Annotated in this window: 102 protein-coding genes and 3 pseudogenes (1 of these 105 running past the window's edge); 15 read left to right on the top strand and 90 right to left on the bottom strand. The window is 46.1% G+C overall.

The window, feature by feature from the left end:
* The 6 genes in view from NLX74_RS19885 to NLX74_RS19860 are tightly spaced (at most 46 nt apart) and all read right to left on the bottom strand, a layout consistent with a single transcriptional unit that may run on beyond the window.
* Positions 1-764, bottom strand: partial view of a TRAFAC clade GTPase domain-containing protein gene (locus tag NLX74_RS19885; protein WP_254329749.1) — the 5' portion only. 502 nt of this gene lie to the left of the window's left edge; 764 of the gene's 1,266 nt are visible here — the first part of the coding sequence; the start codon lies at positions 762-764; its stop codon lies beyond the left edge, outside the window.
* 16 nt (positions 765-780) lie between these two features.
* Positions 781-1,434 (bottom strand): beta-mannanase, encoded by a 654-nt coding sequence (locus tag NLX74_RS19880; protein WP_254329748.1) that lies wholly within the window; start codon positions 1,432-1,434, stop codon positions 781-783.
* Positions 1,435-1,452: 18 nt separating this feature from the next.
* Complete coding sequence (locus tag NLX74_RS19875) at positions 1,453-2,742, bottom strand: vWA domain-containing protein (protein WP_254329747.1); 1,290 nt, start codon at positions 2,740-2,742, stop codon at positions 1,453-1,455.
* 46 nt (positions 2,743-2,788) lie between these two features.
* A complete protein-coding gene (locus NLX74_RS19870) occupies positions 2,789-5,155 on the bottom strand; it encodes a transcription initiation factor TFIID (protein ID WP_254329746.1) in 2,367 nt (788 codons plus the stop codon).
* Between the two features lie 3 nt (positions 5,156-5,158).
* Positions 5,159-8,548, bottom strand: a complete 3,390-nt coding sequence (locus NLX74_RS19865; protein WP_254329745.1) for a tubulin-like doman-containing protein — start codon at positions 8,546-8,548, stop codon at positions 5,159-5,161.
* 24 nt (positions 8,549-8,572) lie between these two features.
* Entirely contained in the window at positions 8,573-10,375 is a 1,803-nt protein-coding gene (locus NLX74_RS19860; protein ID WP_254329744.1) for a vWA domain-containing protein, read from the bottom strand.
* Positions 10,376-10,820: 445 nt separating this feature from the next.
* Between NLX74_RS19860 and NLX74_RS19855 the strand changes: the two genes are divergently transcribed.
* Entirely contained in the window at positions 10,821-11,738 is a 918-nt protein-coding gene (locus tag NLX74_RS19855; RefSeq protein WP_254329743.1) for a hypothetical protein, read from the top strand.
* A 139-nt stretch (positions 11,739-11,877) separates the two neighbouring features.
* On the opposite strand, the gene NLX74_RS19850 is transcribed toward NLX74_RS19855, so the two are convergent.
* The 3 genes from NLX74_RS19850 to NLX74_RS19840 form a co-directional block, all read right to left on the bottom strand.
* Positions 11,878-14,634, bottom strand: a complete 2,757-nt coding sequence (locus tag NLX74_RS19850; protein ID WP_254329742.1) for a PHB depolymerase family esterase — start codon at positions 14,632-14,634, stop codon at positions 11,878-11,880.
* 196 nt (positions 14,635-14,830) lie between these two features.
* Positions 14,831-15,961 carry a bifunctional cystathionine gamma-lyase/homocysteine desulfhydrase gene (locus NLX74_RS19845; protein ID WP_069291805.1) on the bottom strand — a complete coding sequence of 377 codons (1,131 nt, stop codon included), beginning with the start codon at positions 15,959-15,961 and terminating at the stop codon, positions 14,831-14,833.
* 1 nt (position 15,962) lies between these two features.
* Entirely contained in the window at positions 15,963-16,886 is a 924-nt protein-coding gene (locus NLX74_RS19840) for a PLP-dependent cysteine synthase family protein (protein WP_071640731.1), read from the bottom strand.
* A gap of 255 nt (positions 16,887-17,141) precedes the next feature.
* Between NLX74_RS19840 and NLX74_RS19835 the strand changes: the two genes are divergently transcribed.
* Positions 17,142-17,504 (top strand): hypothetical protein, encoded by a 363-nt coding sequence (locus NLX74_RS19835; protein WP_254329741.1) that lies wholly within the window; start codon positions 17,142-17,144, stop codon positions 17,502-17,504.
* Positions 17,505-17,623: 119 nt separating this feature from the next.
* Here the strand turns inward: NLX74_RS19835 and NLX74_RS19830 are convergent, their stop codons facing one another.
* The 25 genes and pseudogenes from NLX74_RS19830 to NLX74_RS19710 all read right to left on the bottom strand — a co-directional run bounded on the left by NLX74_RS19830 (position 17,624) and on the right by NLX74_RS19710 (position 44,553).
* On the bottom strand, positions 17,624-17,923 hold the full coding sequence (locus NLX74_RS19830) for a DUF6509 family protein (RefSeq protein ID WP_061831931.1): 300 nt from the start codon (positions 17,921-17,923) through the stop codon (positions 17,624-17,626).
* Complete coding sequence (locus NLX74_RS19825) at positions 17,917-19,884, bottom strand: ATP-dependent DNA helicase (RefSeq protein WP_254329740.1); 1,968 nt, start codon at positions 19,882-19,884, stop codon at positions 17,917-17,919. The genes NLX74_RS19830 and NLX74_RS19825 overlap by 7 nt, the downstream gene beginning before the upstream one ends.
* Positions 19,885-20,357: 473 nt before the next feature.
* Entirely contained in the window at positions 20,358-20,852 is a 495-nt protein-coding gene (locus NLX74_RS19820) for an RDD family protein (protein ID WP_254329739.1), read from the bottom strand.
* Positions 20,853-21,250: 398 nt separating this feature from the next.
* The gene (locus NLX74_RS19815; RefSeq protein ID WP_254329738.1) at positions 21,251-22,387 is read right to left on the bottom strand and encodes a glycoside hydrolase family 88 protein; all 1,137 of its coding nucleotides are present in this window, start codon (positions 22,385-22,387) and stop codon (positions 21,251-21,253) included.
* Between the two features lie 56 nt (positions 22,388-22,443).
* Positions 22,444-24,354 carry a glycosyl hydrolase gene (locus NLX74_RS19810; RefSeq protein ID WP_254329737.1) on the bottom strand — a complete coding sequence of 637 codons (1,911 nt, stop codon included), beginning with the start codon at positions 24,352-24,354 and terminating at the stop codon, positions 22,444-22,446.
* Between the two features lie 28 nt (positions 24,355-24,382).
* Positions 24,383-26,287: a heparinase II/III domain-containing protein gene (locus tag NLX74_RS19805; RefSeq protein ID WP_254329736.1), complete on the bottom strand. Its 1,905-nt coding sequence runs from the start codon at positions 26,285-26,287 to the stop codon at positions 24,383-24,385.
* Between the two features lie 206 nt (positions 26,288-26,493).
* The gene (locus tag NLX74_RS19800) at positions 26,494-27,486 is read right to left on the bottom strand and encodes a cation diffusion facilitator family transporter (protein WP_069291798.1); all 993 of its coding nucleotides are present in this window, start codon (positions 27,484-27,486) and stop codon (positions 26,494-26,496) included.
* A gap of 248 nt (positions 27,487-27,734) precedes the next feature.
* Positions 27,735-28,004: a 30S ribosomal protein S14 gene (rpsN, locus tag NLX74_RS19795; RefSeq protein ID WP_254329735.1), complete on the bottom strand. Its 270-nt coding sequence runs from the start codon at positions 28,002-28,004 to the stop codon at positions 27,735-27,737.
* Positions 28,005-28,266: 262 nt separating this feature from the next.
* Positions 28,267-29,235, bottom strand: a complete 969-nt coding sequence (locus NLX74_RS19790) for an ABC transporter ATP-binding protein (protein WP_061831924.1) — start codon at positions 29,233-29,235, stop codon at positions 28,267-28,269.
* Positions 29,228-30,211 carry an ABC transporter ATP-binding protein gene (locus tag NLX74_RS19785; RefSeq protein ID WP_254329734.1) on the bottom strand — a complete coding sequence of 328 codons (984 nt, stop codon included), beginning with the start codon at positions 30,209-30,211 and terminating at the stop codon, positions 29,228-29,230. The genes NLX74_RS19790 and NLX74_RS19785 overlap by 8 nt, the downstream gene beginning before the upstream one ends.
* Positions 30,212-30,223: 12 nt before the next feature.
* Positions 30,224-31,150: an oligopeptide ABC transporter permease gene (gene opp4C, locus NLX74_RS19780; RefSeq protein ID WP_061831923.1), complete on the bottom strand. Its 927-nt coding sequence runs from the start codon at positions 31,148-31,150 to the stop codon at positions 30,224-30,226.
* Between the two features lie 15 nt (positions 31,151-31,165).
* On the bottom strand, positions 31,166-32,119 hold the full coding sequence (locus tag NLX74_RS19775) for an ABC transporter permease (RefSeq protein WP_254329733.1): 954 nt from the start codon (positions 32,117-32,119) through the stop codon (positions 31,166-31,168).
* A gap of 107 nt (positions 32,120-32,226) precedes the next feature.
* Entirely contained in the window at positions 32,227-33,948 is a 1,722-nt protein-coding gene (locus NLX74_RS19770) for an ABC transporter substrate-binding protein (protein ID WP_254329732.1), read from the bottom strand.
* A 201-nt stretch (positions 33,949-34,149) separates the two neighbouring features.
* Positions 34,150-35,085, bottom strand: a complete 936-nt coding sequence (locus tag NLX74_RS19765; RefSeq protein ID WP_254329731.1) for a winged helix-turn-helix domain-containing protein — start codon at positions 35,083-35,085, stop codon at positions 34,150-34,152.
* Positions 35,086-35,278: 193 nt separating this feature from the next.
* Positions 35,279-35,632, bottom strand: a pseudogene (locus NLX74_RS25885) (discoidin domain-containing protein); the annotation flags it as partial.
* A gap of 153 nt (positions 35,633-35,785) precedes the next feature.
* On the bottom strand, positions 35,786-36,943 hold the full coding sequence (locus tag NLX74_RS19755) for an amidohydrolase (protein ID WP_254329729.1): 1,158 nt from the start codon (positions 36,941-36,943) through the stop codon (positions 35,786-35,788).
* Between the two features lie 56 nt (positions 36,944-36,999).
* Entirely contained in the window at positions 37,000-38,016 is a 1,017-nt protein-coding gene (locus NLX74_RS19750; protein ID WP_235308209.1) for an LLM class flavin-dependent oxidoreductase, read from the bottom strand.
* A gap of 15 nt (positions 38,017-38,031) precedes the next feature.
* Positions 38,032-38,784: an amino acid ABC transporter ATP-binding protein gene (locus NLX74_RS19745; protein ID WP_025722945.1), complete on the bottom strand. Its 753-nt coding sequence runs from the start codon at positions 38,782-38,784 to the stop codon at positions 38,032-38,034.
* The gene (locus NLX74_RS19740) at positions 38,781-39,491 is read right to left on the bottom strand and encodes an amino acid ABC transporter permease (RefSeq protein ID WP_061830372.1); all 711 of its coding nucleotides are present in this window, start codon (positions 39,489-39,491) and stop codon (positions 38,781-38,783) included. Before NLX74_RS19740 ends, NLX74_RS19745 begins: the two co-directional genes overlap by 4 nt.
* On the bottom strand, positions 39,488-40,267 hold the full coding sequence (locus NLX74_RS19735) for an amino acid ABC transporter permease (RefSeq protein WP_165175477.1): 780 nt from the start codon (positions 40,265-40,267) through the stop codon (positions 39,488-39,490). Before NLX74_RS19735 ends, NLX74_RS19740 begins: the two co-directional genes overlap by 4 nt.
* 76 nt (positions 40,268-40,343) lie before the next feature.
* Positions 40,344-41,195, bottom strand: a complete 852-nt coding sequence (locus NLX74_RS19730) for a transporter substrate-binding domain-containing protein (RefSeq protein ID WP_028542376.1) — start codon at positions 41,193-41,195, stop codon at positions 40,344-40,346.
* A gap of 160 nt (positions 41,196-41,355) precedes the next feature.
* Positions 41,356-42,246, bottom strand: a complete 891-nt coding sequence (locus NLX74_RS19725) for a LysR family transcriptional regulator (protein WP_254329728.1) — start codon at positions 42,244-42,246, stop codon at positions 41,356-41,358.
* A gap of 107 nt (positions 42,247-42,353) precedes the next feature.
* Positions 42,354-42,884: an NADPH-dependent FMN reductase gene (ssuE, locus tag NLX74_RS19720; RefSeq protein ID WP_029519116.1), complete on the bottom strand. Its 531-nt coding sequence runs from the start codon at positions 42,882-42,884 to the stop codon at positions 42,354-42,356.
* 17 nt (positions 42,885-42,901) lie between these two features.
* The gene (locus NLX74_RS19715; RefSeq protein ID WP_235308207.1) at positions 42,902-44,242 is read right to left on the bottom strand and encodes an LLM class flavin-dependent oxidoreductase; all 1,341 of its coding nucleotides are present in this window, start codon (positions 44,240-44,242) and stop codon (positions 42,902-42,904) included.
* 41 nt (positions 44,243-44,283) lie between these two features.
* On the bottom strand, positions 44,284-44,553 hold the full coding sequence (locus NLX74_RS19710) for a glutaredoxin family protein (RefSeq protein ID WP_061830367.1): 270 nt from the start codon (positions 44,551-44,553) through the stop codon (positions 44,284-44,286).
* A gap of 272 nt (positions 44,554-44,825) precedes the next feature.
* Between NLX74_RS19710 and NLX74_RS19705 the strand changes: the two genes are divergently transcribed.
* Positions 44,826-45,695: a DUF421 domain-containing protein gene (locus NLX74_RS19705; protein WP_254329727.1), complete on the top strand. Its 870-nt coding sequence runs from the start codon at positions 44,826-44,828 to the stop codon at positions 45,693-45,695.
* A gap of 87 nt (positions 45,696-45,782) precedes the next feature.
* Here NLX74_RS19705 and NLX74_RS19700 read toward each other — a convergent pair whose 3' ends face one another.
* The 5 genes from NLX74_RS19700 to NLX74_RS19680 form a co-directional block, all read right to left on the bottom strand.
* Positions 45,783-46,907 carry a sensor histidine kinase gene (locus NLX74_RS19700; protein ID WP_235308205.1) on the bottom strand — a complete coding sequence of 375 codons (1,125 nt, stop codon included), beginning with the start codon at positions 46,905-46,907 and terminating at the stop codon, positions 45,783-45,785.
* Complete coding sequence (locus NLX74_RS19695) at positions 46,904-47,578, bottom strand: response regulator transcription factor (protein ID WP_235308204.1); 675 nt, start codon at positions 47,576-47,578, stop codon at positions 46,904-46,906. The genes NLX74_RS19700 and NLX74_RS19695 overlap by 4 nt, the downstream gene beginning before the upstream one ends.
* Before the next feature lie 61 nt (positions 47,579-47,639).
* Positions 47,640-48,455, bottom strand: coding sequence for an ABC transporter permease (locus NLX74_RS19690; protein WP_254329726.1), 816 nt, complete (start codon positions 48,453-48,455; stop codon positions 47,640-47,642).
* On the bottom strand, positions 48,452-49,465 hold the full coding sequence (locus NLX74_RS19685; RefSeq protein WP_254329725.1) for an ATP-binding cassette domain-containing protein: 1,014 nt from the start codon (positions 49,463-49,465) through the stop codon (positions 48,452-48,454). The genes NLX74_RS19690 and NLX74_RS19685 overlap by 4 nt, the downstream gene beginning before the upstream one ends.
* Before the next feature lie 225 nt (positions 49,466-49,690).
* Positions 49,691-50,020: an antibiotic biosynthesis monooxygenase family protein gene (locus tag NLX74_RS19680; protein ID WP_254329724.1), complete on the bottom strand. Its 330-nt coding sequence runs from the start codon at positions 50,018-50,020 to the stop codon at positions 49,691-49,693.
* A 94-nt stretch (positions 50,021-50,114) separates the two neighbouring features.
* Between NLX74_RS19680 and NLX74_RS19675 the strand changes: the two genes are divergently transcribed.
* Positions 50,115-51,014, top strand: coding sequence for a LysR family transcriptional regulator (locus NLX74_RS19675; protein ID WP_254329723.1), 900 nt, complete (start codon positions 50,115-50,117; stop codon positions 51,012-51,014).
* Positions 51,015-51,019: 5 nt separating this feature from the next.
* Here the strand turns inward: NLX74_RS19675 and NLX74_RS19670 are convergent, their stop codons facing one another.
* Positions 51,020-52,207: a GTP-binding protein gene (locus NLX74_RS19670; RefSeq protein WP_103047776.1), complete on the bottom strand. Its 1,188-nt coding sequence runs from the start codon at positions 52,205-52,207 to the stop codon at positions 51,020-51,022.
* Positions 52,208-52,341: 134 nt separating this feature from the next.
* On the opposite strand from NLX74_RS19670, the pseudogene NLX74_RS19665 reads away from it, so the two are divergent.
* Positions 52,342-52,762, top strand: a pseudogene (locus NLX74_RS19665) (multidrug resistance efflux transporter family protein); the annotation flags it as partial.
* A gap of 419 nt (positions 52,763-53,181) precedes the next feature.
* Here NLX74_RS19665 and mnhG read toward each other — a convergent pair.
* The 7 genes from mnhG to NLX74_RS19630 are packed head-to-tail and all read right to left on the bottom strand — an operon-like array spanning position 53,182 to position 59,666.
* Positions 53,182-53,550, bottom strand: coding sequence for a monovalent cation/H(+) antiporter subunit G (gene mnhG / locus NLX74_RS19660; RefSeq protein WP_061830357.1), 369 nt, complete (start codon positions 53,548-53,550; stop codon positions 53,182-53,184).
* Positions 53,534-53,827, bottom strand: coding sequence for a Na(+)/H(+) antiporter subunit F1 (locus NLX74_RS19655; RefSeq protein ID WP_254329783.1), 294 nt, complete (start codon positions 53,825-53,827; stop codon positions 53,534-53,536). The genes mnhG and NLX74_RS19655 overlap by 17 nt, the downstream gene beginning before the upstream one ends.
* Positions 53,827-54,303, bottom strand: coding sequence for a Na+/H+ antiporter subunit E (locus tag NLX74_RS19650; protein WP_061830356.1), 477 nt, complete (start codon positions 54,301-54,303; stop codon positions 53,827-53,829). Before NLX74_RS19650 ends, NLX74_RS19655 begins: the two co-directional genes overlap by 1 nt.
* Before the next feature lie 6 nt (positions 54,304-54,309).
* Complete coding sequence (locus tag NLX74_RS19645) at positions 54,310-55,785, bottom strand: Na+/H+ antiporter subunit D (RefSeq protein ID WP_254329722.1); 1,476 nt, start codon at positions 55,783-55,785, stop codon at positions 54,310-54,312.
* Positions 55,782-56,117: a Na(+)/H(+) antiporter subunit C gene (locus NLX74_RS19640; RefSeq protein ID WP_061830354.1), complete on the bottom strand. Its 336-nt coding sequence runs from the start codon at positions 56,115-56,117 to the stop codon at positions 55,782-55,784. Before NLX74_RS19640 ends, NLX74_RS19645 begins: the two co-directional genes overlap by 4 nt.
* Before the next feature lies 1 nt (position 56,118).
* Positions 56,119-58,977, bottom strand: a complete 2,859-nt coding sequence (locus NLX74_RS19635; RefSeq protein ID WP_254329721.1) for a Na+/H+ antiporter subunit A — start codon at positions 58,975-58,977, stop codon at positions 56,119-56,121.
* A gap of 47 nt (positions 58,978-59,024) precedes the next feature.
* A complete protein-coding gene (locus NLX74_RS19630) occupies positions 59,025-59,666 on the bottom strand; it encodes a universal stress protein (RefSeq protein ID WP_254329720.1) in 642 nt (213 codons plus the stop codon).
* A gap of 189 nt (positions 59,667-59,855) precedes the next feature.
* On the opposite strand from NLX74_RS19630, the gene NLX74_RS19625 reads away from it, so the two are divergent.
* Entirely contained in the window at positions 59,856-60,083 is a 228-nt protein-coding gene (locus NLX74_RS19625; RefSeq protein WP_254329719.1) for a hypothetical protein, read from the top strand.
* A gap of 95 nt (positions 60,084-60,178) precedes the next feature.
* On the opposite strand, the pseudogene NLX74_RS19620 reads toward NLX74_RS19625, so the two are convergent.
* The 8 genes and pseudogenes from NLX74_RS19620 to NLX74_RS19585 all read right to left on the bottom strand — a co-directional run bounded on the left by NLX74_RS19620 (position 60,179) and on the right by NLX74_RS19585 (position 71,209).
* Positions 60,179-60,944, bottom strand: a pseudogene (locus tag NLX74_RS19620) (IS5 family transposase).
* A 159-nt stretch (positions 60,945-61,103) separates the two neighbouring features.
* Entirely contained in the window at positions 61,104-62,078 is a 975-nt protein-coding gene (locus NLX74_RS19615) for an aldo/keto reductase (RefSeq protein WP_254329718.1), read from the bottom strand.
* 399 nt (positions 62,079-62,477) lie between these two features.
* Positions 62,478-65,153, bottom strand: a complete 2,676-nt coding sequence (locus NLX74_RS19610) for a YhgE/Pip domain-containing protein (RefSeq protein WP_254329717.1) — start codon at positions 65,151-65,153, stop codon at positions 62,478-62,480.
* A 157-nt stretch (positions 65,154-65,310) separates the two neighbouring features.
* Positions 65,311-65,592 (bottom strand): hypothetical protein, encoded by a 282-nt coding sequence (locus NLX74_RS19605; RefSeq protein ID WP_254329716.1) that lies wholly within the window; start codon positions 65,590-65,592, stop codon positions 65,311-65,313.
* A gap of 100 nt (positions 65,593-65,692) precedes the next feature.
* Complete coding sequence (locus tag NLX74_RS19600; protein WP_028542387.1) at positions 65,693-66,244, bottom strand: DUF2062 domain-containing protein; 552 nt, start codon at positions 66,242-66,244, stop codon at positions 65,693-65,695.
* 202 nt (positions 66,245-66,446) lie between these two features.
* On the bottom strand, positions 66,447-68,891 hold the full coding sequence (locus tag NLX74_RS19595) for a glycogen/starch/alpha-glucan phosphorylase (protein ID WP_254329715.1): 2,445 nt from the start codon (positions 68,889-68,891) through the stop codon (positions 66,447-66,449).
* 45 nt (positions 68,892-68,936) lie between these two features.
* Positions 68,937-70,040, bottom strand: coding sequence for a glucose-1-phosphate adenylyltransferase subunit GlgD (gene glgD, locus NLX74_RS19590; protein ID WP_254329714.1), 1,104 nt, complete (start codon positions 70,038-70,040; stop codon positions 68,937-68,939).
* Between the two features lie 23 nt (positions 70,041-70,063).
* Entirely contained in the window at positions 70,064-71,209 is a 1,146-nt protein-coding gene (locus tag NLX74_RS19585) for a glucose-1-phosphate adenylyltransferase (RefSeq protein WP_254329713.1), read from the bottom strand.
* Between the two features lie 257 nt (positions 71,210-71,466).
* Between NLX74_RS19585 and NLX74_RS19580 the strand changes: the two genes are divergently transcribed.
* A complete protein-coding gene (locus NLX74_RS19580; RefSeq protein WP_023988334.1) occupies positions 71,467-71,604 on the top strand; it encodes a hypothetical protein in 138 nt (45 codons plus the stop codon).
* Between the two features lie 114 nt (positions 71,605-71,718).
* Here the strand turns inward: NLX74_RS19580 and NLX74_RS19575 are convergent, their stop codons facing one another.
* From NLX74_RS19575 to NLX74_RS19550, 6 genes are all read right to left on the bottom strand, one after another.
* Positions 71,719-72,531 carry a DUF3891 family protein gene (locus NLX74_RS19575; RefSeq protein ID WP_254329712.1) on the bottom strand — a complete coding sequence of 271 codons (813 nt, stop codon included), beginning with the start codon at positions 72,529-72,531 and terminating at the stop codon, positions 71,719-71,721.
* Between the two features lie 131 nt (positions 72,532-72,662).
* Positions 72,663-73,451: a response regulator transcription factor gene (locus tag NLX74_RS19570; protein WP_254329711.1), complete on the bottom strand. Its 789-nt coding sequence runs from the start codon at positions 73,449-73,451 to the stop codon at positions 72,663-72,665.
* Complete coding sequence (locus tag NLX74_RS19565) at positions 73,423-75,384, bottom strand: sensor histidine kinase (protein ID WP_254329710.1); 1,962 nt, start codon at positions 75,382-75,384, stop codon at positions 73,423-73,425. Before NLX74_RS19565 ends, NLX74_RS19570 begins: the two co-directional genes overlap by 29 nt.
* 46 nt (positions 75,385-75,430) lie before the next feature.
* Entirely contained in the window at positions 75,431-77,077 is a 1,647-nt protein-coding gene (locus NLX74_RS19560) for a type 2 periplasmic-binding domain-containing protein (RefSeq protein ID WP_254329709.1), read from the bottom strand.
* Between the two features lie 26 nt (positions 77,078-77,103).
* On the bottom strand, positions 77,104-77,991 hold the full coding sequence (locus NLX74_RS19555) for a carbohydrate ABC transporter permease (RefSeq protein WP_254329708.1): 888 nt from the start codon (positions 77,989-77,991) through the stop codon (positions 77,104-77,106).
* Between the two features lie 14 nt (positions 77,992-78,005).
* A complete protein-coding gene (locus tag NLX74_RS19550; protein ID WP_235308188.1) occupies positions 78,006-78,977 on the bottom strand; it encodes an ABC transporter permease in 972 nt (323 codons plus the stop codon).
* Between the two features lie 254 nt (positions 78,978-79,231).
* Here NLX74_RS19550 and NLX74_RS19545 point away from each other — a divergent pair, with 254 nt between their 5' ends.
* A complete protein-coding gene (locus tag NLX74_RS19545) occupies positions 79,232-80,122 on the top strand; it encodes a hypothetical protein (protein ID WP_254329707.1) in 891 nt (296 codons plus the stop codon).
* 247 nt (positions 80,123-80,369) lie between these two features.
* Here the strand turns inward: NLX74_RS19545 and NLX74_RS19540 are convergent, their stop codons facing one another.
* From NLX74_RS19540 to NLX74_RS19525, 4 genes are all read right to left on the bottom strand, one after another.
* The gene (locus NLX74_RS19540; RefSeq protein ID WP_254329706.1) at positions 80,370-80,798 is read right to left on the bottom strand and encodes a hypothetical protein; all 429 of its coding nucleotides are present in this window, start codon (positions 80,796-80,798) and stop codon (positions 80,370-80,372) included.
* Positions 80,799-81,410: 612 nt separating this feature from the next.
* Entirely contained in the window at positions 81,411-81,857 is a 447-nt protein-coding gene (locus tag NLX74_RS19535; protein ID WP_254329705.1) for an acetyltransferase, read from the bottom strand.
* 127 nt (positions 81,858-81,984) lie between these two features.
* The gene (locus tag NLX74_RS19530; RefSeq protein ID WP_254329704.1) at positions 81,985-83,484 is read right to left on the bottom strand and encodes a UxaA family hydrolase; all 1,500 of its coding nucleotides are present in this window, start codon (positions 83,482-83,484) and stop codon (positions 81,985-81,987) included.
* A 17-nt stretch (positions 83,485-83,501) separates the two neighbouring features.
* On the bottom strand, positions 83,502-84,995 hold the full coding sequence (locus tag NLX74_RS19525) for a tagaturonate reductase (protein WP_254329703.1): 1,494 nt from the start codon (positions 84,993-84,995) through the stop codon (positions 83,502-83,504).
* A gap of 315 nt (positions 84,996-85,310) precedes the next feature.
* Between NLX74_RS19525 and poxB the strand changes: the two genes are divergently transcribed.
* On the top strand, positions 85,311-87,035 hold the full coding sequence (poxB, locus tag NLX74_RS19520) for a ubiquinone-dependent pyruvate dehydrogenase (protein WP_254329702.1): 1,725 nt from the start codon (positions 85,311-85,313) through the stop codon (positions 87,033-87,035).
* Positions 87,036-87,134: 99 nt separating this feature from the next.
* On the opposite strand, the gene NLX74_RS19515 is transcribed toward poxB, so the two are convergent.
* The 3 genes from NLX74_RS19515 to uxaC all read right to left on the bottom strand — a co-directional run bounded on the left by NLX74_RS19515 (position 87,135) and on the right by uxaC (position 91,323).
* A complete protein-coding gene (locus NLX74_RS19515; RefSeq protein WP_069079639.1) occupies positions 87,135-88,139 on the bottom strand; it encodes a LacI family DNA-binding transcriptional regulator in 1,005 nt (334 codons plus the stop codon).
* 87 nt (positions 88,140-88,226) lie between these two features.
* Positions 88,227-89,627 (bottom strand): MFS transporter, encoded by a 1,401-nt coding sequence (locus NLX74_RS19510; RefSeq protein WP_061830333.1) that lies wholly within the window; start codon positions 89,625-89,627, stop codon positions 88,227-88,229.
* Positions 89,628-89,898: 271 nt separating this feature from the next.
* Positions 89,899-91,323, bottom strand: a complete 1,425-nt coding sequence (gene uxaC / locus NLX74_RS19505) for a glucuronate isomerase (RefSeq protein WP_254329701.1) — start codon at positions 91,321-91,323, stop codon at positions 89,899-89,901.
* Between the two features lie 518 nt (positions 91,324-91,841).
* Here uxaC and alsS point away from each other — a divergent pair.
* Both alsS and budA read left to right on the top strand, forming a co-directional pair.
* Positions 91,842-93,545: an acetolactate synthase AlsS gene (gene alsS, locus NLX74_RS19500; RefSeq protein ID WP_172828313.1), complete on the top strand. Its 1,704-nt coding sequence runs from the start codon at positions 91,842-91,844 to the stop codon at positions 93,543-93,545.
* Between the two features lie 162 nt (positions 93,546-93,707).
* Complete coding sequence (gene budA / locus NLX74_RS19495) at positions 93,708-94,454, top strand: acetolactate decarboxylase (RefSeq protein WP_025722973.1); 747 nt, start codon at positions 93,708-93,710, stop codon at positions 94,452-94,454.
* A gap of 156 nt (positions 94,455-94,610) precedes the next feature.
* On the opposite strand, the gene NLX74_RS19490 is transcribed toward budA, so the two are convergent.
* The 6 genes from NLX74_RS19490 to murI form a co-directional block, all read right to left on the bottom strand.
* A complete protein-coding gene (locus tag NLX74_RS19490; protein WP_235308180.1) occupies positions 94,611-95,096 on the bottom strand; it encodes a tetratricopeptide repeat protein in 486 nt (161 codons plus the stop codon).
* A 155-nt stretch (positions 95,097-95,251) separates the two neighbouring features.
* Positions 95,252-96,232: a S8 family peptidase gene (locus NLX74_RS19485; protein ID WP_061830330.1), complete on the bottom strand. Its 981-nt coding sequence runs from the start codon at positions 96,230-96,232 to the stop codon at positions 95,252-95,254.
* 193 nt (positions 96,233-96,425) lie between these two features.
* Entirely contained in the window at positions 96,426-97,820 is a 1,395-nt protein-coding gene (locus NLX74_RS19480; protein ID WP_069291764.1) for an MATE family efflux transporter, read from the bottom strand.
* Between the two features lie 59 nt (positions 97,821-97,879).
* Complete coding sequence (fosB, locus tag NLX74_RS19475) at positions 97,880-98,302, bottom strand: metallothiol transferase FosB (protein ID WP_235308179.1); 423 nt, start codon at positions 98,300-98,302, stop codon at positions 97,880-97,882.
* 14 nt (positions 98,303-98,316) lie between these two features.
* Complete coding sequence (locus tag NLX74_RS19470) at positions 98,317-99,165, bottom strand: aminoglycoside phosphotransferase family protein (protein WP_254329700.1); 849 nt, start codon at positions 99,163-99,165, stop codon at positions 98,317-98,319.
* Between the two features lie 91 nt (positions 99,166-99,256).
* Positions 99,257-100,111, bottom strand: a complete 855-nt coding sequence (gene murI / locus NLX74_RS19465) for a glutamate racemase (protein WP_254329782.1) — start codon at positions 100,109-100,111, stop codon at positions 99,257-99,259.
* Between the two features lie 240 nt (positions 100,112-100,351).
* Here murI and NLX74_RS19460 point away from each other — a divergent pair, with 240 nt between their 5' ends.
* Positions 100,352-100,978, top strand: coding sequence for an FMN-dependent NADH-azoreductase (locus NLX74_RS19460; protein ID WP_043882169.1), 627 nt, complete (start codon positions 100,352-100,354; stop codon positions 100,976-100,978).
* A 143-nt stretch (positions 100,979-101,121) separates the two neighbouring features.
* Here the strand turns inward: NLX74_RS19460 and NLX74_RS19455 are convergent, their stop codons facing one another.
* From NLX74_RS19455 to zwf, 9 genes are all read right to left on the bottom strand, one after another.
* The gene (locus NLX74_RS19455; protein ID WP_061830325.1) at positions 101,122-101,631 is read right to left on the bottom strand and encodes a hypothetical protein; all 510 of its coding nucleotides are present in this window, start codon (positions 101,629-101,631) and stop codon (positions 101,122-101,124) included.
* Positions 101,632-101,804: 173 nt separating this feature from the next.
* On the bottom strand, positions 101,805-101,960 hold the full coding sequence (locus NLX74_RS19450; RefSeq protein ID WP_172828312.1) for a hypothetical protein: 156 nt from the start codon (positions 101,958-101,960) through the stop codon (positions 101,805-101,807).
* Between the two features lie 796 nt (positions 101,961-102,756).
* Positions 102,757-103,842, bottom strand: a complete 1,086-nt coding sequence (locus NLX74_RS19445; protein WP_254329699.1) for a lactonase family protein — start codon at positions 103,840-103,842, stop codon at positions 102,757-102,759.
* 69 nt (positions 103,843-103,911) lie between these two features.
* Positions 103,912-104,358 (bottom strand): OsmC family protein, encoded by a 447-nt coding sequence (locus NLX74_RS19440; protein ID WP_254329698.1) that lies wholly within the window; start codon positions 104,356-104,358, stop codon positions 103,912-103,914.
* Positions 104,359-104,413: 55 nt separating this feature from the next.
* Positions 104,414-105,622, bottom strand: a complete 1,209-nt coding sequence (locus tag NLX74_RS19435) for an MFS transporter (protein ID WP_254329697.1) — start codon at positions 105,620-105,622, stop codon at positions 104,414-104,416.
* A 233-nt stretch (positions 105,623-105,855) separates the two neighbouring features.
* Positions 105,856-105,981 (bottom strand): hypothetical protein, encoded by a 126-nt coding sequence (locus NLX74_RS25710; protein ID WP_268819851.1) that lies wholly within the window; start codon positions 105,979-105,981, stop codon positions 105,856-105,858.
* Positions 105,982-106,001: 20 nt separating this feature from the next.
* Positions 106,002-106,676 carry an SOS response-associated peptidase gene (locus NLX74_RS19430; protein WP_254329696.1) on the bottom strand — a complete coding sequence of 225 codons (675 nt, stop codon included), beginning with the start codon at positions 106,674-106,676 and terminating at the stop codon, positions 106,002-106,004.
* 156 nt (positions 106,677-106,832) lie between these two features.
* Complete coding sequence (gene gnd / locus NLX74_RS19425; protein ID WP_254329695.1) at positions 106,833-107,726, bottom strand: phosphogluconate dehydrogenase (NAD(+)-dependent, decarboxylating); 894 nt, start codon at positions 107,724-107,726, stop codon at positions 106,833-106,835.
* Between the two features lie 54 nt (positions 107,727-107,780).
* Positions 107,781-109,283, bottom strand: coding sequence for a glucose-6-phosphate dehydrogenase (gene zwf, locus NLX74_RS19420; RefSeq protein WP_165175553.1), 1,503 nt, complete (start codon positions 109,281-109,283; stop codon positions 107,781-107,783).
* Between the two features lie 291 nt (positions 109,284-109,574).
* On the opposite strand from zwf, the gene NLX74_RS19415 reads away from it, so the two are divergent.
* Both NLX74_RS19415 and NLX74_RS19410 read left to right on the top strand, forming a co-directional pair.
* Complete coding sequence (locus NLX74_RS19415; protein WP_007430161.1) at positions 109,575-109,895, top strand: winged helix-turn-helix transcriptional regulator; 321 nt, start codon at positions 109,575-109,577, stop codon at positions 109,893-109,895.
* Between the two features lie 142 nt (positions 109,896-110,037).
* Positions 110,038-110,367: a hypothetical protein gene (locus NLX74_RS19410; protein WP_165175555.1), complete on the top strand. Its 330-nt coding sequence runs from the start codon at positions 110,038-110,040 to the stop codon at positions 110,365-110,367.
* 10 nt (positions 110,368-110,377) lie between these two features.
* Here NLX74_RS19410 and NLX74_RS19405 read toward each other — a convergent pair whose 3' ends face one another.
* The 7 genes from NLX74_RS19405 to NLX74_RS19375 form a co-directional block, all read right to left on the bottom strand.
* A complete protein-coding gene (locus NLX74_RS19405) occupies positions 110,378-111,301 on the bottom strand; it encodes an NAD(P)/FAD-dependent oxidoreductase (RefSeq protein ID WP_254329694.1) in 924 nt (307 codons plus the stop codon).
* 236 nt (positions 111,302-111,537) lie between these two features.
* Positions 111,538-112,140: a nitroreductase family protein gene (locus tag NLX74_RS19400; RefSeq protein WP_025722870.1), complete on the bottom strand. Its 603-nt coding sequence runs from the start codon at positions 112,138-112,140 to the stop codon at positions 111,538-111,540.
* A gap of 109 nt (positions 112,141-112,249) precedes the next feature.
* Positions 112,250-112,528, bottom strand: a complete 279-nt coding sequence (locus tag NLX74_RS19395) for a hypothetical protein (protein WP_254329693.1) — start codon at positions 112,526-112,528, stop codon at positions 112,250-112,252.
* 130 nt (positions 112,529-112,658) lie between these two features.
* Positions 112,659-112,985, bottom strand: a complete 327-nt coding sequence (locus NLX74_RS19390; RefSeq protein ID WP_061830316.1) for a (2Fe-2S) ferredoxin domain-containing protein — start codon at positions 112,983-112,985, stop codon at positions 112,659-112,661.
* Positions 112,986-113,020: 35 nt separating this feature from the next.
* Positions 113,021-113,521 (bottom strand): metallophosphoesterase family protein, encoded by a 501-nt coding sequence (locus NLX74_RS19385; protein WP_254329692.1) that lies wholly within the window; start codon positions 113,519-113,521, stop codon positions 113,021-113,023.
* A 24-nt stretch (positions 113,522-113,545) separates the two neighbouring features.
* Positions 113,546-113,980 (bottom strand): Rrf2 family transcriptional regulator, encoded by a 435-nt coding sequence (locus tag NLX74_RS19380; protein ID WP_013310015.1) that lies wholly within the window; start codon positions 113,978-113,980, stop codon positions 113,546-113,548.
* 97 nt (positions 113,981-114,077) lie between these two features.
* A complete protein-coding gene (locus tag NLX74_RS19375; RefSeq protein ID WP_023988297.1) occupies positions 114,078-114,455 on the bottom strand; it encodes a DivIVA domain-containing protein in 378 nt (125 codons plus the stop codon).
* A 144-nt stretch (positions 114,456-114,599) separates the two neighbouring features.
* Between NLX74_RS19375 and NLX74_RS19370 the strand changes: the two genes are divergently transcribed.
* A complete protein-coding gene (locus tag NLX74_RS19370; protein WP_254329691.1) occupies positions 114,600-115,169 on the top strand; it encodes a TraR/DksA C4-type zinc finger protein in 570 nt (189 codons plus the stop codon).
* The last annotated feature ends 174 nt before the right edge of the window (positions 115,170-115,343 follow it).

Below are 115,343 nucleotides of genomic sequence, written 5' to 3'. Positions count from 1 at the left end.
ATTTGCAGTGGATCGACCATAAAGAGAATACCTGCTGAATTCTTAATATGCTGTCCATGCAATCCCAGATAGTCCTGATCTACCATTCCCTCACCGGCGACATCAAAAAATACCAGCGTCAGTGGCGGCTTTTCCTCATCCTTAAATACAAACTGGAAGATAAAAGGCTCCTGCATCTTTTCTTTTTGTGTCGATGTAAGCAGATCGCCTCGTTCAAATAGGGGTTCCTCATACATAGTGCGGAACTTTCGGCTGATCTCTGCATTGAGCGGCATGCAAGCCGCGTCAAAATGATCGGCTGTAACATGCTGCAACGTGTGAATCAGGGAGGTCATATAGACAGATTTCCCCGCCTGCGAAGCTCCAATAATGGAAATGATATTGCTAGGCACCTTACCCGCGGTCACGGGCAGCTCGTTATGGCAGTGCGGGCACAGTCGGTGACGCGTCAGCTCGCTATAACGGTCCGTCAGTCCTGTCAGTACATGATCAGAATACAATCGATGTTCCTCAGGGACATCATGGGGGTGCAAAATCGCCTCCATATCATGCACACTGTCCAAGCCAAAACGCTCCCGATATTTGTTCAACAGCTCATCTTCACCTAAAGCGTAGTCCTCGTCATCTTCACGGTGATGAGAAGCACGGAATACCACGTCCTCCGGGGAAAATTTACTAAAGCAATAAGGGCACACAATATCATAAAATAACGGCCTTGGCGCTGCCTGTGGCTTTCTTCTGAATAAATTACTAAGAAAACTCATCGGTTGCGGCCTCCTTTCATTCAGGAACTAATTCATATACCGTGCCATATTTCTGGCCGTCTGTAAAAAACAGCCGCACATATTCATCTCCCCCCACTTCAACAGCGGGTAAAACATTCCGTCCCGCGGCAAAGGGTGCCGTGAATGGATACAAGGTTCCATCGTCCCGGTCTGCGGGATAGCCCCCGCGCTTCTTCACGTAGCAAAGCGCCTCCTGCGGGACAGGAACTTCGGCTGTCACCTGAATCTGGACGGTTTTGCGGCTGCGAAACCAGCTTTTTTTATGGTGAACCGCATATCTGATTTTAGCCCTCCCTGTACTCAACTCCAGTTGGTTGGCTCCATCTTGCTGACAGATCACGTAAGTATCTCCATCCTCCCGAACAGCCGGATACACGGTATACCGTACGCGTCCAATGCCTTCAATTCGGTCACGATAGCTGCCAGCAGCCTTATACTCCTCGCGTGTAAAAAGTTTTAGGCTTGAAAAAGGCGGTAAAACTTCACCCTCATTTTGCCCATTCACACCTGCATCGGCTGATTGTTTCGCAATATATACCACGGCTGCGCCCTCAGGCCACTGCCAGCGTAACACAACCCGGTTGTCGTCAATTTTGTGGCTCAGCTCCGAAATAACAGGATCACCGGGCTGTGCTTCCCTATACTGCATAAGTTCCAGCCTCCCGTTCTAAAATCCACTGCTGCGTCGATTGCGCGTTGGGGCTTCCGGTGCCCCTCTCCGGCGTCCTGACGGCGCACCCTGACTTCCTCCACCGGAAGATCGGCGAGTATTTTCCGCAATCGGTAGAACAAGCGAAAAGACAGCGATAAGGGCTGCCAGTACGAGCGCTGCCACCAAACGAATCATCAAGTCGCCTATAGGCGAGCCAGATAATCCCTTTTCCAAAATAAAGCCAGCGAGCAAGCCTGCCGGGACTCCTCCAATCGCAAAATTCCGCGCGAGAAAACGGTTATCAAACATCAGCCCAAGAGCTAATCCTAATAGAACGCCGATAATGACCAGAGCCGTTACGCGATAAATGGCAAAATACAGACTGTCGGCATACTCACCTGTCCGCTCCGTTACCAGTGTGCGATCACCGATTTTGTTATATATTTTACCGAACGCCTGAGTAAGTCCTTGGGCATTAGCTACATTAGAATAAGTTCCGCCTGTCAGGTCAGCAATATTTTGCAATAAGGCTATACCATCCGACTCTGCCAGCTTCAGCCCGATCGTATTGATCGGAATCTGGCGGGCGATATAAGGAGCCAATGCCGTCTGGGTATCCAGCTCGCTAAAGCCGTCAGAGAGCATAATAACGAGAGAACCTTTTTCTGCATTGCCTTGGGTTTCAATCTCCTTGATCGTCTCATCCAAAGCAAGTCCGATCTCTGTACCGCCTGACATTATAGTCTGCATGCTATCGATTTTGGAATAAACCGCTTGCTTCTCTGCATCTGTGCGAATTGGAGTAAACGGCTGAACCAACTGGGCAGTAGAATCAAATGAAACAATGGCTACCCTCTTGTCTCCATCCATTTGGCCAATTAGACTCTTAGCAGCCGTTAGGCGTTCATTATCAGGATCTGTTTGCTGCATACTCCCGGAATTATCAATCACAAGCACGAGGTCCTGTACGCTCTTGCGCCCTTCAGGATTAACCTGATAGCCCAACTCCAATAGCAGACCTGCCACGAACAACATCACTAGCGTAGCAGGCACCAGTAACTTCCAGGATAACCCGGAGTAGCGCTGCCGCCATGAATGTCCATTTAACTGTGGCGAAATTAGTTCGCCGATCAGACAACCTAGGCCAATACACAGTGCCATGATGCCAAAATACAGCCCGATCACGACGATATGCGGCCAGTGCCCTATCAATTTGTGAAGAATAAGCTCTCCCAAGATGAAGCCTACTACAGCGCCCAGCAAGCCGAACAGCAATAGGAGAACGTTAAATTTACGCTGCTTCATAAGAATCGTTGCTTCCTTCCATCATTAAAGTAGGATTAATATGTGGCTACCGCAATTCCGGCAACCGGTCCACGTCGATTCCGTGAAACACGAAACCATTCGCAGTATATGTCTCATAATACGTTTTGCCGTTGCGGTAAACCATCAGATCCTCCAGATGGAAGCCGCCCATCAAATGCAGCTTTTCCACCCCGCTGCTGCGACGCTCATGTACAAAACCCAGCTTGTAAATACGCGAAGTAATGTCCACATCCATCGCATAAGGGAGAAATTCGCCTTCGTAGTCACCAAAGAAGTACTTTTCTTCATACCGATGCTCATGGGTATAGTCGAGCAAACGTACGTTAATTCCGCCATGTTCCTCTAACGTTTGATACAGTTTTTTAAACAGCTCATCCTTCGGAACGACCAGCCGATTTTCATATGCAGCAGCCACATTGGCACGCCGCAATAATTCTTCTTCGAAGGTCTGATTAAACGGCTGTGAACTGAGAATCAAGGTGCGACAGGTCTGCGTGAGTCGATCCACCAATGAGGACAGACCCCCGTCCAGCAATCCGGATACAGGCCCCATATGCCGGGTATCAAAAAATATAGATTTCCCCCGCTTGCTTTCCAGCTCACGCATGACATCCTCCGTCACACGCTCGTAATATTCGAACAGGTTTTGACCTGTGTAACTGTCGGCCTGCCGAATACTATCCGTTGCAGCTTGATGCAGTTCACGCTCCAGGCTGGAAAGCTGTACTGTAATATGCTGCGCCTGCGCATGCCATTTTTCTAGTGCCAGTTCATAGCGGCGGAGCAGCTCCAAATCGGCTTGAATTCGCAGCATGTGCAGTTTGTGCCCGTAAACCGTCTCGGTCAGGTAACGAATCAAGCTTCGAACATTATGCTTATCCATGAGTGGCAATCGTTGAAAAGGTTGGTCCTCCACTCGTCCGCTATACAGGGTGTCCAGTTCAGCGGCACTAATCTGCAAGTCATTGGACGTATCCCGAATCAGTCCACGAATGGCTGTAAGCACATTCCCTGTTTTATTTTCATCCGTCCAGTCTGTCAACTCGAATAAGCCGATTTCAGGATATTCCTTGGCAGCTGCATTCACAGCCGACTGTAGACCTGATTCCGCCTGAAAATCTCCCAACCGTTTGTGCACAATCCGTTCACAGTTATCGCGGAAAAAGGCTTCGCAGCCCTGACCAAACAAGGCTTCCTCCGCCTCACGTAATGTCATTCGCTTCAACGAGCCGTAGCTTGCTCCGCTGGTCATCAGTGCGCTCATATCCGTGATCGCTTCATTACCAGGAACGAGATCATTTCGCGTGCGACCGCGCTCAGCAGCATCTAACCCAAAATAATTCAGCTTATCGCGTATGTCCCACTCTTGCTCTGTTCTCATACGCTCTAACAGCTTCACATAAAAGTGATACAGCACAGTCAGTGCGATTGACTGGTTAGGGCGGTTGACTCGGGAAAATCCAGCCGACACATAACCCTGCCGCCCGGATTCCGTCATGATGTTGTTTTTAAACGATGTATTGTTGTATCCCCCATCCTGTGACCGATAGGAATCTCCTGCCTGATAGCGATTTTTAAGAAGCTGAATATGGCAAATGATGTCACAGCTTTCTCGCAGGCTATTCGGCACCGTTACGCCGCGTTCGTTCTTGTCGGACAGCACATAGACGAGGTCGAACAACGGTGATGGAGCATGGGTTACTGGAATGGTCAATTTGTCCTCGGTCATATGAAGCGGTGCCGTAAACGTATACTCTGGACTCTGGATATAGTCCAGCTCCCGCATGAAAGCAACGGACGTTGCACTACTGTAGCCGAATTGGACAGCCTGATCGCTTTCATTCACCAACACATACAGATCCATTTGTACCGATTTAAAAGACTGTGCAAAAATATACTCCGCCAACAGCGTAATTTCAGGGATTAATACGTTCATGGGGTCATCCGCTGTCGTCAAAATCGACAAATGGACACGCTCGAACGAAGAATACAACCGACCGTAATCTGCCAGATGTCCACTAGCCCGGCGCAACGCGGTGTTAAGCTCAATTAGCTGCGATTCATGTGTATAAAAAGCCTGGTGCAAGTCACGGCGTATCGTTTGGTGGCCACTTTCCTCCGGTACCGCTATGGTATGAACAATAGCATCCACCGAACGATCTACAGCCGCATGATCTTCCTGCGAGCGGATCTGAATATACGTTACTCCCGTGCTGTTATCCCACTTGGTGCGGTTGATATCTGCAATGGTGTTCATCACCGGGTTCATGCGATCACCGATAAAAAGAAACACGGACGGGAAATGGATGCTACTGCGTCCATCTCCGCTTCCGATTAATTGGTCCTCTGCGGCTGCATAGTCAGCCGCATAACGTAACAGCTGCTCTCTCATACTTTATTTCAACTTTCTGCGGATGTCGTTTAATTTTCCAGCCATTTGAGCATAAAATGCATATAGTTCCGCTCCGTTAGCCAGCTCCACCTTTTCATATTCCAATTGATTGCGGGCCTCTGTGTAAGTCGCAGCCAGTTCATCCAGCTTCGACAGCAGTGGTGTAATATCCTCCGATGAAGTCAATACAGCATCACGGCGATCCGCCTTGCGCATTAGAGCTGCGAATTTCTTTTCTTCCAAACCACGGAAGTTTGTAAACACTTCAAACTCCACATAATTACGGCTCTTCATGACATTGGCAAACGGCTCCCAAGCCTCTTCCTCTTCGTCACGATCATAGACGTACAAAGCGCCTTTTTTCGTAATCGTGTCTGTATAGAGAGCCTGAATGAACTGATCCAGCCATTTTTCTTCATCCTGATATTTGCCCAGCAAAGCTTCCAGTTCAGCTGCTTTCGCTTCAATTTGTGTATATTTCGCTAGTTCTTCACGAACCACCTGTGTTAACTCTGGTGAACGGATCAGGTTTTCCTTCGCCATCTCTTCATTGATGCTGCCAAAGATGTCCTTGCTTCCGGCCTGCTCCAGCCCTTCAGCCAGCAGACGTTTCAACTCAGACCATGCTCTTTTTACCTCACCCAAATTCGGCTTGGATTCCTGCAAGCGCATATCGTAGCCTGCCAGCATCGCATTCAGATCTAGCGCATGTGAACGGATTACAGTGAAGCGGCTGCTCGTATTTTGATCGACATCCTTTTCCCGAATCACGCCAAGTGACTTGGCACGGTCAAAATCATTACGAATGCGGGCATTGTAAGCTTGCACACGCGAATTGACGTAAGTTTCGCCCCATGACTTTTCAGGAATCGGCGACGGAAGATTAGTCCAGTTGTTCTGACCTGTTTGTACCAGATGGCGGCCAATACCTTCGCGGTCAAGAATCGTTTTTTCATAGCTTTCTTCATACACTTTGAGCGGCGTATATACAAACAGAGGAACACCATTACGCGTATTGAGCCAGAAAATCCGGTTACGAACTTCACTCTCTTTAATAGTAAAGTGTGATTTGCCAATTGCATTATTTTGATAATTGCGAACGCCTTTCAGGATATTAGGTGACTGTACAGGTACTGAAACGAATCCCCATGACGGGAAGTACAAGTTGCCAGAGCTATTACTCAGATGAAACACAGGTACAGCTTCCTCATCCAGTTTGCTCGCAATGTAGCGCTCCACAAATTTTTCAATGGCTTCATCTTGCCCGTATTTCATGACGAGGAAATCTTCCATGGAACGGGTAATGAGATCACCGAACTTATCAGTCAAGAAATTGGAGATTGAGCTGATGATGTCCATATCCTGATCCTTCACCCATTGATCTGAATTTTCGAGCAATTCTTGGGCAAAATCACGAATCAAATCATCACCGTTGCGGTTATCCAGCAGCTTGGTCACAACTTCAGAAATATCCGGTACACTTACCAGATTCCAATAGTACGTTTTGTTACCTTTGTGATCGGACTGTTCCTCGCCGTTAATCAGCAGATCGCCATTCTTCTCGAAAATTGCGCTCAGCGCGTTCAAAATTTCAGTAAATACATTATAAATGCGGCTATTTTCCTTGTTCAACAGGTCATACAGGTCTTCATAAAACTCAATGAGCTGCTCTGTACGTTCCACATCAGCCCGCAACCAATATTCATTAATCTTCGCTTCAATGTACGCATTTTTCTTTTTATCCTTAGACACAAACGCGCTCTTGGCATCGCTCAGCTTTTCGTTCGCCTGCTCACGCGCCCATTCAATGTCCGTTGGAATACGGTGCAATGATTCACGCAACGTCTCAACATATGAAAGCAGCATTTTCAGCAAGCTAAATCCTTTTTCAGTATAAATCATGCGGGATACATAAAACGGCCCTTGCTCAGGATGGAGAAACATCCGGCGAATTTGATCCGTAAACTGTCCTGTAATTTCCCCAGGAAGCTGCTTCTTCGCCTTGATATACTCTTCACGAGCACGCGTCAGGAACGTTTGCTCCAGCTCGGTGTCCATATTGACCACTTGCATTTTAACGACATTGCTATAACTTAACCGTTCACTGTTTTCAAAGCCCGGAAGTGGCTCAGGTACACGGGATTCAAAGTTTTTGATCATGCTATCCAGATCCACGCCCAGCTTGCGGGCAAACTTCTCTACATCCTCTTGATTTGGCGATTGCTCGAACATTTTGGACATTTTGCCAAACATTCGATAGGCCAGATATGTCGTCATTTCCTCCATTGGCAGTACCGCCGAGGAAGCCCCGATAATATTGTAATCGTAGTTTGCCGGATACGCCTTATTCATTTGTGCGATGTTGGTACGGATATTGCTGATATAGTCATGAATGGCAAACTCTTCGCCCGACTGTTTTTCCTCACTCGCCATAAAGTTAGTGATGTTCTCAGCGGTGACATTCATGCAGTAATCATAAGCATTTTCCAATAGCTTGCCTTCCGTATTCGTGGCCGAAATGAGGTGGCACAGATTAAACGGTGGAAGCGGCGAGTTCACGGTCAAAATGTTGCCGTACTGCTGCTTAAAACGTTCACCACGGCTATCTACATTCATCCAATAGTCCAGTTCTTTCAGTGCAGCATAGCCGTTCTTTTTAATATATTCACGGGTATGCTCGCTCAGGCTTTTGTTCGCCAAATTAATATCCGGTGTAAACAGATAACCTAATGTATTTACACGGTCTACGCCTGCAGAGCCATAGTCGCGCTCAATAATTCCTCGGACGATATATGAAATATCTAGGAAAGTACCGCTTCCTGTACCACCGGACAAACCGGACAGCAGGAACACCATAAGCTTCTTGTTGGTGCCTTCAGACAGGGTTTTGATTTTTTTGTCAATGCTTTGTACGACCTGATTGATTTTGGTGAACAGCAGCAATCGTCCTGCCTGCCGCACCCCTGCCGCACCATTCATACCATCGGTAATGCTTAGTTCGGGAGACAGCCAATCGGTAATGTACGGCTCTAGAATGCTGCGGTTTTGCAGCAATCCGCCGATTTCCGCATTGGACAGCAATACAAACTCATTGATGGGGTCCAAACCAATCCCCTTGTATTTTTTGTTGCGGTCTTGTTCATTCGTTTCAAAAGCGAGAAATTCCACATTGTCCGGTTTATCGCTCTTTTTCTTGGAAATCGGATCTGCTGGAAGCTTGAATCTACGGTTAATTTGATATTTCAAGCGGAGAAGGGCATCAATCCCCGTACCTCCGAGTCCGATAATTAAAATAGGATTATCAATTGTATCAACTCTGATCTTATCGCTTACGATCCCTCCGCCGAGTGATACGTCTAATTGTTGGATATGCTCTCTAACTACTGGTTTCATAGATATGACCTCCTAAGGGTTCGTTTAGCTGTTTACTGAAATAAACTCCAGTAAAATGGTTTTGTCCACACTGGCTAACGGAATCGTCAGACGATCACCGTTTTTGAGTTCAAGACCGTTGCCTGTGTCAACAGCCCGTCCGGATTTTTCAATCGTAATCTCGGGGGTACTGCGCACAATGATACGATCCTGATTGGCTGGTGTGAACACGACCTTGTCGGTTCCAGCAAATTCCGGTGCCAGTTGCAGCAACTGGTGCAGATTAAATTTGCCCCGGAAGGTGTTCAGCTTCTTGTATTGCGGATATGTTTTTTCGCCGGTGTTCTCATCCCGGATTTCCAGTACGATTTGACCGACAAAGCCACGGTTGGCCTTTTTGACAGCCTTCCAGATGAAATACGCGGCAACCAGCAGAACGAGCAGTCCCAGCCCTAAAAGAATGAGTGGCATTAGCTTGGACTTTTCAGCAGGTGTTGTTGGCTGCGTCGTGCCCGTATTCGTACCGCTCGTCGCCCCTGCTTTAGCACTGATGGTTACAGGCTGTGTTTCACGGTAAAAGCTCTTCTCCTCTGCTCTAACGGTTAGTTCGTAGTCATGCTCATCTGGAATCGTATAGGAACCGGTAAAAGAATCCCCTGCATTAGTTAACGGCACCTCATTCGTTGTACCGGAATCCAGATCCTTGACCTTCAGAACAGCATTCATATTCGCATACAATTCCTGATCCTGGAGCTGCTGGCTATTGCTCGTCAGGTAGGAACGAATTTGAACTGCATCGCCTTTTTTGTATGATTTGGCTGACGGTGCGTCCATTTTCAGCTCCAGATCATAGTTAAACACCAGATTAATATCAATCTGATCCTGCTGGACTCCCTTGACTTGGAGCTTCCAGTCACCAGCCACAGGCTTAAGCAGTTTAATCAGCGAGTAGCTTTTGGACTTGGACAGCAGCACATCGCTCGAAGGAATTGGCTTGGTGTTGCCCGACGGGTCTATCAGTCTCGCATCCACCGGTTTTGAGGACATGATCGAAATGTTAGCCTCCAGCACACTATCGTTCGGTACGGTTACCGTTACATCCTGATAGTCACCGTTTGCCGTAATGGACTGCAAAGGCACCACTTTCAACTTCAAATTGCTGGCGAAAATTTCACTCAAAATGTTCGGCAGGTCATCCGCTGAGCTTGTAATAAAAGATTTGCCGCCCGTTTGCTGCGCTATGTCGGCGAGCTTGTTTTTATTCAGCTTTCCATTTGCATTCAAACCGATGGTGTAGATTGGAACGCCGTTATTTTTAGCCTCGGCTACAGCCTGTGCCATATCCTGATCGGATTGGCTTTCGGTTCTGCCTGTCGTCTTATTAAAATCGTTGTTACCGTCGGCCAGCATGACGATCATAGGCGCATGTCCAGCTGTTTTACCATCTTGCAAAATGCGGATCGCTTCCTTGACACCCACGGAGGTGTCAGTATACGCCCCCCGGTTCAGTCCGTCAATAAACGTCTTCAGTTCCTGCTTATCCGCTTCGGATGTAATATTAAGCAAGGCTTTCTCGCGCTGTACGACATCCGTATATGCTACAATCCCGACTTTGTCATTTTGGGTCGACAGCATATCAATGAACATTTTCATGGCTTCATTGCCAATTTTCCCAGGATCACTGGTGTTCATCGAATTACTTACATCGACGACCAGCACCGCATCCACCTTAGAAGCAGAGGGTGAAGCGGCATTCGCCATCTGTGGCTGCCATGCCAAAATCGAGGTCATGATCATTGTACATATGATTCCGATGACCAAAAACCATTTTCTGTCTCTACTAAACATCGCTTGTACCCCTTTGCCAGTTAATTCTCATTCTAAATTACAGTTGTACTCCCCTACTATTAAATTATAATGAGTTTTACATGAGCGCCAGCTGAAAATACTGCCCGAATGGTCTGAATCCAACCAAAAAGCCTGTTATACCGCGTGATTTTACCAATATCCTGCAGTAATGATATAATTATACCCCAACAAGGGCAATCGGGCACCAGCCTTCTCCTTTATACGACAAAAATGACAGTAGCGAAACCCGCCCATGTAAAATATTGAAATAAAAATCCAAGTAGAAAGAGGAAGTACACTATGATCTCATACGGATGTCTGGCGATTATGTTTCTTTTTGTCGCCATCAAATCACTAATTTACTATATACATAAAAAACGGGCCCCGTCGATTACACAAATCGACACCGAGCTTCTAGCACTGCTGAACCGGAGAAGTGAACGCAATGAATAGTTCCAAACAAGCTGTACAATTTCGCCCATTTACCCGCACAGAGCACGCCTTCCAAAAGCTAAGAGTCTGCAAGCGTTGTGGGCAATTTACCGCCCTTTGGGAAGAAAAGTGCACATCATGTGGTCGGGATACACTAGTTCCTGTAGAGCAATATGCCAGACTCAGAGCCAAACGTTATTTTCGTAAAGACCTTGCTGTCAGTGTCATATTGCTGGCCGCTACTGTCTTTTTCGGCCACTCACCGCAACAAATGCTTTTGTGCGGTATCGTCGGTGCGCTTCTTCTGCTGCCCTTAGTGCTTCTACAGCAGGGTATTAATCCTTATGAACAGCGTAGGCAGCTTATACGTCTGTTCAGAGGTCGTATAGAGCATATCCAGGAAGGACTAAACATTAATCATAAAAACGCGGTTGCCCTGCGGCAACTCAGTGAGCGTGTCTCCTATGAAATGCTGCGTGAGATGGCTGTACTCATTCACAATGATCGGATAAGGCTCCAGCAGGTCGCCCTGCTGCAATCTTTCGTTCTCCGCAAAGACATGGAATTAACGCTCGATCCCCTCCTGATCAAGAGCTTCGAGCCGCTTATGGTCAGATATATCGGAGAGATTGCCAGACTCAATCGTGAGCTGATCAAGGACCGGACATTCCGATACGTAGTCTTTTATGAGCGCCGTATTCTGGAATTGGCAGGGGGCGAAGATATTCTCGTCCGCGTAGCCAGTGCAGCTGTCCGTAAAAAGCGCTACGTAGTCACCCATGCCGCTTTCATTTCCAGATATGTACGCAAACTGCCAAAGGAACGAGTCCAGCGTTTATATCATATCATTCAAGAGAATCCGTTAGAACCCTTTGGAGATTTGGCCGATGAAGTAAAGATCATGTACCTGATGGAGCAGTATAAAAACTGATCTGTCCTAACACCCTTCTATATATGACGTCATCTCGATCACAAATCACTGCAATGAACCAGCAAAAAACCGTCAGGATCGCCAACGTGCCTCCAGACGGTTTTTTTAATTATGGATTATTATAACATTGTTATCTTTTTTATTGGCCTTGCAGTTTCTGCTGCGCATGTCGAATGGAAGTAAAGTTAAAAGCACGCACTCCCTTGCTATCATACACAATAATCTCTTTATTCAAATATGGGTGTAGACCATTAAAATATCCAGGCATAATGAGTCTGCGCATAAATAGGTTTTTACCCAGCATACGGGGTGAATTGGTCGCTACGACAAGCATTTGCTGGTACGCAGACCATGGGCTAGGTTGAATATATGACAGACAATACTCGCCTGCCGTAAAATCGTCGCCCAATGTATACCCTTCCTCCGTACATGTAATTTGCAGATCGGCTTGGTGCTTCTGAAGCAGCTCATGTCTGGACAAGCCCGAAGTGATACAAATCACGTTGCTATCAGCCAGTGCTTCCTCCGTAATATCATTAGAAGACACCACGGGATAATGAACACCGATATACGGATTCCAAGTTGCTGTTCGTGGGCTAGCCAAGGCGTTCGCCGTCCGTCTCACCGCCTGCTCTTCCTCCGGTGTAGCATAGCTGGATGGAAGGACAATGTGAAGACGATCCATATAAACGTCAAGCACACCCATACCGTGGCTCAAAACGTTTCTTCCCACGCTTTTCGAATCCACCGTTTTCATTTTGGCATCCGATTCTTTTGTAAAGCATCCACTGCTTTCTTCCTCCCGTTCGGCAATCAAACGGTATTCAGGTGAGGGGCGTTTATGTGACTGTGTTTTAACAAAGCGAAAGCGGCTGTATTCCCGCAAGTCCAACACGAAAATACGGGCTCCGATACGAACCTGGGCCAGCTCCAAGGGCATGACCTCTTGAGAAAGATGAATGATAAATTCTTCGGCGTGAACTGCCTCGATATCCAACTCACCTGTGGCACTCATTTCACCGTACAACTCGGCATATTCCTCATTTTCATCCATTCGCGTCAGTTCCAGCCAGTAAGCCCGGTTATGTCTCCCCCGTTCCGTCCGATAGGCAATACGCTGAGGTACGACATCTCTTTTCCATTGCATAAGCCATCCCAGCACGCCGTCCAGAAGTCTCAGCTCATGCGTATCCCAGTGATTAGAATGACGTTCTACTACACCTTTAAAATGATCAGATAGAAGCTCTGTTACAGGGGCTGTGTATGCTTGTGCAAATAAGTAATCCTGATCTCCGCATACATTCAATATTGGCATATTCAACAGATTTATCAGATGCTTAGGATGTGGCGCTCCAGAGATAACCGCAATAGCCGCAAACCGAGAAGGATAAGCCTGTGCCATCGCCCAGGCCGCATAGGCTCCGTTCGAATAACCCGTCAGGTAGATCCGCTCTTCGTCCACTCGGTATGCTTGCAGTATGACATCCAGCGCCTCCAAAAAAGCAGCTTCTCCAATATAACTACCCAACGTTACACCACGACATGAAAAAGTAACAAATATAGCTTCCTCTTCCCAGCCTTGCCCAAAACCTCGATTCTGAAAATCCGGCAAACCCAGCTCATATCGCTTGCCTGGCATCAGGACGATCAGAGGATACTGTCGGTCAGTCGAGTAGCTTCTAGGAAGCTGAATGGTATAGCGTTGCAAACTATTGTCCAAACGGGAGACAAAAAATCCTTCCCCAATTCCGTCATTAGACAAAAAAATGTGTTCTTCTTGAAGTAAGGATGGGGGCTGTGACTGTCCGGTATGTCCATTTGTGAAGATCTGTTTTAATAGCTTGATATATTCACGCACAATCCGGTAATCCCAGATTTCAAAAGGATCTTCCGGCAAATCCGTTAACCTTTTTAATTCTTCAAGCAGGCCCTCTATTTGTATTTTCTGCGTAGAAGGAAGAATATCTATAGCGCGGGCTTGAATGTACCGGTCATACTCTTCCTGCAAGCCCTCCACGACGACTGACAAAGGCCGCACAAGTGCCGAATACACAAAATGATGCTCCACAGCCTCATGATCCCGATATGTAACGGTGAAGTGCAGCATTCCCGTATTCCTGGCCTTTTCCTCATCCCAGTCATAGCTTTGCTCCTGCTCCCAATGTGCTGGAAAGCGATCCAGCTTTATGCCTTCATCATTCGTTACCTCGACCCATAACGTTTGATCTAAGGGAAGATCTATCCGATCCTTACGCAGTAAATAAAATAAGATCGGGCTGTCTTCACCCTCCCTGCCAGCACTTTTCTCAACCTCTAGCCATGCCATATGAAAACGTATATTACGGTCTACAAATTCACGATGCAGTTCTGCCACATCTGGTTCGTTGCATACCTGATTTCCACTGATACGAATAGAGCGGGCCTCCTCAGGAATAAACGCAGCAATGATAACTACCGTGTGATCGCCTTCCTCCAGATACAAGCGAAAAGGACCGGATTCCGCATATACCAGTGTGCCATCTATCCAAATTTGTCCCGTTCCTTCAAAGGGTCTGAAAATCACTTCCTGTGCAACCATACAACGAAGATTTGAAACCAGCAAAAGCCTTTCTTGTTCGGCCAAAGGCGGAAAAACACCTAGATTCAGTTCCGCAGTCCGAGGGTCTAGCTCGGTCAGTAATCGGCACGCTGCCTTTCCTCCGGCTGAAAGCTCTATTCCTTCTTCACCACAAGCCTTTTCCAAATTCCAATCCTCATGGGCAAAATAATTGGACCATTCCCTGCCCACACCGCAATTTTCCGGGAGCATGACCGGACCGACTGCATAAGCAGACCTCAGACGTACCGGATGATCCGACAGCACAGTTGTTGCTTTTTCCAGATGTGTGAACCTCATAACATTCCCCCTCCAGGTTTTTGTTTCCTCAGAGACGTAGTCGCGGTTATATCCCGTTTAACATTCAATTGAACTATATAAAACTATTCGTTATTACCTCTACGTACTCCTCTGTTCTTCTCAAAAAAGTAGCTATGATAAAAAACAAAAAAAGAGGCAGCCTCAGCTGCCTCTCTTGATCATTACGATTATTTTCTTACAATGCAGCCTGTAAGTCTTCGATCAAATCTTCCAGATCTTCGATCCCAACCGAAATCCGCACCAAACCTTCGGTAATGCCTAACTCTGCACGACGTTCTACCGGAATAGAGGCGTGCGTCATACGTGCCGGAACGCTAATCAGACTTTCAACCGCTCCCAAGCTTTCAGCTAGTGTAAAATATTTCACCTTTTTCAGAAGTGCAACCGCGTTAGCGTCACTACCTACATCAAAGGAAATGATGCCGCCAAAGCCTTCGGCCTGGGTTTTGGACAGTTCATGTTGTGCATGGCTTTCCAGTCCAGGATAGTACACTTTGCTAACCTTCGGATGTTTTTCCAAAAAGGCTGCAATCTCCTTCGCATTTTGCTCAATCGCTTCCATACGCAGACCCAATGTTTTAATACCGCGGATCAATAACCAAGAATCCTGCGGGCCGAGAATAGCACCGATGGCGTTTTGCAGAAAATGAAGTTGTTCTCCCAGCTCGTCGCTGTTCACAACAGCCAGACCGGCTACAACATCGCTGTGGCCGCCCAAATACTTGGTAGCAGAGTGAATGACGATATCAGCCCCAAGTGTAATTGGCGTCTGCCAATAAGGGGTAGCAAATGTGTTGTCGACGATCAGTAAAAGATCATGTTTTTTTACAAGCTCCGAAACAGCACGGATATCAGTAACCTTCAAAAGCGGGTTCGTTGGCGTTTCGACATACAATGCCTTCGTATTCGGACGAATTGCTTTGGAGATGGCTTCCAGGTCAGTCGTATCCACAAATGTGGATTCAATTCCGATACGGCTGAGCACTTTGCTTACAATACGGTAGGTGCCTCCGTATACATCATCGGTCAGCAAAATATGATCCCCTGCGTTAAAAAGTGAAAATACCGCATGAATGGCTGCCATACCCGAACCGAAAGCAAAACCACGCTTTCCTTCCTCCAGATCCTTGATCAGCTCCTCCAGAGCAAACCGGGTCGGATTGCCTGTACGCGAATATTCGTATCCCTTATGGACGCCAATTTCCTCTTGTTCATAAGTGCTTACCTGATAAATAGGAACGTTAACCGCGCCTGTATGGGGATCGGTAGGAAGCCCGCCGTGAATCAGTTTTGTTTTGCGTTTCATTTTATATCCCGCCTTCATATATTTTTTTGCTCAGATAACGTTCGCTGCTATCCGGGAAAATGGTAACAATATGTGCGCCATCCGGTGCATTTTCTGCTTCCAGTAAAGCGGCATGTAAAGCAGACCCTGAAGAACTACCAACAAGAAGGCCTTCACGTGCAGCCAGTTCCTTGACACGGTCAAAAGCATCGACATCGCTAATGGTGTGAATGGCATTGAAATATCCTTTATCCACAAATTCAGGGATTAATTCCATGCCAATTCCTTCTGTTTTATGTGGGCCTGACTCGCCGCCATTCAAAATGGACCCTTCCGGCTCCACGATGACCGTTTTAAGGGCTGCATTTTGTTCCTTAAGATAACGCGAGGTTCCCATAAATGTTCCCCCCGAGCCTGCACCTGCCACAAATACGTCCACTTTGCCGTCCAGATCGTTCCATATTTCAGGTCCCATTGTCGTATAGTATGCCTCGGGATTATCCGGATTACTGAATTGCCGTGGCAAGTATGCATCTTTTATTTCAGCAGCTAATTCTTTTGTTTTTTCGATAGCTCCTTTCATCCCCTCACTTGTCGGGGTATGAACGATGCGTGCTCCCAATGCCTTCATCAGGTCCTGCTTCTCTTGGCTGAACTTCTCAGGCACAGCAAAAATAACCGAGATATTATAATGAAGCGCTGCCATCGCAAGACCAATACCTGCGTTGCCTGCTGTTGCTTCAATTAATGTCCCCCCTGGCTTCAACTGACCTGTATTTAATGCTTTTTCAATTAGAGCCTTACCTACCCGATCCTTAACGCTGCCGCCTGGATTCATAAACTCCAGCTTCGCAAACAGGCGAATTCCCCTCGGTAGAGAATAGCTGTTCAGCTCCACTAATGGCGTGCGTCCGATGAGTTCAAGGGTATTTTGATATACATTCATAATTTCAAGCTCCTTTTAATGGCGAATCCAAAATAAACCAATGGTCAAAAATTAACGCCTATTGTCGGAGAAGTTCGCTATCATCTCCGAGAAAACATAGTAATACGGTAAGTATTGATGCAATAAGATTTTATGTGTATTTGAAGCTTTTGTCAAATGGACCAGTCACAATACCCACACCCCCTGCCCGCTTACTCGATATGATAGAGAAGATGTCACAAAATACCCCCGTGCAACATAAGGAGGAGTTCATATATGGGAAAGCAATTTCTGAAGATAGCTGCCGTATATTTTGCCCTCAGTGTGCTGCTTAGTGTAATTATTGGCTTGTCGGGTGATCACAGCCTATCCAATGTTCAGTCTCATACCCATTTGCTGGGTTGGATTGCACTTGGAATTATAGGTCTGATCTATGTGACCTTTCCTGCACTTTCAGTTACTATTCTGGCACATATCCATCTTTGGATGCATAATATCGGTCTGCCCGTGTTGATATTGGCGATTATAGGTGAAAATTACAAGGTTCCAGAGGCTGGAGTTTGGATCGTCATAGGATGGGTGTTACTCGCGGGGGGGACTATGCTGTTTATGGTGAATGTGTGGGATAGACTGCGCTAAAGCAAATAAGTTCTCTTCAATGGCCATAAAAATAAGGAGCCTGATCATGTCAGGACTCCTTGATATCTTCATTATATGTTTGCTATATACCAGCTTTGCTAGCTAAGTGTTCTATACTATTACTTCACTGTTTCATCCTGTACATGTTCTTTACAGAAGGTCTCAACAGCTTGCAACTCATCATCTTCAAGTTCAAGATCAATGTAACGATTCGTTACTTTTTCAATTAATTCATACTTTAGCAGTCCCGTCTTTTCTTCGTCTACTAAATAAAGACAACGGATATACAGTCCGTTTTCAGTGTATAGCTCGTCGTCCTCCTCTACCTCTACATCAATGATAAATTCATAACGCTGTCCAGTCAAAATACCAAAAGCATCTTTAATCTGATCTACTGTGTACGTTGTAAAGTTTAACATGTTTTTATTCCCCCCGGGTTTCCTTCAATTACGGTGCATTCTACGCCCGCAGGCAGTAGTTGTTCAACTTGTGTACGTACTTCTTGACGACTCAAATCCTGACCCATGATGGATATCCAGCCCCGATCATTACGCGAGCGAATTAAACGCCCTATGCCTTGTCTGAGTCTAAGTGCCATGTGAGGCATATCTATCTGAATAAACGGATCTGCTGCATCCTTGCGCAGAGCCATAAAAACCGGATCATTCGGAGGAAATGGCAGTGACCAGATAATGACGTGCGACAGAGAAGGTCCAGGAATATCCAATCCTTCCCATAATGTAACAGCGCACAACACACTTTCCTCATCATTCTGAAAAGCTGAGATCAGATGGCTGATTTCAGCCGAACCTTCGTACAGAAAACGATAGGCAGACGCCTCCGGGTAGTCAACGAGACCCGCCTGGAATGCAGCCAGTTCTTCCTGTGAAGGAAACAGGATAAGCGCTCTTCCCTGTGACTTCTCCAGCAGTGCCAGTGCTCTCGGGATTGGATCATCCCCCGCTTGCAACGGGTACAGTGCAGCTTGCATCTGATCGCTGTAGTCATAAGGTGAAGCAACAGAAAACGTTAACGGATTTTCAATACCAAGGCTCTGCGCCATATAGTCAAATGAGCCCTCTACGGAAAGTGTAGCTGAAGAGAATACGATCGGTATATGCTGCGCAAATACTCGTTCTTTGAGAATCTCTTTGACCATCTTCGGCATAACCACAAGCGTTAATCCATCCTGATCCTCCATCACCCACGAAATGAGAAGTTCAGGACGCTTAAACAAAGCCAACGCGGTTTGAATCATTTCCAAATGTTCTTCCACAATTTTGACTTGATACTCATCCAAAGAGAATAGCCCGCTTTCAAATACAAGCTCTTCTTCGATCGTGCCGATCAGTTCACCAAAGCGGTTTACCTCTCGAATCAGTGACTCATTCAGAATGAACTCCTTGCGATTAGAACCCTGTACAGGCTGACTGTTCTTATCAAGCGCAGCGAACAAAGCCTCACTTTGGGAGATCGCATCTTCGATCGTCATTGCCAAAGATTCCCGTACTTCTCCCTCCAGCAATCGGGTAATTATAGATTCAAACTGAGCGTGCTTAAGCTTGTAGGTAAGCGCATTTTGTGCCGCTGTCTCCAGCAAATGCCCTTCGTCAAAGACAACAGAGCTGTGCTCCGGCAGCAACGGCAGCTGACCCTCGCGCTTTCTCGCTTCGTAGGTCCATACATGCTCCATGTAAAAGTCATGAGAGCAGATGACCAGATCTGCCGCTTTACGGTAATGATCACGAGACAACGTCTGACCGCAACGATGCCGCTGATGGCAAACGAGACAGTCTTGAAATACATCCCATCCGAGTCTGCTCCACTGTCCATCTGTTAGCTCGGGATATTCCTTTCGGTTCCCGTAAGGAGTAAAGGATTGTAACGTATCTGGAAAATGAACAAAATCCGGCAGTTCCTGATAAATATCACGGAAAACATCTGCGTCCTCATCCAGTCCGCCTCGTACCTCATCCAGCTTATTCAGACAAATATACTGATCCGGCGACTTCCCCAATCTGGCATCAATCGTCAGATTCAAATGCTGTGCCAGCTTGGCAATATCCCCTTCCGGCTTTACCAATTGTTCAATTAACGATTCGTCCGCACAGGCGATAATCGCTGGTTTTCTCATGTATCGGGCATATGCAATAGCGTACAGCAGGTATACGAGCGTTTTACCAGTGCCCACACCCGCTTCTGCAAAAATGGTCTTTTTTTCCTTATAGGCACGTTCTAGCTGGAATGCCATATAAATTTGTTCATCCCGAACCTCAAAGCCGACTTCAGGCAAAACTTCATAAAATACATCCGCAATCCAGTCACTTGCCTGCTCAATAAACGGCTTGGACGGATCAAAGGCAAAAGGGTAAGTAGTCAATCGGGCTGTGCCTCCAATTCGTTCATAATGTGCATCCTTTCATTATAACGCAAAACAAGCTAAAAAGAACATGAAAACTGTAAGAACAGCTTACATTTTTTATTTCGCTATAAGAATCCCTTTAAAATAAAGGGACATACTTTTGTCTGAGTGAGACGCTACGTGTAGCATTTGATCCTACGATCGCTGTTGCCCCGGGATTCTCAGATTTTCATAAACCTTTAAAAGGTAAGAATCCCATGGCAAAGGCGAACGCTACGCTTCTCCATATTCAAATCCTCCACTACGCTGCACACCACCGTAGTATCGTTATTTTATAAATGAAAAATGTCTTGCTTTCCTGACAAAAAAAGTAAAACACCTTAACAAAATGAAAAAACAAATAACCACCTAATGTATTGCAAGCATTAGCTGGTTTCTTGTTAATTGAAAAATATGCATTAAACAGAAGCTTTGGTGATCTCCTATAATACTTACAGAAAAGACGATTGCTGGTCATATCGCTGCAATTCTTTTTTATGTACAACAAAGGTGTTGGTACAAAGATCGTGGAGTCCCTGTTTTTTGGCAGTAAAAGCAACCACAATATAAATAATATAAGCAATTACAAAAGAAATAGCTTTAATCCAATAACGCCCTGAGGCGTGTAAAAATCCAAGGCGTTTTCCTTCCTTGTCCACGACAACTAAAGAGAACGCAAGCTTACCCGGTGTAGCCTGAACTTTCGACGACTCCCATAAACCACAATACAGCCATGGTAGCAGGAGCCAAAGAATCAGCGGCCACAACATAAGCAGTACTTGTATGAAACCCGTCTCCTTTATGCCCAGAAGATCTGGGATAATGTAAATTGCGCCCCCTATTAAAAGGACTATGGCAGTAAGGATGATCAGATCAATCAAAAACGCTGCTGTTCTTATCCAAAATCCTCCGTATATTCTTTTTGTACTATCGCTTATTGCTGTCATGATATGTATAACTCCTTTTGCAAATGAGATTTAAAATCCAGTTTATTCCTTTACACAAGATGATATCATACGGTTACCTACCTATATTGTCAATTTACGAGCAAATGCTCTTAAACAAGTAAAAGGACCTATTTCCATGCATCAAAATGAAAATTTTCATAGGAATTAAGAGCTTATATATATTCATTTTTCTCTGATTGAGTACAATTTAAGCGCAGCTACAATCTTTTAACCCCCTATAAGTAGTACTTTGGCATCGAAATAAATCCAGCCTTTTCATGCATAAAAAAACAGCGTATATGTAATAAAATTACACACACGCTGTCTCACAATTCATTCCGTAAATCTGACAAATTATAGGACGATTAAATATGAGTTCGTTCTTGCACGCTTATACACTATATTTTTTTGCATTCAACACTAAACAAACCTTCTTCACCGCGCAGCTTTGCCAATGCCTCGACAAAGAAATAATCGCCATAGATAATGGGAACGTTGATGTATTTTTGCTCAGGATAATGTACGGTCCCGTTCATCAGCAATCCCTCATACTCCTCGCCCCATGCTGTACACGTATGATGCAAGCCCTCGAGGATAGATTCTGCTGCTTCTGTAAAATGCTCCGCACGCGTCGAATATTTTGCCAGCTCCAGCAAACCACTGGCCGCAATTGCCGCAGCCGATGAATCCCATGCCCCGCGGTGCTCTTCTTCTGCTCTAAAATCCCACACAGGCAGGCAAGCATCACCCAACTGGGATAGGAAAAAATCAGCTGTGTTCTCGGCCACCTTCAAGTAACGCGAATCCCGCGTGTACCCATACGAAAGCGTAAAACCATACAAAGCCCAAGCCGTGCCACGTGCCCAAGCAGAACCGGGAGCAAATCCCTGTCCGCCATGCTCGGCGACCTTTTTTCCAATCTCCGGATCGAATTCGACCACATGTGTGATAGAGCCGTCCGAACGGACAAATTCACGTGCTACGGTATCTGCATGCTGCACAGCGAGAGCGGCAAAACGCGGATCTCCGCTTTCCTCCGAAGCCCAATAAAGCAAGGGTAGATTCATCATACTGTCTATAATCGCAACGCCCCGTGTATCCATGTCCTTCGAGGGGAAGTTCCACGCGCGAATAAAACGGCCATTCACGTTAAAACGGGCAGCCAGCAGATTGGCAGCCAACAGCCCACGTCTTCTGGACTCTAAATCTCCGTTCAGCCGATAGGCGGCCACACCGCTGAGCAGCCAAATAAAGCCAAGATCATGGTCTACAGCTTCGCTATTATAGAGTATTTTTTCCAAACGACCCTCGCACCGCTGTGCAACCCCGGCAGCCACACTGTCAGGACGCGTCCGATTGACTAGCCACAGCAGCCCCGGATAAAAACCTGCTGTCCACCACGCTTCTTCACGATTATCATAACGTCCACCCTCAGCAACATGTGGAAAAGCGTCTCCCAGTCTTGCCGCCAAGGCAAGCGTCTTATCCAAAGCCAGCTCCCACGATTGCTCCAGCCACGCTTCTGCTTTCGTCATTTCTTTTTCCTCTCCTTTTTCCACATGTTAAATCATATTTATGGCTCTAGCTCTATCTATTCAGGTAACCGAATTATAAAGGAAATGCAATTACTTTCACATTCCAGACGCGCTCCCTTAAGTAACCCATTCCGACAGGCCACGGAAGCTAATTCTTCCGGCCATACCACGTTCGTTCCTTCCGTCGTCGGAATGACTTCGAGGCTTGCACCTGCGTATTCTACTCGAATGCTTTCCGTTTCTTCCCCGGCTGACATGACATGATGAATAACGCTGCGCTCCCGACCGTCATACGCCATTAAGGGAATAAGCGCCCCTACATTCTGAATATTGCCTTGAAGCTCATACGCCACTTCAATTTTGCCGGGTACCTGACAATAATGCGTTCGGATTTCCCTCACTCCCGGAAATGGGCCTTTCCACAGGAGTGTAAAATCCGTTGCTCCGTCAGACGCTGAGCTTTGTTCCATCTGTACGGTTCCTCCACCATCCTGCGGGTCAATCCCTCCATCCCGGTCGAACTCCAGCGTACCAGGAATACCTTCCGACAAGCTGTGCCACTTTCCGTCCTCCGTTTGCCAGGCCGGGGTATAGCTTAGCGGGAAAATATCTCCCTCCGCGAAGCCTGTAAAGCCGCGGTCTGCATGACCTGCTGAGGACGGACCGATCAGCGACGGCAGCGCAGACTGCTGAATACGCACGATGCCCGGAACATTGTACGGATCGTTGACCGATGTTTGCACAAGCATTTGCTGCCCCTCTACGGCTGCAATGACAGTCTGGAACCAACCGTCCGTTGCCAACACCCGGCTGCCGATCTCCGCCGGGATGAAGGTTGGGGAAATGCGATTCATCTCCTCACCATGTAGAAGGGTGTGGGCCAGCACAGCCGCCGTCCACAGACTGTAGCAGGTATGATTCGAGTACACCTCAAAGCCATGCCGTGCCTCGGACGAATAATGGTTGCGGACGATATGCAGCTTGCCGTCATCGGTCTGCCAACGGCTAATGGCTTGCCAGCATAGATCTGCTGCCCGTCGGAACGCACCTGCAAGCCCATGCTCTCCTGCTGTAAAAGCCTGCTGAGCATGTGTTGTAAAGACAAAGGCCGCCGCCGCTTCGTTCCACTGATGCTGCGCGCTTCTTCCACGCGGCGGAATTTCCCCGTGCGGGGATAGCGCCAGCAATGTGCTGAGCGCTCCCCTGCGAAGGTGGTCACGCAGTTCGAGTGCGCAGCTGCCATCATATCCGTTCTCCAGCATTACGCCCAAATGAAAACGTGTAACAATATCGTAGGCAAATGGACTATTGGGCCGATCCAGCGGTCCATCCTGGTACAGGCCCAAGCCGGTAAAACGAGGCAGGTGGTAGCTGCGGATATACGTCTCCATCCATTCCGAATCGGCTGCAATTCCTTCCGCTGCACGCAAAAACTCGCCGGAAATCATAATCGCATTCCAGTTGATCATCCGGTTCGGATTTTTCATTTTGCTCATCGTAAAAATGTAGGTCTGCTCCGGCTGAATTCTGCTCAGTTGCTGCTTCCAAGCCGTGGCTTGCTCTGGCAGCAGATTTTTAAGGAGCCGATACGCGCCCATCATCATAATTGGAAAAAAGTCTGGGTGGTGATCTGGAGCTTTTTCCTCCACTACACAAGCTATGCTATGCGTCAAGGCCGCAGCAGCAGATTCCAGTAAATCATGCCGACCTTCTTTGACCAACACCGCCGCTGCCAACGCATAGGACGGGGTGGAGTAGTACCGTTCACTTTCAGAATGGGGGTCAATGATAGCTCCGGTATCATCCTGATGCAGGGCATATGCGCGAACCAGCTTTTCCAGCACGGCCAGCTTACGTTGGTGAGTCCATCCGTCATTCATTCGATTTGGCGCGCTTTCCACCTGTTCTATAAATCTCTCCAGCTCCGTCTGCCAAGGGTACACGCTGCCTGTCTGCAGCTTATTCATCCTGTCTGCCTCCCATTCAAAATGAAAATTAATGTATGGTAAAAAACAGATTGCAATCTACGCTTGCAGAATCGCTCCAGTGATTGGAGTCTAGTTGCAGCGATGTTTTATAAAACACAAAGGGAGCTCCGTCATGATCTATGTGCTTCACAGCCTCAAGCCCCGGCCGCAGCACGCCGGCATCATAATCTAGCCTGACGACTGCATTCGCCCCCGTCCATTCTACGAAGCCTGCTCCCAGATTAGGCTGAATACAGCTGATGAAAAACTCCTCCACATCCCATGACTTCATGCTCACGCCAGACGTTTCAAACTCAAAATGATCGGTGACGGTAAGCCTTGCCCCCTCATTTTCCTCTAGCACATTCCATATAAAGGAGCGGGTGAAGACTGCCAATTCTTCTACGGGATAAGCAGATGTCAAATCAAGCTTAAGCCTTGTGCCCGTCTGTACCTCCTCCTGCTCATCCAAAGCAATATCCAGTACAACCGCCTTTGCCTTTGCGCCCGATTGCTGCATAGTCCCATTGATGACAGGCACGGAATGACCACTAGAGGAGATATTAATAATCGACTCTCGTCCCGGTGAAAAATAGGCTTTCGTGTACAAGCCTGCTCCCAGATCACACAATATATTTTCGCCACCGCCATGAAGGATGAAATGTCCAAGATCGTTATGATTGTGCGGTTCATTGTTATGCCCAGCCTTCGCTGAAAATGCAAGCATGACACCTGGTTCACCCTTTTGGCTTCCGGGTCCACTATGGCTGGAACTGCGGCTGCGGCACATCAGCCAACCGAGTTGCGGTAAATAATTGGTAACGGTCTCACCGCTCCCGAATGCCAGAGGATTCGTCCAGACCAAGTTGCGCAATACATGAGCCCAGCGGCGACAGGGGTCTTCCAACAGACCAGGTACGCGGAAAGGGAGTGTAGATGGTCGTTCTTGCAATGAATTCAAATGAGAGATGAGTCCGGAAGGCAATCGTTCAGTTTCACTACTGTCCGAATAATTAGCGAAAATTCCATTCGACAGATGAACCTGCTCTCCAAAGGCTGCAATTTGCCTAACCTTTTTCGAGTTCAGAATATCCACAGCTCCCTCGGTAAATTCACGCAGCATATCGGCAAAATAAATGAAATAACCAAAGCCGTACACCCAGTATCCTACGCCTTCGGGGCATCCCCCGTCCTCACTATAGCCTGCCAAAAAACAATCCAGCGCGCCCAGCATACTCTCGATGGCTACCGCTCTGGAAGAGTCATCTTCTACCAGCAGCAGTGCTGCAATTCCGCAACCGGAAGCACATACTGCCGACCAGTTATGATCTGCAGTTTTCCATCCAAAATGACGAGGCTTCCAAAAAACGGGTTCCAGTACACGACGTTCGATCTCTTCGTGCACCTGAGCGACCACATGGCTAGCCAGTTGTTCTCCTAGCAGCAATAAAATTTCAACCAGCGTTTGTGCTGTTTCGGACACGAATAAATCCACCTGCTGCCAAGGCGGTGTTACGGTGTCCTCTTCATTGACATGTGCAGGAAGCGCCCATGTGTACTCACTGCATATGTCCAGCAGACCGCTTTCCACCTCTTTCATCTTTCGAGGCTCCGGCTTGACAACAGCTTCCAGCACTATAGCAACCAGTCGTCCACGCCGTTCAAAGTACACATCCTCATACGGCTTGCGCTCTCCTGTATTAGCAAATTGCCGAAACAGAGACAACGGCAGTTCAGGCCATGATGCTTCCCGATTATCTTTACAGACACGCTCAATATCCATCCAAAGCTCGGCGTATATCGGCTCAGAAACAGTCGCCCGTAGCCTTTTTGTCCAATTACTCCTTAACCGTTGCCTTGCTGAATCCTGCATGCCGCCAGCCAGCGCCTTAACGAGCCGCGAAGCAGGCCAAGCCTCCCTCAGAAGACTCATCTGCATTTCCTCCTCATGAGAAGCATTTGTTTCACCTTCTTTTTTGTTAACGCTTTCATTGTATCTAACAATCATTGTAAATTCAAAGGGGTAGCAAAACAATTGAGAAAAAATAAAAGAACCTCTATGCCCCGTTGCCGTGGTCATGGAAGTTCTTGTTTTACACTAGTGCCAATCTCCGTCCAGATTCGCTTTGATCATGTTTTCTAAACTGTGGGTTTCTCTTGTTTCCACTTTCTAATCCCGTCATCCTCCAGAATACCCAGTGCTGCATCTGAGATATTAGGATCACGCAGCAAAGCGTCCTCGACTCTAAATTTAATATCGTCAGCATCTGCCAGCGTCATGCCCGGCGTAAGCTCAATCAACCCTTCCACGTGATAATAGCGTCCCTCCTGCAAAATACGCATTTGATAAATATCCGTAACATGCGTATCTGCGAGAATAATGGAAGCCACACGTTCTTCGATATCAGGAGGAGCAGATACACCGATCAAACCTACCATGTTGTCGTAACCGACCCGGAAAGCAACACCGACCATCAGACAACCGATGAGAATACTTGAAATGCCGTCCAGCAGTTTAAAATCTGTCAGCGATGTGACCACCACTGCTAGCAAAGCGAGTACTCCACCCGTTGTTGCTACCAAATCTTCATAAAACACCAGCCGGGTTGGCGGTGCAGCACGCCCCACATGGCGGAACGCAGAGGTGAAAATGCCTAACCCCTTCGCTTCTACTCTGGATTCATGCAGCACTTCTTTCATCGCTTTGCTCCATACAAATCCGTCCACCACTAGTGACAAAATCAGTACTATAACATTAATCCAAAATCCATGTGTAGATTCAGCCGGATGCTGCAGCAAATGAATGCCTTCCAATGCGGTTTCATAGGCCATAATCGTTACGACAATAACGGCAACCATACAGAACAGGTTAATCACTCGTCCAAAGCCGGTAGGAAAGCGTTTTGTCGGTTTTTTCTCTGCCAGTACACTGCCCGCGAATACAAACATTTGATTCACTGCATCCGCAATGGAATGCATCATCGTAGCAAACATAGAACCGCTGCCTGTCAAGGCAAAAGCAATTCCCTTAATCAGAGCAATGCCGGTATTCCCTAACGCCGCCGAGCCCGAGGATTTGTTTCCTTTTTTGACCATACTCCAAAAGGAGTCCTCTTTCTGTTTCACTTCCATCTTGTAGCTCCTCCTGAGGTATACATAATCTGATATATCATCGTTTGTTATGTATTATTTTTAACCCGTCCATATTCTACCTAACCATCTGAGGAGAATCAATACAAACGATAATATTTTCCATGGAAAAGGAATGCCCCATGTCCCCTACGACATGAAGCATTCCCGTTACAACCTTCTATCAGACATACGCTCAGGTTAACAACACAGATAATCTCCATGCGCTGACGATTGACATAAGTGCCTATTTACCAGCTTGATTTCGTTATTCCTGGAATTTGGCCTTTATGTGCCAACTCGCGGAACGCGATTCGAGACAGCTTGAATTTGCGCAAGTATCCTCTAGGTCTGCCTGTCAGCTCGCAACGGCTTTTCAAGCGGGTTGGAGATGAGTCACGCGGAAGCTTTTGCAAAGCTTCGTAGTCCCCTTTTGCTTTCAATTCACGTCTCAGATCCGCATATTTAGCTACAATTTCCTGGCGTTTCTTCTCTTTTGCGACTTTTGACTTCTTGGCCATGTAAAGCTCCTCCTTGTGATATATGCCAATCATGAAGGTTCACCATCACTACCGCGGGATGGATGAATACGGATATGGACATAATTTTACACCTTAAATAGTAATCGTTACGATTACTATTTAATATAACGTGCTCCAGGTAGGTTGTCAACCCAAGCGGTTTGAATCACAACATTAAAAAGCCGTTGAAACAGTAGAACCGATTCATTGTGGTGAACGGTCTGCCGTTTCAACGGCTTTAAAATTTGTTGACTAGCTTTGTTCATTCAGCCAAATGGCAAGCTACCCAGTGATCTGGACGAGCCTCACGATAGAGTGGAATCTCTTTGGAGCAACGATCGATTGCAAAGGGGCAGCGAGTATGGAACTTGCAGCCCGAAGGCGGGTTAACCGGACTAGGGATATCCCCCTTGAGCAAAATCCGTTCTCTTTTCAGCTTCGGCACTGGAATAGGTACAGCCGACAGCAACGCCTTCGTATACGGATGCAACGGATTCCCAAATAGCTCGTCACGCGAAGCCGTTTCGACCATGGAGCCTAAATACATCACGCCAATACGGGAACACAAATGTTCTACCACGCTCAAATCATGCGAGATGAACAAATATGTCAGACCCCGTTCGGCCTGCAATTTGGCGAATAGGTTAATAATCTGCGCCTGTATGGACACATCCAGCGCTGATACCGGCTCATCAGCGATAATTAGATCCGGCTGAAGCGCCAGCGCCCGGGCAATGCCGATCCGTTGACGTTGCCCTCCCGAAAATTCATGGGGAAAACGGTCGATATGATACTCTGACAATCCACATAGCTTGAGCACATCCAGCACAATCTGCCGGACCTCCTCCTTCGTTGCTATACCGTGATCCAGTAGAGCCTCACCAATGGCATCACCAATCCGTACACGCGGATTCAGCGAGCTATAGGGGTCTTGAAAGATCAGCTGAATTTTAGGACGAAGCTCCTGCATCCCTTTGGCAGACAGGCTGTGCACATCTACCCCTTTGTATTTTACGGTACCGTCCGTTTTATCCGTCAATCTAACAATCGTGCGGCCCACCGTGCTTTTACCGCTCCCCGATTCCCCTACCAATCCAAAGGTTTCACCCTGACGGATCGTAAAGCTAATATCGTCTACCGCCCGCACATGTCCTGAAGTACGGTTCATAAATCCGGACTTCACCGGAAAGTACGTTTTTAAGCGGTCTATTTCCAACAACGGCTCAGCCATGAACAACCGCCCCCTCATATAACCAGCAGGATGCTTTCTGCTGAGCTGAAACTTCTTTTAACGTAGGCTCTTTTATCCGACAAATGTCCATGCAATGCCCACAGCGGTCGTGAAAATAACAGGAAGTCGTTAGCTCCAGCGGATTAGGGACCTGCCCGGGGATGGAATACAGCTCCTCTTGGCGCTGATTAAGCACCGGTTTGGATTTTAGTAACCCCTGTGTATATGGATGCTTAGGATGATTGAATAGCTGTACCACTTCGCCTTCCTCGACGATCTTGCCTGCATACATCACTATGACGTAATCAGCCATTTCGGCGACAACACCCAGATCATGAGTGATTAGCATGAGCGACATATTGGATTGAGCTTTAAACTCACGCAGCATATCCAGAATTTGCGCCTGAATCGTTACATCCAGCGCCGTGGTTGGCTCATCCGCGATAAGCAGCTTGGGACCGCAAGAAACAGCAATGGCAATCATAATTCGCTGTAGCATCCCCCCGCTCAGCTCATGCGGATAGCTTTTTAAAATCTGCTCCGGCCGGGATATACCGACCTGTTCGATCAGTTCCAGTGCCCGCTTACGAGCTTCCTTACGGCCCATTTTCAAATGCTCAATCAGTGGTTCGGATAGCTGTTCGCCAATGGTCATGACTGGATTCAATGAAGACATCGGCTCCTGAAAGATCATGGAGATTTCATGTCCGCGAATCGTGCGCATCTCATTTCTGCTAAGCTCTAGCAGGCTGGTTTCCTCAAAGCGGATGCTTCCGCCTGCCACTTTACCACCAGGACTCTGGATCAGACCCATGATCGACATCGCGGTAATACTTTTGCCGCAGCCCGATTCACCGACAATGCATACCGTTTCCCCCGGCTTCACACGGAAGCTGATATCATCCACCGCTTTAATCGTTCCTTCTTCTGTATAAAAATGAGTGCTTAAATGTTCAATGGAAAGTAAATTGTCCATGGTGATAATCACCTACCTCTTATGTTTCGGGTCAAGTACATCCCGCAGCCCGTCACCAAAAATATTAATAGCGATGACAGTAGCAAAAATAGACAGGCCTGGCGGTATCCACAACCAAGGTCGTTGCTGAAAATCCAGCACATTGTTGGCGGCATCAATCATATTGCCCCAAGTCGGTGTCGTGGGCAGCACACCAAGACCAAAGAAGCTGAGTACAGATTCACTCAGGATGGCTCCGCCAATATTCAATGTAGCAATAACGATCAACAACGGCAAAATATTCGGCAGCAGATGCTTGAACAGCTTTCGGCGATTCGATAGTCCCAGTACTGTCGCGGCCTGCATAAATTCACGTTCCCGTAAACTAAGCATCTGGCCCCTCACCATTCGTGCAATCCCCGGCCAGTTGACCAGACTAAGCATCAGCATGACAATATACATCCGTTGATCGGGTGGAACCTTCCAGTCCGATAGCAGCGCGCCCATAATAAATAGCAGCGGCAAACTGGGAATCGTCAGCAGCAAATCAGCAACGCGCATAATGATCTGATCCGCAATCCCGCGAAAATATGCGGATATGACCCCCAGCGTAGCCCCCAAAAAGACTGACAATACCATTGAAGCCAAACCCACGGTAAGAGAAATTTGACCTGCCTGCATCACACGTGTCAGCACATCCCGCCCCAGTTTGTCTGTTCCTAACCAGTGATGGATATTGGGCGCCTTGTTCATCATTAATATATTTGTTTTATTATCGGAATAAGGAGAACATAACGGACCGATAAAACAGAGCAAAAACATAAATACCACGACGAGCAGACCAGCCATAGCAAGCTTGTTTCTGAACAGCTGCCGGAGCGCTTGCTGCCACATTGAAGATTTAACAGTTGTTCGCAGTCTGCCGTTGCTCTTGCTCAAGTTACTGCTCACGGATGACATTCCTTAGCCCCCTTCTTACACTTTCACACGCGGGTCCGCGATGCGATACAAAATATCGGACAACAGTGTCCCGATCACGCTCAATATGGCAATTAGCATCGTAAAGCCCATAAGTAGCGGATAATCCCGGAGCGAAAAGGATTGCATGTACAACTGACCGATTCCCGGCCAATTAAAAATCTTTTCAATAATCAGGGACCCGCCAAACAGCGCAGGTAATTCGAAGCCAACGAGCGTAATGGCAGGCAGTAATGCATTTCTCAATGCGTGCGTAAAAAGTACCTTTCTTTCCTTTAAGCCCTTTGCACGGGCTGTGCGTATATAATCCTGCTGGATCACGTCGATCATATTGCTACGGAAGTAGCGGGTCAACGAACCCAGTCCCAGCAGCGTCATAACGATCACTGGCAAGGTCATATGCTGGAGAACCTCCTTCACATACTCCATACCTATAGCGTTACTGCCCGTATTGAGCATGCCACCGGGTGGCAACCACTTCAGGTCAACCGCTGCGATTTTAATCAGATACAACCCGATAAAAAAAGAGGGCACAGACATGGCAGCGAAAATCACCACCATTACCAGAGTATCAAACCATGAATACTGCTTATAAGCAGCAATCACACCGATAATGACCGCGATAAACCAGGTCAGGAAGGTCGATACAACGGCCAGCAAAAACGAGTTCCAGATGTACTCATTAAATAAGGTCAGCACCGGCTTCTGCTGGGCAAGCGAATAACCAAAATTGCCGTGCAGCGCATTGCCTAGCCAATTTCCATAGCGTTCAAGAATAGGCTTATTCAGGCCGTAAATTTCCCTCAGCTCCGCTTTTCTCTCCGGCGACAGCTTCAGATTGCCGCTAATGAAATCTCCCGGTGTCATGGCATACAGGAAAAAAATCATCATCGAAGCGGCCAACAAAATAATAACCATATATGTCAGTCTTTTCGTTAAAAACGAGCTCATGACAGACTCCTTTCAATTCAAGGTCAGGCTACTCATTACGTTTCCCCCATTTGCGAGGCCCCTTGATCCGAACCTGGTGTTCTTCACAAGGGGCCCGCAAATGTGGCTTATTTAAGGGACCATTCGAACAGATTACTAGACAAGCCAATGAACGGACTGACCTTTACATGTTCCATCCGACCATTGTAGGCATACACCGTCTTCTTATAGTTGGTAAAAATAACGGGCAGTTCATCGTTTAGCAGCACATATAATTCTTGATATATTTTCTTCCGTTCTTCCATATTCGTCGTAGACAAGCCTTTTTCATATAGCTCTTTTACCTTTGGATTGTTATATCCCTTGACTTCTCCATTGACGAATTGCTCGATTCCATCTGATGGATCTGTCAGCATGCCTGTCGAGAAGGCGGCAAGATCATAATCTTTACCTTCTACTTTGGCGACCATTGCATTAAAGTCTGCAAAGATTTCCGGCTGAAGGTCAACACCAATCGCTTTGTAATTTTCAGCCGCAAGCGCAATAAAGGTGTCTGTTTCTGGACGTTTAGAGGTCAGCAGGTGAATGGTCAGCTTCTGTCCGTTTTTCTCACGCATACCGTCACTACCTTCTACCCAACCCGCTTCATCCAGTAGCTTTTTCGCTTGCTCCGGGTCATAGTTGTATGGATTGATTCCATCGGTCGTGTAAGACCAGAATATTGGGGAAGCTGGAATGTTTGCGACCGCCCCTGCTCCCTGAGCTGCGTCGACATAAATGCTTTTCCGATCCAGTCCATAGGTCAATGCTTGACGAACCTTTTTATCCTTAAGCTTTTCATTTTCCAGATTGACTTGCAAATATCCGTAAGTGCTAGGGGTATACGGCAAAATGTTTAAAAAGCCAAGCCCTTTTAGTTTGTCGATATTTTCCTGCGTTGCGGTGAATTGAGCAAAATCGGTATCGCCTGTTTCTATGAATTGCCAAGCGTCGCCTTCTGCTGTTTTGTAAATGAAATGCTGTGTTTTCGGTTTGCCTTTGAAAAAGTAATCATTCGCCTCCAGACGAACTTCTTGCCCCGGAATGAATTTTTCTAACTTATAAGCCCCATTTCCCAGAGGGCTACTATGTAAATTTTTAAAATAATCCAGCTCTCCGAACTTGTAATCCTTGCCGTAGTAGGCTTTGGACAGTACATACTCACCCAGAATCGGCAAAGCAAGCGCGTTTGGTTTTTCCAACGTCGCAGAAATGGTCTGCTCATCAATCACCTTGATTCCTGCAATTTGTTTTGCCTTGCCTTCCGTATAGTCTTTGCCGCCTTTAATGTTCAGCTTTCGGATTTGGCTGTCACCAGGATAGGCTTTGTCATAGATCAACGTCCAGGTAAAAGCGACATCCTCAGCTGTCAAAGGAGAGCCATCACTGAATTTTGTACCGGGAACCAGATGAAACGTATACGTTAGATTATCCTTGGAAATATCCCAGCTCTTAGCCAAATTGGGCACCGGAAGCCCCTTCTCGTCTACCGTGACCAGCGGAGTCCACAACTGCGAAATCACGTTGCCGTCATAGCCGCTTTGGTTAAAATACGGAGTAAACACCCCAGCTGGGTCAGTCAGACCAACAATAATCGTGTCGCTTCTCTTTTGGGACACTTCCGGCAATTTGGTTAAATCAGAAGCTTGTACCAGACTTGTTAATGGCTGCGCTGTAGTGGCTGTCTGTGCGGCATCACTATTTTGCGAAGTAGCATCGCTAGCGCTATCTGATCCACCACTAGAGCAAGCTGCTAATAAGGTAGAACTTGCCAGAAGTAGACTGCTGAGTAGAATGATTCCCTTTTTCAAAATAATCCCCCCAAGTTAATTTAGTAAATTCCGATCGAACAAGTTGTAATTAATAAGATAAATCTCATTATAGGAATCTATTCCGGTTCTGTAAAGAGAGAACTCCATTTTTATGTAAAAAAATAGACGTCCACTCATCTGGATTCCAAATGGTCGGCGTCTATTTGTTTAAAGTGTTAAAGTCTAACTGGTGCGTGCAGCCTAATTTCGCTCCATATAGCCAGTAATGCTCCGATGCATTTCATCCACAGCCGAAAGCCGTGCGCTATAGCCGAGCAATGTTTCACCATCAAAATGTGCATGGATGAAGCCAGAGGCACGAAGCTTAAAAATATGGTCGTGCGTGATTCCCTTGGACAGCTTGAGATAACGGACAATCTCAATAAAGGTGCGTGGAGACTGGCTTTGGTACAAATATTTTAAAATCTTGAGCCTGCTCTTCTCCCCCAAACTTCGGATCATTCGATATTCCTGTGGGGATAAAAAATCGTCCTCCTGAACATAAATTCCTGCCGAGTAATGGCACAACAGGAGCGACCCAAATCGATAAATAATATTTATCGGCTGAAAATGATATTGCGGTACCAGCAACACCTGCGTTAACCCTTCGGAAGGCTCGAATCGGAAGCCATTAGTTGTACGATCCACCCACTCCATAAAGCTATATGCGCCCTTCTCCAGATTTCTGCGTTCCGCTTCCTGTTTCAGCCCGCTTAGAATCCTTGTATCCACATGACGAAAATACTCTTTATCCCAACCGGATAGCAGCTGCAAAGCAAGTTTGCGAAGCTTCTCCATGTCGTCAGGCAGCGGTATCCCATAGGCTGATGCCTGTTCGTTTAATTCCTGTACAGTTCGGTTCTCCAGACGGTCTACGACCTCTTCAACGTTCCCCTGATCAGAAAGCATACAGACGAGTCCATAAATAACCTTCCAATCTGCATTGATTTCCATGGACTCCAGCAATTCAGACAAACCTGGAGACAGCGTTCCACGCACTTGCTCCGCCCACTTGGCTGATAAATCGGTCTTCTTGTAAGCCTTGCGGCAAATAAAGGTGTGTAAGCTGCTGAGCAACTCAAACACCGGTCCATATGCTACATGTACATCGTAAGGAGCATTCACGTCGTGACTCATCGCTCTTTCTGTCCTCTTTTCTTTCATATCTGATGTCCATTATACATACTATCGTACACCCGTTCATTCTTAGTGATCCATTCATACGAGAATTTAGCAAAACACAGATACAAATATGAACGTAACAAGCATCATAATCAAGGCGCAAAAAAAGCCTGATCTCATCAGACTCTAACTGTTCAGCTATGAATTCCTGCTTGACATTAGACCAGCTACGACCATTCCAATACTTAATCTTGTAAGATTTAGGAACATCAACGCCAGCGCCATCTTGGAACCAATAGACATCCGTTTGGGATAACGTATATTCTTGATCAAAATCATATTGGACCCATTGTGTACCCGTCTCAGGCCAGTTACCATACACGGCATGACTTCGATCATTAGAGCTGGTTGGGTCAAATCCATCATTAAGCGCGCTCACATTTTCCCAAGGCGAAGTATAAGAAGTGCTGACCGTTGCAGCTGGCGCAATGTTTACGTTTTCATCAGGTGATGGATCGATGGGACTCTCATCGCCGCCGTTAGTCACGCTTGGGAAACGAGACATCTAAAAGGACAACGCCTACTCTCTTATTACACCCACTCTTGATTTTTAATAAAATCACAAAATTATACTATAATTGGAATGATACAGCGTCAAACAAAAATATCCCCTCTACAAGGAGGGGATCAGTATCCATAGACTAGGCTCGCACTCCTACTCTATGGATATCAATGCCGAATCTGCCAGTGAAGCCAGTAGCTTCGCTGTTCCGGGCAACGCGCGTTCGTCCAGATCAAAGGCAGGATGATGCCATTCCTGGCTTCCCGCAGTGCCAACAAAGACAAATACACCGGGGATGTTCTTCTGATAAAACCCAAAATCCTCGCTCGCCGAGGATGGTATGGGACGAACTACGTCCAGACCGACCGCTTCTGCCGTCTCCTCCGCGATGACGGCCAACTTACCGTCGTTCAGCACAGGCGGCGGACCCTCGATCCAGCGGATGGTCGCTTTCGTGCCGAAAGCATCGGCAACGCCTTTTACGACCTGCTCGAAGCGCTCAGTCACCTGGGCGCGAACATTCTCGTCAAATGTGCGAATGGTTCCGTCCAAATGGGCGCGGTCTGGAATGATGTTCCAGGCGTTGCCGCTGTGCAGCTTCGTGACGCTAATGACCGCGCTATCCAGCGGATTAACGCTCCGACTCACAATAGATTGCAGCGCCGTAATGATATGTGACGATACCACGATGGGGTCAATCCCTGCATGTGGCACTGCCGCATGTGTGCTCAGACCCTCAACCTCGATGTAAAAACCATCCGCCGCTGCCATTAGCGGACCTTCTTTGATGCCGACCGTGCCTACGGGCAGGTCCGGCTTGTTATGCAGGCCAAATATGGCCTGCACCCCTGCCAACGCACCGCTGTCCAGCACTTGGGCAGCGCCTTTGGCCTTTTCCTCGGCTGGCTGGAACACCAGCCGAACCGTGCCTTTCAGCTCCTGCTCCCGCTGCTTCAGGAGTATGGCTGCTCCTAACAGGGATGCGGTATGAAAGTCATGCCCACAGGCATGCATCTTGCCGGGGTGCACCGAAGCATAAGGCAATCCCGTCTCCTCCTGAATGGGCAACGCATCAATGTCTGCACGAAGCGCGACAGTTGGTCCCTCCTGCTGTCCGCCGATTTCCGCAACTAATCCGGTACGCAGCGGCACATCCAGAATGGTTATGTTCTGTTCTTCCAGCAGACGGCGGATAAAGGCGGTAGTTTCAACCTCCTCGTTAGATAACTCGGGATTTCGATGCAGATGGCGGCGAATGTCCACCAGCTTCTGCTCCAAAACCTGCTCCTTCGTCCTGGTTGATCCACTCATCCCTATTCCTCCTTCGTGAACCCAAAATAGTTACAATTCTCTCAGACCAACAACATCTAGGACTGCACAGGCAATCCGGCAAAAGCTTCATGCAACAACTCGAACGAGCGCACACGCTTGTGTATATCTCTTATTCCTGTCGTAACGATCAGCTCATCGGCCTGATACTTCGCTTGAATTTCCGTCAGCACAGCATAGATTTCGTCTTTATTCCCTTTGTTAATTTGCGCTTGTGTAGCTTCAATTGTATATTCTTCACCCGATTGCTTGCCAAACTCTTCTGCACTTTCCAGCGTGCCCACCGTAGCGGTCTTGCCACTGGCCAGATGAATTTTGTACAGCTTGTGCTCACCTGCTAACTCTGCAGCTTCCTCGGAAGTATCCGCTACGATGACTGAAAGCGCAAAAAGAGCTTTCGGCTCACGTCCATAACTATAATCGAAAGACGCCCGATACGTACGGAATGATTCCAATGCAACCTGCTCATTACTATTGATAAATTGCGAGAAAACGTAGGGCAACCCCAAACGCGCAGCAATTCCAGCACTGTCTGTACTTGTACCCAAAACGTAAATATCTGCTGGTATTTCTGGAATCGGATTCGCCTGTAACCCGGCTAACGGTCCTTCTTCAGACGGAATATTATGAATATAGCGACTTACTTCATCAATTTTTTCTTCGAGAGAAGGCGCATCATGAATGTTTCGTTGTAACGCCTGTGTGGATTTCGGCAACCCGCCCGGTGCGCGTCCGATTCCCAAATCTACGCGACCCGGTGCAAGAGAGGACAGCACATTAAAGTTTTCAGCTACTTTATAAGGGCTGTAATGCTGAAGCATCACTCCACCAGAACCGACTTTAATACGTTCAGTGCGTGCCAGCAAATGGGAAATGAGTACCTCTGGCGAAGAGCCCGCAACCTGCTCGGAATCGTGATGCTCTGATACCCAGAAGCGCGTAAATCCCAATTCCTCTACACGCTGTGCTAGCTTAATCGTATTACGAAGGGCCTGCGCTGCCGTTTCCCCCTCGTGTATAGGGCTTTGATCCAATACTCCGATTTTAATACTCATATCTCCCTCTCCCGTCTAAATTGAATAGTTATATTCCGGTGTAATTCGTTTCAGAAATTGTTTGGTACGTTCCTCTTTGGGGTGGTTAAAAATGTCGTCCGGTGTGCCTTCCTCGATAATATGACCGCCATCCATAAATACCACATGATTTGAAACATCGCGCGCAAAGCCCATTTCATGTGTAACGACAATCATCGTAATGCCTTCCTTCGCAATCTTGCGGATCACCGACAGCACCTCACCCACCAATTCAGGGTCCAGCGCCGAAGTCGGCTCATCGAACAAAATCACTTCCGGGTTCAGCGCCAAAGCACGCGCTATGCCGACACGCTGCTGCTGCCCGCCAGACAGCTGGCTTGGATAATGATTCAGCTTTTCACCCAGACCGACCTTTTCCAGCACCTCAATGCTGATTTTTTTCGCTTCCTCCTGCTTGACCTTGCGGACAACGACAAGTCCTTCCATGACATTTTCCAGTGCTGTTTTATGCTTGAACAAATTGTATTGCTGGAAAACCATAGCCGTCTTTTGACGTAGAGCCAAAACATCCTTCTTCGCAGGTCGCTTGCAGTTCACTGTAAAATCGCCAATGCTAACTTCCCCATCATTCGGCTTTTCCAGATAATTAATGCAGCGTAGCAGAGTCGTTTTACCTGAACCGCTCGGGCCTAAAATAACGACGACCTCGCCTTTGTTCACGGTCAAATCAATGCCTTTGAGCACTTCATGTTTGCCGAACGACTTCGTAATATTTTGCAGACGGATCATGATGCTCGACCTCCATTAAACACATTGATTTTTTTCTCCACCAAGCCGGATATTCGTTCAATCAATACCGTCAAGCCCCAAAATAGCAGTGCAGCTGCAATATATACCTCTAAATATTTCCAGTTGGTAGATGCCAGAATCTCAGCCTGTGCCTGGATTTCTGTGACCGAAACCGTGAAGGCCAAGGTAGAGCCATGAAGCATCCCAATAACGGAATTCGTCAGGTTTGGCAAACTCACCACGAACGCCTGCGGAAATACAATCCGTCTCAGCACTTGCCACGTCGTCATACCGACGGCATAAGCCGCCTCGATTTGTCCCTTGTTGACCGATTGAATTCCAGAACGGACGACCTCAGACATATACGCGCCACTGGTAATGGAAAACGAAATGAGTGCAAATACCATATAAGGAACATCTTTGGATTGCAGCGGCCAGCCGAAATGCTTCGCTCCCGCATCAATCAACAAAGGTAAACTGAAATAAATAAGCAGCAAATGCATCAGCATCGGTGTGCCACGGATAAAGGTGACGTAACCGTGAGAAATCTGGGACAACACAGGAACCTTATAGATTCGCGCCAGCGCCGTTATAATACCGATGACCAACCCTGCCAGTACGGAAACCACCGTAATAATTAAGGTGTTGGGCAACGCGGAGAACAACCCTAAAAAGGCAGTATATATAAAGCCAAAATCCAGACTCATATGCCTTTACCTCCTTTACTAAGACGGGGACTTCTCAGGTAACGCACCACAAAGCTTTTTCGTTTTTCGGGTTCTTTCTGTACTGCATCCCGATGCTCATGCCGGAGAAGCGTATTTTCCAGCACCTTGAACAATTTTTGTAAAATCAGACTGATCACCAAATAGATAAGGGATAACGCGATATAGGTTTCAACAAAATGTTGGGTAGCCGCCCCTAATGTCTGTGATTTCCCTGTCATCTCCATCGCTCCGATCGTAAACGCCAGCGAAGTATCCTTCAGATTGCCAATCACCAGATTGGAAAATACCGGAACCACGACAGCCAGCGCTTGCGGCATAATGATACGTGTAAAGGTCTGATAGCCTGACATGCCGACGGACTGTGCAGCCTCGATTTGTCCCCGATCTACAGCTTCTACTCCTGACCTGATAATTTCGGAAATAAAGGCTCCACTATTGAGCGCGTAGGTTGCTACGGCAAACCACAGCACATCCCATCTGGAAGAATTGATATCCACCAGCTTTAGTAGCTCCGGCAGGCCGTAATATACCAGAAACAATTGGATTAGAATAGGTGTTCCGCGAAAAAAGGAAACATACACTTGAGAAACACGTTTGAGAAATGGAATGTTATACATGCGAGGCAGCGCAACCAACAGACCAATGATAAGCCCCAATACAAGCGAGCTTGCCACAATAAACAAGGTGATGTGTAAGTAAGACAGCATTTTCGGGATAAAGCTAAAAACATAGTCAATATTGAACTCTCTGCTCATATGCCTGCCTCCTTTCTATACATCAGCGGCCAGAATACATAGAGTACCCTGACCGCTGAAAAGTCCACGTCTATCCTTACTTCTTACTGCTGCTACCTTCTTTTTTCACATCTTCCAGTGACTTAGTGAAATCCTCTCCAAGCCATTTAATGCTCAGCTTCGACAGCGTACCGTCGTCCTTCACTTCCTGAATGGCTTTGTCGAGGTCATCCGCCAACCCTTGCTCATTTTTGTTCAGTACATACAGTACATCCGATTGAGTCAAAGGATCACCTACGGTTTTCAGAGCTACTTCTCCTTTTTCATCGGTGTTAAAACGGTTCGCAAAGTCTGTCGTAACGGTAGCATCTATACGACCGCTCGTAATTTGTTGCACCGTATCATTGGCTGCACCACTCGTATAAACGATATTCAGGGCATCTCCGTGGGTTTTGTTATACTCTTTCAGCACATACGCCGCATTACTGGTTGGACTGGTGAGTACCTTTTTCCCTTTCAAATCATCAATTGAATGAATGGTATTGTTATCCTTCGCTACAGCGACTCTGTTCAGAAAAATGCTATACGGATTTTTGTTGAACAGATACTTGGCCTCGCGCTCCGGGTTTTTTTCCATTTGATGCGATACCAGATCAATCTTGCCGGCATCGAGACTTAGCAGCAAATTTCCAAAGTCCATCGTTTTGAATTCAAATTCGTATTGAGGCAGGCGCTTGTCCAGCTCCTTAATCAGCTCCACATCAAAACCTGTTAAATTTCCGTTTTCGTCAATAAAGCATACATTTTTGAATTGAGTACCTGTGCCTACGATAATTTTCTTCACGTCTCCGCTTGAACCTGACGCGCTAGACGCGTTATCTGAGGAACCGCAGCCTGCCAACACCAGGATAATTGCCATAACAGACAATATTGCAAACCACTTTTTCATATGAATCCCCCTCATCTCTTTGTATATCAGCAGTTTGCGACATACATGGTAGCTACAACATCCAATAATTAATAATTCCTATAAGTTTAATCGGTTTTAGGATGTGATTAATTTAACACCTGGAAACCTATACGTCAATCCATTAAGCCATAGAACTTTTCTATAACAAAACAGCACCCCGGAAACCTTCTGTCAGTGCATCTGCAAAATCCGAGGTCACTGCACAGTCTTCTTTGGTCGCTATTATGCTAATCTGCATCGACACACCAGCTACCTCTGGAACATGGATACGGAACAGTTTCTGATCTTTTACTTCACGGTTCACACAGACATCTGGCAAAAAGGCAATACCCGCTTCCTCCAATACCAGCTTTTTGGCCGTGACCACATTGTCTACCTGAAAAGCAATGTCCGGTGGTTGCTCCAGTGATTCAAAAGCGCGATGAATTCTCATCCAATCTAGTGATCCGCATTCGAAAAACACCAGTGTTTCACGTTGAATATCCTGTATGCTGGCCTTTCCTGTCTTCATAAACGGATGGCCGTCGTATACATACAGGGAAATCGGATCTTCATAAAAAGCAAGCGTACGGATAGCCGGATGCATCACTTTACGGACAAAACTAATATCTACCTCACGGTTCAACAGTTTATGTACCAGTTGATCCGTCGTAGCCGTCACAATTTTGTAGTTAACCTCTGGATAACGGGCACGAAGCTGCTTTAATATTTCAGGAATGATGTAGTTCGACACCGATATCGTGCAACCAATTCGAATTTGCTGAGGGGCTTTCTTACGCTTTTGGAGCTTTTGTTTCCCTTTTTGCAGCACCTGAAGCATCTGCTCCGCATAAGGAAGAAACTTTCGTCCATCCTCCGTCAGAACCGTTTGCTTGCTTTGGCGGTCGAACAACTTGCATTCTAGCTCGCGCTCTAGCGTCTGAATCCGGGCTGTAACAGAGGGCTGGGACAAGAACAAGGCTTCTGCAGCCTTATTAAAGCTCCCATAATGATTCACGTATACAAAGGCTTCCATATTCTCGATATTCATACGCAAGTCCCCCAGTAAGTTTTATATACATTTATCCAATAAGTTAACTTGGTTTTTTGTATCATAAAACTCACTGAACGACCTGTCAATGGAAATATTGAAAATATCTATAATTTTAATAGCTCATTTAGTTCTTTAACAGAACGTTCCAACCGTGCAACCAATTCTTCCGACAACCCGTATGCTCCATCTGGCAGACGTTCGACCCACTGATCCACTGCATACACCCCGCCAAGAATATGTCTTCCGCCCAGTGCATTAATAACCGGCTTCAAGGCATAGTCAATGACCAGCAGGTGAGCCAGTGTACCTCCGATAAATAAAGGCAAGACTGGTTTCCCTCTTAGCCCCTCCTGCGGAACCAAATCCAGGAATATTTTCAATAGCCCTGAATAGGACGCCTTATAGACTGGAGAAGCCACAATAACGGCATCCGCTGCTGCAATCAATGCAAGTGATGCTGTGACGTCGGGGCTGTTAAAGTTAGCTGTGACCAGATCCTCCGCTGGCAAGTCGACCACATTCAGTAATGTGACCTCCGCTCCAGCCTGCTGCAACTGCTCCGTTGTATAGTTAATCAAGCCGTATAAACGGGATTGTGTAGACGGACTGCCTGATAGGATGACAACCTTGGACATATTTTTCCCTCCTTCTGTTATGCGTCAACCTTCACTTTGGATCTGGCTGCTGTATAGCGGTTCTCAGGAATAGGCACGCCCAGGTTTTCACGCAGTGTGCTAAATTCATAATCCTGACGGTAAATACCGCGTTCCTGCAAAATAGGCACAACCAGATTGACGAAGTCATGCAGACCCGATGGCACATCAGAACCAATAATGAATCCGTCTGCCCCTTTTCTTTCGAACCACTCCTGCACTTGATCCGCTACTTGCTCAGCGGTTCCGATAAAAGAGGTTCTCGGTGTAGCTGAACGCAATGCAACCTCGCGTAAGGTCAAATTTTGTTCCTTGGCTACTCGTTTAATTTTATCTGTACCGCTGCGGAACGCATTGCTGCCAATACCATCAAGCTCAGGGAATGGCTCATCCAGCGGATATTGTGAGAAATCATGATGATCGAAGAAACGTCCCAAATATTTTAACGCAGCCTCAATCGTCACCAGATTCGTGATCTCTTCATACTTACGTTCCGCTTCCTCCGTCGTGCTGCCAATAATCGGCGAAATGCCCGGCAAAATGACAATATCCTCTTCGGATCTACCATAACGTACCGCACGTTCTTTCACATCACGATAAAACTGCTGCGCTTCCTCTAACGTTTCATGTCCTGTAAATACAGCATCCGCTTCCTTGGCGGCCAGGTTTTTGCCATCCTCCGAGGAACCTGCCTGGAAAATAACCGGCTGTCCCTGCTTGGATCGTCCAATGTTCAGCGGACCCTGCACAGAGAAAAACTCGCCTTTATGGTTCAATGTATGCAGCTTTTCAGGATCAAAGAATACGCCGGCTTCCTTATCACGAACGAACGCATCCTCTTCCCACGAGTCCCACAGTCCTTTGGTAACCTGCAAATATTCCTCTGCAATTTTATAGCGCTGCGGATGCGACGGGTGCTCGCCTTTGCTAAAGTTAAGGGCAGAGCCTTCCAGCGGGGAAGTCACCACATTCCAGCCTGCACGACCTCCGCTAATATGATCAATGGAAGAAAACTGGCGTGCTACCGTGAACGGTTCGCTATAGGAAGTCGACAGTGTGCCGACCAGTCCGATATGCTTCGTCACCCCAGCCAAAGCGGACAAAATCGTAATTGGTTCAAAACGGTTCAGAAAGTGGGGAATGGATTTTTCGTTAATGAACAGGCCATCTGCGATAAATACGAGGTCAAACTTCCCTTCCTCTGCCTTTTGCGCCTGCGTTTTATAAAATTCAAAGTTAACACTCGCATCCGCAGGTACTTCAGGGTGACGCCAAGTCGTCATGCTTCCCCCAACACCGTGGATAATCGCACCAAATTTAATTTGTCTATTCTTAGCCATAACTCTTCCACCTCTCTTGAAAATAATGATTTCCCGTCGGCTTATACCACTTGATTGTAACTTTCCAGCACTTTACCCAACTCTTCCAGATCCGGGTTGAGCAGTGCTTCATATTTATTATCCCCGCCTACCTCGACGACAGGGACATAACGAATACCATATTTGGTCTCCAGCACGTCACGCAGCACATCATTTCCGTCCACTTGGATATTTTCATACGGCTGATTTTGGGATTCCAGGTACGATTTGATCTCTCCACAAAAATGACAGCCGGTTTTACTCCACAATACAACTTTAGGTTTGGACGACATATACATACCTCCGTGAGCTTAATGTTTATAATCCCGATGAATTAAATAAGAATTATATTTATAATGTATCCTGCTGCCCCTTTTCCGTCAATCGCTTGTGTAATAGACATTGCTAATTCAACGATAGAAAATTTTAATTTTATATCGTAATTAATCGGTTAATTGGTAGTCAAGTTATCTAAATTCAGATAATTTGAAGTTTAAATGGACCCTGGTGCGGACATCCTTGGAATAATAGCGCCCTTGTGGTGAAATGAAATGAGGTTGAACAAATGCAGGAATGGTCCATTGTAGCTTTACGTACGTTATTAGCTATCGTTATTCTTTTTGTGATTACCAAGATTCTTGGAAAAAGACAGGTATCGCAGCTTTCCTTGTTCGAATATATAACTGGAATCACCATCGGTAACTTGGCGGCTTCAATTCCTTTGGAACGTGAATCCTCCTGGTACTTGGGGACTGTGTCGTTAGCCGTATGGGTACTTACAACACTTGGTATTGAATTTTTACAAATTAAAAGCAAGAAAGTCAGAGATTTATCAGATGGAAAGACGACAATCCTGATCAAAGACGGCAAAATTTTAGAGGATAATATGAAAAAGGAAAGGCTAACGCTAGATGAGCTCATGGAGCAGCTGCGGAGTAAAAATGTATTCAAGGTGGCAGACGTGGAATTTGCCATTATGGAGACCAGTGGTGCGATCAACGTGCTGCTGACCAAAGACAAGCAGGCCGTGACGCTTAAGGATCTGAATATACAGCAATTACCGGAGAAGGAACCCACAGCCGTCATTATGGATGGGCAACTTATGGAGCAACAAATGGCATATATGGGGATCACTCAACAATGGCTGGATGCAAAGCTAAAGGAAAAGAGCCTAACGGTCAAAGATGTGTTTTTCGCACAGGTGGACCCGCAAGGAGAACTATACATCGATCAATATAGTGATAATGTACAGCTAAGCAAGGTGCAGGATTCGAATCAAGCCGTGCTGACTTTGCTGGAACAATGCACAACGGAGTTGCAAAAACTCGCATCTGGTTCCAGCGAGCAACAAAGAAAACAGCTATATGAGCAATGCTCACAAAGCTTGAAAGAAGCTATACAGGAGATGCAGCCGCTAAATACATCTAAGTCCTAAGCACATACGCATATGCCATAAGAGTAGAAGCATGGGAACTAAAAAGGAGCGTCCTTCAGCCGTTTATGGCTTTGAAGACGCTCCTTTTTAACTTACTGTGCCGGTGTACATTTCACAGTTGCTGCTGCCTTCCATTACTTTCTGGCGCAGCGGCAGCATAACTGTAAATACCGTTCCTTCTCCCACCTTGCTGGATACAGAGATAGAGCCAGTATGCATCTCTGTTATTTTATAAGCAATGGACAGTCCCAAGCCGCTGCCTCCTGCAGTTCGGGCCCGTGACTGGTCTGCTTTATAAAATCGTTCAAAAATTCGCTGCTGATCCTGGTCGTTGATGCCCTGTCCCGTATCCGCAATGCAGATAACCGCCTGATCACCGTTACTTGAAAGAGAAACAGATATGCTTCCACCCTGCGGTGTAAATTTAATGGCATTGTGAAGAAGATTCACCCAAACCTGGCCCATCAGATCCTCGTCTGCGTTGACCTCAACTATATCCACCTCAACAGTCATCTCGATTTTTTTAGCCTCCCATTGCGGTTCGCAGGCGAGAATAAGCGAAATCAGCTGCTTGTCCAGCCGATAAAGGGATGGACGAAACGGATGCCGCTCCGAATCCAGAATCGCCAACTTCATGAGATTATCGCTTAGCTTGGATAGACGAATACACTCCGTCTCGATGATCGTCAAATACCGATCTCGCTGCTCACGATTCAGATTCTCGTCCTTGAGCGCTTTGGCGAATCCGATTATCGAGGTCAGCGGTGAGCCGATTTCATGGGATACGTTCGATATAAACTCCTCCCGCAGCTTTTCCATAGCCTTCAGATTTGCAGCCATATCATTGATGCTGTCCACCAACTGTACATAAGGATGCGGCCTCCGATGTTTTCCGTTCCGCCCGCCGAGGTCCCAATCCAGGTTAATGTGAAAGTCTCCTTGCGAAATACGTTTTAATGCATCGATCATTTCGGTAAAAGCGTGCTGTTCTCTAGGCTGGAAGAAACGCCTTACCGTCATACTGATAATACCGAAGAAGAAAAAGCCTAGCGTCGTATTCATAAGAAAGACGAACAAACCATGGGGAGCCCATGACATGTGCGAATAGATCGCCTCCATAATAAAGTACGCGGCAGCCCAGCTAAGATATAGCACCAATACTACCAGCAGGACTCTCGCAAGAATATGGAGTAACCCCGGTTCCCTCTTCATTGCCGTACCTCCAGCCGATAACCCAATCCCCGGATCGTACTGATCCGGAAGGAGTGGCTTGCCTCCGGAAATCGTTCCCGAAGGCGTTTGATATGGACATCAACCGTTCTTTCGTCTCCCTCATAATCATAACCCCAGATCTGTTCGATCAGCTGGTCGCGGGTAAAGGTTTTGCCAGGATAGCTGGCCAACTTGAAGAGCAGCTCAAATTCTTTGAGCGGCAGGGTAATCTCCTTCTCTCCAGCCCGACACTCAAATGTATCGCTGCGCAGGACAAGATCTCCGACAGTTACTGATTTTGAAGCCATGATACGATAACGTTTTAATAAAGCCTTCACACGTGCGACAAGCACCATGGGGTCGAATGGCTTGACAAGATAGTCGTCCGTTCCGAGCGCGAAACCTTTCACGATCTGTGACGTCTCGCCTTTAGCTGTAAGCATAAGCAGCGGCAGGTCGGTTTGCTCTCGCAGCTTACGACACAGCTCCCAACCATCCATTCCCGGCATCATGATATCAAGAACAAGCAAATCGACCTTGATTTGATCAAAAATGCGCATCGCGTCCAAACCATCCACCGCCTCGACTACCTCCAGTCCTTCCATTCTCAAAAAGTGTCCGACCAGTTCACGAATATGCGGATCATCATCAACGACCAATACACGTGCCATTTCAATCCCCCCTAACTAACTCTGCCTTAAATCTCTCGTCCTCGTCAAGAAGACTGCCATCTTATGCTTTACGCATATAAGCACGCACCGTAAGCGGCGCGAAGATCGCCACAATGACTGTAGCGCCAAGTAGGGAGATCGCCAGTTCCCCGCCAATCGTTCCCGTATTCGCAAGCTCTCTGACTGCGTTCACAAGATGTGAAATCGGGTTGGCGTTCACAAACCACTGCAGCCAACCAGGCATTGTGCCGACAGGCACAAATGCGTTGGAAACAAAAGTGAGCGGAAACAGAACAATCATGGAGATGCCCTGTACACTAGAAGCAGTGCGGGCAATCACGCCAAAGAAGGCAAAAATCCAGCTGGCTGCCCAGGAACACACAATGACCAGAAGCGCGGCGATAGCTACACTCAGCAGTCCTCCCCCTGGCTGATACCCCAAAATATATCCCATGGCGAAGGTAAGTACAGTTGCAATAGTATACCGGATACTGTCAGCCAAAAGAGCTCCAGCCAAAGGCGCAATACGTGCGATTGGGAGTGACTTGAACCTGTCGAACACTCCTTTGTTCATATCCTCACGTAGTTGGACGCCGGTAACGACGGAGGTCGAGATCACAGTCTGCACGAGGATGCCTGGAATAATAACCGGCAAATAATGCTGCACGTCTCCTGAGATGGCGCCGCCAAAGATATAGGTAAACATAAGGGTAAAAATGATCGGCTGGAGCGTGACATCAAACAATTGTTCGGGAGTATGCCGGATCTTTAGAATGCCCCGGTAGGCCATCGTCATGGAATTGGAGAACGCCTGCCTGAAACTCACAGACTTCTTCAATGTGCGATCAGAACCTGTCATAGCAGTAATACTCTTCATGCTCTCGCCCCCTCCACAGCATGCGCTCCTTGGGACGTCTTGTTTACTTGTGCTCCATGACCAGTGATGGACAAAAACACCTCGTCAAGCGTCGGCTTTTGCACACTCATCTCTGCTAGGCGAATCTCTCCAGTACGGAGGGCAATCAGCAGGTCCGTTACCCGATCTGCATTGGCCATCGGAGAAATAATCTTTCCAGCTTCCACTGACACGCTGGACTTGACTGAAAGCACCTGTTCAACGATCTGAACAGCCCTCTCAATGTCCTGTTGATTTTGTACTTTGAGTTGCAGCGTCGACGCCCCTACTGCCGCTTTCAGTTCATCCACCGTACCCTCAGCGACTACCCGACCACGATCGATCACCGCGATTCGGTCAGCAAGTTGATCCGCCTCATCGAGATACTGGGTTGTGAGCAGTACGGTGGAACCGGTCTTGACCAGACGCCGGATCGTGTCCCACATCTGGACACGCGTGCGCGGGTCTAATCCGGTGGTCGGCTCATCCAGGAAGATTAGCGGCGGCTTGGCAATGAGACTTGCAGCCAAATCCAGCCGTCGGCGCATACCTCCAGAGAAATGCTTTAGCGGTCGTTTGGCCGCTTCGGCCAAGCCAAATTCCTCCAGCAGCTCCGCTGCCTTATGACGCGCCTCGGCACGTCCCAGTCCAAGTAGCCTGGAGAAGATGATCAGGTTCTCGGTAGCGCTAAGCGACTCATCGACCGATGCGTACTGGCCTGTCACCCCGATCAATTGACGCACAACCTGCGGTTCCTTTACTGCATCGTGCCCGAAAATACGGGCCGATCCCCTATCAGGCCGTAATAATGTTGACAGCATTCGGATGGTAGTCGTTTTGCCTGCTCCATTAGGACCGAGCACCCCGTAGATCGTGCCAGCACGTACATTCAAATCGACACCGTCAACTGCACACTTATCACCAAAAGCTTTAACGAGTCCCCTTGCTTCAATGGCCAAGGTCTCTTTTCTGTCTGTATAATCCACATTCATATCCTCCCTATACGGTTTCTATAGAGAGGATAACCCACGTTTATGAACTGAATATGAATAGAACCGTTTACGTTTTCCAAAATTCATGATAATTTCTTTCTGACAGAGAAGCCAAAGAAGTCCCTATATGGGACTTCTTTGGCTTTGTCCTTTTAATGAATAATGGAAAACCTTTATTTCCAGATTCGGCTTCATGCTAAGCACTAACTTGGATATTGAACCTATTTACACTGTAAAAAAATAATCTCGTTCTACCTTGCTCACTCTTAAACCAAATGTTTTATACCACTCGGATTTCCCTTTTTCCTGCGCTACCTTGTGCAGCTCGTTATGTTTCCAATTTTTTATAGCGTCCAGAGACTCCCAATAGGAAACTGTAATGCCTACTCCATTGTGGTCACGAACACTTTCCATACCTAGAAAACCTGGCTGTTGGGCAGCCAGTTCCACCATTTTGTCTCCCATCACTCCGTACCCGCCATCTCCTTCCGTACGTTCAGAAGTAAAGATAGCCGCATAATAGGGCGGACGAGGAGTTTTAGCAATTGAGTTCATATGCCCCTCCTAAAACAAAATTAAATAACCTTTCTTTAATTTGATTATAATCATAAATATTAAATAAAAAAAATGAATATATCTGATATGATACATGAATATATTTCATAAAAAAATAGGAGTGAACACGAATTTGTTTAAATATAAGATTTTTCTTTGCGTAGTTGAAATGGGAAGTTTCACAAAGGCCGGGGAAGTTTTAAATCTTACACAATCAGCAATCAGCCATGCGATCTCTGGATTGGAACATGAACTAGGGCTGACTCTTCTGATCCGAGGTCGTTCAGGCATCAAATTGACCAATAACGGGGAAAGATTGATGAAGCGATTTAGAGAGATTGTACAAATGGACGAAAAGCTCTACCAAGAGGTAGCTTTAATTAAAGGATTGGAAATCGGAACCGTAAAGATCGGCACATTTTCAAGCGTCTCTATTCATTGGCTGCCCCGTATTCTAAAAAAATTCAATGAGCAGTTTCCTCTTATTGAAATAAAACTGCTCGATGGGAACTACCATGAAATTGAGAGCTGGATAGTCAGTGGGGAAGCTGATTTCGGCTTTGTGAACCTACCCACGTTAGACGCATTAGAGGCGTTGCCATTAAAAGAAGAAAGCATGCTTTGTCTACTTCCTTCCGATCATATTCTTGGAAAGCAAGCCTCAATTCGAGTAGAACAGCTCAGAGATGAGCCTTTCATTATGCCTGTTGCAGGCTGTGACACGGATGTAAGAAATATTTTTTCACAGCATAATATGTCACCTAAAATCAAATATGAATTAGAAGATGACCATGCGATTATGGCTATGGTGCAGAATGGCCTAGGCGTGAGTATTCTTCCTGAAATGATCCTGTCTCACATTCCTTACGACATCTCTATTCGACCTTTGGACGAAAGGCATTCCCGTACTATCGGTATCGCTACCGCTTCCTTAAAAAATGTTTCTCCAGCCGCTAAAAAATGTATGGACTTTATTACTGAATGGATCAACTAGCTTCATCATGTCGGCCAAGGAAGCGGATTCTCAAAACTGGACCAGTCCATATCCATTTCGTTATCGTTCAGTAGGCATTCATCTAGCTCTTCTTCCAAGTCCGGTCGATTCATTCCGATACCTATCATGACGATTTCGTTCATGCGGTCGCCCCATTGTTCATCCCAATGGTCCAGAGCCTCAGGATCGGCTGCCACGATCTCCTGCCGTTCTTCTTCAGATAACGCAGCAAGCCAGCTTCCCGCAGGGCCAAATTGAATAGATGGTCCTGCCTGGCTAATACTCGCTGCCCAATCCTGCGGGGTTGCAATCCAAGCCAAACCTTTGGCGCGAACGACCTCCTCCGGCCAGTAGCTCATAAATTCAGCCAATCTCGCAGGATGAAATGGCCTTCTACGGCGATATACAAAGGAATTGATCCCATATTCGTCTGTTTCCGGTGTATGGCTTTCAAGCTCCAGCTCCCGAATCCATCCAGCGGATTGACTAGCTTTGTCAAAATTGAACAGCCCTGTATTCAAAATATCCGAAGGAGCGACCTTTCCCTTGGAAGTTCGAATGATTCGGGCTTCAGGCTGTAATCTCCGCAGCACACCCTCCAGCTTGTCTAGCTCCACAGGCTGAACCAGATCGCACTTATTCAAAATCAATACATCACAGGTTTCAATCTGGTCAATCAGCAAGTCCGAGATATCACGCGTGTCGTCTTCACCAGTAGCCTGCCTACGATCCAGTAGCGTTTCTCCTGATTCAAAATCATGCCAGAAACGGTTCGCATCAACAACGGTCACCATGCAATCCAGTTTTGCCAGCGAAGCCAAATCAATGCCAGTTCCTTCATCGGCGTACGTAAAGGTTTGAGCGATTGGCACGGGCTCACTGATACCTGTAGATTCGATTAAAATATAATCAAACTCGCCTTGTTCCGTCAGCTTCTTGACCTCCAGTAATAAATCTTCACGCAATGTGCAGCAAATACAACCATTAGACAACTGGACCAGTTTTTCTTCTGTTCTGGACAAGCCGCCCTCTTTTTTAACGAGCTCGGCATCTATATTCACTTCACTCATGTCATTGACGATAACTGCCACTTTCATTCCGTCCCGATTGTTTAATACATGATTCAAAATCGTTGTTTTTCCTGCACCCAAATATCCGCTCAACACGGTTACCGGTATTGGTTTCTTATTCATCGCTGGTACGCTCCCTTGAATATTAACTTTTCATTCTTTTAAATCGTAATAATTACTATTAACATTAACTTTCAGTAATATACAGCATCCCTTTTGCCTTGTCAACTGTGAAGAAACTCTTGAAATGAATAATCTATCCATTAGGTAATCGCAAAATGATGGAAGTCTGTGCGGGGCGGTTAGATGCCTATCAGCGTGTGCTCGGGATGACTTTAGCCAGTTTGCCCTTCTGGTTATTGCTTTCGTTATATGGAGTTTTCAGCGCGGGAATGCCAAGTAAGGATCAGACGATTCAGTCTGCTTTGGTAGCTGTGTTTTCAGGGGTGGTCGCTACGGTTTTATTTTTTAAAGCTACAAATCAGGTTCGTGGAAATATGCAAAAGCTGGTGACGTGTAGAAGCGACACAATCTCTGGAAGTGCTTTTTGCATTAATGGGAGAATTAATCTTTCTGTCTATTCTAATTCCATCTCCTTTATCATGGATCTGTATGTTCATCGTCATCTTCGGCATGATTCTACACAGTTATGTTACAGATGCTAAAAGCTTTATGTAACTTCAGGCATTAAAAAAGACCGCAAAATAGATGCGGTCTTTTCAAATTTCTTGAATCGAACAATCTTACTTTTCTACATTTTTTTTGAATTCGCTTATAAAGTCTTTAGGATCTGATTCTACAGTATAAGGAAATACGCCTTGTTTCGTATGCAAATAAAGAACACCATGACCCTGCCCGATACTTTTAAACGATATATCATATACCTCATTGAGAGAAAACTCCCGGTACGCTGATACAATTTTAGTTGTATACAAGTGTAAAACTCGGCGATGAATGACTGTTTCCTGTTTTAACGGAGTTACGATCCTTTCCGCTTTGTAATACGGCTGGACTGAAATAATATTGTGCACATGATCCCTCCACATTTATTATCAATCCAGACGGATATGACGCAAATCCCGCACTATGGGTTGCTTTCATTTTGGTTGTTTTGAAGATGTATTTTGTTCCAATATCGGTGCCAGATCATCCTGAACACTGTTCCCCCATAAAGGGACTCCCGAACGGTAGGCAGCCCTTCCATTTAGATGTCCGGCTACGGGAGAAGTGATAAAGACAAACACAATGGCAAGCAGTAATTTGATGCTGACCACGTCTACATAAAACAAAAAATAAAGGAAGGCTCCTGTTAATACGCAAAGCACGCCAAGCGTTGCACTTTTGGTTGCGGCGTGAGAACGTAAATAAACATCTGGCAGCCGAATCAATCCAAACGCGCTCAATCCACAGAACAGAGCGCCGAATAAAACAAGGATCGCAATAAGCAACTCACCGATCAAGTTCATCCCCCCCAGTATCTATGACGGCGTCTCTTTCTATATATCTCGCCAACGCCGTTGTTCCTATAAACGTCAGGATTCCTATAACAAGAACAATCTCAATAAAATCCTGTGTCCTCAGCTGCATGCAGATCACAGCAATCATAGCTAGCAGATTTATACCTATCGTGTCCAGTGCGGCTACCCTATCTGGACGGGTCGGTCCTTTAATCAAACGGTACAAGCAACCTAATATGGCTAAGGAGAGAATAGCCAGTGATGCAGCCAAAAGTGCCGAAACTATCACTGTGTCACCTCCATGATCGCTTTTTCAAATGTCCCTCTAATTTGCTCAGAAAGCAGTGTCGCGTCCTGTATGTCCATGGCATGAATATACAGCATTTGACCTTCTTCGGATACTTCCAGAGTGAGCGTTCCTGGTGTTAGACAAATGAGGCACGATAAAATAGTGATCTCCCAATCTGACTTTAGGGCAGTCTCATAGACAAAAATGCCTGGGCGGATGGTCAGCTTCGGGCGGAGAATATGATGGATAACCGCAAAGCTGGAAACGATCAGCTCTCGCATAAACAGAAGTAGCAGCTTCAGGATGGCCCATATGCGCTTCAGGTAGAAAGGTTCTGGACGGAATTTACGCAAAACAAGCAATATGGCTATCCCTAGAAGAATGCCCATGGTGAACCGCGACCCTGACCAGTCGTTGTTAAGTAGCATCCACAGCAACGCAATCATCAGATTTAATAATATTTGAAAGACCATCTTCATCTACTCCTTTATTACAGCTTCGATGTATAGCGCGGGATGAGCCAGCACATCACCGGCTTGTGCAACATAGGAATAGACCCAATCCGCCCCGATGCCCATCAATATAACCAGGACGAGCAAACCGGCCGCCACAGCATTCACACTTTTTAGCCTTATCTTCGGCAGGTCGCCTTCGGGTTCATTCCCCCAAAATGCAAGCTTGAATACTTTGATCAGCGAATACAGCACAAGGAAGCTCGAGCCTAGCCCAATCAAGGATAATGTCAACATTCCGGCATCCAGTCCGCCCCGAGTGATCAACACTTTACCGGCAAACCCGCTAAGCGGTGGAATACCTACAAGTGCAAGGGCCAGTATAAAGAACATCCAGCCGATTAAGGGATAGCGTTTGATGAGGCCCCCCATATCTTTTAATTGGTCCGTTCCCGCTGCAGTGATAATGATGCCCCCAAGAATAAACATTAATCCTTTCGCCAACATATCGTGCAGCAAATAGAAAACCGCCCCATTCAATGCATCTGGTGTCGCTGCAGCCAGACCGAAGGCCACAAAACCTACACTGATAATGACGTTGTAATTAAAGATACGAGGAATATCGTTATAAGCTACCGCTCCCAGTCCTCCCAGAATCATCGTAGCCGCCGCCAGCCAGGCGATCCACGTATGAGTGAGTCCGGGATCATTCACAAAAATAAGAGTAAAGGTCCGAATGATTGCATACAGTCCCACTTTTGTCAGTAACGCACCGAACAAGGCCCTTATAGCAGACGGCGGCGCACTGTAAGAACCCGGCAGCCAGAAAAAGAGGAATAAACCCGCTTTCAATGCGAACACAATCAGGAATAGAACAGCGATCACATTGAGTACGCCGCCCTGCCCCGCTTCAGCAACCCGCTGAGACAAATGAGCCATATTCAGGGTGCCTACAGCCGCATATAGATAAGCAACTGCCGCCACAAAAAGTGTGGAAGACACAATGTTAATGAGCAAATATTTGGACGTTTCCCGAAGTTGGAGCTTCGTTCCCCCCAGAGAAATCAAGGCATAGGAGGAAATCAACATAACCTCAAAGAAAACGAACAAATTGAACATATCTCCTGTAAGAAATGATCCATAGACACCTACAAGCAGGAAGTGAAAAAAGGTATAGTAATAAAAACGTTCCCGTTCTGCCCCAATACTGCGGAAGGAGTAGAGAAGAATACCCAAGCTTACCACTGAAGCGGTCAGCACAAGTAGAGCCGCAAACATGTCCCCCACGAACACAATGCCATACGGCGGCACCCATCCTCCCATTTGCAAAGTTTGTATACCCTCGCTATGAACGCGGTAAATCAGCACAAGAGCAATCATAATATTCAAAATGGCGCTAACTGTACTAATGAACCGCTGAAGCAGAATCTTCTCCTTCAGAAAAATCAATATAACGGCGGTACATAAGGGAATTAAAATCGGTAGTGCCAAGAGATTGCTCATTGTTCTTCCCCCTTGACACTGTCGATTTCATCGGTGCCCAACGTCTGGTATGAGCGGTAAGCAAGCACGAAGAAAAAGGCAGTGACTCCAAAACTGATAACGATAGAGGTCAGAATTAACGCCTGCGGTAAAGGGTCCACATAAGTTTCCGCTTTACCTCCTAATACTGGAGCAGCTCCTGTCTTTAGTCCGGCCATCGTCAGTAGCAGCAGATGGACGCCATGTGTTAACAAGGAAGTACCCAAAACAATACGCAAAAGACCCTTAGATAGAATCAGGTACACTCCAATTGTAAATAAAATACCGACTGCTACAGCCATAATCAGTTCCATTTCACTCATCCCCCCCTATGGTAAAAATAATACTCATGGTCACACCTACTACAGCCAGGTATACCCCCAGATCAAAGAGGACTGCTGTAGCCAGCTCGGTATCCCCCATAATAGGCAGATCAAAGTGGCCAAAGGCATGGCTGAGAAAAGGGGCTCCGAAAACAAACGAGCCAGCCGCAGTCAGAATTGCAATGAGCAGCCCCACCGCCGTGATCATGCGGTAATTCACCGGAAGGACTTTACGAACCGTGTCCATTCCGAAGGAGATCGCCATCAAAATAAGCGCAGCTGAAGTCATCAGCGCTCCGATGAAGCCACCTCCCGGATTATTGTGTCCGGCAAAGAACAAATACATTGAGAAGGTGAGAATCACAATTATGATAACCTTGGACAGGGTTCGCAGGATCACATCATTACTCTGGGACGGAAAGGCAATTCTTCCTCCCTTCTTATTTTTGTTGGCGGGTGAAATGCCGGGCTCCATTTTCAAGTTAATCAAGGCATAAATGCCGAGGGATGCAATAGCGAGAACCATAATTTCGAACAAAGTATCGAATCCCCGGAAGTCAACGAGAATGACATTGACTACGTTTTTCCCTCCGGCCAAGGAATAGCTTTCTTTAAGGAAAAACTCCGAAATGGGAGCGAATGGACTGCTGCCCATGGCTGCCAGCGCAATGAGTGTTATCGTAATTCCTACACCCACAGCGATAATCAAATTCGGCAATCTAAAGCTCGGACGCTCCTTCTCCTTCTTTAACTTTGGAAGATACTTAAAGCACAGAAGGAACAGAATGACGGATACTGTCTCCACGATCATTTGTGTTAACGCAAGATCCGGTGCGCGGAAGATAACAAACAGCAGGGTCACCATGTACCCGACTGCACCGGTGAACAAAATCGCGTTGACCCGCGACTTAGCAAAGGGTACGGCAAACGCTGCTAGAAGCATTACAACAACAATGACAGCCTCATAAAAGGTTAACGGAGCATAGTGGATCATACCCAGCGATATCCCTTGCGTCCCAAGCATCACACTTCCCAAGGCAATTACGAAAAAGCCAAATATATAAAGCAAATAGTGTCTGTTTGATCCCGTCATATAGAGATTTGTGAAGCGGTTCGATCCACGTTCCAGCACTTGAAGAGATCCATCATACATGAGATTAAGAAAATTGCTACCGTTCCATTCCCGATCCAGAATCCGCAGTCGGCTGTATCTTCTATAGAGAAGTGTCCCGGCAGCGATAACACCCAGTGTCATGAATATCTCAGGTGTCCAACCATGCCAGAAATGTATGGAGACACCAAAGGTTTCCACTGGCGACAATAGCTCGTTATAGATCGAGCCCATAGCCGGCTCAATCAGAGAATAAGACAAGAGATCAGGAAATAAGCCGAATACCACAGCGAGTGAAACCAGCAGGACTGGGGAAATCAACAGACCCAGCGGCGCTTCATGCGGTATTTTATCGAGCTTCTCCGGCTGAAGTTTACCGGTAAAAGTCTTAAATACCAGAATCATACTATAAACAAAAGTGAATACACTGGCAATCCATGCAATCACCGGAATTAGAATCATCCACGACTGTGTATTCAGAACATCCAACTCCCGAATATTTAACACAGCGGTAAAGAACATTTCTTTACTCAGAAAACCGCTGAATGGTGGTAACCCTGCCATGGAGAAAGCCCCCATCAACGCCACAGAAAAGGTGACTGGCATTAAGGACATTAAACCGCCGAGCTTGCGCAGATCCCGAGTGTTCACCTCGTGGTCGACAATACCAACCACCATAAATAGAGAGCCTTTAAAGACGGCATGGTTGATCAGATGAAAGATGGCCGCCGCAGTAGCCGTCGTATAGAATAACGACTCCTCTGTACCAGAAAAAAAGGCAGAAGCCGATCCCAGCCCGAGCAAACACATAATCAGACCGAGCTGACTAATGGTGGAATAGGCAAGCAGAGCTTTAAGATCTGTTTGTTTAATCGCTTTAAACGATCCATAAAAAAGCGTGACCAGACCGGAAAGTGAGACCAACCAGAACCATTCGGACTGACCAGCGAATACGGGGCTAAGACGCGCCACAAGGTATAACCCCGCCTTAACCATTGTAGCTGAATGCAGATAAGTACTGACGGGTGTCGGTGCCTCCATGGCATCGGGCAGCCAGATGTGAAAAGGAAATTGTGCGGACTTAGTGAATGCCCCCAGTAGAATCAGCAGCATCGCCGGAATAAACAACGGGGACTCGGTCAATAAGCCGACTTGGGCTATAATCTCCCGAATGCTGTACGTTCCACTCATTACGTAGAGCAGATTGAACCCCGCGAACATCGCCAGCCCGCCAAAGACAGTGATTAGCATCGACTTCAGCGCTCCATAACGGGATCTTTCCCGTCGGTGCCAAAAGGCAATCAACAGGAATGAAGTAATACTGGTTAACTCCCAGAATCCATATAGAACCATCAAATTGTCGGACAAAACGACACCAAGCATTGCTCCCATAAACATGAGCAAATAGATGTAGAAATGGCGAATCGCTTCCGTCCGCTTATTAAGATAATAAATGGAATACAAGATCACCAGCGCGCCCATTCCCGTAATCAGCAGAGCAAACAGCAGGCTGAGTCCATCCAGATACAACGTAATATTAATCCCAAGCGATGGCATCCAAGATATAGTTGACATCGTATCATTTCCAGCCTGAATGTTCGATATCCTTGTCAGGAAATACAGGAAAAGAGCTGTGGGTAGGGGCAAGACTGTCCAACCTGTATGAAAGCGCGAAATGCCCTTGGTCAACGGGATTAGAACAGCCAGCAGAAATGGAATCAAAATTGCAGCATGCAACACAGTCGAGCACTCCCCCTATATAAACTTTTTTTTTTGTATATGAACTTCTAGGAATGCGGCTTTATCCATTCACTTTGTAGAATTCTCAAATACTGGGCTTCGCCATTTCTAACGATTTTGAATAGACCGCTGTTGAAATCAGTATCCAGCTCACGGAAAAATATCCCTTTTATCGTATCTTCTCCATCAGGCTCTTCACTCAGTACATAACTTCCATCCTGCTTCACCAAATAAGCGGAAAATCCCTTCTCATGTGAGTGCTCTAAAAGCTCGGGATAACGCTGTACAGCCACAATATGAAGATCAATAGGACCCAGTTGTTCAATCAAATCGTTGACAAAATTACCACGGGTAATCTCTTGCCATAGCGTTTGACTGGACTGGCCGATGATGATTTGAGTAACCTTTTTTTCCTGGGCTGTCTCCACAATCACCTCAGCTGTCTTTTTCCCATTGCATTTACGAATCAGAAACGCTCCTCCAGCATCTTTAGTCTGCTCTTCCCATCCCGAGAGGTATTGTTCCTTGTTTTGGTTGTATTCATGATCTGTGGTTGCATCCACTGTAAGCACATATAAAGGAGCCCCGAGAAACCGGGACAACTCGCTGCCTCTTTGAATTAACCGCTGTCCGTGCGGACCATAATGGACACACACCATAATGCTCTCATTGTTCATCTCCGCCATCATTTTCTCTGCCTCCTGTTTCCAATTTACGAAAAAAACACAAAAAGAGCCCGCTGTTGGCAGGCTCCTCCGGGTAAACCAATATACAATTAGTTTTAATTATATAGTTTACCGGGGAGATTGTAAAGGTAAATCCTTTTGCGTATAGCACCTAGTATAAATGGAGAATCTTCATACAAAGGAGTGGTTAACATGTTGATGCGCAAAGTGATGATCTGCACCAGTCTCTTTATCCTGTTGCTTGTCGTGGGTTGGAGACTTGAATATAATATCCATGCAAAAACAGTGAAGAGCAACCAAAAGTTATCAGCAAATGAAAGTTACAAATTCCGATCAGCCAATTTTGCTGAACCTGTTCTAATAAACATTCCCTTTCTCCCCCGGGAGTATGTACGGATCGTACGAAAGATTAGCGAATAGTTGTTAGCTTTTCCAATTAGCTTTAATATGAGCCCTTGACATAGCCGTTTTACCAACCACGATTTAGGATGAGAGACTAGGGCGTGTCTTCAAACTCAAGCAAGCCAGATCATAATGGAAGCCAACGTCAAAAAGGCCTTGAAGGTACACGCCAATTTATCATAGCGAGTCGCCAGGCGACGATAATGTTTTACTTTGTTAAAAAAGCATTCCACCAAATGCCGCTCTTTGTAGAGATCCCGATCATATTCCGGTCGAACATGGCGATTCTTCTTGCTCGGGATGACCGGAATCGCCTGCTGTTTATCTAATAGAGCCCGGATGGCGTTCGTGTCGTAAGCTCGGTCCGCTAAAACCTGTTTCTTTGTGAGCTTTAGGGTCCGAAGTAAGTCGTATCCTTTCACCGAGTCATGAGCTTGCCCACCCGTTAGCTCAAAACGAAGAGGGTTTCCCAAGGCATCGACTACGCCATGGATCTTGGTGCTGAGTCCGCCTCGAGAACGCCCGATTGCTTGCTTGGCTGCCCCCCTTTTGCTCCCGAGCCATGTTGGTGGACCCGTATAATGGTGGAATCGATCATGACGCTTTCATCGTCCTGCTCTTGCGAAACGTGCTTAAGAACCTGATCCCATATCCCAGCTTTTTGCCAGCGCCGGAAACGAGTATACACCGATTTCCAATGAGGATACCGGTCTGGCAAATCTCGCCATGGGGCGCCCGAACGTGCGACCCAAAGCATCGCATTTAGCATATGTCGATTGTCTATTGCCGACCGTCCTCCTTGGGGTTTTCGTTCAGGTGGGAACAAGTATCTTTTATCCGCTGCCATTCATCATCTTTGATTTCGTATCGTGTATTCATCTACTTTAATTAACCATCTGAAACGATATGAACCAATTTCTGGTTTGAAGACACACCCTAGTACAAAAACAGCAGATCAAGGAGACTATTCCCGATCTGCTGCTTTTTGCCGATTATTTCTCACAAAGAATGATGCTTTATAACGAGTACAAAGTATGATTACCAAGCGTAGGCTTCTGGCGCAGGTTTTCCCGGACCGGGGAAAATCTCATTCAGCTTGGCAAGCACATCTTCGCTCAATTTGACCTCAGGTACCCGTAGAGCATCCTCTAACTGTTCTAAGGTCCGTGGTCCGATAATTGGAGCCGTTACGGCCGGATGGGACAGTACCCAAGCCAGTGCAATCACGTCTTCCTTTTCACCCAGCTCGCGGGACAATGCTGCAAATTGCTCCAGCTTCGCACGATTCTGCTCCACCTTTTCTTTGGCGCGTGCGCTGCGAGAACCAGTACCTGCTAACGCATTCCGTCCCAGCAGTCCGCCCGCCAGCGGGCTCCATGGAATCACACCCAGACCCAGCTCCTGAGCTGCCGGTAACACTTCAAGCTCAGCGGAACGTTCGTTCAGGTTATACAAATGCTGCTCGGATACAAGCCCCAGAAAGCGTCGTGCCTTCGCTTCGGCCTGCGCCACCGCAATATGCCAGCCTGCAAAATTACTGGAACCGATATAATCAACCTGTCCCCGATCCACCACGGACTCGAATACGCCCCACAGTTCATCCCATGACACATTACGGTCAATGTGATGCATTTGATATAGCTCTACATGGTCGGTTTGAAGACGTTTCAGCGACGCGTCCAAATGACGGCGAATTTTGTAAGCAGACAAGCCTGATCCTGCATTGGGTCCGTCATGTTCATTTTTCATATCTCCGTATACCTTCGTTGCCAACACGACTTTCTCGCGTCTTCCGCTGCCCTGCTGGAACCAACGTCCGATAATTTCCTCTGTCCAACCTTTACGATCATGGCCATATACATTAGCTGTATCAAAAAAGTTAATGCCTGCATCCAGTGCGGCATCCATAATTTTAAACGCATCCTTTTCTTCGGTTTCCGGTCCGAAATTCATCGTGCCCAGACATAACCGACTAACCTTCAAGCCTGACTTTCCTAAGTATGAATACTCCATACTATCTCCCGCCTTTGCCTAAGGATTTTAAAATTCCGCAAAATGACATGCCAAAAAAGACCATACTCCGTTTATTCACCAAATCAAACTCCTTTGAAACACCTCAAAATCAATTTAAAGGGATAGCGCATGCAAAAAAGCCCCACGCACCGCCGAAGCAGCAAGCGCGAGGCCATCTCCCCTTATACTACCCGCCAAATATTAAAAGAAGTGACTTTACGGTGGTTACCAGCGGAGCGGAGAATTTGAATCTGGAGAAGCGAAGCGTTCGCCTTTGCCACGGGATTCTTACCTTTTCATGTCTATCTAATCCAAAGAATCCCGTGGCAACAGCGATCGTAAGATCAAATCCTTCGCGGAGCGGCTCACTTCAACCACCGTAACTCACTTTTTTTACAATCAAGGAATCAATTTCGTTTCTTTTGCTCGCTCGGCCATTTTTTTCGTATGCTTGCTGAGCGGCTTCTTAAACACCAATCCAAACAGGAAGCAAACACCGATAAATACAAACAGCATCACCACATCCCGTGTCACCGTTGAAGGCAACATCCCTCCTACTGTCTCTCGTAACAGACTAACCGCATAGGTGAATGGTACAAACGGATTCAGCGCCTGAAAGAACGGTGTACTCGTCGCAATCGGGAATGTCCCTCCTGAACTGGAGAATTGAAGCACCAGTAGGATGACTGCCAGTCCCTTGCCGATATTGCCGAACACAGAAACTAGTGTATAGGTCATCGCCGTAAACACCAGACTGATCAGCATAGAGGACAGTACAAAAGCTACTTTGGCATCCACATACGCCCCGAGCAGGAACAAGTCACCGAGAGATACGCTCAGCGCCTGAAAAATACCAATCGTGGAGAATGTCATAAGCCGTCCGAAATACACTTGGTAGCTTTTAAATTGTCCTTCCGGGTCATCCACATCTACCCTGAACATCGAGACCAGTAGCATCGCACCCACCCAAATCGACAATGTAGTGTAAAAAGGTGACATCGCCGAACCATAGTTGGGGATTGGGTATATCCGTTCCTGCTTCAACGATACTGGACTGCCGAGAAAATCACTTTCCTTTTTCACATCTCCCTTGAGCAATGCAATAGCGCGTCCGAGTGCATTTTCGCCCTTAAGCTTGCGAATTGTGTCTGCAGCCTGGCGTATGGAATCCTCGGCAGCTGGAAGATCGGTCCTTACAAAATTGGCTACTTGGTGTACCGCTTTTTCAGCTTCAGGAAATTTATTTTCAATTAAATCAGCCATTTTGACAAACTGTTGTTCCGCTTTGGGCAAATCATTACGCACAAAATCTGCTGCCTGATGAATTTTATTTTTAACCGCCGGCAAATCGTTATTTACGAAGTCTGCCGCTTTGTTCACAGCATTCGTAAACTCGCCCATACGTCCCTGAATCGTCGTCGCCGCTTCATGCAGTTTTTGACGGTATTGTGGCAGATCCTGCTGGAGACGTGTTAGCTCTTGCTGACCGAATTCTGCTGCAGCCTGTGCGTCATTTAATAGCTTTTCAATATTCGGTAGCTGCTCTTGAGCTGTAGTCAGCACATTGGCAGAATTGCGGGCAACGGATTTGATCTGATCCAGCGCCTTTTGAATGGCGGGTGCATACTCCGTATCATAATTGCCCAAAATGCTGTCAATTCCGCTACTGATTTCTCCTGCCAGGCGATCAGTGTCATCCAGCAGATTTTGCGCAGGCTTTTCGCCGCGCTGAATGGCATCCCCGATACTAGTTACTGTGCTATTCAGACGACGGAAACGATCCTCCACCCCGCTCACACGGGAAATAAGTGAATCCAGAGGTTGACTTGGCAAATATCCGTTCACACGGTTCAGCAATTGAGAAATATGATCCAGCACTCCCACGGCAGTTGTCAGCCTACCGCTGACACGTTTCACCGCAGCTTGTGCTGCTTTAGGATCAAAATCCACACCACGAATGATATCTGTAATCTGAGAAACTTCATTCGCGATTTGTTGTACCAGCTGTAAATCTTCTTTAACTACTGTACCAATCGAATCAAGCGCGCCCTCGTTTTTGTCCAGAAATTCAAGTAAACCGGTTGTAAAGTCCTTGCCTGTGTCCGCTATTTTCTGTACTTCTGGCAGTGCTTTCTGAGCAGCATTAATGACCTTAAGGGCCGTTTGCGTGTCCTCTAAAGCGGTAGCCAGTGCACTTTCTACCTTGCTGAAATTTTGATCCAGTTCAACAATTCGATCACCGGCCTTTTGAATATCAGGTAGTCTTTTTTGGATATCCAAAATAACAGTGGCTACCTTGTCCAGCTCAGGCATGTTTTTGTCAATTTTGAGCACCAGGTCACCGGCACGGTTAATTTCAGGAATTTTCTCCTTCAATGCAATGATCTTTTGTCCCTGTGCCTTTATTTTCGGCAAATTTTGCTCCAGTTCCAATGCCTGTTTGCCCAACCTTTCGATATCCGGCAATCGATTATTCAGCTCCAACACCCGGTTCTCAATGTTACGAATCGTCGGGAGCTCCTCCTCCAACTTGACTCCGGCTTCCTTCAACTTTGTCAATACGGCCTGGCTGGCAGTTTCAATAAAGTTTTGGCTAATCTGGTTCGTCAGAGAGGTTGCCCCCGAAGATGTAATTTTCGGAGCTACTGCATTAATTTTTTCATTTACGGCGTAATCAATTTCCGGCTTTTGCGGATTTTCCGTCAGCACACTCGTAATTTTCTCTGAAAAATCTTTCGGGATCAGCAGGCTGGCATAATAATCACCATTCAACACACCTTTTCGTGCTTCCGCTTCATTGACAAAAGTCCAACCCAGCTTCTTGTTATTTTGAAGGTTATGCAAAACCTCATCGCCGATATTAATCTTTTTACCATTCACTTCTGCACCTTGATCTTGGCTGGTTACTGCAATTTTAATCCCAGATGTATTCGCATACGGATCCCACATCGCTTTCAAATTCACCCATGCATAGACGGAAGGCAAAAGAATGATGCCAATGACTAATAAAGTCCCGGTCGATACTTTGAATACATTTCTCCAGTCTGTTAAGTAGATTTGCCATATCTTCCGCAACTTCATCACTCCTCGTATGTACATTAACCTGTCGTCCATTGTTGTATGCACACGTATTGTAAACGATTCGAGCGAATGAAGCTAATCCTGTTACAAAATATGTAAAAAGCCTATGACACTTATAGAGATCATGCGCTTTTCAATAAAATCAATCTGCTTAATTTCGAACTCCATTCGCGGGCATAGCCAAAGTACCGTTTACCGTCCAAGCGTCAAAAGAGGTGTCTGCACTTGTAAACTCTATCGTTTGTTTCCCCGCTAATATGTTCAGCACATCTGTTAAATGCTTAGTGGCGGTTGGGTCCAAGTTAACAGAAGTTTGTGCGTTTTGAGCTATGGCAACGGCGGGCTGCTGAGCCCATGCAACTGGAACTGGAGCCGTTCCCAAAAGCATGGATATTGCCGCAACTGTTGCAGTGACAGAGCTCCATTTATTCATGGGTCGATTCCTCCTGACATCTCAATTGAGATTTTTGTCCTAACTCAAAGAAGCCCCTCAAGCCTAATTTTTAGGCTCAAGGAGCTTCTCATTCACTACATTATCCATTCTTCAGCAGTCTGGCCGCCGAAAATGCTGCACCATGACGCAACTTCCGCTTTTCCAACCGTTTGTGCAGCGAACGATTATACAGAACCTGAATGACAAAATACGAGATAATGCCCAGCACCACACCGAAAATCGACATGCCGATCAGGATGTGCAAGCCCCCGTGCAGCAAGTCTCTGAATACAGACCAGTTGCCGTGAAACAGCTCCATAAAAGAATGCTCGTGGAGTCGTCCGCCCCTGACATGTACCGGATAATGAGATGGATAAATCCAAGCTCCCACTTGCTTGGCGAATGGCATCAGTACAATTGGCAAAAAGGTCAGCTTACCTACAACGTTACCCACAATGGCCGCAGGCAGCGAGCCGCCAGAGAGACGAACAATCGGATAAAAAACAAGGTATACCAGAGAAGCCGTGGAAATCACGATCATCTCCAACGCAAAGCCAATGGCGAAGCCCAAAGAAATCTTTTTAACTCCACCAGGGGCGCGTAACAGCTTGATGAAATTCAGCCGAATCGCACGCCATATATTTTGAAACATATTATATTTCTTCTTCGATTTATGAGGTTTGAGCCTTTTCGGATTGAGCTTTATCAATAGGAGGACTCCTTCAACAGTACTATTCAAGTTCAGGAATGAGTCAATACAGCTCCCATCCTTACTTATGTCTATACTGTCATTATAACCCTCAGCGTTCGAAAAGCAATGTTATTCCGCCTGTTTCGCCGTTTTAGGACAGAATTCACTTGTTGACATCGTTTTGGAGAGGTACAATGTCCCAAATCTCAGCCGCGTACTGCTGAATTGTACAATCACTAGAAAATTTCCCGGAATGGGCCATATTCACAATAGCACGCCGAGTCCACTCCGAGGGATTCCGATACACTTGTTCGATATAAACCTGTGTATCCACATAGGATGCGAAGTCCTTGAGCACAAAGTATTCATCATTATGATCAATCAGGGATTGATAAATGGCCTCAAATTCCCGTTCATGCCGAGTAAAAGGAGCATCGTTCACGAGTTGATCCAACACTTCACGCAGTCTTTCGTCACTGTTGGCTGTTTTGCGCGCCGAATACTGGCCGTCTCGGTAATATGCCTCAATCTGATCCACCTTTAATCCAAAAATGAACATGTTGGCATCGCCTACCATTTCATGCATTTCAACATTGGCTCCGTCCAATGTACCTATTGTGAGCGCACCGTTCATCATAAATTTCATGTTCCCTGTGCCTGAGGCTTCCTTGCCTGCCGTGGAAATCTGCTCACTGACATCCGCTGCAGGAATAATCAGCTCCGCTAGCGAGACCGAATAATTTTCAAGGAAAACGACTTTCAGCTTGTCCTTGACATCTACATCCCGATTGATCGTGTCCGCCACGTTGTTAATAAGCTTGATCGTCTGTTTGGCGAGAAAATAACCGGGGGCGGCTTTGGCTCCAAAAATAAACGTGCGTGGCGTCACATCCAGGCCCGGATTACTTTTAAGCTGACTGTATAAATGCATCACATGCAAAATGTTGAGCAGCTGTCGCTTATAACCATGCAACCGTTTGACCTGTACATCAAAAATGGAGGACGTATCCAGCCGCACGCCCTGTTTTGCAAAAACATGCTCAGCGAGCCTGACTTTATTATTTCGCTTAATCGTCTGTATCCGTTCTTTGAACGACTCGTCCCCACTGTAACAAAGCAGGTCGATGAGCTCCCTTGTTTGACGGGTCCTCCAACGTGTGCCGATGGTCTCATCGTACAAGCTTGCCAGCTCCGGGTTGGCATGTATTAGCCAGCGGCGATGGGCAATCCCGTTTGTTTTATTATTAAAACGGTCAGGGTACAGCTCGTGAAACGACTTCATCTCTCGTTCCTTTAATATTTGCGTATGCAGCGCAGCTACCCCATTAACGCTGTAGCTGCCGACGATTGCCAAGTGAGCCATACGGATTTGTTCACCGTGAATAATCGCCATTTCACCAATTTTGATGTCCTGACCCGGGTAACGCTCCAGTAGCATAGCGCAATAACGTTTGTTAATTTCTTCAATGATCAAGAAAATACGAGGAAGTAGCTCCCGTACCATATTGACAGGCCATTGTTCCAGCGCCTCACTTAATATCGTATGATTTGTATATGAAACGGTTCGCGTCGTAATATCCCATGCATCGTCCCAGCCCAAGCCCTTCACGTCTATCAGAATACGCATCAGTTCCGGTATAACCAGCGTCGGATGTGTATCGTTAATGTGCAGTGCTATTTTATCGGGCAACTGGCTATAAGGTAAACGAAGCTTCTCGAACGTACGCAAAATACTTTGCAATCCGGCCGAGCACAGGAAATACTGCTGCTTCAAGCGAAGCAGCTTTCCCTCATAATTGGAGTCATCCGGATATAGAAATGCCGAGATGGATTCCACCGATCGATTGTAGTCGAGAAAGCGGTAATAACCGCCCTCGCCTCGAATCGGTCCTCGAACGGGATCAAGCGCTGATTCCGCACTCCAAATCCGCAGCGTATTCACCTGCGCATGACCATAGCCCACCAGCGGAATATCGTAAGGGACAGCCCAGACTGTTTCGGCATCCTGTGTCTCGAATACAAGACGTCCCTCCTGTTCACGGGTTTCCACTCTTCCCCAAAAATGAACCTCGACCTTTTTGTCAGGACGGCGTTCCTCCCAGACATTCCCTTTCTGTAGCCAGTAATCCGGCAGTTCAACCTGATTACCATCCACAATACGCTGTTCAAACAGACCATATTTATATCGGATGCCGCAGCCATGTCCTGCATAGCCAAGGGATGCCAGCGAGTCCATGAAGCAAGCCGCCAGACGGCCGAGACCACCATTACCTAGCCCCGCGTCCGCCTCCTGTTCTTCAATTTCCTCCAGATCCCAGCCCAGTTCACCCAATGCCTGCCGAACCATATCCAGTACGCCCAAATTCAGCAGATTACTGCCCAGTAGACGACCTATCAAAAATTCCAGTGAGAAATAATAAATCTGCTTCTCTTGTCCTTCTTTGTAGGCTTGGTTCGTTTCTGCCCAATTCTTGCCGACTTGTTCACGAATCATGCCACCCAAAACCTTATATACGTCTTCCGACTGAGCCTCCTGCATCGGTTTGCCCAGCCTTCCGACCAGTTGCTCTCGAAAAGCCTGCTTAAAAGCTTCTTTATTGCTGAACAAAGTTGTACCTCCTGTTATTTCCGTTTTAATGGCTAAGTATATCCTTTAAATTACGCTATTCTTGGCAATGACATAGGGAACTCTAATGTCTCCAATCAGAGTTCGATCTGGTGAAAGCTGTACATCTTTATCTAAAACCACATTCTCCACAACTGCCCCTTTACGGATGACACATTTTTGCATAATAATCGAGTTGCTTACCCGCGCGCCCTCCTCCACCCGCACTCCACGGAAAAGAATACTGTTCTCGACCTTGCCCCCAATGGTGCAGCCATTAGCAACAAGCGAATGATCCACCTCGGCGCTGTGCGTATAACGAGTCGGGGCTTCATACTTGATTTTGGTATGCACCGGCTGATTCTGAAACAGTGCTTGATACTGCTGCTGATCCAGTAGCTTCATGCTATTTTTATAGTAGCTCTCGATAGAATTAATGACTGCATGATAACCTTCATAACGATACGCATAAATGCGCAGCCCACTTGGGTTTTTCTGGATGGCATCGCGAAAGAAATGATTATCCTGATGGGCTATGCAATGCTTCACCTGATCCAGATACAAGCCTTTGTCCATCACGAACATTTCCAGATAAATATTATGATGATCCTGCTCCTGATGAATACCAGTCACCCGTCCGTTCTCATCAATCTCCAGTCGTGCACAAGGAGCATGCTCAGATTCGAGCTGGTCTATGGGTTTATATACGAGGGTAACATCTGCATTTTTCTCCCGATGATAACGGTATACATCCTCGATATCAACCTTATTGACATGCTGAGTTCCTGCGTGAACAAGGGTTTGCCCCGATGAGCGATGAAAAAAATCCAGATTGTTGTGCACATGCTGCAAATCTCCACGTGATGCATCCGTCGGATCATTCCAGTCCGGTGGCAAAATAAACAACCCCCCCCGTCTGCGGTCTAAATCCCAAGGCCGACCTTCACCCAGATGATCCAGCAGCGAACGGTATTTGCGGCGGATAAACAGTGCAATATCATGCACCCCTGCATGCATCATGTTGGATAAGGTAAAATCAATGAGCCGATATCGACTGGCAAAGGGAACTGCGGCCCCGCACCGGAAATAGGTCAACTCCTTCAACTGATCCAGTTCGTGATCCAGGTTGATAACTCCAATGAGTCGGCTCATAGCAGACACCGTCCTTATCCGGGTTAAATTCGTGCATGAAGCTGGCTTTCCTGATCGAACAAAATAATCTCATCAGAACTATCTTCAGGTCCGATAAACGCGTTGTCTTCAATAACGATGTTCTCATTCACGATAGCCCGGTGGATACGTACATTGCGCCCAATTTTTACGTTCGGCATGATGACAGAATCGGTAATAACGCTTCCTTCACCTACTTCGACCCCATAAAATAGTACAGAATGCCTTACTTCTCCATCTACCATGCAGCCTTCATTTACAATACTGTTTTTGAGAATCGCCCGTTGGGTTATATACTGGGCCGGTTGATTGGGACTGCGGGTATAGATGCGCCAGGAAGGATCGTTCAGATCCAAAGGCGGATCCTGAACCAGAAGATCCATGTTGGACTCCCATAAGCTCTGAATGGTACCTACATCCTTCCAATACCCGGCAAACGGATACGCATACAACGACCGACCATGCTGAAGCAGCAACGGAATGATATCCTTGCCAAAATCATGTGAGGATTCAGAATCGCTTGCGCTTTCCAGTAAATAGCGACGCAACACCTCCCATTTGAACAAATAAATGCCCATGGAGGCCAATGTACTTTTCGGCTGTTCAGGCTTCTCCTCAAAGTCATATATTTTCAGATCATCATCGGCGTTCAGTACCCCAAATCGTTGGGCTTCCTGAATCGTGACATTGATGACAGAAATGGTGCAGTCTGCTTCCTTCTCCTTGTGATAGTGGAGCATTCGACTGTAGTCCATTTTATAAATGTGATCCCCTGACAGAATGAGTACATGCTCCGGGTCATACTGATCCAAGAAATGCAGGTTTCGATAAATTGCATCCGCCGTGCCCCTGTACCAGTTGTTTCCATTTTCTTTCTCGTGCGGAGGTAAAACGAACACTCCTCCATCCAGGCGATCCAAATCCCAGTCGCTGCCTACGCCGATATAGGAATGAAGCACCAACGGCTCGTATTGGGTCAACACGCCTACGGTGTCTATACCAGAATGAGTGCAATTACTGAGAGGGAAATCAATAATGCGGTAAGTCCCTCCAAAAAAAACTGCCGGTTTAGCTAGTGTACGGGTAAGTCCTTTGAGTCTTTTGCCTTGTCCGCCGGCGAGCAGCATGGCAACCACTTCCTTCTTTCTCATAACAAAGACCTCCCTGTCATGTGCGTCTGAAGCAATTGTGGCGGGATATTTGATAATATCCATTAAACATGAAAAGACAGTCGTAATCGTTTCATTGGCGAAGGAACGGGTAAGATGTGATGGAGAAGGGTAAAATCATAGTTATGCGGAACGAGTGCAAGGAATCACTAAATCGTAAAATCCCGTTCATCTTTTCACATTTTGGATACTTTTAAAGTATTCGTGTATGACAACATGATCATAAGGAGGCGTTATTCATGAAGAATAAAAAATGGGTGGTAGCAGCATTGGGAATGGGTGTTACGTATCTGATGAAAAATAAAGGGGCACGCGATAAGGTATTGAATAAAGTACAGACCATTGTCAATCGTGCGAAAACATCTGCAAAATCGTAGAATGTTAAAGGTAGAAAAAGCGAGCCTCTCTGAATCATGGTTCAGGGAGGCTTTGCTCTGACTTTTTTCTGCGTCTACGAACAAAATATGGTTCGAGGCTGTATCCGTAGACGGTCAGGCATTCTCCTTATGTTCTTCTACTTCCATGATATGTTCAACGGTAAAGGTTCGATGCGTCCATTCGGAAGAACGGTAAGCCTCTAGGAGACCAAAGGTATGAATTTTCTCCTTGTCCACCTTCTTAAAGGTATGAGTAATCCCTACCTTTCCCCTGAAAGGAAAAAAGGAAAGACCTACAGTCTGATCCGATAGCCACTCGGCCCAAACTCGCCCGCTTTCATGTCGAACAGCCGGGAAGCTTAAACCTTCAGCAAACCATTCATAATCTGCTGTAGGCGTACCCGGCTCTCGGCTGCACAAAAACAGACTCAATTCGTCGCAAAACAACATTCTCCGTACATCCGTCCGCACTTGATGGTCGAAGGTTACGCCACATGCCAGCTCCTGTTTGAGCCTCTGCCGACGCTGTTCCTCCGCCTCCTGATAAGCATGCGTAATCTGCTTGTCCTGAGCGTTTTGATGCTCGGTCCGTCCGACTAGCTCCTTGTACATCAAGCTACACAGTAACGCCGCATACATACTTCCTTGTTCGACTTCATCAATCCCAAGACGATAGAAAACAAAACGTGGACTGAGCGGAAAATCAATAAATGTATAAGGTGCAGACACATGATCATTCCAGAAAGGAGCAGCGTCTAACTGTATCCAACCCCGATCATGCTCCCTTGCTGCATATACAAAATCCTGCTTATGACGTCTATTCTTGAAGGCACTCTCTTCCCATTGCGAAGCCAACTCACCCGAAATATGGGCATGGTCATGCTGCGTCGTCATGATATAAGCTTGGTCCGTTTCATAAATAACCATATGCTCTCCCCTTCCGTTCGGCGATTCGTGTGATAGTGTACAAACTCTCTGATCGAAGGCCATGGTTATGCTTACGTTTATTATATCAGGATAAGGGTAAAAAGGCAGGCAAGTTTTCCGCCTCTTTATATCTAATTACCCTTTTGATTTTGCACTCGAAACTGCTGTGGGGTCATCCCCTCCAGCTCACGAAACACTTTGTTAAAATGCTTTGCATTGTCAAAACCCACGTTAGCCGCAATTTCATAAATCTTGCCCCCTTGACACTCCAGCAGCTTTTTGGCTTCTGCAATGCGCAGCCTTTTTACATATTGAACAAAGCTAAGGCCTGTATAGGCTTTGAAAGCCTGACTAAAATACGTATAATTCAAGGATACTGAATTGGATACTACTGCCATATTTAAATCATCGCTGTAATGAGCATGGATGTATTGGATAGCACGTGTCATGCTACCGTTTCTATCGGGGATGACACTCGCGCCAACCAGTCTATCTTTCTCTACGCTGACAACACTATCGTCTATGAGGTGGTTCCTCTCCTTCAATTCCTCATTCAAAACTGCCAGCGCACCAAACAACTCCTCCCTTACAATCGGCTTGAGCAAATACTCCCGTGCCCCGCAGCGAATCGCTTCGCGCGCATACTGGAACTCGTCATATCCACTGAGAATGATCACCAAAGGTCTGCGTTCCGGCTCCAGCTCGCGAATATGCTGCATCAGCATAATGCCATCCATAACAGGCATACGGATATCCGTTATCACCAACTCGGGCAAAAACTGCTTCACATGCTGCCAGGCTTCCCTTCCGTCCTTGACCAGTACACATTCATAGAGACCGGAAAATTCCCGTTCGATCATAGCTTGAAGTCCCATTCGAATATTTTTCTCGTCATCCGCAATCAACAGCTTGGTCGTCATGGTCCGTCCCCCTCATCATGTAACGTCTAGGCAAAATTAGGGTCACTGTCGTCGATTGTCCGGGGATGCTGTCCAGTCTTATGCCATACTCTTCGCCATACTGCATACTTAAACGGCGATGCACATTATACAAACCGATTCCCCCATTCATCCCGGGCTCGTGGGAATCCATATCCGTTCGCGCTAGACCAGCCATGATGGCGTTTCTTCTTTCTTCAGATATCCCCACTCCGTTATCCTGTATACGCAATTCTATGATATCCTGCTTAGAGCAGGCTTCAATCGTGATGCTGAATGGGCTTTGCAATGTACTCCAACCGTGCTTGATAGCATTTTCGACTACAGGCTGCAGCGACATTTTCAGCATCTCCAGTTCCATAAACGCCGACGATAGATGAATTTCCAATCCAATTTGGTTATCGTGGCGAATGTTCATGATGGCCACGTAATGCTGGATATGTCGGATTTCATCCCGCAACGCAACACATGACCCGGACCATTGGAGATTGTAACGCATCATCGACCCAAGGGAGGTAAGGGCATCCGACAGCGGATACTGCCGTTCTATCTCCGCCATCATTTTTAAATTTTCCAATGTATTATAGAGAAAATGGGAATCAATCTGATGCTTGAGCGCTAGCAGTTCAGCCTCCTGAGCAGCGGCCTGCTTGTGTACTGCCTCGGCAATGAGTCCGTTAATCCGACTTAGCAGACTGCGAAAATATAGAGCCAGCTCAGCCACTTCTCCCCGCCCATATACTGGAATTCTAAGCTGAAAGTCACCCTCCTGCTCTACTTTCTTCATGGATTCACGCAGTGTATGTAGCTGCTTGAGAATGAAGGCATGCAGGGTATAAGAAATGACGGACATAAACACAATCAGCATACTAATAATGAGCAGCATGGCATTGCGTTTCTGACGGAGATCACCCAGCGGACCGTCCAGCGCTACCACATTTAGCAAATAGGCGTCCAACCCTTCTATATAGCGATACATACCGAGATAAGGCTTATTCTCATAGGAAAAATCAAAAGCACCACCCGGTCCCTGAACCTGGGACTGAAACAGATGGTGCACATGGGACAGAGGGATGGAAATTGAATCTGATAGAGAGGAAGCTGTAGCTATATCGCTAGAAGACATTGGTTTGTCAGCGTTCCTTGCGCTGGAATCGCCGTCCAGAATGAACATTTGCCATGCACGATCACGTTGTGGGATTCCAAATACTCTAGGTGAAAATAGCTCCAGCCTCATGTTTGTTTCTACCAACCCTGCGTGTCTTCCTCCGGTAGACTGAATTTCACGCAGCAGTGCCATATACTGCACTGTCTCACTTTCCTGCCGGGATTGCCCCAGAAGTAAGCTTTTCGGCCCCTTGTACATTTCCCACCATATTTTCCCTTGTCGGAGTTGGGACGTTTTCAGCCAGGAAGCCTTAGGCAATCGTGATTCTTTGAAAATCATCGGCCATATTTCATGCGTCTGGGGATTATTGGTATACAGTCGAATGTTCTCTACATTGGGATTACTGTACAGCAAGTGCTGCAAATTTGGAAACACATTCAAGTTGAATTGGACTAGCTCATCGCTGCTTATTTCACGTTCCTCGGTCAGATAACGAAGTACGTTGCGATCTGAAATCGCAAGCTGTGCGGTTCGCTCCATAATTTCCATATTGCTATGAATATGGGCCAGCTCTGTATCCAACACATACTGATTTTGTACGGTGATGTCGTGCATGGTATTCTCGTACAGTTGGTGAAAGGTATATAGCGAGAATAATACCACCGGGATTAAAATGACTCCGATATACGCAACAATGAGCTTAACTTGAAGGGAGCAACCGCCAAGCCGATCGGCTGTACCCTTCATCCACTGCCATATAGTGCGGCGCAGCAGGCTCTTCATCTGTGAACGTGCACGGCCTGGCATGAAATCACATCCTTAGAGGTTCAATAGATTAAAGCATTGAATTAAATCATTTGGTGAACTGTTCAATTTTCTTAAGGTTTTCCTCATAGGCTTTTTGCTGATAGACCATAACTTTGTCATATCCTGCTTTTCTGCGGTCTTCCAAAAAGCGAGCAAACAGCTGGTCGAATTCCTCATCTGAGGAAGCCAGTAGCAGCTTCGGCAATGTCTTGCCCCAAATTTTATCTATCTGGCCTGACGCAATGCCCTCTGCCGAAGTTCCAGTCGGTTTAATATTGTCATATTGGGAGAAGCCTTTCGTCTTTCCTTTCGTCCAATCCTCTGGCTGCTTATACGGCTCGACGCTGGGCGGCGCCCACTGCAAATTCATATTCGTATCCATCAGCATCCAGAAGGTGAAGGAGGCGCCATATTTTTTATCAAAAGCAGAACGATCCTTGTTCAGCAGCTCCTGTACCTCCGGCTTGAAGGCTGGCTTACCGTTAACCATGTCCCATAGCTTGCCCTGCTCCCCCAGATACAGGTCACGATTTCCTTCCTCGCTAATCAGATAAGTCAGAAATTCAATAGCTCGCTCCTTGTCTTTGACATCCTTCGAAATAAGCGTCACCGTCCAGCCGGAAATACCCGGCCCGGCCAGCGTCGGCGGGTCCAGCTTACTGTTCGAAGGTCCATCCACCGCGATATAGACGGAGTTCGGGTCCTTCGCATATAACAGTACCTGTTGAGTGGCAAAGTCAGAACGCTGATATAGCATGGCAAAATATCGGCCCTGTGCCACCTTTTCCTCCATTTGCGGACGTTTGTCGATAAATACGTCCTTGGCGATCAGGCCCTGCTCATTTGCTTGACGGAATGTTTTGAGCCAGCGAATATACTCTTCGTCCGAACGACGATCGTATAGCTTGCCGTCCTTTTCATGAGGAATGGCTAGGAAATTGAGTAAATAGTCTTCAAAAGAATAATTTCCGTTATCTGTAAATTCGTGAAATCCTATCGGGATAAGAGGCTGACCGTTCACCTCCGGAAATTTCTCTTTCACTTTTTGAAGCGCTTTCAAAAATTCTTCTGGTGTCCTCATATCTGGTTTGCCGATCGCCTCGTACATATCCTTCCGAACCATAAACGTCTGGTTGGACACAAAATTTTGGCCGTATTTTTGATAATCCTGTGGCGAAGAAGAAGCGTTAGGATACCCGTATACATTCCCGTCCGTTTGGCGATACCAGGACATTTTCGCCGGATCAGCTATTTTAATCAGATACGGATCGTATTTCTCGGCCAGCTTGTTGAGCGGAAGCACCATCTTACCCTCGATCATTTTTTTGACCGCGTCCTCTCCCCAACCCAGCGTGACAAAATCAGGTAGCTTGCCGGAGGCCAACATGGTATTGAGCTTTTCATTTTCATTCCCTGCGGGTACGATAAAATTGACGCTGACCCCAGTCTTTTGCGTAACATACTTTGAGGTCATATCCGTCCCCCACTTGTTCGGGAACCAGGAAAAGTTCAAATACCAGTCAAACGTTATCGGCTCCTTATCCGCCTTCCATCCTGGTACATCTGCCGTAGCCTTGGTCTTCTCGTCCTTCAATTCCGTGACAGTACCGCCTCCACCGGACGTACATGCCGCGAGCAAACCCACCAGCAGAACAGAAGCCAACAGCCCCTTCTGCCATTTGCGAATGTTCATCATAAATCTCCCCCTTGGATGATGTGCTATCCCTTAATCGAGCCGATCATCAGACCCTTGACGAAATATTTTTGCAGAAAAGGATATACCAGTACAATGGGCAGTGTCGTCACAACCATCGTCGCCAGCTTGATCGATTGCGAAGTGACGGACTGGGCAACGACCCCCGGTGCAGCAGCCATCATCTGATTAGAGCTGGATTGGGCAACAACCCGGTACAAATACGTTTGAATCGGCTGAAGATCCGTATTATTAATATAGATCATTCCAGTAAAATAATCGTTCCACTGGTATACCCCATGAAACAACGCAATCGTCGCTACTACCGGCATAGATACAGGAAGCACGATCCGGCAAAAGATACCGAAATCGTTCGCACCGTCTATTTTCGCCGCCTCTTCCAATGCATCCGGCAGTTCTCGGAAAAAAGCCATAAAAATAATAAGGTCAAAAAAGCTGAACATCGCAGGAATGATGTACACCCAAAAGTTGTCCAGCAGTCCGAGATCACGAATCAGCAAATACGTTGGAATCAATCCTCCACCAAAAAACAGGGTAATGGTGCCAATCAGCATATACAGCTTGCGACCGATCAGCTCCTTACGGGAATATGCATATGCAATCATAGCGGTAAAAAACACATGAACAATCGTGCCGATTAATGTCTTGGCAATAGTCACTCCCATCGCAGTCATAATACCGTTGTTGGCAAACACAGCCTGATAGCTGCCCAGACTGAAGACCCTCGGCCACCAGTAAATGCCGCCCCTCATCGCGTCTGCTCCTTCGTTAAAGGAGTTCACCAGCACATACCACACGGGATACAACGTCACAAAACAAATGATCAGCATGAAGACGTTGTTCACGAAATCGAATATCGCTTCGCCTGCTGTTCTGCGTTGCAATAGCTGCATGCAGCCGTCCTCCTTCAAAATAGGGATGTATTATTCACCCGCTTGGTCACCGAATTGGCAATTAGCAGTAAAATGAGAGCAAGAACCGATTTTAGCAAACCCACTGCGGTAGAATACGAGAAACGGCCCTGCTGAATGCCCACCTGATATACATAAATATCAACTACATTACTTGCACTTTCATTCAGCGAGTTACGCAGGACGAGAATTTGATCGAAGTTGGAGTTCAATATGCCGCTGACCGCCAAAATAAACAAAATGGATATTGTCCCCTTGATAGCGGGAAGTGTGACGTACCACATTTTCTGAAAGCGTCCGGCCCCGTCAATGGTGGCCGCTTCGTACATGTCCGTAGATACCCCCGCCATTGCTGCCAAATAGATAATAGCTGACCATCCAAGCTCCTTCCAGATATCCGAGCTAACGACGATAGCCCAAAAATAGCTCGGCTCTGCCAAATAACTGATCGGCTGGTCAATCCACCCCCAGGCTAGCAACAGTTGATTAATCATCCCGGTATCTGCCAGCCACGTCGTTAAGATCCCACCAAGAATGACCCAAGATAAAAAGTGAGGAAGGTACGAAATGGTCTGAATAGATTTTTTGAACCGAGTAGATCGTATTTCATTCAGGAAGAGAGCAAATACAATGGGCAACGGGAATCCGATCGCCAGCTTGAGCAGGCTAATGCCCAGTGTGTTTTTGACAATGTACCAAAAGTTATCATCCTCCAAAAAGGCCCGAAAATGCTCTAACCCCGCCCATGGTGCGCTTGATATGGTTCCAATGATGTCAAAATGTTTGAACGCAATTAAAATACCGTACATCGGAATGTAATGAAAAATAATCATCCAAACCACCCCAAGCAGCGCCATGGTCTGCAAATGTCTTTGTTGAACCCATTTGCGCGCTAGTGATGATGCCCCTCTACCCGATCGAACCGGCGGCTGTGGCTGTGGCTGCGGATTTTTCCATCCTGTACTCATACAGAAGACCTCCCTTCTCTTTAATGTAAGCACTTACATTTATTATTTTAGAGGCTTCTGCTTCGAATGAGTAGTACTGGATTTTTTGATTTTGGTATCTAAATTTCAGGTGGGGATCTAACTATACGCACAAGTTTTCTTCCATCCTTTGGATTTTTACATCTATTAATTTACGAAGAAGACTATCAGATGGTACGATAAGACTATATGTAATTCCAATCATTACCTATATACCTAGATCAGGAGGATTAAGAATGGAAGAATTAGTTCGTTCGATTCAGAAACAGGTTCGAATTAAAAAGGTTGCCTGCTGGGCGGGGCTCATCATGTTTGGCCTGTGTACTTTAGTTGGCATTGCAGCTCAGGAATGGCTTATGACGCTCTTGGCGCTCGCGATGACAATTTTATCCGTCTATGGATTAACCATGATGCGTGGTATGACAAAGTTTACTAAAGAGTATCAACCGGGAAAGGGCTACGGTTATTATCGTCGTACGGTACAACAAAAGCTGCGCTATCTAACTTGGGGACAGTGGTTAGTAGGCGGCCTTATTGTCCTGATGTACTTTATATTTAACGTCCGACTTAGCGCTTTTCTCATTGCTATCTTGGGTATCCTAACCATTCAGTTCAGTATCAAAAAACGAATTAAAAATCACCAAGAGCCCGATATCACTGAGTTGGATGAGTTTGTACGAATGGGGATTGTTTCTCCGCATGAGCAGACTATTGGGGTATATAAAGATTTTCTACACCTGAGCCATACGTTTCGGGGGAACCAAATTGTTATCGTTACAAACAAACGCCTGATTTCTGTATTTGTGGAGGAACAGGGGCGTGCGGTGAAAACGGAAATGCTGCTCTCGGGTATAAACAAAATACGCGCAATCGGTACGGGTTTTCAAGGTCAAGGTATATTACTGTCTGTAAGCAACCGTGACCATAACGAGCTTCACATTCATATGGTCGGGAAAAGCATTTTCTTTTCTCCAGAGCAATTCATAGGCTCCTTGCTACGGGCACTGGATGCAGTGTTAAAAAGCAGATCATACAGTACGGAAGAACTATTCCCGAGCTACCAACAGACAAGAATTTCATTGCACCCCTCAGAACAAGGTTTGCTGCATAAACCTACGACAGCTTAAATAATTTTGGGACATGTACCACGTTATATATATGCGTTATGATCGATCTTCATAATACGCCAAATAGCAAGTAAGCCCTGATCTTAATGAGCTTACTTGCTATTGGGTGTACTTCCACATCATATTTTCAAATGAACTGCCTACCTGCTAAAACAACTAATTTTCTACTTTACTTCTGCCTTCTTAATGATTAGCTCCATGATAGAATACCGTGATGAGGTCATGACTTGTAACAAACACTAGCAAGCTAAACAGACTGAGCGACAGAGGGCGTGAAATCAATTTTTTCATCCTTTAACACTCCTTTTAAAATAGTTATATATTGGTCTTGCTGTGTTGCTGTAGCTTGGGATCTGAAAATTTCAAATATAGCGGTACATTTCCTAAACTCATGCTCATGTTCCATACCCAGGGTATCGGACAGCATGAGAGATTGCAGGATATAGCCCAACGCAACCGTAAACTGTTGTTGCTTGATATAATAAAGAGCCAGCTGATAGCAGAAGCGAAAATAATAAGATACATTCACAGGCTCTTCAAAATATTTAAAACCTTCCATTTGTTCGGCAAATGATTCAAGCACAGCCTCTAAAGGATAGTCATATCTCGACGCTCCCTCAACGATAGAAAGAAGCCCCGGTAACAGCTCTTCCGGATTGTTACGAAGAAATTGCATGTATTCCTGCAACACTTCGGCATGGCCTGACAAAATATCAAGGGCATACAAATTAGCTCTGGCAGCATAGCGGTAATATTCAACCTCTGCTTCCCCATATTTTGATCGAGATCATTAAACCAGCCCAATTCTGCATATTTTTCGATGCAATCGCGAGCGGCCTCATACTTGCCCTGTTTTTGGAAGGCCATGCCTTTCATAAGATGACTGTAGCCGTAGTAGTAGACTAGCGGCCGTTTGGTATGTATGGGTTGTATAGGTTTCTTGCGCGCTTTGTAGAGCTGTAATTCCTGATACTTTTGGTTGACATGGCTATACAACCGGTCGCATAAAGCAATCATATTGGCACCATCCGCAAATGAAAAAGACAGCTTAATCATGTTAACAAGTGTGTCTAGATCTGTGATGTCGGAGTGAACAAGATCATCCACCATTCCCGCCTCCTTATCCGACTTTTATATTCACCAAACAAAAGTAAGATCTAAATCCCAACTAAAAATAACTTAATTACGTAGTTATTACGTAATTAAGTTATATCATAAATTCAAACATATGACAAGTGCATTATGATAATATATTCCAGTTTTTAAAATACCGATGTAAGTGGATCGTTCACTTGTTCATTTCCATGTGAAGCAAAGGAAATGCCCTACCTGATCCATCCAGTGCAGATCGCCCCGTGTGTACAAAGCCGTAATGTCTGTAGAAAGCATACGCTTTCTCGTTCTGCTCATTCACGTCCACTTTGAGATGCCTCCCTTTTATTTTTTCAGCATACTGGATGAGTCGGCTACCTATGCCCTGCCCATGCCGTTCAGGGTCCACAAACAGCATCTCTATTTTCAATCCGTCCAGCCCGATAAAACCTGTTGGTTCTTGACTTGTATTCCATTCCATCCAAACTTCAAGTTCTCTTAAAACACCACTGCGTACGATATGATGATAAAATTGAATGTCCTCTTCCGACAAAAATGTGTGTGTCCGGCGTACAGCCCGCTGCCAAATATCAACGAGTTGATCATGATTTTCTTCACGATAAGCAACAATTTCATTTTGCACTTGTACTTCCCCCTTCATTTAAAAATCGATATTGCATGTTTTGCAGTAAGCCTAACATGCCTATTTTGAAGTATACAAACACAAAAAAGGAAGCGGAATAATTCCGCCTCCCTTACATTACAGCCTTTTACAACGTAACACCGTTTTTAAAAATAGCGAGCTCCCTGAAATTGTTTTTCTCATTGTTCACCCAGGTTCCGCTGGCTACAGCAACGATGTAATCAACAAAGTTGCGGAGCGCATCTTCCATACTGACATCCTCCACCAGTGAACCAGCGTTATAGTCGATCCAATGAGGTTTAGCTTTATACAACGGCGAGTTGGTTGAGACCTTCATCGTCGGAACAAAGGAGCCAAACGGCGTACCGCGTCCGGTTGTGAAAATAACGAGCTGGCAGCCCGCCGCGGCGAGAGCTGAAGATGCCACTAGATCGTTGCCCGGTGCGCTGAGCAGGTTGAGTCCCTTGGTCTTAAGACGTTCCCCGTACTGAATGACATCAGTGACCGTGGAAGACCCGGATTTTTGCGTACAGCCCAGTGATTTATCCTCCAGTGTCGTGATGCCCCCTGCTTTATTGCCCGGCGACGGATTTTCGTATACTGGCTGCTTGTAATCCAGAAAATATTGTTTGAAATCGTTAATCAGATGTACGATCTTATTAAATACTTGCTCATCGGCAGCGCGCTCCATTAAAATCGTCTCCGCCCCGAACATTTCAGGTACTTCTGTCAATACCGTTGTTCCACCTTGCGCGGCCATATAATCCGACAATCGTCCGAGTAATGGGTTGGCAGTAATACCCGATAAGCCATCAGATCCACCGCATTTCAAGCCGATGTTCAGCTCAGACAAAGGTACAGGTTCCCGTCGATCTTCTTGCACGGCCGCAAAAATTTCATGAAGCAACCTTACCCCTTCCTCTACTTCATCCGACACATCCTGGGAAAGCAAAAACTTTACCCGCTCCGAATCATATTCCCCGATGGCTTCCTTAAATTCTTTCATCTCATTGTTCTCACAGCCCAAACCCAGTACAAGTACGCCACCTGCGTTCGCATGTTTCACAGCATCGATCAAAATCGTGCGCGTATGTGCGTGATCGTCACCCAACTGAGAACAACCATAGTTATGCTTAAGCACAAGTGCATTTTCAAAAGGTGAAATATCTCCCGCTTCCTGCTTGAAACGGTTTAAAATAAGTTCAGCAATCCCGTTCACACAGCCGACCGTCGGCACAATCCACAACTCATTGCGAATCCCCACACGACCGTCCTTTCGCCGAAAACCTTGAAACGTACGACTCTCCTGTTCATATAAATGAGGAGCTGGCTTAGGCTTATAAGTGTACTCCTCCACGCCTGTCAGGTTCGTCTTCGTATTATGCGTATGCACATGCTGTCCTGCCTGAATGGGCTGAATGGCATGACCGATGGGATATCCGTATTTCAGAACATGCCCACCTTCAGCTATATCCTGCAAGGCGATTTTATGCCCGCGTGCTACATCCTCGGCTAGCTCCACTCGTTGTTCTTTTTGTGCTCCCCACGCCAGTGTTTCTCCCTGCTTGTAATCACGCAAGGCGACAGCCACGTTATCTTGATCATGAATTTGAATGAATTCCAGCATTCCGGTCTCCTCCTTGCTTATGCTCTGGGCACGCTGTTCCCGGTTAGAGAATCGAGCGTCTCCTTCATTCCTCTGCTTGTAATTTCATACACATGCTGTGCCGTTTGTGCAGCCAGCCCTTCGATCTGGTTCAGGTCTTGACCCCACCATGTCTGCTGGCCAAGTACCAGCGCAGTCAATTGCTTCGCCCCGGCGAGAGTACCGTCATATCGACTCCACAGTTCACCAAACGTACCCAACACTTCAGCTTCGTCTGCCAACGCAATCGACTCACCATTTCTGTCTCCCCGATAAAATACGATCAGGGACGCCAGTGAAAATACGATTCTGACAGGCAGAGCCTTACGTTGTGCCACATACTGGAGCAAGGATGGCAAGTTCCGTGTCTTGAACTTGGACACCGAATTTAGTGCGATACTCATAACATAATGACTTACATATGGATTACGGAATCGTTCAATAACATCGTCGGCATATACATTCAATTCCGCTTCTGACGAGTCCAGCGTCGGAATAATTTCTTCTCGGATCAGTGACTGGATAAAGTTGCCCATAATATCATGCTCGACCGCCTGCCCCACCGTGTCCAGGCCATATAAATAAGCTACAGGTGTAAGAGCCGTATGTGCTCCATTCAAAATGCGTACTTTCCGTGTACGGTAGGGTGCCATATCGTCGACAATCAGTACATTCAATCCGGCCAAATGAGCAGGTAATTCTTCTTTAAGCCATTGTGGCCCTTCAATGACCCATAAATGATACTGTTCGCCCACAACAACCAAATCGTCCTTGTAACCCAATTCTGCTTGAATTTCATGGATTCGGTCTTTGGGATAGCCAGGTACAATCCGATCGACCAAACTGTTGCAGAACGTATTCGATTCCTCCAACCATGCAATAAACTCGGCCCCAAGCTTCCATTGGTCCGCATATTTCAGTACGATTTCCTTGAGAGCGTCTCCATTACGGTCGATGAGCTCGCACGGAATGATCACCAGTCCCTTGCTCTGATCGCCCCCAAAAAATTGAAAGCGCTTGTACAGAAAGGCGGCCAATTTACCTGGAAAGCTCTTTTGCGGACGATCTTCCAATTGATCCTCTGGGGCATAAGCGATCCCCGCTTCCGTCGTGTTCGACACGACAAAACGCAGCTCCGGCTTTTGGGATAATGCTTCATACTCCACAAAGTCCGAACCGTACGGATTAATCCCACGAGTGACACACTCCACAACGGTATGCTCCTTCATGGCCTTCCCATCCTTAATCCCTTCAAGAATAACCGTATACAGGCCATCCTGCTCGTTAAGCTTCTCCACGAGGCCTCCTGGCTGCGGTTGTACAATCACAACTCCCGTATTCCATTCTGCTAGCTTATTCATTTTGTCAAATTGCCAGTCTACAAAAGCACGCAGGAAGTTCCCTTCCCCGAATTGTAGCACCCTCTCGGGATGTGGTTCATTAACGATAAAGCTTTTTCTGTTTAATTGGTCTAATTCATCTACTTGTTTCATCCGGAGTAACCTCCCACAATTACCATAATGATTTCATCGTTATTTTATCACAATGCACACGTTAACAAAATAGTTTTATCAACATTTTTAGTTTAAAAAATTAATAATGACAATAATATGAACACGTTAACATATACGTTTATATAAAAATCTGCAAATATATCGCCCTTTTTCTGTTGTTTCGCACCTGTTCTAAGACGGTTAAGGCTAACTTATCACCCTATCCCGAGACCTTGTTCTTATATACATTTCAGGAGAATAGACGCAAAAAAGCACGGGCAGGATAACACTACTTACTAGGCAGGAGGAACATCTATGAAGACAATCGCAGATACTATTGTACAAGTTTTGGTCAATGCAGGGGTCAAACGAATTTATGGCATTGTTGGAGATTCTCTAAATAATATGGTTGATTCCATTCGCAGCAACGGTCAAATTGAATGGATTCATGTAAGGCACGAAGAAGTGGCTGCCTTTGCAGCCGGAGCGGATGCTGACCTTAGTGGCAGCATTGCTGTATGTGCTGGAAGCAGTGGTCCCGGAAATTTGCATCTGATTAATGGTTTATATGATTGCCACCGCAATCGGGTGCCTGTACTGGCTATTGCCGCTCATATTCCAACCGACGAAATCGGAAGTGAATATTTTCAAGCTACGCATCCTGAGCATCTTTTCGGAGAATGCAGTCACTTTTGTGAGGTGATTACGACACCGCGTCAAATTCCCAGAACGGTGACCATGGCCATTCAACAGGCAATTTCACGTTCAGGTGTTTCCGTCATTGTTCTTCCCGGTGATGTAGCAGCTTTGGAGGCGGAAAAGGTACCCGTCCCTGAACATGTCTACCATCCCACTGCACCTGTAGTGCATCCGTCCGTTTCCGAAATTTCCCGACTGGCCGAATATTTGAATAAAGGCAAACGAATTACGTTACTATGCGGCGCTGGCTGTGCACAATCTCACGACTTGCTCATGCAGTTATGTGACAAGCTAAAGTCCCCCATGGTATCCGCTCTGCGAGGCAAGGAATATCTGGAGTATGACAACCCTTATTATGCTGGATTGACCGGACTGATCGGGTATTCTTCCGGGTACCATGCGATGATGGATTGTGACGTCCTGCTTATGCTCGGAACAGACTTCCCTTACAGACAATTTTACCCTGAAGATGCGATTGTCCTACAGGTAGATATAGAGCCAGCCCATCTCGGCAGACGTACTCCGTTGACGTATGGTTTGTGCGGGGATGTAAAAGCCACATTGGAAATGCTGCTACCGCATTTAACGTCAGAGCATGATTCCAAGCATCTAGTGAAAACCGTTTCCCACTATACCAAGGTACGCCAGGAGTTGGATGATCTTGCCGTCGGTAAACCAGGTCATACGCCGATCCATCCGCAATATCTCGCCAAGGTCATCAGTGACGCCGCGCAGGAAAATGCTATTTTCACTTGTGATGTCGGTACTCCCACTGTATGGGCGGCGCGTTATTTGCAGATGAACGGTCAGCGTCGGCTTCTCGGCTCGTTCAACCATGGCACGATGGCAAATGCCCTGCCGCAGGCGATCGGAGCGCAGGCCACTGAGCCTGACCGACAAGTGATTGCCCTCTCTGGCGATGGCGGACTCACGATGCTGATGGGCGACCTGCTCACCCTGAAGCAGCATCAGCTGCCTATTAAAGTCATTGTTTTCAATAATGGCGCTCTCGGTTTTGTCGAGCTGGAAATGAAAGCGGCCGGATTCCTGGAAAACGGCACTGAACTGGTGAATCCTGATTTTGGTGCTGTAGCGCAAGCCATGGGACTCAAGGGCATCCGGGTTGAAGATCCGACAATGCTGGAGGATGCCATTCAGCAAGCATTGGCTCATGATGGCCCTGTTGTGGTAGACGTGGTGGTGAACCGTCAAGAGCTATCCATGCCACCCAAAATTAATCTTAAACAAGCAGAAGGATTTACACTGTGGATGATGAAAGCGATGCTGAACGGACGCGGTGACGAGATTGTAGAACTAGCTAAAACCAATCTCTTTCGTTAAATACAGACGAAGCAGAGCACATTTCAACCTAAAAGAGGCAGAAACCATACATCTAGCATGGTTTCTGCCCCTTTGGCCTGCCTGTTAATCAAACGAGACTCAGCGTGGTCTGCCTGCCGTTGATTTCCGCTTCATGAGCGCGGTCTCCATAAATATAAGCTCACCCTCATTGGACGGTGACTGAATTCGTTCCAGAATGCAGGCGGCTCCGCGCTCACTTATCTGCTCAATCGGTCTTTTGACCGTTGTTAACGGTGGAGTCGTATACATTGAGAACCCGATATCGTCAAAACCAATGACAGAGATATCCTCTGGTACCTTCAAGCCATTTTCGAATACCGCATTCATTGCCCCAATAGCCATATCATCGTTAGAGCAAAATACCGCTGTCGGCGGCTCCTGCAGGGAAAGCAGTTGCTTCATTGCTTGGCTTCCGCTTTCAGTATCATAATGGCCTTGCACGATATATTCATGTCGAATCGGTTTACCACTATCAATCAACGCATTCATAAAACCCTCGCGGCGTTGCTGGGTAGACTTGAAGCCTTCTACCCCTTCAATGATCGCAATGCGTTCATGCCCACTCTCAACGAGAAAGGAAACCGCTTCATAGGACCCTTCCTTATCATTTGAAATCACATTTACAATCCCCGCCCCGGATACCTGCCGATTCAGTACAACAAGCGGAATGCCTTGACCGAGCACATGATAAATAAAAGGGTTGTCCGCCTCGCTCTGGCTCATCAGAATGATACCATCAAAACGCTTGCGGTGAATGGCCGAAAAATCGGCGTAATCGTCAATCCCTCGCACAAACAGATTGTAATCCACCCCGATGACATGATTAACTCCACGGATGGTATCCGCAAAAAAACTGGAGCTGGTGCCTTCTGAAATACTGGTGAAAAACAGGCCAATCGTATGCGAGCGCTGGAGAACCAGGCTTTTGGCATTAAAATTTGGAATGTAATTGAGTTGCTCTGCCAACTCCATAATTTTGCGTTTCGTATCTTCTTTAATCAGCGGGCTGTTATTGAGCGCCCGGGAGACGGTTGTATGGGAAACATTAGCCAATTTGGCAATGTCTTTAATGGTAGCTGCCATATACGTATCCTTTCCTTAGTGAGGCTCTAAAAAAATTATATACCCACCATACCACAGGAGCCGCCCGGAAAAGAAGACTTTCACAAATTATACGCGGTTATCCGCATGTCGACGTTGTAACTCTTGAACCATTTCTGCATGTCTGCTGTCAGTTAGCTTGTACATTTTACCGATGACCAGCATGGCCAAAGCCAGGGCAACAGCCGGATAGAGACAAAGCAATGCCTTGATCCCAAGCAGCGTTCCAGAGGACTGAACCACATTCGGAACATACCCGATGAGCGCTAGTCCAATACCCGATAGAAAGCCAGACAAGGATTGAGCCAACTTACGTGAAAAGTTAAATAACGAGTAAGTAATCCCTTCCTTACGCTCCCCGGATGACCATTCGCCATAATCTATGATATCGGACACGAATGCCCAGGTCACCCCGTTAGGAATACTAATACCAATGAACGAAATACTGGCGAGGATTGTAAAAATATATACATTGGAAGGCATAAAAAAGTTAATGGAGTCGGCAATGACACTAACCAGCATCCCCAGTATGGCTGTTTTTCGTTTACCGAAGCGCCGTACCAGCTTGGGCAGGAACAACACACCCAGTAGCGACGAACCGATAATAATAAAATTCATATAAGCCATTAATTCTACATGCCCCAAGTTATATTCGGCAAAATAGATCAGTAGTGCGGACTTGATATTGTACGCGGATATGGTGAAAATCGTCATCAAAACGAGTACCAGCAAAGGCTTGTTATTCGTAAAGGTATGCACGATAACGCCTATAGATAGCTTCTCTTTTGGCCCGGACTGGCTAATAATACGTTCTTTCGTTCCTCGGTAACATATGATGAAAGCGATCACACCAATGAGTGACATAATCCCCATCACAACCGGATAGCCAACATGATGGTTAGGAAACAGTAAAATAAGCGGCATGACAACGACACTGGTGACGAATAATGCGCCCAGAGATCCCGCCTGACGGAAAGATGACAATGAGGCACGCTGATGAGTATCCTGCGTAATAGCGGCACCCAGCGAGCCGTATGGAATGTTTACAATAGAGTAGCCAATTCCCCAGATCATATAGGACGCGTAAGCGTAAATGAGTTTGCCTGTGGGTGAAATATTCGGCGAAATAAAGGTAAGAATCGTAAGAATTGCAAGGATAACGCTTCCAACGATAAGAAAAGGTCTAAATTTTCCACGTGTACCGATATGTTTGCGATAATCAACAAAGGACCCGACAATGGGATCACAGACGGCGGCAAACAGCTTGCTGACCAGGAAAATGCCTGCGGCGGCTCCTGCAGAAACCCCAGCTACATCTGTAAAAAATTTCAGCAAATACAACTGCCCCAAATCAAACATGAATCCGTTTCCAAAGTCACCCATACCATACGAAATCTTTTCTTTCAGGCTAATATGCTCGCCTGTCTTGTTGTCAGTTTGGACGCTCTCCTGCACGATAGGCACTCCCATACCTACACACTCCTCTATGTTTGTAATTATTTTCACATAATTAGTTCAGGATTTTGCAAAATTCGATTCCAGTCGCTCCGAAGTGCAAGATACAGACGAACTAAACCATTTCGATCTATATCTTGTTCATTGGAAGTCGCTTATGGGATTTTTGCAAAATCCTCAGTTGATAACTATTTTGTTTTCAATTGCTCTTACCGGGAGTTTTGAAACAAGCTCCTGGCAAGAGCTCTTTTTATGAAGTTAGTGAGTTCTCACCTAGGCAATAACTTCACTTACTATGAACAACCGTTGGGAAATTAAAATATTGCTCGGCGTTATTGTAGCAAATATTTTGTACCATTGCTCCGAGCAGTTCCAGATCCTCAGGCGCCTTACCCTCCTGAACCCACGTTCCGATTAAGTCACAAAGTATACGGCGGAAATATTCATGGCGTGTGTAGGATAGGAAGCTACGGGAATCCGTCAGCATACCAATAAAGCGGGACAGCACCCCGTAGTTAGCCAGCAACTTCATCTGCTCCTGCATACCTTCGATGTGGTCGTTATACCACCATGCCGTGCCAAACTGGATTTTCCCTACAGTTCCACCGGATTGGAAGCAGCCCGCGAGACTTGCCAGTACTGGATAATCAACCGAATTAAGCGAATACAAAATCGTTCTCGGTAATCCTCCTGCCAGCTCCTGTGCGTCCAGCAATGCCGCCAATGGACGGGCGATCGAGCCATCATTTACGGCATCGTACCCTGTATCCGGTCCCAAATGACTGAACATAGACGTGTTATTGTTACGCAGCGCGTGAATGTGGTATTGCATAGCCCAGCCATGTTCTGCATACTGTTTGCCAAGAAAAACCAAAACGTACGATTTATATTTCGCCTCCTCTAAAGGAGTCACATGGCCTTCCTCCAGCCCCTTGCTGAATATGGCTGCTGCTTCCTCCAGTGTCGTTTCTTCATAGACAACAGTATCGAGCGCATGATCAGATACTCGACCTCCGGCAGCATGGAAATGGGACACCCGGCTTGCCAGCGCATTCAAAAACCCTTCCAGGCCAGAAACATCCAGTCCGCTGACTTCACCCAACCGAGCCACCCAAGGCTGGAAAGTTTCGCGATTAATTTCCAAAGCTTTGTCGGGGCGGAAGCTTGGCAGCACTGCCACTGGGAAATCGTTCAGTTTGCTGATTTGTTTGTGGTATTCGAGATGGTCCGTCGGATCATCCGTGGTGCACACCACAGTTACCTTCGAGTTCACAATCAGATCACGTGCGCCAAAGCCCTTTCCCTGCAGCTTTTGGTTTACCTTTTCCCAGATTACAGGTGCGCTCTGTTCATTCAGCAGCTCATAGACACCAAAAAAGCGTTGAAGCTCCAAATGCGTCCAATGGTACAGCGGATTGCCGATTAGTGTAGGTACGGTTTTGGCCCAAGCCAAAAACTTGTCATAATCCTCACCATCACCCGTAATCAGGCGTTCCTCAACCCCATTGGCCCGCATAAGTCTCCACTTGTAATGATCTCCGTACAACCAGGCTTCCGTAATATTTTTGAACTTTTTATTTTCATAAATTTCTTGTGGACTTAAATGGCAATGATAGTCAATAATCGGCATATCCTTGGCATACTGATGATATAAGGTTTCAGCCGTTGGATTGCTCAACAAAAAGTTTTCGTCTAAAAACGTTTTGGTCATTACTTTCTCATCCCTTCTATAATCGTGTTTCCTAGCAATTTGTTAACGTTAACAAAAACGTTCGAGATACTACTTGCCTTTTAACAATTACATTCCCCATAGCGGTAGGAAATCCATATGATTTGTACAGGACAATACAATTATAATATGATACCTGTACATCATGTCATACTGGTTTGCTTCACCTTAAATTTAATGTTTACGTTAACAACAATTACATTGTAACCGCTATCCTTTGTAGAGGAAAGTGATTTTTATCATGTGAGCGGATAAAAATGATCTGCCTCCATTTGGGACAGATCTGTTCTATATCTTCTCGGTGACCGACACCACAAGAAAATTCCACAATTTTAATTTTCCGTGATAGATCAAACTTTGAAAACGTTTTATATAGTTTTCTCTTTTTTTCTGAAAATTTCTTTCTTGAAAATACCAGTTATTGTATTATAATTGCAATATACATCCATTGATTTACATTAAAAGTATTTCATTAGTTATTTCACAGAGAAGAAGAAGAGGTGGTAGCATTGAGTACAAAAGTGCAAGCTGTTCAAACTAAAACTATATCCGATACAAAAGGAGCCGACCTTGTTGTCGATTGCTTGATCAAGCAAGGGGTTACCCATATTTTTGGCATTCCAGGTGCCAAGATCGATTCTGTTTTTGATGTTCTTCAAGATCGGGGGCCCGAATTGATCGTATGTCGTCATGAACAAAATGCCGCCTTTATGGCAGCGGCAGTCGGTCGATTAACCGGTAAACCGGGCGTATGTATTGTTACCTCAGGTCCAGGCGCATCTAACTTGGCGACAGGACTTGTCACCGCTAATGCGGAAAGTGATCCTGTCGTCGCCATTGCGGGTGCAGTCCCAAGATCCGAACGCTTGAAACGCACGCATCAATCCATGGATAACGCCGGACTATTCGAACCCATCACCAAATACAGTGTAGAAGTAGAACATCCTGATAATGTACCGGAAGCCATTGCTAATGCATTTCGAATTGCGACCTCAGCCCAGCCTGGAGCCACATTCGTCAGCCTGCCGCAGGACGTGTTGACTTCGTCATCTGAAGTAACCGTCATTGAGAAGGTCTCTCTTCCCCAACTCGGAACCGCACCCGCCGGACTCATCAAACAAGTCGCAGAGCAAATCAAAAAAGCCAAGCTGCCCGTACTTCTTCTCGGCATGAAAGCCAGCACGCCTGAAGCCACCGCAGCTATCCGTGCTCTCATCCGAGATACAGATCTGCCTGTTGTGGAAACCTTCCAGGCCGCTGGAGCCATCTCCCGTGAACTAGAAGACCACTATTTTGGAAGAGTGGGTCTGTTCCACAATCAACCGGGTGATATGCTTCTTGGAGCCGCAGATTTGGTACTGACGATTGGCTATGATCCTATCGAATACGATCCAAAAAACTGGAACATTCCGGCAAACCGAACACTCATTCATCTGGATGACCATCAAGCCGATATTGATCATGATTATCAACCGGACTACGAGCTAATCGGAAATATAGCCCTGATTGTGGGTAGCCTTGCAGAAGAATTACCTACCTTAAAGCTACCTAAATCCTCCTGCGACCAATTGAATCGTCTGCGCCATGATCTAAACGAGCAAGCGGCTGTTCCCGCACACAAGCATGATTTTCTGATTCATCCATTGCAATTTATTCGTACACTGCGCAGCCTGATTGATGATAACGTCACAGTCACCTGTGATGTCGGTTCACACTATATTTGGATGGCACGATATTTCCGTTCGTATGAACCGCGGCGCCTTCTATTCAGCAACGGAATGCAGACGCTAGGCGTAGCGCTGCCTTGGGGGATTGCTGCCACACTCGTCAATCCCGGTCACAAAGTCGTTTCTATTTCTGGAGACGGAGGATTTCTTTTTTCATCTATGGAGCTCGAAACCGCCGTACGTCTTAACTCACCGTTGGTGCATATCGTATGGAGAGATGGTTCCTACGACATGGTCGCTTTTCAACAACAGATTAAATACGGAAGAACGTCTGGTGTAAAATTTGGAGATGTTGATGTAGTGAAATATGCTGAAAGCTTCGGCGCCACTGGATTACGCGTGCACTCTCCTGAAGAACTAGAAAGTGTATTACAGCAGGCACTTCATACCGACGGTCCTGTGGTCGTTGATATTCCGATTGATTATCAAGATAACATCCAGTTGGGACGTAAACTGCTGCCTAACCAATTAAACTAACCTCAACCATGCCTCACTCGTGACGGCTTTATGACAATTATGGAGTATAACGTTTTTTTTATGATTTTTTTGAGTTATTCATGTTATTTACTGAAATTTTACGTTTATTATTGAAAAAGAAAGAAAATAAATGCATACAATTATAAAAGGAAGTGTATTGCCATGACCGTTGCGCAATTGGAAACCAAGCAAGAAGCTGATCATGATATTTACCAAACATCCACTATGCTTGCTCTATTAGATGGTCTTTATGACGGAGTTGTTGCCTTTGAGGAGTTGCAAAAGCACGGGGATTTCGGAATTGGTACCTTTGATCAACTGAATGGCGAGATGATCGCGTTCGATGGTGAATTTTATCACTTGCTTCCAGACGGTACGGCCCATCGCGTAAAACCGGAAGAAACCACACCTTTTTCCACCGTCACCTTTTTCCAGGAAGATTTCACATATACTATTGACCGCCCTATGCATCGTGAAGAATTGGAAGCTTTGCTGTTAACGTTATTTCCAAGCCGTAATCTGTTCTATGCCTTCCGTATGGATGGCACTTTTCATGAAGTAAAGACACGGACCGTGCCTCACCAAGTTAAACCATACAAACCTTTTATCGAAGCGACCAAGTCACAGCCTACCTTCACTTTTAATGAGGCTTCCGGCGTGATTACAGGTTTTTGGACACCTGCCTATGCTCAAGGTATTGGGGTAGCCGGATTTCATCTGCATTTTATTAACGATGAACGCACTGGTGGCGGGCATGTCTTTGATTTTATTGTCGAAAAGTGTACCATCCGCATTTGTCAAAAATCCAATCTGCATCTGGTCCTGCCCGATACCCCGGATTACTTGAAGGCCAACCTGTCCAGAGAAAACCTGGAGAAAGAAATTGCCGTTACTGAAGGTGCGCAGTAATCACAGTTATATAACTCATCAAGTTACGGACTCTATAGCTAAACAATAAACAGTAAAAGATCACAGTCAGGGAAGAGAATTACTGCTCTCTGACTGTGATTTTTTTATGTACGAGCATATATATACGTTACTGCTTATGCTCTCACTCCGGTTCACCTATGCCTCGATCTGATCCAGTTTATCTGCATAATATTGAATAGCACGTGAGTACTCCTGTGTAGATAAATCCGAGGTCGTCTCAGCCACCTCCATTAGCAGCTCCTGCATGGCTTTCCCATATTCCCCCAGATTGTATAACACCATCGCGTAAAATACCCGAAACGGTCTGTAATCCGGAAATTCGTTCATTCCTGTGTCCAACCACACTTTCGCCTTGGTGTAATCTCCCAATACACGATATGTACTGCTTAATCCCAGGATGGCTCCTTTCCTTGATTCTGCGGATAACGCCATACCTAGGCTTTTTTCATAATAGGCAACCGCTTCCCTCTCTAAGCCCAATGAATCATGTGTCCAAGCTGTCTGATACCACAATTCTGCATCATTTTGCTGCTGTTCTAATGCCTTTAAAAGAAGCTTACGTGCTTTCTCTGCTTGCCCTGTTCGTCTAAGCTCGTCAGCTTGCGCCATGATATCGTTCATATTCATCCTCCACTTCTGACTCATGCCTATCTTTGAGGTATATGTTACCCGACATTTGAATGCAATGTAAATGGAGTTTTCCCTAGGATTTGAAATCCAAAAAAACGACTCTCCCTTTAGGAGAGCCGCTATATATCCGAAGCTGAAGTTACGGTTTATTTAACCTTCAATGATCCTGTAGTGAGTATTCCAGCTACACGTTGTGCGTCGAAAATACGAGAAAGCTCCTCCACTGCCGTCAAGTACAGTAGACCGTTGCCCTCCAGCTTAGGAGAATTACCGAGTGGAATCGTGCGTTTGATGAGTTGTGCGTATAATTCCGGTTCTGTAAGATCACGCTCAAAGCTCGCATTCGCCAGCTGCTTAATCAACGCCAATGCACCTGCTACGTGCGGAGTAGCCATCGAAGTTCCGCTAAAGGTCGCATATTTGCCGCCCGGAACGGTGGACAAAATATCTTCTCCCGGTGCAACCAAATCCACCTCATTATTTGAATTACTGAATTCTGAGGCATGCCTATCAAAGTTGATAGCACCTACGCTAATCACTTCATTATAGCAGCCGGGGTAGCCGAGCTCGTCCGTTCTGTCGTCACCGTCTCCCTCATTTCCAGCTGCACAGATGACTAAGATTTGGCTAGCTACAGCCTTTTTTACTGCTTCATGAAGCTCTGGCACATCCTCAGGACCGCCAAGTGACATCGATATGATATCTGCCTTTTGCTCAATCGCATAATAGATGCCTTGAATAATCCAGTCATATTGACCGGAGCCCTGCTTGTTTAGCACTTTGATGATGAGCAGGTCTGCCTCTGGAGCAACACCCACGACACCATCCGCATTTTCTGCTGCCGCAATAGTTCCCGCCACATGCGTACCATGACCGTTGTAATCCTTGAAAATTTCCGGATTACCTTGATCATCATCCGTGAAATTCCGGCCGCCAATAATGCGCGCCTTCAAATCAGGATGGTCCGAATCACAGCCCGTGTCCAGCACCGCCACCTTCACGCCTCGGCCTCGAGTCTGGTTCCATACCGCAGGAGCCTGAATCAGCTCTACCCCTCGCGGTATTTCATTCACTTGTTGCTCCTGCTTGATCACTTGGTAAGGAATGATATGCACTTTACGTTCCATCCTATTCCCTCCTTCATGGATTCAATCGGAAACCATCCGTCTTTGAAACTTTGAAAACCTCTACTACGTTCGAGGTTACTATATTCTAGCAATTTTTGAAAAGTTTGAACATCCCCATTTTGCTTATTTTTGTAAAAAAACAGACATCCTCCAATTTGCTTGGAGAATGTCTGTTGTAGAATCTCTTTCAGCCTTAGACTGATTCCGCCTGAAGTTCAGCCTTAGATAACAGCGATTTGTGCTGCCATTTCCGACCCTTCCAGCGTAAATAGTGGAAAATGCCTCGTACCCACTCATCGCAGGCATGTGCAATCCACACACCCAGCACACCATATCCCATATGAATGCCCAGTACATATGCTAGCGGGATTTTAATCCCCCACATTGAAATAATGGCCATCATTAACGGGAACTGAACATCTCCCGCTGCTCGCAAGGAGTTAATGACAACATGATTAAACACACGGCCCGGCTCCAGCAGTATACAGAACAGCAAAATCGCTGCCCCTAATTGAATGATCGCCGGCTCATCTGTAAAGATCGCCATCACTTCATATCGGAAAAAGGATACTACCACGATCACAGCAATCGTAATGACCAAAGACCATTTCAGGCTCCGTAAAAGTTGATGATAGGCTTTTTCCTTGTCTCCTGCTCCAATTAGGCGGGCAACAATAATTTCCGTCCCCTCACCTACAGCCATTCCAAAAACCATAAAAAAGTACACAATTGTATTCGTATAAAAATGGGTTGCGATCGCTGTTGTACCCATAAAGCTGACAAACCGGGTCACCATCATTTGGCTAAGTTGATAAGACAACCATTCCAGCCCGGCAGGAATACCAATCTTCAGGATTGCTACCAGCTTACTCCATTGGAGCTGTACATAATACCGGATGCGAATCGGCGCACTCACACGCTTGTACAGCAGTAGAAAAATCCAGACACATGCTACAGCACGGCTAATAACCGTTGAAATCGCTGCACCCGCCACTCCCATCTGCGGCAGACCAAACCAACCATAAATGAGCAGCGCATTCCCCACAATATGCAATATATTCATACCAATGCCCACGATCATCGTATCTTTAGTAAAACCATGCGATCGAATAACCGGACCTGCGGTTAGCATAAGCGCTTCCAGAAACAGCGAACCCCCTGCTAGCATCATATAAATCTCTGCATTTTCCTTGATCGTCGGGGTAATATGGTAAAAGGATAGTAAAAAATCCCGGCTCACAATAAACATCAAGCTCAGCGCCAGACCAAACACCAGATTAAAGGTTAGTGCCGAAGCCGTAACACGGCTTGCATCCACATGCTTTTGCGCCCCCAATAGCTGAGCAATGATCACACCTACACCAAGACCAAGCAGATTGAAAAGTATAATCGTAAATTCAATCAACTGTCTTGACACACCCACAGCCGATACAACCTCATCAGAAACATGGCTTAGCATGAACGTATCCACGCTACCCATCAAAATGTGAAACAACATTTCTATAAAGATCGGCCAAGTGATTGCAAAAACCGTCATCGTTTTAACGACTTGTGCTTGCTTGGAACCGTTTTCCTGAGAAAGTGACATCCTTCCGTATTCCTCCTAAATGCGACCCAATTATTACTTAATAGCTACACGTCAATTAATCAATCATAAAAAGTCATATGCTTTTTATCTTTTTTATAATATTCCAAGCGGTCCTGCAATTGTCCTGTGTGGAATTCAAACTTATGTCCGTCTGGATCTGTAAAATAGACCGATCTTTTATCCTGTTCATTCCGCTCTCGTCCGTGCAAAATGGTAACATTAAAAGTTCTCAGCTTGTTGAGCATACTCTCAAAATCAGCTTCCGCTATCGAAAATGCAATATGCGTATAAGAATGATGAATTTCATTTCTCGGGATATCCTCTTCCACATTGAGAGCTAACCACATTCCCAAACAGTCCAGATAAGCCAACTTACGTCCTTTAACGAGCAGTTTTCCGTCTAGTACATTCTGATAGAAATATATAGACTTCTCCAAATCAGACACCGAAAAGCAAATATGATTCCACCCTTGTATGCTCATGTTCCCTATTCCTTTCAGCGTACCCTGTCTAGCCAGTAGGTCCATGCTTCTGTATATATATCGAGGTCTTTAGGATGATGGCGAATGCAGGTAGCTATACGAAAGTATAACCCCAGTAACACTTCCCTGTTCAGCTCGTATTCCCCTGTCATCTCCGGCTCAAGCTTCTCTAAGGCAGGCAAAATAGTATCGACAGTCAGCCTATCCGGTGAAGAACAAAAGGCGTATATCAGATCATACAGAGGTTCTCCTACCACTGGATCAGGGTCAATAATACCCGTCAATGTGCCGTTTTCGGTAAACACAAAATTATGTACCCCACAGTCACCATGAAGCAAATATTTAATATTACGTTGCGGCAATCCAGCCACAAGGGTATGAACGAACCGATGATTCTCTCGGGGTAAAACGCCTTGTATGATCATTCCAGATTCCTTCGTTCTGTGCAGCAGAAAATCTCTCCATTCCACAAACGGGTGATCCGAATATCCATAATGACGTTCCTCACCACAAGGCTTGTAGTACGAGATCACCTCCGTTGCCAGACGAAGCAACAAATCGCTTTTGTTTCTTCCATGATACTGTGTGAACCCTGACCTGAACGTGTATACCAAATAACGGTGCAACGGATCTACATAAACCAAACGCGATAGTTTCTCAATCTGTACATAGGTATGTAAGAATTCTGCCTCGGCTTCTACGACAGCGGGATTATTTTGCTTAATCACGTATCGCGGCTTAGTTCCGTCCATGACAACTACCACTTTGCTCGAAGTTCCGCCAGTCAGTGGTTTGAGATTTCGCATAGGGCTTTCAAGCACGCCCGTTTCGTGAAGCTCATTCAGGATCAGTTGAACATTCATCTCACGCCTCCCTCCATGCGTCTGATCCACAATACGGCTGGCGATTTGGATATTTCATTTAGCTCCCACACGTTCGCCAGCCACTCTTCTTTTAAAAATAAATCTTTTCATGCTCCGCATAGATTTCAAGCGCACGCTCCATCTTATGCACATAGGCCTCATCCTGACTAGAACATAGAAATGTAATGTGTCCCTCCTGCGATGGACCGGATTTTGGCGAAGGTTCCAGCAAATTACGCTCAGACAACACCTGTTTCAACCGCCTAACTGTTCCCTGGCTCCCGTCAATTAACTGAATATGAGAAGGTAGTAGTTCCCTTAGAATTTCCTTATAAAAAGGATAATGAGTACATCCCAATACCACCGTACCATATATGTCGAGATTGAACGAAGACAGCTCACGGTTAAAATATTCGAACATTTCTGCCCGGTCAAAATTCAACTGTTCGCAATAATGTACTAGCTCCGGCAGAGGTAGTGAGTCCACGCTCCCATGATCGTCAACCCTGGATACCAGCGCTGCATAACAGGATTGTTTCAACGTCAATGGTGTGGCTAACACCAGAACTCTTTTACCATTGGCTCGGTTCATCTCGACTGCTGGCTTCACAGCTGGCTCCATACCAATAATCGGAATAGGATATTCCTTTCTTAGCTCCGCAACTGCGATACTTGTAGCCGTATTGCAGGCAATGACCAATGCCTTAACATCTTCTTTAAGGATCGTTTCTACTGAAGCCTTGACATAACTAAGCACCTCTTGAGGAGTTTTCGTCCCGTAAGGCACATGAAGCGTATCCGCCATGTATACAAAATTTTCGTTTGGCAAACGTCTTAGCGCCTCGGACAATACTGTAATTCCACCCAATCCTGAATCAAAAAAACCTATCTTCAAGCTACTCACCTTTTTTCGTTCAACTATTGTGCCATATCTTACAGGCACCATGTTCATTTTCTTCTTCGCCTACTCAAACCATTCTCTTCATTAGACTTTACATTTAAATTTTACCGCAAAACTGATATTTTGCAAAAGAAACACGTAAAATTCACAGTGTAAAAAATAAAGTAGCTTTTCAAAGTAAATTTAATATAAAAGTGTTGACAGATATTATCTTTATATTGTAATATTACGTGGTAACTTACTAACTTAACTTACTTATTCAACTTACTTAGGGGGAAATAAATCATGTCTAAAGTATTATTTGTCAAAGCTAATGATCGTACAGCTGAAGAATCTGCAACAGTTAAATTGTATAACGCCTTCGTAGAAAGCTACAAGTCTTCCCACCCAACTGATGAAATCACTGAGCTGGACCTGTTCTCCGTCGAGCTTCCTTATTTGAACGCTAACATGATCAACGGCACGTTCAAATCCGCTAGAGGCATGGAGCTGAACGCAGAAGAAGCTCGCCTGGCAAACATCGCTAATGGCTACCTGGATCAATTTCTGGCAGCAGACAAAGTCGTATTTGCTTTCCCGCTCTGGAACATGACGATTCCAGCTGTACTGCATACGTACATTGACTACCTGAACCAAGCTGGTAAAACATTCAAATACACTGCTGAAGGTCCAGTTGGTCTCGTAACTGAAACTAAAGTAGCCCTGTTGAATGCAAGAGGCGGCGTTTATTCCGAAGGACCAGCTGCTGCAGCTGAAATGTCTTTGAACTACATGAACAACATCTTATCCTTCTTCGGAGTGAAAGACATCGTGAAAGTTGTTCTGGAAGGACATAACCAAGCTCCAGATCAAGCACAAGAAATCGTTGCTTCTGCCGTACAACGTGCAGTGGACACAGCAAAATCGTTCTAATCATATATTATGAAGAGAAGAGGATATCCGCGCCCTACATGGGCTGGATATCCTCTTTTTTGTTATAAAGTATAAAAAACACGTGCTCCCCTGATCTATAATCAAGTGAAAGCACGTGTTTGTGAAATGAGATTACTTCTATTTTAAGGAATGAATTGCTGCACGATTTTTACAACTTTACCCTCACGAAGCGTAACATGGTATGGAAATTGACTGAGGTCCAGAACGTCCTTTTTAGCAAAATCTTTCTCAAACTGTGCCAGAGGAATCGATTCATTCCATTGCACGTCTGTATCTTCTATGTTACCCGTGTGATCATAAATCTGCACCTCTACCGAAGCATCTGGTGCAACCTGATACACGTCATTTTGCACGGAATTGTTTACGATGTAGTAGCCATCTGGAGCTCCATCCAATCCTGTATTTCCTTCATGCTCCAATAATGCTTTGTCAGCTGCCGCGCCTTCATACCATTCAATCGGGTCTGCCGACAAATAAATTTGTCCGTCACGAATCTCCATTTGGTTTATATATACGGTCTCCTGATTTTCAGCAGCTGCTACAGGCGTGTAGCCTTGCGCTGTTGCCCCTGCCGTCGTAATCAGCATCATCATTAAAGCCAATACGGTCCATTTCGAAGCTAGTTTCATCATGTCTGATCTCTCCTTGCCGTTTGGGTATGTACACGGTGTCTGTAAGCTTCATTACCCTTGTGTACTTATCATAAACGTTGCACGGTTAAAAAGTGTATCAGATACATAAAAAAGAAGTTACGATTTTTTAAGACTTGGTCTTAAAACTTGATAACATGTCTTATTTATCTTTGCTATCTTAATAACCCGACCTGACGTGCCTGTTCTTCGGTGAGAATAAACTCTTCATTTTGCCATACTTCGTCCTCTTTGGTTACAGCAAACATCCCCATGATCTCTGTCCATATTCCTTTGTCGACGGCTTCCTGTTGTGTAATGATAATTTTCATTTCGTCTCCTCCTCCTGTAAAATATGTACAATCCAAGGCTGTCGATTTGTGTAACCCACTTCGCGATCGGATGGTTTCTCCGATCGCTGTTGGAGCCTGATTTTTTGAATATATTTTAATGGTTAAAATCAGGTTCCAAAGGCGAACGCTATCGCTTCTCCGAAATCCATCTGCCCGCTTCGTTACTCAGCTTATCTCTACCATTCTCATTTTTCATAATATCGTCACTATAAAAATAATGGGCTAAGATGATACTTAGGCCAAATATAATACTTTTATTTAGAGCCTCTAACCCTTATATGGAACTCACAATGCTTGTCCTAGATTTGCATTATCGGAGTACTTGAGGGGTTCTTGTCCCTCTTATAACATATGTACCCTTTTCCTACCGAGATTATTCGTATCTTATTTGTAACCATAAAATTTTATATTATTTTTGTAGGTAGTGACTTCTTTAGAAATAGTTAAGTGTAAAAGTAAAACAGCTGTAGATTAGCCTACAGCCGTTTTCTTTAAGCATTTTCTATGCTTGGTTAATTCTATTGAAACCATCACATATACTGATTCTTTTATTTTTGTATAAGAGTATGGTTGCCAAAAATACTAAAGCAGCGGAGAGGACGGAATTGTTCTGAAGAAGCGGAGCGTTCGCCTTTGCCCCCGGATTTCTACCCTTGAACATACAAACAAGAAATCTAGGGGCAACAGCGATCGGAAGAATGATCCGTCCTCGTAGCGGTCACAAGCCGCATACCGTTACTTTGTCACTCTGCATGATATAAATGTAACGCTCCTTTTACACAGAAAAGTAAAAAGGCTGTACGCATACTGGCTTGGATACGGTTACTTGTTGCCCGGTGTAGGTCAAGCGTCCACTTGCCTTGTCCACTTTGAACGTAACGATGTTGTTGGTGTCGCGGTTGGCCACAAGCATATGGTCACCATTTGGAGTCAAAGCAAAATGGCGTGGATGCTCTCCTTCAGCAGATACATGCTCGACTAGGCTCAGCTTGCCAGTTGCTCCGTCTACAGCGTATACGACAATGCTGTCATGCCCACGGTTGGAACCGTACAGATAAGCTCCATCCCCCGAAATCGCAATTTCAGCAGTTGTGTTTTCACCTGTAAAGTCAGACGGCAATGTCGGTACGCTCTCAAGCTCAGTGAGCTTGCCAGCCTCTGCATCATATGCAAAAGAAGTAATGGAAGAATCCACTTCGTTAATGACAAAAGCAAATTTACCATTCGGGTGGAACGTCAAATGACGTGGACCTGCACCTGCATGGGTTTTCGTTTCACCATGAAACACCAGTTGTCCTTTGCTGTCATCAATAGTGTAAACGCGGATCAGATCCAGACCGAGATCTTGTACGAACAGGAAGCGGCCGTCCGGACTAAAGAAACTGGAATGTGGATGTGGACGATCCTGACGTTCAGGATGCGCTCCTTTGCCCTCATGCTGTTTAACATCCAGCAACTCACCGATACGTCCGTCCTCAGTCAGGGACACCAGTCCCACCATGCCACCGTGGTAGCTGACTACAATAAGGTAACGATCAGATGCATCACGCTGAATGTGGCAAGTTGTTGCACCCACGTTTTCCGCACGATTCAGCAATGTAAATGTTCCTTTAACTGGGTCAATTTCGAAAGCAGAGGCTTCGCCTACTTTCGCTCCTGCAGCAGAAGTCGTCTCTCCAATGGAATACAGCTTCCGATTTTTGACGTCCACATTCAGGAATGTAGGATTTTTCAAGCCGGAGAACTCATCCTGTAGTGTAAGTGCTCCTGTCTGTTCATTAAAAGTGTACGAATAAACTCCGTTACCTTCCAATTCGGCGTAAGAGCCTGCAAATACGAGCAATTTTTGTTGTGCTGTCATGGTTGTGTCCTCCTTGGATTAAAAAAATGATGGGCAATTGGAATGATTGCTCCTGTTACAAACATCGCTTTAAGAGGCGCGCTCCACCACGGGCTCTGTGGACAACGCCACATTTCCCGCTACGGCACGCGAGATCATGCATGAGGTTTCTGCCTGCTCTGCCAGTCGCAATGCTTGTTCGATCTGCGATTCTGTTGCATCGGCGGCCAATTGAACCTGCGGACGATGCACAATTCGGCGATATGTAAAAATATTATTCGTTACATCGACAATCCCTTCGGATTCCAGCGCCAGTGATGCCACCGGGAGACTCGCGCGCTCCATCATCGCCGCCAACGTAATCAAATAGCAGGTAGCAGCGGCACCGAGCAGCATTTCATCTGGATTGGTGCCCACACCAGGGCCTCCCATCTCAGCCGGGATCGAAATTGCAGTCCGCAACTGTCCAGCCTCAATATAGCCGTCGCTGTTGCGCCCCCCGTTCCAGTCTGCCTTGAGCAGAAATGTATGCTCCATTTCAGGTCACTCCTCTCTCTTATATTATGAATCTTTACACAGGTGAATGTAAAGGTTAGTCAATCTCCTGATTTTTGGTTTCCGTACCCAGCAACCATACAGCCGCAGCTCCGATCAAGATAGCTACGAAGAAAATCACAAAGATAGATGGTAGCGCTACGCCCTGTCCTACGAGTATACCGACCGCAAAAGGTCCGATAACGCCTCCAATACGGCCAAACGCAGCCGCCATACCCACACCAGTTGAACGTACAGCTGTCGGGTACAATTCTGGAGTATAGGCGTACATAGCTCCCCATGCACCAAGATTAAAAAATGACAAGCAGATACCAGCAGCCAACAGCATTCCCGCCGTTTCCGAGGTGCCAAACCAAATGGCGGACACTGCTGTGAGCACCAAGTAGATGATCAGTACGAATTTGCGGCCCAGCTTTTCAATTAGATAAGCGGCGGTAAAGTAACCCGGTAGTTGCGCAAGCGTCATGATCAGCACATACTCAAAGCTTTTAACCAGTTCGAAACCTTTCATAAACATCATGCTCGGTAGCCACAGGAACATGCCGTAGTATGAAAATACAACTGTGAACCATAAAATCCACAGCATCAGCGTAGACTTGCGATGGGGGCCCGACCAAATCAAAGCCAATCGTGCACGCAGCGGAAGTTTGACGCTTTGCTGCTTATAACGCGGTGAATCATCAATAGCTCTGCGCAGATAAAGAGCGTACAGCGCAGGTACTGCGCCGAGAATAAACGCCATTTGCCAACCATACTTTGGAATAACAAAATAAGCAATAAGAGCCGAAAGGATCCAGCCTGCCGCCCAGAAGCTTTCAAGCAGCACAACCGCTCTTCCTCGTTCTTTCACAGGCACTGATTCTGACACCAGCGTCGAAGCAACAGGCAATTCCCCACCCAAGCCTGCACCAGCAATAAAACGCAATACCAGCAGCATTCCGAGACCTGTCGCCAAAGCGGATAATCCACTGGCAATGGAAAAGATCAACAATGTCCACACTAATATGGCACGTCTGCCGTAACGATCAGCCAAAATTCCCGCCAAAGCGGCTCCGAACACCATTCCTATCGAATTCATTGCAGTTAGCAGTCCAATTTGCTCAGATCCCAGATGCCACTCCTTTGCCAACGCTGCGACTATAAATGAAAGCAGCCCCACATCCATAGCATCAAACAACCAGCTGAGCCCTGCGCTAAACAGCAATTTTCTTTTTTTGGCTGGTGGTAATGAAGTTAATTCACTCATGATTTGCTCTCCCTTAAAAATATATCGTATGTAGACGTATATTCAGGTGTCTTGTCACCTGTATCCTAGCATCTATTGTACCGTAAGCTTCCTTAATCTGCGAGCTTTTTAACACAAAAAAAACGGAAGATTGCCTACGGCAATTCTCCCGCCTTCTGGAACCTGCCACTTACCGGTTTTGGACCAGACCAATGATCGTCACCATGAGCACCAGCAGCTGGATGAGTGTATCGTTACTCATTCCAATCGCCTCCATCCCATATGAGATACTCCTTCGGCCGTTTCCCCTCTCCCCGGATCATGACGCTTGTTCCCCAATACATACCTATGCAGGCGGCGGGAAGCTTATGATCAATCATGGATGAAAATCTCCATACGTTTAAGGTTTAATCCAGGACCACTGCAAATCCATTTCCTGAATGCATTCACGGTTATCATGTTCATCATTGGCCACCAGTGGGGTCACCGGATAGATGCTCATGTCTCCTTGCTCATACGTGCGTAGTAGAGGTAGCAGCTCATCTATGTTCTGTACGGACGGATTCAGCCATGAATCTATATGGTCAGCTTCCAAAATAGCCGGCATACGGGTATCGAATTCACGTATATCCGTATTGGCCTGAACTGTCATCATCGTACAGGTGCGTAAAGGCTCCTTACGACTATCCTGCCATACTTCATATAGCCCCGCGACCGCAAACATCTTCTGTTCCGGCAATACCACTCGTACAGCACACATGCGTTTACCCAATTTTCGCCAATAATAAAATCCATTGCATGGAATGATACAGCGCCGGGTTTCCGCCATCTTGCGATAACTTGGATTTACCCGAACCGTATTCAAGTCTGCATTGACACAATCCTTGCCCCAGTAGGGAATAAATCCCCAGCGGAATTCATCAAGTACTCGTTCTCCATCCTGATGCAGCACAATTGGAACATGCTGGGTGGGACTCATGTTATAGCGTGTTTTGTAATAATACATCACCCGTTGTATACCAAAATGATCCCTAACCTCATCCAAATCAGCCGATAACGAAAACCTCTTGCACATTTGCTATTCATCCTTCCGCCTTTTTCACCTATTGTGCGGATATACAAGGAAAAATATGCAAATGCAGGTTTTGCAAAAATCCAATAAACGACAAAACATATAGCAATATCCCCGCAGTTGTGAAGCTACGGGGATAGATACTAACTTATATTGTTATTACTTCTTTTCTACCGCGTGACCGCCAAATTCATTGCGCAACGCAGCAACCACTTTCCCGTTGAACGTGTCCGCATCAAGAGAACGATAGCGCATCAGCAGGGACAAGGCAATGACCGGAGTTGCGGCCTGAATGTCCAATGCTTCCTCAACCGTCCATTTTCCTTCACCAGAAGAGTGCATAACCCCACGAATTTCGTCCAGGTTTGCATCTTTGGAAAATGCACGTTCAGTCAAGCCCATCAGCCAAGAGCGAATAACAGAACCGTTGTTCCACACGCGCGCTACTTGTTCATAATCAAAGTCAAAGCTGCTTTTTTCTAGCACTTCAAATCCTTCACCGATGGAAGCCATCATGCCGTATTCCACACCGTTATGAACCATTTTCAGAAAATGTCCGCTTCCGGATTTACCTGCATACAGATATCCATTTTCCACTGCTGTGTCACGGAAAATAGGCTCAACAACCGCCCAAGCTTCCGGATCGCCACCGATCATGTAACAAGCGCCATTACGTGCGCCTTCCATCCCGCCTGAAGTTCCAGCATCCATGAAGCTGATACCATGTTCTTGAAGACGGGCATGACGAGCAATAGACTCTTTGTAATGAGAATTACCACCTTCAATAATGATGTCCCCTTTGGACAACATCGGTTGAAGCTGATCCAGCACAGAATCAACAATTTGGTGAGGAACCATAATCCATAATACTCTAGGGGATTGAGTTGCCTGTACAAGCTCTTCCAATGTAGAAGCACCTTTAGCTCCATAATCCTTCATTTCTTGAATTGCGGCCGCATTGACGTCGTAAGCGACAAGTTCATGCTTATGATCGATCAAATTTTTTCCGAGATTCAAGCCCATTTTTCCCAAACCAATTAATCCTACTTGCATAGTAAAGGCCTCCTGCCGTAGCAAACATATTTTGTATATACTTTCTTATTGGTGTTAAGAACGAACGACTGCTTTTTCAGTGCTTTCGGACTTTTCGTCCAGCCACCATGTAAAACCTTGTTCTTCCAACAATTGATCTGAAGCTTCTGGACCGTAAGAGCCTGCTGCATACGTATGCAGTGGAACCTCACCACGAGCAAAAGCTTCCAGTACAGGTTGAACCCACACCCATGAAAGCTCAACTTCGTTCCAATGAGCAAAAAAGGTGGAATCGCCGCGCAGCGCATCAAAGATGAGACGCTCATAGGCTTCTGGTACATCCTTGGCCTCGGAATGATAATTCATCAGAACCGTTTCCAGTTGACCAGCGTTTAGCGGGTCTCTACTATTCAGACGCAGCGTTACCTTTTCATCCGGGTTAACATGGATGATCAGCAAGTTCGGGTCAGTCGGTTGCCCTTGAGCGGCATAAGGATCTGTGCTGTCCTTTTTGAATTCCACGACGATACGAGTAGATTTTTCTTTCATACGTTTACCGGTACGAATATAGAACGGCACACCAGACCATTGTTCGTTGTCAATCCATAGGCGAGCTGAAATGAAAGTATCATTTTGTGAATCTGGACCGATATCCGGCTCTTCTTTATAGGAAGGAACTGCTTTTCCGTTGATCTCACCGTTGGTATATTGGCCTCTAACTACGTTGGAAGCAATATCGGAAGGATCAAGCGCACGAAGCGCGTCCATCACCTTACTTTTTTCATCCCGCACCTGGTCAGCCGTGACATGTCCCGGCTTGTTCATCGCCGTCATCATCAACACCTGCAGCATGTGATTTTGTACCATATCACGAATAGCGCCGGAATGATCGTAGTATCCCGCTCGCTCCTCCACCCCTACAGTCTCGGAAGCGGTAATTTGCACATTGGCGATGTATTGATTGTTCCATATTCCTTGGAGTAATGGATTAGCAAATTTTAAGGCTTCCAGGTTTTGCACCATGGGCTTACCTAAGTAATGGTCAATACGATAAATCTCATCCTCAGCAAAGGTTCTGCTTAAGCGATCATTCAGCTCACGTGCGGATTCCAAATCATGTCCAAATGGTTTTTCGATAATGAGCCGTTTCCAACCCTTTGTTTCAGCTAAACCACTCTCGCGAATATTGAGGGCAATCACATCAAAAAATTCCGGTGCCACCGATAAGTAAAACATGCGGTTCCCCGGAATTCCCAAGTCATTTTCACGTTGCTCAGCAAGCTGTAGCAGCTTTTTATAATCTTCCGGGTGGTTGACATTCAATGCGCTGTAACGGAAAGCACTTAAGAACTGATCCATCTGTGCACGATCTTCATTCACGTGTCTGGAAAAATCCTTAATGGATTGCTCTACATTACTTTGAAATTGCTCGTCCGCCACTTCACGACGCCCCATCCCAATTACAGAAAAGGAAGCCGGAATTTTACCTTCTACAAACAAATTATACAAGGCAGGGTAAATTTTGCGTTTCGCCAAATCCCCTGTCGCTCCAAATAAGACAAATGTCATTGAATCCATGAATTATTCCTTCTTCCCATTATAAAGATGAGGTTATTAAAAGTTACCTGAGGAATTAACGTAACCCATAATACACCCAAAATAAGGGGCAAGTCAATCAAATTTTAGCGAAATCGTGAACATTCGATATATCCTGTAATGATAACGTTTTCTGTGGTATGATTGACGGAAAGGAAAGAGAAAAAACTGTTAAATATGTCACAGTTGATACAAAGTGTTATAGTTACTATTGGTATACAGAGTTACTTTTAGTATACTGTTTAAAACAACAATGAAATTGAGGGGATTCAGATGAGCGACGACAGGCAGCCTAAGCTTTTGTGCGGTAAGGTGGAACAGTCCTTTCAGATCATCAGCAAAAAATGGACCGCTCTCATCATTCATACTTTGATGGAACATCCCAAACGATTTAGTGAAATTCACGTCTCCATACCTGATCTTAGCAAACGCATGCTGAACGAACGCATCAAGGAACTAGAGCTTTCCGGCCTGATCCTTCGCAATGTCATCACAGAGCGGCCTGTGCGTACTGAGTATTCGCTGACACGCAAGGGTAAAGAGCTAGGTGATGCATTGAATGGTGTAGAGAGCTGGGCCGAGAGATGGCTTTAACCGCTAACAGGAGGTCGCCACACATGGTCTCCTGTTATTGTGTTACCCCATGTGGATCATAATACAAACTATAGTACGAAAATAATGGGACAACCGCTCAGCAGCTCATAATTTCAGAATGGGCCAAGGAAGGATGAGAACGATGGCATTTGGTATTACCCGCCAGGAACTTATGGCCTGGAAAAGAAAGGTCAGTCGTGGTGAAATTGCTTTTCTGACACATTACTGGCTGGATGATCGCTTTCCAGGCATTACAACTGTCACCAAGGTAGGATGTTCTGATTTGGACAAGCTGCGCTTATGGTGCAACCAAAACGGATTAGACCCCCAATATATTCATCAGCGTCAGCCCTATCCGCATTTTGATCTTATCGGCAACAAACAAGCGGAAATTTTACGTAAGTATGGCATTAGCGATCAATTTAAACGCTTTGAACTTCAACTCCCAACGAGTACACGCCCATCGTTCTAAACCGCAGCTCTCAGAGCTGCGGTACTTTTGTTTTCATACCAGTTAATACCTTGTGTATCCAAATCGCTGACATAGCTCCTTCTCCCATCGCCACAGTCGCTTGCTCGGCATGAGCTCCTAAGTCCCCGGCTACCCATACATTTTCCACATTTGTCATTTTGCTGCGAGGATGAGTTTCAATATGCTTATTGTGCAGCAGATGTACACCCAGTTGCTCTGCCAGCTCTGAATGAACATGATTGCTGCCAAAAGCTAAAAAGCCTCGCTCTGCTCGAACCACTTGTCCATCAGCCAGCCGCACTCCTTCAAAACAGCCCGGTTCTCCGGTTATAATCTCAGAAATGGCTGCTTCCTTATAGCCAATTCCTTTTTCCCGCAGCTTCACAATCAGCTCGTCCGGCACCTCTGAACGCTCATGATTGACATAAACAAGTTGATCGGTGCGCGCTGATAAAATCAGTGCCATGGAAGCTCCTGCTTTGCCTGCTCCCATGACGACCGTGCTGCGATCCTGAACCTCATAACCGTCACAATCCGGGCACACATATACACTGTTGCCCAAGCAGGCTTGTAATCCATCCAGCTTTGGAAAACGGTCCGTTAGCCCTGTAGCTAACAACAGCGTCTTAGACGAATACACGGAGCCTTCCTCCACTTGAATGTCAAAAAGCTCATCCCTTTTGACAGCTTTTACCGCCTTCCCTTCAATAAACTCAGTACCTAGTTTTGTGGCTTCACTACGTCCAAGCCGTCGCAGCTCTTCACCAGAAATTCCGTCAGGAAAGCCCAAAATATTATGATACTGGTGGCACAGCGTAGATCGACCATAGCCCGAATCTATCACTAGAACTCGATGACTGCTGTATCTCCCCAATTGAATCGCTGCTTGCAATCCGGCAATTCCCCCACCAACAATAATGCAATCATAGTTCATCACTTTTCCTCCTTTGAATGCGCGTTATCCTAGACATCTGCATAAAACCGCAATAACACCAATGTAAACTTCTCATCCAATTTTAAACATAATATCACCCACTAACGGATGAATTAACCCCTGTGTCCGCATATGTAAAAAGCTTACATGCCTTAAAAATGGAATGGCAAAGAGCACTGCAGATAACCACAGTGCTCTAATCAGGCTGATCCTGAAACGTCATTTTATCGTGAACATTATTTAAATGTTTTTACGCGTTCTTCAACAGGCTGGAATTCTTTTTCACCTGGTTGGAATGTCGGTTTACCAAATGGCATTTCAGCAATCAGTTTCCAATGCTCAGGAATGTTCCATTCGTTTTTCACTTTTTCATCAATCAATGGGTTGTAATGCTGAAGGGATGCCCCCAGTCCTTCTTGCTCCAGAGCCGTCCATACCACCAATTGCAGCATACCATTAGATTGGTTGGACCAGATTGGGAAATTGTCCGCGTAGGCTTCAAATTGTTGTTGCAGACCAGCTACCACGTTATTGTCTTCAAAGAACAAGACTGTTCCGTATCCGCTGCGGAAACCGTTCATTTTCTCGGCAGTAGACTTGAATTGCTCCTCATTGCCTACAACCTCACGCAAAATATCTTCTGTAATATTCCACAGTTTATCATGATGCTCTCCGAGCAACACTACAGCACGTGAAGTTTGGGAGTTGAAAGAGGTAGGTGTGTACTTAACAGCTTCCTCTACAATCTCTTGAATCCGTTGGTCAGAAATAACCTGTTCTTTGCTAATACCATAATAGGAGCGTCTGTCTTTCAGAGCTGTGAAGAAGTCTTTAGCCATTTTTTTGTTACCTCCTGAGTAAAATTAATTACTTTTCGTAACTTAATATACATTACATATATCTTAAAGTCAAGAGATTTCTTTTTAAATATTACCAGTTAGTTGATGATTATACGCCACCATTATATTTTTTCTCACTGGAAGAGGTGTGCTTGGTTGCATCCTTGTCTCTCTCCTCCTGTCTTTCCATCTTCAAATCCTCTACAGGAATGGCGTCTACCGTCTGCTCGATCTCAAAACGGTCGAACAAGCTTTCCTGCTCTGTCGGATACTGCTCTGCATGATCTCGATTGATCGACTGTTTCTGATGTTGAGACTCCGTTGTTCCTTTCCCCGTCTGTCCTTTCTGCTGATTCTGATCGTGCAGGTTATCTTCAAATGGGGCCATTTTACTTCCCTCCCTATCGGATTGGTGTCCACAATATACTTTTACCTTTCACATCGGGGATTAAACGCAAAAAAGAGAAAATCTCTGCAAAGATTTTCTCTACTCATGTACTTATAGATGGTTGATTGGATTATTCCGAGCTGGATTGACCTGTACACTCATGAAAAAGATGAGGTTCCAGCTTCTCTCCCGTTACGAGCTTCTGCACCAGTTGAGTCCCCGAGTCGGGGGTCATTTGACCATACCAGTCCCCTTGAGGATATACGATCACAACCGCAGCATCATGACAACGCCCATTACAGCGAGTTCTGGTCGTGTGAATATATGCTTCTGCATTTTGTTTACGAATTTCATCCCGAATTGCCTGTGTAACTTCTTCACCCTCATGTCGCATACATGTGCCTCCATTGCAGATCAACACATGATGCTTCATTGGTTCTAACTCAAAAATAGCCATAGCTTCCCCTTTAATCAACAGTTGTTGGTTTTAAATCAATGTTTATCTGGATAAAGAACAAGCTGTGCTTCCATCTGATCAGCTTCAATCGTCAGCACGATGAATGAATATTCGTCTTCGCCGCGTTTGTCCGTCGGAGACCCCGGATTAAGGACAAGCTGACCGTCAATCGTTTTGACCACCGGAATATGCGAATGTCCATAAATCAGGCAATCCAGCTTTTCTCCCTTAAACGTATTCAATGCGATATTTTCTGTCGTTCCTCGCCAGCCGTGACCGTGAACCATACCGATCCGCTTGCCTTCAACTTCAACGATTCGTTGATAGCCTAAACGCTCCACGATGTCCATTCCATCATTGTTTCCGGCAATGCCTTGCACAGGCGCAAATTCAGCTAGACGTTCATATACGAACCAATCCGTCCAGTCTCCGGCATGGAGAATGAGGTCACTGCCTTTTAACTCCTGTACAAGCCGACTAGGCAGTGTTTTGCTTCTATAAGGCATATGAGTGTCTGAAAGTACGATGATTTTCATATCAATTTCTCCTTACCAGCGTCTTTACACAGATGAACTTTGTTGCCCTACGCGCTGCTGAAGTGCCTGCTCCAGATCTCGCAGCGTAACGGTCTCGAAAAATGCCTGTATTTTCTGCTCTGCCACGGTATATAAACCATCCAACAATGCGTCTATGTTCCTGCCTACCTCACAATTATGATTGCTATCGGTATGGATGGCGAACAACGGACCTTCATCCTTGGTCGCCTCATAGATCATTTTCAGATTGATGTTTGAACTGGACATGCTTAGACGAAAGCCGCGTGCTCCAGGCGACGAATCCACCAAACCCGCTTGCTTGAGTCGGCTCATAATCCTTCTCACAACTACCGGGTTTGTATTGATGCTGGAAGCAATAAGTGACGATGTCATTCGCTCCGGTGCCCCTTCAGCCAGAAGAAGCAGACAATGGATACTAACGGAAAAATGGGTACTCATGTTAACCACCTTTATGTGTGTGCCTCATTAAATGTTTGGTAAAATGCATGTTTCCATCATACCACAATAGAGGCACTAACACAGTGCTTACTGCACCTTACTCCGGAAAATAATCATTTTCAGGACGTACTCGCACTTTTAATTGGCGTACACTATATTCCAACTGCTTAACGATATCCTCCAGTTGACGACGGTCAAGTCCATTAAGGTCGGCGGCAGGCTTAGGTGCATTTTTCAAATCACGTATGGTTGCCTGCTGCTCCTGCCACTTGTCCATCAGGTCGGCTATATTCGCATAAAAGCGTTCGTAATCCTTGATCACTTCATCCAGAAAAGCATCCACCTCGTCCGGATCATAGCCGCGCATTTTATTCTTAAACTGTTTCTCATGAATGGAGAGCGCGTCCAGCTGAATGCCCAGTTGCTTAAACAACTGCTTTTGCTTATCCAGACGACGCTTCATATGTTCATCCATCGGTTATTCCCTCCTTAACACACTATTCTTTTTATATCACATTCTAGGCTGGGAATAAAAGTCTCTGCTGATTGCCCAGCCCTATGAACGGGTATAAAAGAGCATACGTGTCACTTATCCAGACCACGAAGGGGAGAGATGATCATGAACCACTTGAACGATTCGCAGCTTTCAGAGCTGAAACATATGTTGTTGGAGCAGAAAAAGGATTTAGAAAAGCATTTTGAACAAAACGGTCAGGAAAACGCTCCATTGGGAGAAACACTGACAGATTCTACAGGTGAGCTCTCGTCCTATGACAACCACCCCGCTGATATAGGGACAGAAACCTTTGAACGGTCCCGTGATCTGGCGATTAATGATTCGCTGCAAGACGAGCTGGAGCAGGTCAATGCAGCCCTTCAACGGATGAAGGATGGGACGTACGGGATATGTGTGAAGAGCGGGGAAGAAATTCCTTTTGAACGGTTGCAAGCCATTCCCTATACAGCCTATACCGTCGAGCACACGCCAACTCGAGAATTATCGAATGACCGCCCGGTAGAGGAACAGGTCATGACTCCCCCACCCAAGGGTGCAGGTGAGGTTCGCCAACGAAATGCAGGACGATTTGACGATGCGGGCGCATGGGATGCCGTAGAAAAATACGGTACATCGAACTCGCCTGCAACTGCCGCCAAGCGTGATGTCACCGACTATGATGAAAATATGTAATGCTATACGCTTATGTATTTGTTCATCTAAAAAAGCAGCTTGTCCAAAGGATGAACTGCACCCCATTTGTTAGACACGACTAACAATGGAGGTGCAGTTTTTTGCCTAAATTCAGTTTAGATGAGAAATTGGAGGCCATTCGTAGGTATCAGCGTGGTACTGAGGGAGTCAAAA

The organism is Paenibacillus sp. MZ03-122A (genome assembly GCF_024213325.1).
In the GTDB taxonomy this organism is placed as follows: Bacteria; Bacillota; Bacilli; order Paenibacillales; family Paenibacillaceae; genus Paenibacillus; species Paenibacillus polymyxa_B.
Note: the sequence above shows the minus strand (reverse complement) of the source record. Positions and strands in the feature narration are given on the sequence as shown.

Coding starts and splice junctions, on each gene's coding strand:
- NLX74_RS19775 (WP_254329733.1), bottom strand. CDS start 32,119: ATGAGCTCGTTTTTAACGAAAAGACTGACATATATGGTTATTATTTTG.
- NLX74_RS19525 (WP_254329703.1), bottom strand. CDS start 84,995: ATGAAACAAGTAGATGAATTAGACCAATTAAACAGAAAAAGCTTTATC.
- NLX74_RS19385 (WP_254329692.1), bottom strand. CDS start 113,521: ATGAAAATCATCGTACTTTCAGACACTCATATGCCTTATAGAAGCAAA.
- NLX74_RS19685 (WP_254329725.1), bottom strand. CDS start 49,465: ATGAATGTGGATTATACAGACAGAAAAGAGACCTTGGCCATTGAAGCA.
- NLX74_RS19545 (WP_254329707.1), top strand. CDS start 79,232: ATGGAAGAATTAGTTCGTTCGATTCAGAAACAGGTTCGAATTAAAAAG.
- NLX74_RS19550 (WP_235308188.1), bottom strand. CDS start 78,977: ATGAGTACAGGATGGAAAAATCCGCAGCCACAGCCACAGCCGCCGGTT.
- NLX74_RS19395 (WP_254329693.1), bottom strand. CDS start 112,528: ATGGCCCCATTTGAAGATAACCTGCACGATCAGAATCAGCAGAAAGGA.
- rpsN (WP_254329735.1), bottom strand. CDS start 28,004: ATGGCCAAGAAGTCAAAAGTCGCAAAAGAGAAGAAACGCCAGGAAATT.
- NLX74_RS19585 (WP_254329713.1), bottom strand. CDS start 71,209: ATGAGAAAGAAGGAAGTGGTTGCCATGCTGCTCGCCGGCGGACAAGGC.
- budA (WP_025722973.1), top strand. CDS start 93,708: ATGACCGTTGCGCAATTGGAAACCAAGCAAGAAGCTGATCATGATATT.
- NLX74_RS19615 (WP_254329718.1), bottom strand. CDS start 62,078: ATGGAGTATTCATACTTAGGAAAGTCAGGCTTGAAGGTTAGTCGGTTA.
- NLX74_RS19690 (WP_254329726.1), bottom strand. CDS start 48,455: ATGAAGAGTATTACTGCTATGACAGGTTCTGATCGCACATTGAAGAAG.
- NLX74_RS19860 (WP_254329744.1), bottom strand. CDS start 10,375: ATGTTTAGTAGAGACAGAAAATGGTTTTTGGTCATCGGAATCATATGT.
- NLX74_RS19400 (WP_025722870.1), bottom strand. CDS start 112,140: ATGGCTAAAGACTTCTTCACAGCTCTGAAAGACAGACGCTCCTATTAT.
- NLX74_RS19605 (WP_254329716.1), bottom strand. CDS start 65,592: ATGAATAAATGGAGCTCTGTCACTGCAACAGTTGCGGCAATATCCATG.
- NLX74_RS19755 (WP_254329729.1), bottom strand. CDS start 36,943: ATGAGTGGATCAACCAGGACGAAGGAGCAGGTTTTGGAGCAGAAGCTG.
- NLX74_RS19875 (WP_254329747.1), bottom strand. CDS start 2,742: ATGAAGCAGCGTAAATTTAACGTTCTCCTATTGCTGTTCGGCTTGCTG.
- NLX74_RS19570 (WP_254329711.1), bottom strand. CDS start 73,451: ATGACGACCAAGCTGTTGATTGCGGATGACGAGAAAAATATTCGAATG.
- NLX74_RS19840 (WP_071640731.1), bottom strand. CDS start 16,886: ATGAATGTATATCAAAATACCCTTGAACTCATCGGACGCACGCCATTA.
- NLX74_RS19390 (WP_061830316.1), bottom strand. CDS start 112,985: ATGGCTATTTTTGAGTTAGAACCAATGAAGCATCATGTGTTGATCTGC.
- NLX74_RS19435 (WP_254329697.1), bottom strand. CDS start 105,622: ATGAGTGAATTAACTTCATTACCACCAGCCAAAAAAAGAAAATTGCTG.
- NLX74_RS19565 (WP_254329710.1), bottom strand. CDS start 75,384: ATGCCAGGCCGTGCACGTTCACAGATGAAGAGCCTGCTGCGCCGCACT.
- NLX74_RS19540 (WP_254329706.1), bottom strand. CDS start 80,798: ATGCAATTTCTTCGTAACAATCCGGAAGAGCTGTTACCGGGGCTTCTT.
- NLX74_RS19470 (WP_254329700.1), bottom strand. CDS start 99,165: ATGAATGTTCAACTGATCCTGAATGAGCTTCACGAAACGGGCGTGCTT.
- opp4C (WP_061831923.1), bottom strand. CDS start 31,150: ATGTCATCCGTGAGCAGTAACTTGAGCAAGAGCAACGGCAGACTGCGA.
- zwf (WP_165175553.1), bottom strand. CDS start 109,283: ATGGATTCAATGACATTTGTCTTATTTGGAGCGACAGGGGATTTGGCG.
- NLX74_RS19455 (WP_061830325.1), bottom strand. CDS start 101,631: ATGATGAAACTAGCTTCGAAATGGACCGTATTGGCTTTAATGATGATG.
- NLX74_RS19715 (WP_235308207.1), bottom strand. CDS start 44,242: ATGGCTAAGAATAGACAAATTAAATTTGGTGCGATTATCCACGGTGTT.
- NLX74_RS19515 (WP_069079639.1), bottom strand. CDS start 88,139: ATGGCAGCTACCATTAAAGACATTGCCAAATTGGCTAATGTTTCCCAT.
- NLX74_RS19640 (WP_061830354.1), bottom strand. CDS start 56,117: ATGGAACTGATTATGGCTGTAGCAGTCGGTATTTTATTTACAATTGGA.
- NLX74_RS19725 (WP_254329728.1), bottom strand. CDS start 42,246: ATGAATATCGAGAATATGGAAGCCTTTGTATACGTGAATCATTATGGG.
- NLX74_RS19440 (WP_254329698.1), bottom strand. CDS start 104,358: ATGGAGCATACATTTCTGCTCAAGGCAGACTGGAACGGGGGGCGCAAC.
- NLX74_RS19810 (WP_254329737.1), bottom strand. CDS start 24,354: ATGAATAAGCTGCAGACAGGCAGCGTGTACCCTTGGCAGACGGAGCTG.
- NLX74_RS19375 (WP_023988297.1), bottom strand. CDS start 114,455: ATGGATGAACATATGAAGCGTCGTCTGGATAAGCAAAAGCAGTTGTTT.
- NLX74_RS19695 (WP_235308204.1), bottom strand. CDS start 47,578: ATGGCACGTGTATTGGTCGTTGATGATGATCCGCATATTCGTGAACTG.
- NLX74_RS19450 (WP_172828312.1), bottom strand. CDS start 101,960: ATGAAAATTATCATTACACAACAGGAAGCCGTCGACAAAGGAATATGG.
- NLX74_RS19630 (WP_254329720.1), bottom strand. CDS start 59,666: ATGATGGCGGAGATGAACAATGAGAGCATTATGGTGTGTGTCCATTAT.
- NLX74_RS19820 (WP_254329739.1), bottom strand. CDS start 20,852: ATGACAGCAATAAGCGATAGTACAAAAAGAATATACGGAGGATTTTGG.
- NLX74_RS19560 (WP_254329709.1), bottom strand. CDS start 77,077: ATGAACATTCGCAAATGGCAGAAGGGGCTGTTGGCTTCTGTTCTGCTG.
- NLX74_RS19575 (WP_254329712.1), bottom strand. CDS start 72,531: ATGGTTATTTATGAAACGGACCAAGCTTATATCATGACGACGCAGCAT.
- NLX74_RS19600 (WP_028542387.1), bottom strand. CDS start 66,244: ATGTTTCAAAATATATGGCGTGCGATTCGGCTGAATTTCATCAAGCTG.
- NLX74_RS19555 (WP_254329708.1), bottom strand. CDS start 77,991: ATGCAGCTATTGCAACGCAGAACAGCAGGCGAAGCGATATTCGATTTC.
- NLX74_RS19730 (WP_028542376.1), bottom strand. CDS start 41,195: ATGAAAAAGTGGTTTGCAATATTGTCTGTTATGGCAATTATCCTGGTG.
- NLX74_RS19830 (WP_061831931.1), bottom strand. CDS start 17,923: ATGTTAAACTTTACAACGTACACAGTAGATCAGATTAAAGATGCTTTT.
- NLX74_RS19415 (WP_007430161.1), top strand. CDS start 109,575: ATGAGCGACGACAGGCAGCCTAAGCTTTTGTGCGGTAAGGTGGAACAG.
- NLX74_RS19700 (WP_235308205.1), bottom strand. CDS start 46,907: ATGAAGAGGGAACCGGGGTTACTCCATATTCTTGCGAGAGTCCTGCTG.
- NLX74_RS19445 (WP_254329699.1), bottom strand. CDS start 103,842: ATGACAGCACAACAAAAATTGCTCGTATTTGCAGGCTCTTACGCCGAA.
- NLX74_RS19815 (WP_254329738.1), bottom strand. CDS start 22,387: ATGACGAAAGCAGAAGCGTGGCTGGAGCAATCGTGGGAGCTGGCTTTG.
- NLX74_RS19705 (WP_254329727.1), top strand. CDS start 44,826: ATGCAGGAATGGTCCATTGTAGCTTTACGTACGTTATTAGCTATCGTT.
- NLX74_RS19490 (WP_235308180.1), bottom strand. CDS start 95,096: ATGAACGATATCATGGCGCAAGCTGACGAGCTTAGACGAACAGGGCAA.
- NLX74_RS19460 (WP_043882169.1), top strand. CDS start 100,352: ATGTCTAAAGTATTATTTGTCAAAGCTAATGATCGTACAGCTGAAGAA.
- NLX74_RS19405 (WP_254329694.1), bottom strand. CDS start 111,301: ATGAACTATGATTGCATTATTGTTGGTGGGGGAATTGCCGGATTGCAA.
- NLX74_RS19785 (WP_254329734.1), bottom strand. CDS start 30,211: ATGGACAATTTACTTTCCATTGAACATTTAAGCACTCATTTTTATACA.
- NLX74_RS19765 (WP_254329731.1), bottom strand. CDS start 35,085: ATGAGTCACGACGTGAATGCTCCTTACGATGTACATGTAGCATATGGA.
- NLX74_RS19485 (WP_061830330.1), bottom strand. CDS start 96,232: ATGGAACGTAAAGTGCATATCATTCCTTACCAAGTGATCAAGCAGGAG.
- NLX74_RS19580 (WP_023988334.1), top strand. CDS start 71,467: ATGAAGAATAAAAAATGGGTGGTAGCAGCATTGGGAATGGGTGTTACG.
- mnhG (WP_061830357.1), bottom strand. CDS start 53,550: ATGAACTTGATCGGTGAGTTGCTTATTGCGATCCTTGTTTTATTCGGC.
- NLX74_RS19530 (WP_254329704.1), bottom strand. CDS start 83,484: ATGCTGGAATTCATTCAAATTCATGATCAAGATAACGTGGCTGTCGCC.
- NLX74_RS19430 (WP_254329696.1), bottom strand. CDS start 106,676: ATGTGCAAGAGGTTTTCGTTATCGGCTGATTTGGATGAGGTTAGGGAT.
- NLX74_RS19845 (WP_069291805.1), bottom strand. CDS start 15,961: ATGAAACGCAAAACAAAACTGATTCACGGCGGGCTTCCTACCGATCCC.
- NLX74_RS19370 (WP_254329691.1), top strand. CDS start 114,600: ATGAACCACTTGAACGATTCGCAGCTTTCAGAGCTGAAACATATGTTG.
- NLX74_RS19670 (WP_103047776.1), bottom strand. CDS start 52,207: ATGAATAAGAAACCAATACCGGTAACCGTGTTGAGCGGATATTTGGGT.
- ssuE (WP_029519116.1), bottom strand. CDS start 42,884: ATGTCCAAGGTTGTCATCCTATCAGGCAGTCCGTCTACACAATCCCGT.
- NLX74_RS19680 (WP_254329724.1), bottom strand. CDS start 50,020: ATGAACTCAATTGCTAAAACTCCTCGTCCGCCCTATTATGCGGCTATC.
- NLX74_RS19800 (WP_069291798.1), bottom strand. CDS start 27,486: ATGGAAGTGAAACAGAAAGAGGACTCCTTTTGGAGTATGGTCAAAAAA.
- NLX74_RS19870 (WP_254329746.1), bottom strand. CDS start 5,155: ATGAGAGAGCAGCTGTTACGTTATGCGGCTGACTATGCAGCCGCAGAG.
- NLX74_RS19865 (WP_254329745.1), bottom strand. CDS start 8,548: ATGAAACCAGTAGTTAGAGAGCATATCCAACAATTAGACGTATCACTC.
- NLX74_RS19805 (WP_254329736.1), bottom strand. CDS start 26,287: ATGAGTCTTCTGAGGGAGGCTTGGCCTGCTTCGCGGCTCGTTAAGGCG.
- glgD (WP_254329714.1), bottom strand. CDS start 70,040: ATGAGCCGACTCATTGGAGTTATCAACCTGGATCACGAACTGGATCAG.
- uxaC (WP_254329701.1), bottom strand. CDS start 91,323: ATGACCAAAACGTTTTTAGACGAAAACTTTTTGTTGAGCAATCCAACG.
- NLX74_RS19740 (WP_061830372.1), bottom strand. CDS start 39,491: ATGAGTCTGGATTTTGGCTTTATATATACTGCCTTTTTAGGGTTGTTC.
- poxB (WP_254329702.1), top strand. CDS start 85,311: ATGAAGACAATCGCAGATACTATTGTACAAGTTTTGGTCAATGCAGGG.
- NLX74_RS19625 (WP_254329719.1), top strand. CDS start 59,856: ATGTTGATGCGCAAAGTGATGATCTGCACCAGTCTCTTTATCCTGTTG.
- NLX74_RS19745 (WP_025722945.1), bottom strand. CDS start 38,784: ATGATCCGTCTGCAAAATATTACGAAGTCGTTCGGCAAACATGAAGTG.
- NLX74_RS19835 (WP_254329741.1), top strand. CDS start 17,142: ATGGGAAAGCAATTTCTGAAGATAGCTGCCGTATATTTTGCCCTCAGT.
- NLX74_RS19735 (WP_165175477.1), bottom strand. CDS start 40,267: ATGAGCAGAGAGTTCAATATTGACTATGTTTTTAGCTTTATCCCGAAA.
- NLX74_RS19480 (WP_069291764.1), bottom strand. CDS start 97,820: ATGTCACTTTCTCAGGAAAACGGTTCCAAGCAAGCACAAGTCGTTAAA.
- murI (WP_254329782.1), bottom strand. CDS start 100,111: ATGGTGCCTGTAAGATATGGCACAATAGTTGAACGAAAAAAGGTGAGT.
- NLX74_RS19650 (WP_061830356.1), bottom strand. CDS start 54,303: ATGGTCTTTCAAATATTATTAAATCTGATGATTGCGTTGCTGTGGATG.
- NLX74_RS19750 (WP_235308209.1), bottom strand. CDS start 38,016: ATGAGTATTAAAATCGGAGTATTGGATCAAAGCCCTATACACGAGGGG.
- NLX74_RS19675 (WP_254329723.1), top strand. CDS start 50,115: ATGAATATATTTCATAAAAAAATAGGAGTGAACACGAATTTGTTTAAA.
- NLX74_RS19710 (WP_061830367.1), bottom strand. CDS start 44,553: ATGTCGTCCAAACCTAAAGTTGTATTGTGGAGTAAAACCGGCTGTCAT.
- NLX74_RS25710 (WP_268819851.1), bottom strand. CDS start 105,981: ATGATTGATCATAAGCTTCCCGCCGCCTGCATAGGTATGTATTGGGGA.
- NLX74_RS19790 (WP_061831924.1), bottom strand. CDS start 29,235: ATGGCTGAGCCGTTGTTGGAAATAGACCGCTTAAAAACGTACTTTCCG.
- NLX74_RS19380 (WP_013310015.1), bottom strand. CDS start 113,980: ATGAGTACCCATTTTTCCGTTAGTATCCATTGTCTGCTTCTTCTGGCT.
- NLX74_RS19645 (WP_254329722.1), bottom strand. CDS start 55,785: ATGAGCAATCTCTTGGCACTACCGATTTTAATTCCCTTATGTACCGCC.
- gnd (WP_254329695.1), bottom strand. CDS start 107,726: ATGCAAGTAGGATTAATTGGTTTGGGAAAAATGGGCTTGAATCTCGGA.
- NLX74_RS19855 (WP_254329743.1), top strand. CDS start 10,821: ATGAATAGTTCCAAACAAGCTGTACAATTTCGCCCATTTACCCGCACA.
- NLX74_RS19510 (WP_061830333.1), bottom strand. CDS start 89,627: ATGGGAGTGCCTATCGTGCAGGAGAGCGTCCAAACTGACAACAAGACA.
- NLX74_RS19410 (WP_165175555.1), top strand. CDS start 110,038: ATGGCATTTGGTATTACCCGCCAGGAACTTATGGCCTGGAAAAGAAAG.
- NLX74_RS19880 (WP_254329748.1), bottom strand. CDS start 1,434: ATGCAGTATAGGGAAGCACAGCCCGGTGATCCTGTTATTTCGGAGCTG.
- fosB (WP_235308179.1), bottom strand. CDS start 98,302: ATGAGCATACAAGGGTGGAATCATATTTGCTTTTCGGTGTCTGATTTG.
- NLX74_RS19850 (WP_254329742.1), bottom strand. CDS start 14,634: ATGAGGTTCACACATCTGGAAAAAGCAACAACTGTGCTGTCGGATCAT.